The following is a 115,343-nucleotide window of genomic DNA, read 5'->3' on the forward strand; positions in this document are numbered from 1 at the left end:
AAAAATAAAAATCATTAACTTATAAATACCTATTGTTATTAAATAAAAGAACAGTTCTGTCGATAAGAAAATAAATCTTATCGATATATATGTATAGGTATTTTTATTATGAGCATTAAACGATCTGCTAAGATAGGTTCATCTGTATTATTATTGGTTTTTATTTTATCTTCGGCATTATCTTCATTTTTTATTTATAAAATGAAAAATAATTTCACTCAAGTAGAAACTCTGTTAACACGTTACACTGATGTATTGATGGCACGCTATGAGTTAGCAACGATGCGTTCTAATGTAAATTTCTTAAAGCAAGATACTGCATTAACAAATGTAAAAGATGCTGAAATTATTGAAAAAAATAAAAAACTTGCTGACAGCGCTAAAAGTACCATGGAAGCGTGGGTAAAAGAGAAAAAAGTGTCTATAGAAGCACAACAAAGTGTCGATGCCATTGCAAAATTATTTTATAGTTTGATTGATAGATTAGTTATTGCATCAAATACTTCAGGCTCAATAAATGTAAATGATGAAGAATTTGCTAATGATTTTGATAGATTAAATATTTTGTTTGATAATTATGTCACCATAAAAAGTAAGAATAGTGCTTCTCTTATAAATAACCAAGAAGCTATGGTTCACTTTTCTATTTATACAACCATTATTTCATTATTAATTTTAGTGATTGTTTTATGTTTTGTTATTCTTTGGGTAAATAAAATATTTATTTCTAATCTTCATACATTGTCTGATATTTTAACTAAAGTTGGTAAAGGTGAATTAGTTTTCACCTTACCTAAAATGAGAAAAGATGAGTTTGGTGAGCTATTTTCACATGTTGGTAATATGCAAAAAGCCTTAACTTCCACCATTCTTACCGTAAAAAGAGAGACTTTAGAGATAAAACGGGGTGCTTCTGAGATTGCATCGGGTAATCAAGAGCTATCTTCTCGTACAGAAGAACAAGCCAGCGCCTTGCAACAAACTGCAGCTAGCATGGAAGAGATTAAAACGGCAGTCGCCAACAACACCGAAAATACTCAAGAAGCCAATGTTATTATTAATCAATCCAATGATATCGTTATCGATGGCGCGAATGTAATGAAAGATGCGATGTTATCAATGAAGAAAATAGAACAAGGTGCATTAAAGGTCGGTGAAATTAATGAAGTGATTAATAGTCTTGCTAGCCAAACGAATATTTTAGCGTTAAACGCAGCAGTAGAAGCTGCGAGAGCAGGAGAGCAAGGACGCGGTTTTACCGTTGTTGCAGCAGAGGTGCGAAATTTAGCCTCTAAAAGTGCAGATGCAGCAAAAGAAATAAGTCAGATATTAAAAGCATCTATAGATGATGTGGCTGAAGGAACTGCTCTTGTTAATAAAACAGGGGAACACATGCAAGAAATTGTCGCTTCAATTGCAAAAGTAAACAATATTATGCAAGGGATAAGTCTTGCTTCAGAAGAGCAACGTGTTGGTATTGAACAAATTGCAGTGGCAATTAATCAGATGGATACCGTTGTACAGCAAAATGCCTCTTTAGTGGATCAAAGCGCATCTTCAACGATGATGTTAGATGAAAAGGCGCAGATGTTGATGGATAATATGGCCGTTTTTCAAATTGAAGAACAAGCATTATAACGATAAAAAACTCACTCTGAATTAGCGTATCAGAGTGAGTTTTTATTCTATTCAGGCAAACAGAATAAGGGATTAATAATATTCAATCATAAAAGTTGCCGCGCCATTGGCAACACCCGCGGATAAGCGATCATCAACACGAATATAGCGCGCACGCAATGGAATACTGACCGTTCCTGCTTTTTCAGTAATGGGTTGTGCAAAGGCGGTTGGTGTATTAAATTTAACAAAATTTTCGCCAGTAGTACCATAAGCTAGCTGTATCCCCACGCCTTTAGCCGCGCCAGGTACATCATTTACTTCAAAAGTGCCTGGGTACTCAATAATTGGTGGGTTTACAGGCTTAATGGTCACTCTTAGTTCATTAGGATCACGATCTGGGAATGTTTGTCCTTTTTCAGTGGTATATACATCTCCTTTACCACCAGAATAGTAACCTCGAAATGCAGGACAATTGTATAAATTAATATCAGAGTTTATCCATTTGGTTGAACTACCTTTTGTAGGTAAGGTAGATGTTTCATGTTTGCCTAATTCCACTGTGTAGTCTTGTGTTTTACAGCTTGAAGCAGTAACACTAACCGAACCCGTAATATTCATGTATGCGGCTACAAAAGGAAATCCTTCGGCTAGAACCTTATTTTTTTCGGGGTAATTTACATCAAGTTGCATTCTTGCAATATTGCTTAAATTAAACGTACCCGGCTGAATAGGACCTAATTTAATTAAAGAATAATTTAATACTGGGTGTGCCCAATATTCTATGAATTCTCTTTTATTTTCAATAAGTTCACGATTTCCTTCCCAAGAAAGTTTAGGAATATTAGGCATTAGTGAATTATTTCTATCTCTATTTGTATAAAATATAATACCAAGACCTGGGTTATTGGTTTTATAGACATTAGGAGGAATACCTGCGCCAACAGCGGGTGTTCCTGCCATATTTAATAATTTTATCTCCTGCCTTTCTAAAAAGTAATAGTATCCTAATCCTGCCGAAGGCACATTAAATCTACATTCATAGTTGTATGTATAACTAGCAATATCAATTTTACCTTGGTAAACAACAGAACCTACAGGCATATCAGCACCAACATGAATTACGCCACCAATGGACATGGTATGATTCACTGGAGGACCATTAACATTACATTTGACTGTTTGTTGTGCCATTACTTCCGCAACAGGTAAAAGTAGAAGCATTAAGGCTAAGGTTTTTTTTATTGTAAGCTTCATACTTTATTCTCCACAGACACTAGTAAGTTGAACAAAACTACTTGGATTATCTTTATCTTGTGCTGGTGCACTATAGTTAATGGTACATTGTTGTATTTCACCCGGCCCCCATTTCACGGTTAAGCGACCTGATATTCTCTCAACTCGGGCGTAGAGAAGTCCTCCCTGACCTATACTACCCACTTCATTGTTCTGTTCATCGTAAGCGACACTACCAAATGGAATAGCGCCGTTATTACGTTGGATTGTAATTAACAGAGGGATACCTGCATTAGTTTTAAATTCCACTTTAGTGATTGCACCTTCAAATGGTGCAACGCGTGCTTGCGTGTTTTGTAGTTCGATATTATTTGACATTCCTTTCGGGTTAATCGTGATGTCATTCATTTGATATGGAGTTAAATAAGGGACTGCAGCATGACCAAAGCCATCGATTTCAATACCCGGATAGCCACTGACTTTGGCACCTTTAGCACCATCAGCTTCAACTACCGCAAAGGTATTACCTTGATAAGGAGTTGCAACTACACCGCCAGACCAGCCAATTAATGAACCGCTAGCACCGATGGAACCATTTTGATAATGTTCACCTAAACCATAGTTAGCCGTTAAGTTGGTATAGTTAGTCTTAGCACTACCATTCAAGGTCATGCTAGATCCAACACCATGGTTCGTATTCATTGCTGTTATACCGTAATTATAACGATTATTTTCACCAGCAGATCCGGAGATCCCGATACGCTCACCTACATCTCCTCGACCATTACGCGTTAATGCGGCAGTTAAGGTTGGCATGTGATCAACACTTAAATCGTAGAGTGGTAAAATAAAGTTCAATTCAAAAGATGTCTCTTTTTTACCATCTGCATTACGTGCTTGACCGACGTTTAAGCCATAAGAGAGACGCTTCCAGCGGTTGTTGTAACCCATTTGGTATTGCAAGTCGGTAGTGTCATTGTTCCAGTAATTTTGCGTAAACCCACTAACATAGAATGTTCCCCAACCTTCAGGTAAACCTTGGTCAACCGTGACGTTAAAGCGACTTTTTGGACGCCAAATATTGTTGATACTGCGCCCATAGCGTTCTTCATTAATAGCTTGAACAGCAGAGCTATAATCATAAAATTTTTCGGTATTAAATTTATAAGCAGCAATCGTCAGGTTACTATTGGTGTCTTGAATAAATTTACTGTAACTGATTTGATAACTTTGTCCGCTATTCACTTTTGACGATGTTGTATTTAAGTGCAAACGCGCTTGAGTGATGTCAGCAGAAAATGCGCCTAATGGCGTGCTTAATGCAAAACCAGCTTGAAGTGCGTAATAATCAGCACCGGTACTCTGTATACCCGCATAACCCGTTATCAGGTTAGTTAATCCACGGCGATAAGTGGCTTGATATAACGTTGGATCATAGTCAACAGACGATGAGTTTAAATGGCCGGCGGCTACCGTATAGTTATGTTGCCCAGGACGTAATAATTGCACTACGGAAGCGTAATAGACTTTAAAGTTTTGTTGTGAACCATCAGATTCTTGAATGGTGACATCCAAGTTACCGCCATATCCTGATGGATAAAGGTCATCAATCTCAAATGGGCCCGGTGGTACGGCAATTTCATGGATCACTCGCCCATCTTGGCGAATAATGACTCGCGCATTAGATTTTGCGACACCGCGAATGGTCGGCGCAAAGCCACGTTGTGAATCAGGTAACATCTTCTCATCACTAAAGAGCTGAATACCTCTTAATGGTTGAGAATCAAAAAGTTGTCCTGTTGTGAGGACATCACCGACTTGAACCACGCCTTTTATTGTGGTGATAATACGTTGTAGATAATTATAAGTTGAGGTGTAGTCATGACCATTTTGTTCATTCCATGAATAGTTACCTGTGTGATGGAAACTCCATGCACCTAAATTAAGATTACTATTAACGCCAACAAAAGCGGATTTATAATTTGTTCCATTGCTACGAGACATGAAATAGTTTGCGTTATAGCTCACTAATAATGCATTTATGCCTCGCTCCCAGAGTGAAGGGCTTACATAACCACGAGGTTTATAACCAACAAGAGCCTGTGGTGTATTGATCGTTAAACGTTGAACTGAATGGTCATAGTTTACCTCTGTTGAGGGGACAGAATCGGTTAGTGCAATACACTCATGAAGTTCTAACGCACTTTTTAATAGTGGTGTTATTTTGTCACTTTTAAACCCAATTAAGCTGATAATATCTTTAGTTAAACAAGGCGATACTTGACCATTTGCTATATCTTTAAAAGTGACCGGTGTTCTTGCCATAAATTGACTGTTGACATAGATTTCAACATTCCATGTGCCAGGCAAAAAGGTATTTTCTTTATCAAAGCGACTAATATCAATCTCACCTTGAGATGTATTCATAAAAATAGGGTTAAATGAGTGTGAACCATTTCCATTTGTATTAGAAGGCTCACTATTCTTTGTCGATGAGGCAGTATTATTTTGTAATAAAGGTGACGTAGTGGTCGATAATGTACGAGTACCATTAGGTAACCATTTATTATTTTCGATCTCTGTTATATTTTCTGCATAAGTATAAGGTGTTACTAAAAATAAAGTAGCACTAGCAGATATTATAATAGTTTTTAAAATATAACTGCTCATTTGAATATTCCCGTATATTTTATGAAGTATTGAGAGTGCTAGAGTTTCGTTTCAACTATTTTCATTGCGCCCCAGTCATTCACGTAACGATAAACAATCTTGCTTCCTAAATTTGCTGATACCCCATTGGGGATCGTAAATTCGTGTTGGCCTAATGGTGGAACGACCTCACCATCAATTGGATTCTTCTCATTATTTGCAAGCGTGATAGAAACGAGTGAAACAAAATAAGGTGAATTATTAATTGCTTTTAACTTGTTACCCGCAATTGAAAATTGAAGGCCTTCCGCTGCATTTATTGCCCCTATTTTATCTTTTAGTGTATCTGGACGATAAAATAATTTTATTCTAGAGCGATAAGCAATTTGTAATTTATTATCTATTTCCGTATTTGCGTTGGGTGGTATTTCTAATACATTTAACCAATAAATAGATTCTTTATCTTTAGGTAATGCAGTAGCGCCTGTGAAACTAATTCTTAATGACTGCGATTTTTCTGGCTCAATACGAAATACAGGTGGTGTTAATACAAAAGGAACTTGAATATTTTCAGGTTTTTCATCAACGTTACCAGTATCAATCCAGTTTTGGATTAATACTGGCACTTTCCCTTCATTGCTAATTTTTACTGTGACTTCTTTTTCATTTTCATTATAAATAACACGAGTACCACTAATAATAACGCCAGCGCTTACCCATGTTGGAATGATTAATAATAAACTGATAAAAAAGCTTTTAATTAATTTTGTGGTTATCATATTTATCTTTATTCCATTAATAAAAAGCAACAGAGAGGAGAATTCCCCTCTGTTTATTTCGATTATTTATATTGCAGAGTATAAACAACACTACTTGTTACTTTACCAGCATCTGTTTTACCAGTTGCGTAGTATTCAACAGCGTATGGCAGAGTGGCTTTATCATTAGTAATTGTATAGTAAGTAGTATCATTTACTTGAGATGTATTACCTACTTTAATTGCGTTGAAGTTAGCACCATCTAACAGTTGTAACTGAACTTGTTTTGCACCAGTTGCAGCAACATCCATGTTTTTCAGACGACCAGTTGATTGGTCTACTGTTGCACCTGTTTCAAAGAAAGCAGAAACAGTGCTATGACCAGCTACACCGATTTTACAATCTGACAGGTTCATGTTGAATGAAGTACGACCAGTTACTTCGCCTGCATTTTGTAAAACATTAGTACTGACTGTTGGTAAGGTAATAGTTGCATCAGGGCCTTGACCTTCGATATCAACTTTACAAGTTGTATCTGTTAATTCACCATTAAAAGTAATTGTACCGGTATTATCAGCAGCGATAGCATTACCAGCCATCAGACCAAATGCCATTGCTAAAGATGCACCAATGATAGATTTTTTCATTCTAAATTCCTTCGTTTTATATTAGATAACTACGTTTTAATAAATAGCTAAATATATTAAATAATATTTAGTAATTTATTTTTGACTCGCTATTAGTGTAAAAACAAATAAAGGCCATCCATGGCGAATAAAGACACTTGTTAAGTGTTTTTTATTTTCCTAATAATTATCTATTAATACGAAATAACAGTTTGTCGGTTATTAACACCCCTAACTTCATAAAGCTAATAGCTCATGAAAATAAAACATAATTAAATATTTTATTTTCATGATTAATCGCTTAAAGTGATGCTTACGTAATTTTGTTAAATATTTGTTTTTAATTTAGTTGGCTAACAGTAGTACTACTAAATTCATAGTCTCTTTTTTTTAATTGTGTGCTTGGCACCTTTTCGTTGTAGGTACTTATTACTTCACGATTTAAATCATCCCATGATTTGTCAAAAATAATGAGTAACTTATTTATTAAAGTAAGTGACATACTATTTTTGCCATTCTCATAACGAGATATTTGTTGTTGGCTAACAGAGATTATTTTTGCCAGTTCACGACCTGATAATTTCTTCTCTTTTCTAGCCTTTTTAAAAAAAAAGCCTACTTTAGTGTCTAGATCGTTCATAAATTAATTCCAATAACATGAGGTCTAATATTTAGAAGTTATCACATATTAAAATTAGCCATTTCGGTTTGAGTAACTATATTACACATAAATTAGTGCGTAAAAATGGTTTACCCTATGCGATATCATTATGTAATAGGTAATTCCTATCAAGAGAGTAATTATTGTAAGGTTATACTTAAGTTTTAGTAAGTGATAGGTATATCAATATGTTAAGAAACTTAATGTGGCGTAAACTGATTTTGATACTCGTTTTATGAGTTTTTATTAGGTGAAAAATCTGGTTTGATAAGTTATATATTAATTTATGTTTCATTTTTAGTCTTTATAGGATGAATTGTATAAAAAGGTTAGGCAATGTAAGGAAGTATGTTTTACGCGTAAAGTGGGTATTTGTGAGAAAAGTAGAGTGTAAGAATTCTCTGAATAAAATCAAAATTTGGGGTATATGATGAAAATGGATTATATGTATTTATAAATAATCCATGAAAATCTTCTTTTTAGTGAATGGAGGAAAAAATGGAAATTGATCTAACTCAATAATTATTGTGGGAAATATTCATATAAAGAGGAGTTGATTATTTGATGCTAAGAAAATAGTTTTTTTAAAGTATTAATTGTAATGATGTTTGATGTGCCTTCTCTAAGATTCGATTTATTCTTATATATGGAAAATAAAATAGCTTGTACGTTCTATTTTTCCTTTTTTCTAAAAATATCGATAATTTTTCATTAACAATATCCTAAGTGTTTATACCTTATCTGTATTTTTTTAGAAGCTATTTATCTCTAATTTATGAGTTGAGTTGTAAAAATGCTTAAGATATTTTAATCGTTAAATGATAATTATCGTTTAACGATGTGTGTAAAATGTTTGGCTTATTTTATTTAAATAAAAGGGTTGTCTAAAAATAGACCAACTAATAACACTAAATTACTATTTCATATTGGTATATCATCTAGATTAAGATGTAAAAAGAAGAAGAAAAAACTAGTTGCTATCATTGATTGAGAACTTAATTAAGCATTTGTGTCGATAATTCTGATTAATAAGTAAATAAAATCTATTTCGTGCCGATAAATGAGTACATTTGTATTATTTTATTGCCGGGGTGGATTATTTCATGAGTATTGAAAGATCAGCTAAAGTAGGTTCCATTATACTATTAGTCATTTTCTTATTATCATCAGTATTGTCATCATTTTTTATTTATCGAATGCAAGAAAACTTCGCATCATTGGATTCTTTGAATACCAGACTGAATAGTGTTCAGGAAGCTAGGTACGAGTTAGCCACTATTCGTTCTCATGTAAACTACCTGATGTTATTGAAAACCATGACAGAGGAAAATAAACAGGAAACGATTAAGTCCATTGTTGCTGAAGCAAAAGATCTAGCAACAAAATCAAAAGCGACCATTACACATTGGGTTGAAGTAAAGAAGATCAGCCCTGATGCGCAACGAAATTCAGAACAACTTTCAGTCTTATTCTATTACCTCCTTGATGAACTTATCGCACCAATTGATACGTTGGATTATACAGAAACTAATTTATCAAATGACTTCTCGCGACTTTCAGATCTCTTCGATGAGTATTTAGTGATCACTAAAGGTGTGAATGACAATATTAAATCGGAACAAGCTTGGATGGTGCAGTTATCACTTTACACAACCATCATTGCTCTGGGGATCATTCTTGCTCTTCTTTATATTGTTATCCGTTGGGTAAATAAAACGTTTATCTTTAATTTGAATACTCTATCAGGCATTTTGCAGAAAGTGGGAGAAGGGGATTTAAGCTTCACTCTACCTAAAAAACGAAATGATGAGTTTGGAACCTTGTTCTCTAATGTGGGCGATATGCAAACTGCGTTAACATCGACTATTCAACTTGTTAAAGAAGAAGCGCTAGAGATCAAAAAAGGTTCGGCAGAAATTGCTTCTGGTAACCAAGATCTCTCTTCTCGTACTGAGGAGCAAGCAAGTGCACTGCAACAAACAGCAGCGAGCATGGAAGAGATAAAAATTGCTGTAGTGAATAATACTGATAATGCGATTTTAGCAAACTCCATTACTGCAGAAACACGCGATTTAGCGATTGACGGTTCTAATATTATGAATGATGCAATTAACTCAATGAAAAAAATCGAGGTAGGAACATTAAAAGTTGCTGAAATCAATGATGTGGTTAATAACATTGCAAGTCAAACTAATATTCTGGCATTAAACGCAGCGGTTGAGGCAGCGCGCGCTGGTGAGCAAGGTCGTGGATTTACTGTTGTTGCAACTGAAGTGAGAAATTTAGCAGCAAGAAGTGCGGATGCTGCGCGTGAAATTAACCAAATTATCAGAGAGTCTGTTGCTGATGTTGCTCATGGCCGTGAATTAGTGAATAAAACGGGCGAGCATATGCAGGACATTGTTTCTTCTATTACCAAAGTCAGTGATATTATGCAGGGTATTAGTATTGCATCAGAAGAACAAAAAGTGGGCATCGAACAGATAGCAGTAGCCATTAATCAAATGGATTCAGTTGTTCAGCAAAATGCGGCTTTAGTTGAACAGGGGGCGACTTCTACGATGATTTTAGATGAGAAAGCGCAAAATTTAACAGATAAAGTGTCGGTCTTTAAAATTAAAGAACAATATTAATCCGTTGAATTAGTCAGTTAATATTGTATTTAAAATAAGCTCACTTTAATAATATTAGAGTGGGCTTTATTATTTACACTGTCTTTTCCATATTATAATGTTTATCTGGTCTTACAACTATCGGTAATAGGGTAATATCTTGCATTTCTAATAAGTTTCTTTCAATCGTATTACAAATTGCATTTAAAGGTAAGTCATTTGTAGATAGACCAAAATGATCTTCTAATTCTTCCGCTAATGCACCCCAAGATAAAAAAGTATAAGAGATAAATACTGATACAAATGGTGTCATGTAGTGGAGATCAGCTACTAAAGCAAAAGGCAATAATGCGCAGAACAGATAAACAGTACGCTGTAATATTAAGGCATAAGCGAAATATTATTTTTGAAAGCACAAAACCATGCCAATCAAATAACCGAAAAAATCAGTATTGATTAGGACGTATAACCATAATAGTAATAATATGAAATGAGGTTTGAATTTGTTGAGATATTATTACAATAAAATAAGAAGTTATCTAATTAATTTTAAATATCGTTTTTAATAAAGATGGGTAATAAATAAAATTTTAATAGCTTAAATTAATAACAACAAAATAGAAGAAATTTATATATTAATCTCGATAAGGCAAAAATGGCGTAACGATCCATAAAAACAAAAAAGCCACTTGCTAGGAAGTGGCTTAATGTGCTGATTTAACAGCTAAAATTTGGTGGCCCCTACTGGACTTGAACCAGTGACCAATCGATTATGAGTCGACTGCTCTAACCAACTGAGCTAAGGGGCCTTAATGGAGTGAGATTATACGTGCCTATTGGCACTAGGTCTAGCCTTTGAATGACTGTATGCGCAATTTATGTTCAATCTAAACAATAAAAAGATAAAATAGAGAATAACTTTGATATCAATAACCTAGTGTGGGAATTGAGAGATAAGCTTAGCAAGATGCGTAATATTATAAATAAATAGGCTATTTTTTATAAATGTGCATTGGAGAAAATGGTTGTTGAGATCACGGAACAATAACCATTCAACTAGAGACAAGATCCGTGATTAACCGATAAAAAAACACCTGTGATATCACAGGTGTTTGTTATAACGTAAATTGAGAGTAAGCTAATTACTCGTCAAGGAAGCTACGTAATACTTCAGAACGGCTTGGGTGGCGTAATTTACGCAGTGCCTTCGCTTCAATCTGACGAATACGTTCACGGGTAACATCAAACTGTTTACCCACTTCTTCCAAGGTATGGTCAGTATTCATATCAATACCAAAACGCATACGTAGGACTTTCGCTTCACGTAATGTTAAGCCAGCTAATACTTCGTGAGTTGCAGAACGTAAACTTTCTGATGTTGCAGAATCCAGTGGTAATTCGAGAGTAGTATCCTCGATAAAATCACCTAAATGTGAATCTTCATCGTCACCGATTGGGGTTTCCATGGAGATTGGTTCTTTAGCGATTTTCAGTACCTTACGGATTTTATCTTCAGGCATCAGCATGCGTTCAGCAAGCTCTTCTGGTGAAGGCTCACGTCCCATCTCTTGCAACATTTGGCGAGAAATACGGTTCAGCTTATTAATCGTTTCAATCATGTGAACAGGGATACGAATTGTACGTGCCTGATCGGCAATTGAACGAGTAATTGCTTGACGGATCCACCATGTTGCGTAAGTTGAGAATTTATAACCACGACGGTATTCAAATTTATCAACCGCTTTCATCAGACCGATATTCCCTTCTTGGATCAGGTCAAGGAACTGTAAGCCACGGTTGGTATATTTTTTCGCGATAGAGATAACTAAACGTAAGTTCGCTTCGACCATCTCTTTTTTCGCACGGCGTGCTTTTGCTTCACCGATAGACATACGACGGTTAATATCTTTAACCTGTTCGATTGTCAGACCAGTTTCAACTTCAATTTGTTGCAGTTTTTGTAAGCTGCGTTGTACTTCTTCTTCAATACCTGCCAGTTTTTCAGACCAAGGCTTATTCATTGCACGAGCAGCAGTGAACCATGTGTCATTGGTTTCGTTACCTGTAAACAGCGTAATGAAGTTTTTCTTAGGCATCTTAACTTGATCAACACAAAGACGCATGATGTGACGTTCTTGAGCACGAACTCTGTCCATCATGTCACGCATATTGTTAACCAGATAATCAAACTGTTTTGGTACTAAACGGAACTGTTTGAAAATCTCAGATAACAGAAGGATTTCAAGCTCTGTATCTTTGTGATTACGGCCCTTTGCCTTGATAGATTGGCGTGTTTTTTCGTATTGCTCACGAAGTTCAGTAAATTTCTGGCGAGCTAATTCAGGATCGATGCTGTTATCATCATCATCGCTATCACTGTCGCTATCACCATCTTCATCTTCGTCTTCATCTTCATCTTCAGCAACTTCATCAGTAGCCTTACCTAAATTGACCACTTCATTCTCTGCCACTTCTTCGGCATTCGGGTCAATAAAGGCAGTAATTAAGTCAGAAAGACGTGCTTCGCCTGCTTCAACGCGATCGTATTGTTCAAGAAGATAAGTAATTGCTTCTGGATATTCAGCAACAGAGCATTGAACCTGGTTAATACCATCTTCAATGCGTTTTGCGATATCAATTTCACCTTCCCGGGTAAGCAATTCAACCGTACCCATTTCGCGCATATACATACGCACAGGATCGGTTGTACGGCCAATCTCAGATTCTACACTAGAAAGCACCTGAGCCGCGGCTTCTGCCGCATCATCATCAGTGTCATTTGAATTTTCTGCCAGCATCAGATCATCGGCATCAGGTGCTTCTTCCATAACCTGAATGCCCATGTCGTTAATCATCTGGATGATGTCTTCGATTTGATCTGAATCGACGATATCTTCCGGCAGATGGTCATTGACCTCAGCATAGGTCAGGTAGCCTTGCTCCTTACCTTTAGTAACAAGTAGCTTCAGCTGTGACTGCGGGTTTTGCTCCATAAGACGGTATCCACACTTCAAAGTAATTTGGGTTGGTGTCGGTCGGCGATAACTGTTCAGCCAACAATAACTACGGAGGGGCATTTTCATTGTCGATTGCTACGGTCCCCTCAGCGTAGCAAATGTAGGTTTTTAGTACCTACCGATAGCGGCAATTAAGCCGTGTTTTTAATCTTAATTCTGTATTTACTTTTTAACGCGTGCCTGTATTATCAATTGGACTTCTTCGCGTTCATCTTGCGTTAGGCCTTCTGTTCTCTCTTTTGCAATAAGGGCGTTTAAACGTTCGTCCATTGCGGTTAGAAAAAGATGATCTAACGTGTCGGTAAAGGTTTTTTCTGCAATCTCATCTATATCTATATCGTTCCACATTGCCAATTTTTCAAGCTGTTTACCGAATTTATTCTCTCTGTAGAGCTCGATAATCTGTCCTGTATTAAGGCCAGGTTGTGCTTGGCAAACTGAAACAAGTTCAATAAAGAGTGACAAACCTGCAATTTTTTCTGTATTCAATCCCTCAAGAGGGGGTACTAATTTAGAGAATTCTGGGTTTTGTATCAATAAGGCAATTAATATACGCATTGGCGTTGGGCGTAATATCGTTGGTTGATACGATAATTCGTGGCTCGCCGCTGTTCTACCAAATAAACGATCCATTTGCTCAATATCGGGATTTCCCGTTAAGCTTCCAAGCTCTCTTAATAAATATAGACGCAAAGTTTCACTTGGGATCTTATCTATTAATGGTCGAGCTAAACTGTATAACTTACCATTGCCTTCTTGAGTACTCAGATCCACTTGAGGAACGAGTGAATCAAATAGAAATTCTGATAATGAATGTGATTGTTCCATCCGTTTTTCAAAGGCTTCTTTACCTTCACGACGCACCAATGAATCTGGATCATCGCCTTCAGGTAAAAACATAAAACGTAAAGAACGGCCATCATTTAAAAAAGGAAGTGCAGTTTCTAGTGCTCGCCAAGCGGCATCTCGTCCTGCTCTATCTCCATCATAACAACAAATAATGTTATCCGTTGTCCTAAAGAGCAACTGAATATGTTCTGCTGTCGTGGAGGTTCCCAATGAGGCAACGGCATAATCAATACCAAACTGCGCTAATGCCACAACATCCATATAACCTTCAACAACTAATAGCTTTGTAACGTTATTATTAGATTGTTGTGCTTCATAAAGGCCGTAAAGTTGGCGTCCTTTATGGAAAATCTCTGTTTCTGGTGAGTTCAAATATTTAGGTAAATCATCACCTAAAACACGCCCACCAAAGGCAATAACACGGCCACGTCTATCTCGGATAGGAAACATGACTCGTTGGCGAAAACGATCATAAGTACGACCATTATCGTTCGTTATTACCATGCCTGCTTCAAGAAGTAGGGCTTTATTATCGGCATTTTGACCAAACCGCTTTAGGACATTATCCCAACCAGTAGGAACAAACCCAATAGAAAAACGACTAATAATATCTTCACTAAGGCCACGATGCGCGAGGTAATTTCTGGCTTCCTGAGCATCAGGTTTATTGAGTGCACTACTATAATATTGGTTCAATTTCTCCATCACTTGATAGAGATTTTGTCTTATATGTCGTTCAATCGGGCTACTGCCAGTTCCTGATTCATAAGGAACCTCTAACCCATGCATTGCTGCTAACTCTTCAATGGTTTCGACAAAATCGAGTCTGTCGTAGTTCATTAAAAAATCAATAGCATTGCCATGCGCGCCGCAACCAAAACAGTGATAAAACTGTTTGTCGCTATTTACTGTGAATGAGGGCGTTTTTTCGTTATGAAACGGACAACACGCTGAATGATTTTTGCCTTGTTTTTTTAACGGCACACGAGCGTCGATAAGATCGATGATATCGGTTCGAGCTAGCAAATCATTAATAAATGAACGTGGAATTCGTCCAGCCATAAGCCCTTTTACGCCTGTTGTTGAACGAGAATAAGCCGCGCTCTCATAAGAAAGCACGGCCTTTAACTGCGACTACAGTGTCTGCATATGTTGCGGTATGAGCCGCAAAATATTAGTACAGACGAGTACGACGTGCGTTTTCGCGAGCTAATTTTTTAGCGTGACGTTTTACTGCTGATGCTTTAGCGCGTTTACGTTCAGTCGTTGGTTTTTCATAAAACTCACGACGACGAACTTCTGCTAATACGCCTGCTTTTTCACAAGAGCGTTTGAAACGACGAAGAGCAACGTCAAATGGCTCGTTTTCACGTACTTTGATTACCGGCATGTGCCTCTCACCTCAATAGAAATCGGTTTGCGCTGGCATTATTTAAGCCAGCCGACATTTAAAATGGTGCGGAATTTTACTTCAAAGCAGGGCACTTTGTAAAGAGATGCACAAAATTGAAACGCAAACTCCCACTTTTGTGTCTTTTTAGTGAGTACACAAAAAGCGAAAGTTGCTAACCACACATTTAAATCACTTAAAATAGGTGAATAATTATAGACCAGAAAAAGGAATTTGTCACATGCTGGTATGTAAAAGATGTTGCGAAGGCGTATAAAATCACCGAAATAATGGTACAATTGATTTATTACGCGAGTCTGCGAAGAAGAATTTGGAAGCGTTATGCGAGTTTTAGGTATTGAAACATCTTGTGATGAAACCGGTATTGCTATTTATGATGATAAAGCCGGTTTATTAGCGAATCAACTTTATAGTCAAATTAAACTGCATGCTGATTATGGCGGTGTGGTGCCTGAGCTTGCTTCACGGGATCATATCCGTAAAACAGTGCCTCTTATCCAAGCAGCACTAAAAGAAGCAAATTTAACGGCAAAAGATATTGATGCTGTTGCTTACACTGCAGGTCCTGGCCTTGTTGGTGCATTATTGGTAGGTGCGACTATCGGCCGCTCATTAGCTTTTGCATGGGATGTTCCTGCTATTCCAGTTCATCATATGGAAGGCCATTTGTTAGCACCAATGCTTGAAGAAAAAACACCTGAATTTCCTTTTGTTGCGCTGCTGGTTTCAGGTGGTCATACACAATTAATTAGTGTGACAGGAATTGGTGAATACACCTTATTAGGTGAATCTATTGATGATGCAGCGGGTGAAGCTTTTGATAAAACAGCTAAGTTACTAGGTCTAGATTACCCGGGGGGACCTGTATTATCAAAAATGGCACAACAAGGTACAGAAGGGCGGTTTATTTTCCCTCGCCCAATGACAGACAGGCCTGGTCTTGATTTTAGCTTTTCAGGCTTAAAAACGTTTGCTGCTAATACCATTCGCCAAAATGATAATTCAGACCAAACTCGTGCGGATATTGCGCGTGCTTTTGAAGATGCTGTTGTTGATACTTTGGCGATAAAATGTCGCAGAGCTTTAGAACAAACGGGCTTTAAGCGTTTAGTGATGGCCGGTGGTGTTAGTGCAAATCGTACATTACGAGCCAAAATGGAAGCGGTGATGAAACAATTAGGTGGCGAAGTTTTCTATGCTCGTCCCGAATTGTGTACCGATAATGGCGCAATGATCGCACTAGCGGGCATGATCCGTTTTAAAGGCGGTACAGAAGGTCCATTAAGTGTGACGGTTAGACCACGCTGGCCATTAGCAGAATTGCCTGCGCTGGAAAATAAATAGCGTATCAGTAAAAGAAAGCCACTTTTGAAGTGGCTTTTTTGTGTCATGTAGCTTTAAAACTGAGTAAAATTAATCTTCTTTTTCTTGCTCTTTAGCTTCTTGAATAATCTCTTTTTCTGTTTTTTCAGTTTTCTTCTTTAACTTATGCCAGATCCGACTCTCTTGACCACGCCATAAACGTTGAATATTGTCGTGATGACGGTAAAGTACCAGACATGAGAGTAAAGCTACGGGATAAGTGAATTCTGGCTTAAACCACCAAACATAAAAAGGGGCAAGCAATGCGCTGATAATGGCGCCAAGCGATGAATAGCCACTGAGTAATACGGTGAGTAACCAAGTTCCAGCAATAAGGCCACTTAAATCCCAACCAATAGCGGCGATAGCACCAAAGGCGGTTGCAACCCCTTTTCCTCCCTTAAAGTGGAAGAAGACTGGGTAGATATGCCCAAGGCAAGCCGCGATGGCAACAATGCCAAGGTAAAAAGGAGGCACATTTAAGTAATAGGCGAGCCAAACAGGGATCATCCCTTTTAGGACGTCACAGATGAGAACAGCTGCGGCGGCCGCTTTTCCACCAATACGTAGGACGTTGGTCGCTCCGGGATTGCCAGAGCCAGATTTTCTTGGATCAGGTAATCTTGCCAATCGGCAAATCAAAATCGCGCTGGAGATTGAGCCGCACAAGTAGGCGAAGATGATCATTCCAAGTGCGTTAGCACTCATTTGTATTCTCCAATGTTTATGTAAGTTCGTTAGGCATGTATGGATAATACGCATATTTCATCGGAAGTGGTATCCGATGAGCAGAAAAAATAAGAGATGACGTGATGGATATCGTATTTATTGAGCAATTATCAGTAATAACTACAATCGGTGTTTATGATTGGGAAAAAAACATAAAACAAAAATTAGTGTTCGATATCGAAATGGAATGGGATAACAAACGCGCATCCCAAACCGATGATGTTGCTCATTGTTTAGATTATGCCCGAGTAAGTCGTGCAATTATTGATTATGTTGAGACAAGACGTTTTGAGTTGGTTGAACGTGTCGCAGAAGAAGTGGCACAGCTTTTGATAACTCAATTTGCTGTACCTAGAGTAAAAATTAAATTAGCTAAACCAGGCGCAGTAGCTCAAGCGACGAGTGTGGGAGTAATTATTGAGCGTAAGGCTTAATTATTCGTTATTCTGATTAAGTCGCGATTTCCATTTTATAATCGCGACTTCTCGTTGTTTTGTTAACGCTTCTCGTATTGCACTGCCTTTTAACCCACTTTCAATTATTGGCTTAATATCCACATTATTTGCTACAGCAAAAGCTTGGCAAAGAAAAGAACGTTGTGGATAAGCTAGATTTTCTAACCCTAGACGTCCTCGAGCATCTGCTTCACTGACCATCGCTAATTGTTCAACACGTTCAGGTTTTCGCCATGCATCAATGGCATCAAATAAGCGGATAATTTTAGAAGGGCGCATTCTATCAATACGATGGATATGATCGTGAAATTTTGCTGTCAAACGAGCCAGATCACGAATGTGATTTGGAATACGATAGCGTTGGCACAATGCTTCAACTAAAGGTACACCAGCAGGACCATGCCCGTGATGATGTGGCCATTTTTCAGGTGAAGTTGTTCCTTTTCCCAGATCATGACATAAGGCACTAAAACGCACAGCAATATCATCTGTTAATTGACTGGCGATATTAAGCACCATCATGGTGTGAACGCCGGTATCAATTTCAGGATGCCATTTTTCAGGGGCAGGTACGCCAAATAGGGCATCGATTTCGGGGAAAAGAACCTTTAAAGCACCGCACTGGCGTAAAACTTCAAAGTAAACCTGAGGGGTATGGCTCTCAAGGGCTTTTTCAGTCTCTTTCCAAACACGTTCTGCCGTTAACGCGTTTAGTTCGCCACTTTGCGCCATTACTTTCATTAACTGTAGCGTTTCTGGTGCTACGCTAAAACCTAAAGACGAGAATCGAGCCGCAAATCGTGCAACACGTAGAACTCTTAAGGGATCTTCTGAAAATGCGTCAGAGACATGGCGAAGTAACCTTGCATTGATGTCATCTATGCCGTGGTAAGGATCGACATATTCGCTATCGGCAGAATAAGCAATAGCGTTAATGGTGAGATCACGACGAGCTAAATCATCTTCTAAGGTAACATCTGGTGCAGCGTAACAGGTAAATCCCGTGTAGCCAGAACCCGATTTTCTTTCCGTACGCGCAAGGGCATATTCTTCATGGGTATCTGGATGAAGAAAGACGGGAAAATCTTTGCCAACTTGTTGATAGCCTTGCTGTAACAGTTCTTCGGGTGTTGCACCAACAACAACCCAATCTCTATCTTTTACAGGTATCTGTAATAATTGGTCACGTACAGCGCCACCAACAAGGTATGTTTTCACGGGATCATGATTCCTTTTGGTTGAATATTAGTTCATCCAACGATCGTTGCGTTTACGACGACGAGGAATGATATGCGGAAGGATCAGACCAAAAACAAGACCTGCACCAGCAACACCGCCACCATACATAAACCACTGTAAGATGATGTCACGTTGTCTGTCATCTAACTGTTGATTAGCAAAATCGAGTTTTTTTTCGGCAACAGCAAGTTTTGTTCTCATCTGCTCATTTTCTTTCTTCAAACCGTTGATAATATCATCACTGTTTGAGACTTTGTTTTGCATATCTATAGTACGCTGATTCCAGCTTTGGTCGATATTCGCTAGTTTATCGCGCAGTGTTTGGATCTCTTTTTCCATAGCAGGAATACGAGTGCGCATACTTGGTTGGGCGCTTAGTTGGTTTTCTGGCAACCAGACAGTACGATCTTTATCGTCTTTAACTTGTACATAACCCGTTGCCGCATTGCGAGAAAGTACAGTCACTGTTGAACCTGAATTTAAAGAGCCAACAATTCGATACTGATTTCCTGGTCCACTATGCACATAAGTGGATAATTCATCGGAAACATAGCGAGTTTCTGCGTGTGAGCTCAGAGAAACACCTAAGCCAAGTAAGGAAATAAAAAGTAAGGGTAATTTTCGCATTATGTTTTCAACTTTTTTATCTATACAAGAGAATATTTTTACTGATACTAAAGAGTAAAGTTTGCGTAAGCAAATAGTAAACCAGAATGAGAACAGTCTTAACTGGTAGAATATAGGGATAATCTGCCTTTTATTCATTATTGTTATTAGGCTATCACTTGCAAAATGAAAATGCGTCAAATATTTTACTAATTAATTGATTTACTTAAGGGAAATAGAATGAGCCAATTAGAAACCGAACTCAAAATGAGCGCCATACCTGCCGCTATTCCTCATATTATTCAGCGCATTCTAACTCTACCACATCAGCATTCTGCCCCTAAAAAGCTGACTAATCTTTACTTTGAGACTGCTGATAATCAGATCCGTCGTTGGGATATGGGATTACGTATTCGTGGTGTTGATGACCATTATGAAATGACGATTAAAACAGCGGGAAAAGTCGTCGCTGGTTTACATCAACGCCCAGAATATAACGTTGAACTAACACAACCTAAATTAGATTTAGCACGCTTTCCTACGGAAATTTGGCCAGAAAAGACCGATCTTACTTTATTAGAATCTCAGCTTAATGTGTTATTTCATACAGATTTTTATCGTGAAATCTGGCTTGTTGAGTATCAAGATAGTCAAATAGAAGTCGTTTTAGATCAAGGTATTATTCGTACCGAACAATATGAATTACCGATCGAAGAGTTTGAGCTAGAACTTAAAAAAGGTAATGTGTTAGACGTTATTGCATTAGCAACGTATTTAGGTGAAAAAGGCGGATTACGTCTTGCCTCTCGCAGTAAAGCAGCTCGGGGCTATTATCTGGCAAAAGATAAGCCTGCGTTATCGTTGAGTGTAGTGAACCTTTCTCCTAGTGATACAACGGCACAACAACTCACAAAATGGTTAAGTGCAATACAGGCATTAGAAGAAGCTATTTTTGCTAATCCAATACCCCCGACAATTACCATGGCTGCAATGTTGGCGTTATTTTCAGATTGGTGCAAAAAGCAGTCTGATTTACCAGAGTTGATGCAACATTCACTGAATGCAATTTCACCGTTAACATTTACAACCGCAACCGATTATTATCATGTTTTATGGTTAAACTTTAAGTTATCTTCTACGTCGTGGCTACTGTCTATTGCTTAATTTCCTGACAACGTGAGAGCCTATTTATGTCTGTTATCAGTGTACTTCAATCATTGTGGGATAAAGCACAGTGTGGGTTTTCTTCTCAACTTAATGCGCTGGCGCCTTTTAGTGAGCAAGAACAACAATTTCTCGCATTTAGTCCTTTTGCAACCGAGCATTTTCGGGTTAATCCTCAATGGTTGACTGATATCAGGCAAAATCCCCCCACGGGTGCCGAATGGCAGAATTATGAAACTCAATTAACAGCAATGTTAGCTAATGTTGATAATGAAGATGGTGTTATGCGGATCTTACGTCAATTTCGCCATCAACAATTAGTGCGCATTGCGTGGTTACAATTTTTCCAATTAGGCGATATTCCTTGTGCGCTAAAACATTTAAGTGTACTGGCTGAAACCCTAATTTGTGTTGCAAGAGACGCGCTTTATCAGCAATGTTGCCAACAATGGGGAACACCTTGTGATAGTGAAGGTAAACCTCAACCATTGCTGATTTTAGGTATGGGAAAATTGGGCGGATTTGAACTTAATTTTTCCTCTGATATCGACTTAATTTTTGCTTATCCTGAAAATGGATTTACCCAAGGTGGGCGTCGAGAGCTTGATAATGCTCAGTTTTTTACACGATTAGGTCAAAAGCTGATTAAAGTACTGGATCAACACACTATTGATGGCTTTGTCTATCGTGTTGATATGCGATTGCGCCCATTTGGAGAAAGTGGCCCTTTGGTAATGAGTTTTGCAGCGCTTGAAGATTATTACCAAGAGCAAGGACGGGATTGGGAGCGCTATGCGATGATCAAGGCGCGTGTATTAGGGGCTGAAAAGAAAGCGTATTGCCAAGTTTTACGCCAAATGCTACGTCCTTTTGTTTATCGTCGCTATATTGATTTCAGTGTTATTCAATCGCTACGAAATATGAAGTCCATGATAAGTCGTGAAGTACGTCGCCGTAGCATGATTAATAACATAAAACTCGGTGCGGGTGGTATTCGTGAAATCGAATTTATTACACAAGTTTTTCAGTTAATTCGCGGTGGTAGAGAGCCTGATCTACAGAGTAATTCACTATTAACGGTTTTAAAGGCGATCACAACGCTTGAATTATTAACAGAAAAAGAAACAACACAATTAGCTGAAAGCTATCTCTTTCTTCGTCGATTAGAAAATTTATTACAATCCATTGGAGATCAGCAGACGCAAACCTTACCAGATAATGAAGAAGATAAAGCGCGGCTCACTTTTGCAATGGGATATGATAATTGGGAAACGCTTTATCAAGAAATTGACCACAAAATGCAGGCAGTATCTGTTATTTTCACGCAATTAATTGGTGAAGAAGATGAAAATGATGAAGACGAAGATATCTCTGAGTTTAAACGTCTCTGGTTACTTGGGCGTTTACCTGAAACCTCGTCATTATTTCATCAATCACTCACTGTTGAATCATTGGATGCGATTAATCAGACATTACAGCTATTTCGCCAAGACATCGGTAAGCGAACGATAGGGCCAAGAGGGCGAGATGTTCTTGATACATTAATGCCAAAGTTACTGGCTAAGATTTGCCAGCAACCTCAAACGCTAGTTACGTTACAACGAGTCACACCGTTACTATTAAGCATCGTTAGTCGTACAACCTATTTAGAGTTGATGCAAGAGTCTGATGAAGTTCTCACTCATGTCATACGATTATGTGCAGCTTCCCCGATGATCGCAGAACAGTTGGCACTTCATCCTTTACTGTTAGATGAATTACTTGATCCTAATTCACTCTATCAGCCACTACCTTTAGATGCATATCGTGATGAATTACATCAATATTTATTACGTATACCAGAAGAAGATGAAGAGCAACGACTAGAAGCTCTGCGCCAATTTAAACAAGCTCAACTGTTGCGCATTGCTGCGGAAGATATCACGGGCGTATTACCTGTGATGAAAGTTAGCGATCACTTAACGTACCTAGCGGAAGCCATCATTCATGCTGTTGTTCATCAAGCTTGGTCATATATGGTGAAGCGTTATGGTGAACCTGAACATTTAGTTAATCGTGATGGGCTAGGTTTTGCGGTGGTTGGATACGGCAAATTGGGAGGATGGGAATTAGGCTATAGCTCAGATTTGGACTTGGTATTTTTATTAGACTGTCCAATGAATATTATGACAACTGGAGCAAAACAGATTGATGCTCGTCAGTTTTACCTACGCCTAGCACAGCGTATTATCCATTTGTTCAGTACACGAACCTCCTCTGGCGTATTGTATGAAGTCGATGCGCGTTTACGTCCTTCCGGTGAATCAGGAATGTTAGTAAGTACGATCCAAGCTTTCGATGAATATCAGAAAAATGAAGCATGGACATGGGAACATCAAGCCTTAATTCGAGCCAGAATAATTTATGGTGATGAGCAGTTACAACAGATGTTTTCCCGTATTCGCCACGAAACATTGTGCCTTTCTCGTGATGCCAATGTATTACAACATGAAGTACGCGAAATGCGTAAAAAAATGGTGCAACATCTTGCACCAACACAGGCAGACAAGTTTGATTTAAAAAACTCATCAGGCGGTATTACAGATATTGAGTTTATCGCACAATATTTGGTATTACGTTTTTCTCATCAATATCCTGCATTAACGCGTTGGTCTGATAATGTGCGTATTTTTGAGTTAATGGCAAAATATCAAGTGATGGATGAAGAAGGAGCTCAGGCTTTGACGCATGCTTATGTCACATTACGTAATGAATTACACCATCTTGCGCTACAAGCGTTACCTGCGATTGTGGATAACAATTGTTTTATTGTAGAGCGAGAGCACGTATTAAAAAGCAAGCAAAAGTGGCTTGGTGAGCACGAATAAGGGTTTGTTAGCAGGAACGTTTATGAGTGTCTCTTTTTGCTTAACAAGTTATGGTATTATTTCGGCTTATTTTGAAAATAAATGTGGAGTATGGGATGAAAGTAACGCTGCCGGATTTTAACAAGGCCAATGTACTGGTTGTCGGTGACGTCATGTTAGACCGCTATTGGTATGGCCCCACAAGCCGTATTTCACCAGAAGCCCCAGTGCCAGTGGTCAAAGTAGATACCACAGAAGAGCGCCCCGGTGGTGCGGCAAACGTGGCAATGAATATTGCTTCACTCGGAGCTAATTCACGTTTAGTGGGTTTAACGGGTATTGATGAAGCCGCAAAAGCATTGAGTAATACATTAAATCAGGTCAATGTACGCTGTGATTTTGTCTCTGTTGCGACACACCCAACCATTACAAAATTACGTGTGCTTTCACGTAATCAACAATTAATTCGTCTTGATTTTGAAGAAGGGTTTAGCAATGTTGATCCTCAACCTATCTATGAACGTATTCAACAAGCGTTGCCTTCTATTGGCGCACTGATTTTATCAGATTACGCGAAAGGCGCACTTTCTCATGTTCAAGAAATGATCCAGTTGGCAAAGAAAGCGGGTGTTCCAGTATTAATCGATCCTAAAGGGTGTGACTTTGAGCGGTATCGTGGTGCAACGTTATTAACGCCGAATATGTCAGAATTTGAACAAGTTGTCGGCGCTTGTAAAACCGATGATGAGCTGGTGGAAAAAGGCACTCAATTAGTTCGAGATTTAGAACTTGATGCTTTACTGATCACACGTTCTGAACGTGGAATGAGCCTTATTCGAGCGAATGAAGCACCATTACATTTACCAACACAAGCCCAAGAAGTTTATGATGTTACTGGTGCAGGCGACACTGTAATAGGTGTATTAGCAACCTCTTTAGCTGCAGGTAAACCTCTAAGTGAAGCTTGTTTCCTTGCAAATGCGGCTGCAGGTGTTGTCGTGGGCAAATTAGGGACATCGACTGTATCACCTATTGAATTGGAAAATGCTATTCGTGGTCGTGCTGACAACGGTTTTGGTATGATGGATGAAGAACAATTAAAACAAGCCGTTGAATTAGCTCGTCAGCGCGGTGAGCGCATTGTGATGACTAATGGGTGTTTTGATATTCTTCACGCAGGCCATGTTAGTTATTTAGCGCATGCACGTAAACTAGGTGACCGCTTAATTGTCGCTGTTAATAGTGATGCATCGACTAAGCGATTAAAAGGTGAAACACGTCCTGTTAATCCATTAGAACAACGAATGACAGTGCTCGGTGCTTTAGGTGCAGTCGACTGGGTTGTTGCGTTTGAAGAAGATACACCACAGCGCTTAATTGCTTCTGTCTTACCGGATATTTTAGTTAAAGGCGGGGATTATAAACCTGAAGATATCGCGGGTAGTAAAGAAGTTTGGGCTGCAGGCGGTGAGGTAAAAGTGCTGAATTTTGAAGACGGCATTTCTACAACGAACATTATTAATGCGATTAAAAAGAAATAATGGCATTAATTAACTGCAAAAGGCACTCTTTGGAGTGCTTTTTTTATAATAAAAAATCCAACTACTATAAATTTTTAATGATATTTTTATTAATGATTATTGTTCTCTTTTTAAATGATACTCAACAATATAATCTTGAGTGTTTCTGTACATAATTGAATAATTAATATAATCCCCCTGAGTGCTATATGATAATGTGCTGAGTCTTAATATAGGAATGCTGGTTTCTATTTTTAATAATTGACAAATATTGTTGTCGGGCATAATAGGATGAAAAGTTTCATAACTTCCTGATATTTTTATTTGGCAAATATTTTCAATAAAATCAAATTTAGATCCTTCTAGATGTGTTAAGGTTAAATTACTAAAATATTTAACAGGCATGTAACTGTCTTCAACAATAAGAGGTTTATTATCAACATAACGTATTCTTCTTGAATAAAAAATGCGTTCATTTGAATTGATGCGTAATTTACTGGCTATAGATAAAGGACAGGGAATAACACGAAATTCTATGACTTCACTTTTTACATTGTGACCTGTATTTGCCATTAATTCGACAAAGCCTTTTAGGCTAGCATTTTCATGATGAACATCTTTTTCTTTAATATAAGTTCCAGAACCATGTTTTCGTTCTAATAATCCTGCGGTCACTAATAAATCTACTGCTTTACGTATTGTCATTCTCGATACGTTGTATTGTTGTGCTAATGATTTTTCTGCTGGTAAAGGGTCACCAATTTGATATCCCGCCGAATTTATTTGAATTCTTAGGCTTTTTGCAATGTCTTTGTAGATCACTTTTATACCTCTTTTTATTCTTAAAATTGGCTCTCTTTATTTAATTTATCTGAATCTAATCTTTTGATATATAGGATAATCATTTATACCTCTAAAATGTGAACGTTATCAAAAAATAAAAAGTGATCTGCTTTTTGACCAAAAATGAGATCACTTTGCTTGAAAGATTAGTATGAATCAGATCACGAATAACTCATTTTAGATGAGAGAATAAAGAAAAAAGAACTTAATCTGAATTTACAGAATAAAAATGAATTAAATAGCATATCGTTTCAGTAGCAGTAAATAAGAGGATATTTTTATGCTCAGTCAAATACAACGATTTGGTGGAGCCATGTTTACTCCTGTCCTGCTATTTCCATTTGCAGGTATTGTTGTAGGCATTGCCATTTTATTACAGAATCCATTATTTATTAGTGAAGATTTATTAAGACCCGATAGTTTATTTTCCCAAATTGTTCATATTATTGAAGAGGGGGGATGGACTGTTTTTCGTAATATGCCTCTTATTTTTGCAATTGGCTTACCAATAGGTTTAGCTAAAACTGCACAAGCAAGAGCTTGCCTTGCTGTAATGGTGAGTTTTCTTACATGGAATTATTTTATTAATGCAATGGGAATAGTTTGGGGCAGTTATTTTGGTGTGGACTTTACCAATGAGGTTGGTGGAAATAGTGGCCTAACAATGATAGCTGGAATTAAAACATTAGATACCAGTATTATTGGGGCAATTATTATTGCGGGTATAGTTACGGGTATTCATAATCGTTATTTTGATAAACAGCTTCCTGTTTTTTTAGGTATATTTCAAGGAACTTCTTATGTTGTATTAATTAGTTTCTTCGTCATGTTACCGTTAGCGTGGATAACATTATTTTTCTGGCCAAAAGTACAAGTTGGTATTCAATCTTTACAAGTATTTATGGTTGAATCAGGCTCTTTAGGTGTTTGGATATATACCTTTCTTGAACGTATTTTAATTCCTACTGGTCTACATCATTTTATTTATGGCCCGTTTATTTTTGGCCCAGCAGTCACTGAACATGGAATTCAAGTTGATTGGGCTCAAAATATGCAATATTTCAGTCAGAGCACTGAATCTTTAAAAGAGTTATTTCCAGAAGGTGGTTTTGCGTTACATGGTAATAGCAAAGTCTTTGGTTCTATTGGTATAGCACTTGCTCTTTATTTTACTGCTGCCCCTAAAAATAGAGCCAAAATTGCAGGTTTGCTTATACCCTCTGCATTGACCGCTGTATTCGTGGGAATAACAGAACCTTTAGAGTTCACATTCTTATTTATCTCTCCGTTATTGTTTGCCATTCATGCCGTGTTAGCTGCCACATTAGCGACAACGCTTTATCACTTTGGAGTTGTTGGAAATATGGGCGGAGGGATCATCGATAATTTCCTTCCTATGAATTGGATCCCAATGTTTCATAACCATTACGGAATGATTATTACACAAATAGTCATAGGCCTTATTTTTACAATGATTTGGTTTGTGGTGTTTAGAACATTAATTATCAAACTTAATTTAAAAACACCAGGTCGTGAAGAAGATGACGAAGAGATCAAGCTCTATAGCAAACAGGATTATAAAAATAAAAAGTCACAGGTTTCAGATAGCTCAAAAACAGCAAAAGAAGACAGCAAACTCGCATTTCCTAAAGGCATTCTTGAAGGCTTAGGGGGAAGTGCAAATATCAAATCTTTAAATAACTGCGCAACACGTTTACGTATTGAAGTGATGGATAACGAGATAGTTGAAACAGATGCCTATTTTAAAGAGCTCGGTGTACATGGTGTAGTGCGTAAAGGCCATGCATTACAAATTATTATCGGGCTACACGTCTCTCAAGTAAGAGACAAAATTGAACAACTTATGAAAGAAGATCCACAAAAAATCACCTTGTCGGAGGCTATATAATGAAGAAGTTCTCAGTCGTAATTGCAGGTGGCGGTAGTACATTTACACCCGGTATTATTTTGATGCTACTGGAAAATTTAAAACGTTTTCCATTAAGAGCCATCAAATTTTATGACAATGATGCCGAGAGGCAAGAAACCATTGCTAAAGCTTGTGAAATAATTCTTACTGAAAAAGCACCTGAAATTGAATTTTGCTATACCACAGATCCTAAAACTGCCTTTACAGATGTTGATTTTGTTATGGCTCACATTCGTGTTGGTAAATATCCAATGCGTGAAAAAGATGAAAAAATTCCTTTACGCCACGGTGTATTAGGGCAAGAAACCTGTGGGCCTGGTGGTATTGCTTATGGTATGCGTTCCATCGGTGGCGTATTAGAATTGGTTGAATATATGGAAAAATATTCACCAAATGCATGGATGTTAAATTATTCTAACCCTGCAGCGATTGTCGCCGAAGCTACTCGCCGCTTAAAGCCGAACGCAAAAATCTTAAATATTTGCGATATGCCAATTGGTATTGAATCACGTATGGCGCAAATTGCAGGATTAAAATCACGCAAGGAGATGCGTGTCCGCTATTACGGCTTAAATCACTTTGGCTGGTGGACGCAAGTTGAAGACTTACAAGGTAATGATTTACTGCCTATTATTCGTAAACATGTTGCTGAGCATGGGTATATTCCCAAAGTAGCAGGAGAGCCTGTTGAAGCAAGCTGGAATGATACCTTTGGTAAGGCTAAAGATGTTTGGGCGTTAGATCCAGCAACTATGCCAAATACTTACTTGAAGTATTATTTGTTCCCTGATTATGTCGTTGCACATTCTGATCCTCATCATACGCGCGCTAATGAAGTGATGGAGCATAGAGAAAAGAACGTTTTCAGCGCTTGTCGAGCGATTACAGCAGCTGGTAAATCATCAGCAGGTCATCTTGAAATAGATGAACATGCCTCTTACATTGTCGATCTTGCAACAGCTATCGCATTTAATACTCAAGAAAGAATGTTGCTAATCGTTCCTAACAACGGATCAATAATTAACTTTGATCCTGAAGCAATGGTTGAGATCCCTTGTATTGTCGGAAGTCATGGACCAGAGCCTTTAGTCATGGGCAAAATTCCATTATTCCAAAAAGGGATGATGAGTCAGCAAGTTGCCGTTGAAAAATTAGTGGTAGAAGCCTGGATTGAAAAATCCTATTTGAAACTGTGGCAAGCCATTACGATGTCTAAAACAGTGCCAAGTGCGACTATCGCAAAAGCAATTTTAGATGATTTAATTGAAGCGAATAAAGATTATTGGCCAGAGTTAAAATAGTGAGTAATTGATTTACCGCGCATAAAAAAATAACCCTGTGTCTGGGTAAGATACAGGGTTTTTACTTTATTAATAAAGAGAATAACTAATAAAGTAAATGGATTAAGCTTTATTTTCTGCTTGCTTTTCTACTGTAATTTCAACATCTTCAGCTTGAATAACTTCAGCTTGAGGTTTTGCAATCAGACCAGCTTCTAGCTCATTTAAACGATGTTCTAAGCGTGTTAGTTTTTCACGAGTACGTAATAAGACTTGAGTCTGTACATCAAACTCTTCGCGATTGACTAAATCCAACTTGTTTAATTGAGATTGCAGAACAGTGCGGATTTTTTTATCAATATCATCACCAAAATCTTTGATGCCTTGTGGCAGAACGTTTTGGATTTGGCGCGCGACTTGTTCAAGTTTTTTCGGGTCCAACATGGGAAGTCCTCACAAATAAAATAGAAAGCTGAGGCTAAGTGTAATATGAGGGCTAAGGGAATAAAACCAGATATCAGTATTATTGTTATTTTTTTATTATAAATCGTTAAATAACCGTATGTCATAAAGTGATTATGTGATTAAACAAGTATTGTCACGGATTGATGATTGCCTCTTATAATTTTAAAGCGTATAGTTTCTCCGTTAATCTCAGGGCGGGGTGAAAGTCCCCACCGGCGGTAGATACTTGAAAATCCAAGTAAAGCCCGCGAGCGCTTTGTGTTGCCATTGTAATGCAAAGGTCAGCAGATCCAGTGTGATTCTGGAGCCGACAGTTAAAGTCTGGATGGGAGAGAATAAAATAGCATCAGTAGGATCGTTGTATCCATTCCTGTTGTTTCTGCTTATATTTTTATTAAGCAGAGATCCACTCCTAAGACTGCCCTGGTTCTGGTAACTTTCATTAATTATTGAGGTTTTTTTACCATGAATCAGACGCTACTTTCCGAATTCGGTAATCCATTTGAGCGTGTTGAACTTGCTCTTGAAGCCCTTCGTGCTGGTAAAGGCGTGATGGTGCTCGACGACGAGGATCGCGAAAATGAAGGCGATATGGTTTTCGCAGCAGAAACGATGACCACAGAACAAATGGCGATGTCTATTCGTCATGGTAGTGGCATTGTGTGTTTATGCATTACAGAAGAACGCCGCCAGCAACTTGATTTGCCTATGATGGTGGAAAATAACACCAGTCATTTCCATACGGCATTTACAGTAACGATTGAAGCAGCACAAGGTGTAACAACAGGTGTTTCAGCATCTGATCGTTTAACCACAGTACGTGCAGCAGCAGCTGAAAATGCAAAACCAAGTGATTTAAATCGTCCAGGTCATGTATTCCCATTACGAGGTCAACCTGGTGGTGTATTGACTCGTGGTGGACACACAGAAGCATCGATTGATTTAGCAACATTAGCTGGTTTTAAACCTGTTGCAGTGTTATGCGAATTAACCAATGACGATGGCACAATGGCAAGAGCACCAGAAGTGATTACTTTTGCTAAAAAGCACAATATGCCTGTGCTAACTATTGAAGATTTAGTGGCTTATCGTCTTCGTGAGGAGAAAAAAGCTGGCTGAAATTAACATGTTATAATCGACACTGAAAACACACACACACTTATTTAAGCCACTTAAGGAAACTTAGGTGGCTTTTTTCATATTTTTTGAATAACTATTTCATACTTCTTTGACTATATTTCAAGTAAGAAGGCGCTATGCTAACGACATAAGATCACAAGCCATAAGAGGTGATTATGGACACAAAAATGATGCCAGCGCTGTTTATTGGACATGGTAGCCCAATGAATGTATTAGAAGACAATACATATACTCGCCTCTGGTCAAAATTAGGGGAAACGCTTCCTCAACCTAAAGCAATTTTAGTGATTTCTGCCCATTGGTATACCAATGGAACTTATGTAACGGCAATGTCGCAACCAAAGACAATTCATGATTTTTATGGGTTTCCAGCAGAATTATATGCAATAGAATACCCAGCGCGAGGCTCGATAGGTTTAGCTGCGCTGATTGAAGATCTTATTGATCCGATTAAATTAAAACTCGATATGGATCAATGGGGATTAGATCATGGAAGTTGGGGGATACTCGAAAAAATGTATCCCAATGCGAATATTCCTGTTGTTCAATTAAGTATTGATGCACACCGATCAGCACAATGGCATTATGAGTTAGGACAAAAGCTGGTTGAATTACGTAAAGAAGGCGTTTTAATTATTGGTAGCGGTAATATCGTTCATAATTTAAGAATGATGGACTGGCAAAATAGCGATGCGACACCTTATCCTTGGGCATTGGCTTTTAATGAGACAGTCGAAGATAGTTTACAAAGCGATAAAGTACCAGAAGCGTTATTTACGATTTTATCAACAGAAGAAGGGAGATTGTCACATCCTACTCCCGATCATTTTTTACCTGCTTTGTATCTATTAGGTTTAAAACAAGCGGGTGAAAAGGTAACAGTACTGAATAATGATATTGTGAATAAATCACTAAGCATGATGACGTTTCAAATTGGATAAAACTATCCAATAAAACTAATTGATAGAAGTGAAAGGCTAAATCCATTTTATGGAATTTGGCCTTTTTTATATTAAATATTAATGTATCGATTCATTATATTTCCCTCGTTATTAACCTTTCCAATTTTCTATATAGATATAATAAATGTTTTTAACCTTTTGTTTATATTGATTTTATTTTTATTTGGTGAAAATTTTGATAAACTTCATAGCTATTAGATGAATGCTTTTTATATTTCTCTAAATAAGTTAATTATGTTTTTTGAATATCTCCCAGTTTGATGTTGATAATTATCTGCTCTACACTTATGCACATAAATGATGCACATAAATGGAGCTTATAATGAAAACATTGACGATGAGTAAAAAAGATAAACGAGGAGTTAATGTGTATCTAACTGTAAAATTGGTGGATGAAGCGCGAGAGCTTGGAATTAATTTATCAGCAACACTTGATCAAATGTTATCTGATGCCATTCGTGAAAAAAAGCGGGAACAGTGGAAAGCTGAAAATAAAAATGGCATTCAAGCTCTTAATGAATTCGAACAGGAAATGGGGTTATTTACTGATGATGATGAATATGGGGTTATTTGATGTCTCAATACACAATATATCGTAATAAATCCCTTAAATCGAAAGACCAGTACCCTTATTTTATTGATATTCAAAATGAACTACTAAGTGATATTGATTCTCGGGTCATTATGCCGATTACTCAGTTATCACATAAGAACTCTCAAATAGAGATATTGGCACCCGTTATTGAAATAGATAATCAGAAATATGTTGTTATGACGAAATCTATAACAGCCGTAGCAAAGAGTAAGTTAAGAACAGTTGATATTGTGTGTGTTAGGCCTGAGATCCATACAGCAATAGTGTCTGCTATGGATATGATCATTTCTGGAATATAGTCTTATATTGAAATCATCAAAATAGAAAGCTATTTTGAATAAAAAAACACCTTACCGCTAACAAGCAATAAGGTGCTCAATATAATTTTAAGATTTCTATCAATCTAAAATAATATGCGGATAGAAGCGGGAGAGATCTTGAGTAATAAGCTCTTTATCTTCTCTGATGCATATACCCGCAGATTGGTCGTTAACCAGCCAGCTACCAATTAAGGTATAGCTATCACCAAACTTTGGTAACGGATGAAAATCTTGGACAATGAAACCTTCTTCACCGTAAGGGCCATCTGCGACAGCGATATCCTTACCGTTTTCAACAATACGAATATTTGCACCTTCGCGTGAAAACAGTGGCTTGATAACGTAACGTGATAATGAATCAGGTGCTTTGCCATCATAGAAATAAGCGGGTAGCAGATTAGGATGATTAGGGAACATTTCCCAAAGCATTGGTAATAAGGCTTTATTCGAGATAATGCTCTTCCAAGAAGGCTCTAACCAGCGAATACCAGCATCAGCCAGTTTAGTTGAGAAGTCTTCGCGGAACATAAATTCCCAAGGGTAAAGCTTAAACATATTGCTGATAATCTGATCTTGCAGATCAGTTAATTCACCACGCTCACCTAAACCCAGATCTTCAATAAAGACAAAGTCTGTCGTTACTTGAGCTTCTTCAGCACAATCTTGTAAATATTGAACTGTACCACGATCTTCTTCAGTATCTTGGCAACAAGACATATGCAGATAGCGCATTCCGTATTGATCACGAAGCTCAGCAAAGCGATCAATTAGCTTTTCTTGAATGCTATTAAATTGATCGGCATTTTGCGGTAAACGACCTGCATTGATTTGATCTTCAAGCCAGATCCATTGGAAAAAAGCAGATTCATATAGTGAGGTTGGAGTATCTGCATTATTTTCTAACAGTTTGGCTGGACTCTTACCGTCATAGGCTAAATCAAGACGTGAATAGAGTGAAGGTTGAGATGATTTCCAAGAGTCACGCACAAAATCCCAGCAGTGACGTGGGATTTGAAAACGTGTTAGCAATTCTTCACTGTTTGCCACTTTGTCAGCGACTTGTAAGCACATCTGATGAAGCTCTTCTGTGGTTTCTTCTAGAGTTTCAACTTCATCCATTGAGAATTGATAATAAGCATCTTCAGACCAATAAGGCTCGCCATACATGGTATGAAAGTTGAAGCCAAATTCAGTCGCTTTTTCACGCCAATCCGGGCGTTCAATAATATTTTCGCGTTTCATGGTGTTAATTAACCACCTGAACGGTAAGAAGATGAACCCGTTGAGCTACGGTTATTATTGGTTGCACTGGTACGTTGAGCCGCTGCTTGTCTTGACACCGTATTACCAAACCCACCACGAGTTACCGTTGAGGTTGTTGATGGTTTTGGAGTCATTGCTGTTTTTGGTACGTTCATTTGACGACCACCGACCGCAGGACCATAGTTACGGCCTGTCGCATCCACAAATTTACCATTTGCTGGACTTGTTGGATTACGAGAGCTAAACAGTGGTTGTGCTGGTGCGCCACCACCCATAAGGCGACCCATCATATAGCCAGCCATTAATGGCATAAAGAAGCTACCACCTGAGTTAGCTTGTGCCATTTGTGAGCTGTCTGGGTTTAGGTTATTAACATTTTCAGTACTAACAGGCTGTCCATCGATGGAAGCAGTTTGTGTACATTGAGCATCACCAAACTCAGCCACACAGTCTTCTAATGTGGCATATTTTGGCGCTGTACGCTGTGCCTCTTGTAATGCAGTACGATAAGAGTCTTCACACTGTGCTGCTTGTGACGGATTCGCTTGAGCACATTCTTGTGCGTTCATATACAGTGAAACTGTCTCGTCGCTCTCTTCACATCCTGAAAGCGCAAATACAGCAGTGATGGCGATTGCAACAGGCGCCAGACGATAAGGACGGAATGCTTTACGAAAAGCATCACGATTAATCGATTTGGTACGTTTCATTGGCATATTGGTAAGATCCATAAAAGGTAAAACGTTCAAAATAAAAGCTAGGATAGGTTAAATAGTCTAGAAAATAAATAAGAAATGCCTAATCATCAAGGATAAGCAGAAATTTGTGATCTTTATAAGGTTAAGAGTAATGAAATTAGGTAAATCCTCTCTTTTTAACCTAATTGTGATTAAGGCATTTGTTAATACAAGAATATAGATATTGTTGAGATCTTAATTTAATCCATAACACAATATTTTATTTGACGAGAAAGCATAAAAAAACCGCTTATCAGTATATCGCTGAAAGCGGTTTCTTATAAATGACTAATTATGCTTAAGGCGCGACGTTAAGTGCAGGGCTTGTTAACGGGCGAATAATATTATCTGGCGAAGTTGAAACTTCTTCTCCCAGTGCATTATTAAGCTGAATTAAATCATTCTCATTTAATGTACCACGTGCATATTCAATATTTAACTGGTTGATTAAATAGTCATAGCGTGCGTTTGATAATTTCTGTTTGGCATCGTAAAGCGTTGTTGTGGCATTTAACACATCAACGATAGTACGAGTACCCACTTGGTAGCCAGCTTCAGTTGCATCTAATGAACTTTGCGCAGAAACAACGACTTGTTGATACGCTTTGATGCTACTGATTGATGCAGAAATATTGTTATAAGAAGAACGCGCGATTTGGACAATAGAGCGATAAACCGACTCTAATTGTTCGCTTGCACTAGTAAAGCCATATTGTGCTTGTTCAACTTGTGAGTTTGTTCTGCCACCTGTATATAATGGAATTTTAACTGACAAACCAATGCTATTTTGGCCACTATAACTATTACGACTACTAACATCAGCTGATGGTAATGCACTACCATGATTATGGTTATTTGATACGCCAGTTGATGCATTTAAATCTACAGTTGGTAAGTGACCAGATTGTGCTAAACGAATATTTTCGCGAGCTAAATCTTGGCCTAAACGTGCACTCAATAAACTTAAGTTACGTTCTTCGGCATCTTTTAGTAGTTTCTCAATAGAATCTGGTGAGGTTGTTGAGAAACGACTGATGTTTAATGACGCCAAATTAATGTAATAGATACCACTGACTTGGCGCAGTTTTTCTAATGCGTTATCTAATTGGTTACGGCCAGCCACTTCTTGTGCCAGTACGCTATCATAATTTGCACGCGCATTTTGTACGTCAGTAATTGCCACTAAACCTACGTTAAAACGTTGAGTTGTTTGATCTAACTGGCGGTAAACTTGTTCTTTTTGCGCTTCAATAAATGATAATGAATCAATAGCGCGTAAAACATCAAAGTAAGCGGTGGCAGTATCTAAAATCAGTTTTTGCTGACTTGTTTGATAAGTAACATCGCTCATACCTGCTGTTTTTTCTTGTAGGTTTAACTGACGCCATAATGACATGTTAAACACACTTTGAGTCAGTGTTAAACTTGCACCGATAGAATTAGATTCGGTGTCTCTCGCATCGCGATAGCCACTTTTATAATCAGCAGATGCGCCTAATCCTAATTGGGGTAATAATGAGCCACGAGCTTCATTTATTTTTTCAAAAGCCTGATTTCTTTCAGCTAATGACTTGCGTAACTCAGGGTTACTGTCTTTTGCTTTTTGATAAACTTGAAGCAGATCCTCAGCCTGACTTGCAGTGCTGAATCCTGCCAAACTCATCGTGATCAAAAGAGAGAGCAGTTTTTTCATTTTAATTCCTTGTTGCAACAGTTTCGCTGAGTTGCCTCTGTTAATCTTGATTGGGGATAATTCTAGCAGATTGTTTCCCTAAGTAGGGGTAGCCATTTGTGCCATATCCTTTTATTTTAGATTAACTTTACATGAATTGTTGGCAAATTTCTTTAAATCTGTATTAAACGTAAGCAATAAAAAGACTCTTAAATGTAACTTAAGGAACATTGTATGAAGAAAAGGGAAAATATACCATTTTTATACGGCCGTGAAGACGTGAAATTGCTCAATCAAAGAGATTTATATAAAGGTTTTTTCCGTATGACTGAGTACCGCTTTAAACATCGCCTTTTTGAAGGCGGATGGAGTGAAGAAGTCAAACGTGAAGTCTTTGAGCGTGGTAATGCCGGTGTTTTGCTAGCTTATGATCCTAAACGTGATGAAGTGGTATTAATTGAGCAAATTCGTATTCCTGCGTATGAAACCAGTGAGACACCTTGGTTGCTAGAAGTGATTGCCGGTATGGTTGAACAAGGGGAAAGCCCAGAAGACGTTGTTAGACGGGAAGCCCAAGAAGAAGCGGGCGTTATTGTTGGGCGATGTGAGCCAATTATTAGTTATCTTTCTAGTCCTGGTGGCACCAGTGAAAGAATGCATGTCTATGTTGGCGAAGTTGATGCAACAACGGCAAAAGGTATTCATGGGTTAGCGTGTGAGAACGAAGATATTCGTGTTCATGTAGTGAGCCGAGAACAAGCCTATCGTTGGGTTGAAGAAGGCGTTATTGATAATGCAGCATCTGTTATTGCGCTGCAATGGTTACAACTTCATCATATTGCACTAAGAGAGCGTTGGTCAGCAATTTAATGCATTAATAAACGGTTAAAGGGTGTTTTTAACGATATTATCAAGTAGAGTAACTATCTCTAAGTATACGATATCAAATGAATTAAATTGTAAAATGAAGTAAAAAAAACGTGATTGAAAGCGAGAATATTTCTCACTAATCTTTTGAAATGTGTATTGGTTGGCAGATCTTTACTACGAAAATACGTTAATATAACGGCTAATGAGAGTGAAACAAGGAAACCTTTTGGAAAGCCAGCTTGAATTATCGGTGAAACACAAAAACACCGTAAGAATATTACAAATCACAGACACCCACCTCTTCGCTAATGTGGAAGATACTCTGCTGGGTATTAATACCTATCGTAGCTACCATGCGGTATTAAATGCGATTAGAGAGCAGGGTCTTGAGGTGGACTTGATTGTTGCGACAGGTGATTTAGTTCAAGATCAAACCTTTGAAGCTTATCAGCATTTTGCTGATGGCATTGCGACGCTAACACCACCTTGTGTTTGGTTGCCGGGTAATCATGACTATCAACCTGCGATGATTGATGCTTTAAATCAGGCAGGTATTTTGTCGGCAAAACAAGTGTTGATTGGTGATAGTTGGCAAATGCTATTATTAGATAGCCAAATTCAAGGTGTTCCTCATGGTGAGTTATCAGATTGTCAGCTAGATTGGCTAACACGTTGCCTTGAAAGTCAAAAACACAGAGATACGATTGTTTTGTTGCATCATCATCCTATGCCTTCTGGGTGTACATGGTTAGATCAACACAGTTTAAGAAACTCTCAAGAATTGGCTGAACGCTTAAAAGGCCATACTCAGGTAAAAATGATGCTTTGTGGTCATATTCATCAAGAAATGGATGAAATGTGGAATGGCATTCGGATGTTGGCAACACCTTCGACTTGTATCCAGTTTCGCCCTCATTGTACGAATTTTACATTAGATACGGTTTCTCCTGGTTGGCGCTATTTAGAAATGTCGCTTTCATCGGATGAAAAAGGTAAAGTTGAAACACAGGTATATCGTTTATCAGGCACTGAATTCTGCCCTGATCTTGACGCAGAAGGCTATTAAGTTATGCCTCGTATTCTCTATTTACATGGCTTTAATAGCTCACCAAAATCTGCTAAAGCCCAAGCTTTTAGACAATGGTTAGAAGCAACGTATCCTGAAATTGAACTATTAATTCCTCAATTGCCACCTTATCCTAAAGAAGCCGCTCAACTAATTGAAATGTTAGTCAATGAGAGCGCAGATGATAAGCTTGGATTAATTGGCTCATCATTAGGTGGCTATTTATCTATTTGGTTATCTCAGCGTTTTCATCTACCAGCTGTTATTGTTAATCCCGCTATTCGCCCTTTTGATCTCTTACAAAATTTCTTGGGTGAAAACGAAAATCCATATACACATCAAAGATATAGATTAGAACCTCATCATATGGATGAGTTACTTGCTTTGCGTATTCCCGTAATTACATCACCCGAACTTATTTGGTTGCTTCAACAAACTGGAGATGAAATACTTGATTATCGTCAAGCTGTCTCATATCTTGGCGCGTGTAGGCAAACCGTAGAATCGGATGGAAATCACGCATTTGTGGGTTTTGAACGTTTTTTTCCAAAAATTATTCAATTTTTAAAGATAATTTAGCCTTTCGGTTAATTAACCTGTAAAACGTAGGTTGATGTATCTACCCGAAAATTAATATCATATTGCCGCAAACACCTGTTATTATAAACAGTATTTTCTAACAGCGAACCGCAGATTAAAACAATGACTCAATCAAGTTATAACGCAAAGGATATTGAGGTTCTTAATGGTCTAGAACCAGTACGTCGCCGTCCTGGCATGTACACTGATACGACTAGACCGAACCATTTGGCACAGGAAGTGATAGATAATAGCGTGGACGAGGCGCTTGCGGGACACGCATCGAAGGTCGATGTCATTTTATATGAAGACCAATCTATCGAAGTTATCGACAATGGGCGAGGGATGCCCGTCGATATTCATCCTGAACTTAAGGTCTCTGCTATCGAGTTGATCCTTGCTCACCTCCATGCCGGAGGAAAATTTTCTAATAAAAACTATCAATTTTCCGGTGGGTTACATGGTGTAGGGATCTCGGTTGTTAACGCACTTTCTAAGCGTATTGAAGTGACAGTTCGTCGTGATGGTAAGATTTATCAAATTGCCTTTGAAAATGGCGATAAAGTCGAAGAGTTGCACGAAATTGGAACTTGTGCAAAGCGAGATACAGGAACAAGTGTACATTTTTGGCCTGATGGCTCTTATTTTGATGTTCCTCGCTTTTCTTCTAAAAGCTTATCTCACGTATTAAAAGCCAAAGCCGTATTGTGCCCCGGTGTTAACGTCTCTTTTGTTGATAAAGTGAATAACACACAAGAAAACTGGTGCTACGCTGATGGTTTAACTGATTATTTAAGTGAAGCTGTTGCTGAATTTATTCGCCTTCCTGAAGAGCCTTTTACTGGAAAATTTGAAGGGGATAATGAGGCTGTTGAATGGTCTATGTTATGGCTACCAGAAGGTGGCGATTTACTTACTGAAAGTTATGTTAACTTAATCCCGACTGTTCAGGGGGGAACACACGTTAATGGTTTACGCCAAGGTGTGTTAGATGCAATGCGTGAATTCTGTGAATTCCGTAATTTACTCCCAAGAGGTATTAAATTAACTGCTGACGATACATGGGAACGTTGTGCTTATGTATTATCGGTCAAAATGCAAGATCCTCAATTTGCAGGGCAAACCAAAGAGCGACTCTCTTCAAGACAAACCAGTGCGTTTGTTGCCAGTGCGGTAAAAAATGCCTTTAGCTTATGGTTAAATCAGAATGTTCAAGTTGGTGAATTACTCGCTGACATGGCCATTAGTAGTGCTCAGCGTCGTATGCGAGCAGCAAAAAAAGTGGTGAGAAAAAAACTCACTTCTGGACCTGCACTACCCGGAAAATTGGCCGATTGTACATCTCAAGACTTACGGTATACCGAACTGTTTTTAGTTGAAGGGGACTCTGCGGGAGGCTCTGCGAAACAAGCTCGTGATCGTGAGCACCAAGCGATTATGCCACTACGGGGTAAAATTCTAAACACATGGGAAGTCTCTTCTGACGAAGTGCTTGCATCACAAGAGGTACATGATATCTCTGTGGCAATTGGAATGGATCCTGATAGTGATGATTTAAGCCAATTACGTTACGGTAAAGTTTGTATTCTTGCGGATGCGGACTCTGATGGCTTGCATATTGCCACTTTATTATGTGCGTTATTTGTACGCCACTTTCCAGCACTTGTTAAGCAAGGGCATGTTTATATGGCAATGCCACCACTTTACCGCATTGATTTAGGTAAAGAAGTTCATTATGCCCTTGATGAATCGGAAAAAAATGCCATTTTACAACGTCTGAGCCGTAAAAAAGGAAAACCTAACGTACAGCGCTTTAAAGGGCTGGGTGAGATGAACCCACTTCAATTGCGTGAAACAACGCTTGATCCTAATACGCGTCGTTTAGTGCAATTGGTGATTGATGATGAAAATTACCAAGAAACCCTAGGCATGATGGATATGTTGTTAGCGAAAAAACGCTCTGAAGATCGCCGAAATTGGTTACAAGATAAAGGCGATGAAGTTGACATCGAAGTGTAATGGATACCATAAGAGTCTGAGGAAAATATCGAATGAGTGAATTGACTCATGATGGTGTAGAGCGTCAACCGCTCCACTTATTTACAGAGAATGCCTATCTCAACTATTCCATGTACGTCATTATGGATCGTGCATTACCTTTTATTGGAGATGGGCTAAAACCCGTGCAACGTCGTATCGTTTATGCGATGTCAGAGCTAGGTTTAAGCAATAACGCCAAATTTAAAAAATCAGCTCGTACTGTTGGTGACGTGCTAGGTAAATATCATCCACATGGTGATAGTGCATGTTATGAAGCAATGGTACTGATGGCTCAGCCTTTCTCTTATCGTTATCCGTTAATCGACGGACAAGGTAACTGGGGGGCACCGGATGATCCAAAATCTTTCGCCGCGATGCGTTATACCGAATCACGCCTTTCTAAATATTCACAAACTTTATTAAGTGAATTAGGACACGGTACAGTTGATTGGATACCTAATTTTGACGGTACGATGCAAGAGCCGAAAATGTTGCCTGCACGCTTACCCAATATCGTTCTTAATGGCGGGACAGGTATTGCTGTTGGGATGGCGACAGATATTCCACCGCATAATGCGCGTGAGGTTGGGCAAGCCTTAGTGATGCTTTTAGATAATCCTGAAGCAGGATTATCTGACGTAATGCAATATGTTCAAGGCCCTGATTATCCGACTGAAGCTGAAATTATTACGGCTCAAGACGATATTAAGAAAATTTATAAAACGGGTCGTGGATCGGTTAGAATGCGAGCTGTTTGGCAAAAAGAAGAGGGCTGTGCAGTTATTACAGCGTTACCTCATCAAGTTTCTGGAGCTAAGGTACTTGAGCAAATCGCAGCCTTGATGCGAGCCAAAAAACTGCCTTTAGTTGAAGATTTACGTGATGAGTCTAATCACGAAAATCCAACTAGACTTGTGATTGTTCCTCGTAGTAATCGCGTCGATCTAGAACAAGTGATGTACTACTTGTTTGTGAATACCGATTTGGAGAAAAGTTATCGCGTTAACCTGAATATGATTGGGTTAGATAACCGTCCTGCAGTAAAAGGATTACTGACGATTTTAAATGAATGGTTGGTATATCGTCGCCAAACAGTCACAAATCGTCTCAATCATCGCTTAGAAAAAGTATTACGTCGCTTAGAAATTCTCAAAGGTTTATTAATTGCTTATCTTAATATTGATGAAGTGATTGAGATTATTCGTCATGAAGATGAGCCAAAAGCAGAATTAATGCGTCGCTTTGAGTTATCTGACATTCAAGCTGAAGCTATTTTAGAGTTACGGTTACGTCAATTAGCTAAGCTTGAAGAGATAAAACTTAAAAGTGAAAGTGATGAGCTTGAAAAAGAACGTGACAGTATTGAAAAATTATTAAGTTCACCACGTCGCTTAAATACGTTACTAAAAAAAGAAATTGAAGCCGACGCGAAAGAATTTGGTGACGACAGACGTTCTCCTATTCGCCCTCAAGAAGAGGCGAAAGTGGTTAATGAACAAGATATGTTGCCATCAGAGCCTGTGACCATCGTACTGTCTGAAATGGGCTGGGTACGTAATGCAAAAGGACATGATATTGATCCTAGTGGTATGAGTTATCGTGCCGGAGATAGTTATCACAGTGCAGTTCGTGGCATGAGTAATCAGCCTGTTCTGTTCCTTGATTCTACAGGAAGAAGCTACACTTTAAGCCCGAATGATATGCCTTCTGGGCGAAGTCAGGGTGAGCCATTAACAGGAAAATTAACTTTCCCACCAGAGGCTAGTGTGAAATACATGTTAGCTGGCAGTGCAGGGCAAGAATATTTACTGGCAACAAAAGAAGGTTATGGTTCTGTTCTCTCTTATGATGAGATGGAAACAAAAAATAAGACGGGTAAAGGGCTACTGACAGTTTCAGAAGAAACTGAATTACTTGAGCCTTTCTTAGTTGATCCCCAGAAAAAGAATGATCAATATTGGTTTATTATCATCACGGATAAAACACGTATTTTAGCCATTTCAGCAGAACAACTGAATGAAATGAACAAAAGAGGGCGTGGAACTCGCTTAGTTGCGTTAGGCAAAGAGCAAGGTGATGTCATTGAACAAATGCTGTTTGCTCCTAAAAATGAAGCATTAATTTTTACTGTCGATGGGCAGCATGAAGTGCTTAAAGCCGAAGAAATTAGTTATTTTAGTGGTAATGCAGGTGATGAACCTATTCCGTTAAAACATCTACATCCTGAGACTGTTACGGTCATTATGTCGGAAAAAGGGCTCATTCGTTGCCAGAAAGGCCATAATATCGATGCTCAATCTGTTGGTTTTAAAGCAGGTGATGATTATTTCGCTGCTATTGAAGGAATGAGTAATCAGCCTGTACACTTAATAGATACCACAGGTCAAAGCTATAGCGTTGATGTTGATGCCTTGCCTTCTGGTCGTAGTAAAGGCGATGCACTGACTGAACGATTAAAAGTTCAGAAAGGTGCGCAGTTACGCCATGTTGTTATGGGCGAAAGTACCGATAAGATCTTAATGGCATCTGATGCAGGTTATGGTTTCATCTGTCAAGTTGATGATTTAACTTCTAAAAATAAAGCAGGAAAATCATTACTAACATTACCTGAAAATGCATTACCTTTACCGCCACAACGTTTGAATAATGAGCTCACTGATCTCATTATGATCATTACTAAAGGCGGTAGAATGCTGATTTTTGAAGCGGCAGAATTACCAACAATGGTAAAAGGAAAAGGAAATCAAATGGTTTCTATTCCGGCATCGCAAGCTGCAAGTGGTGAAGATAAAGTCGCTTGGTTACGTGTATTACCTGAAAATGCCTCAGTAACACTGCATTTTGGTAAACGTAAACTAACTATGTCGATGGCTGAACTTGCTGGCTTTAAAGCAAAACGAGGACGCCGAGGCACGTCTTTACCTCGTGGTGCTCAAACTATCGATCATATTGATATTGAGTCAAATTAAATTTAATACTTAATAATATTGAGTGGGTCGGTTGACCCACTTTTTTTAGGACTTAGGACGCTAAAACTTATGTTAGCCATTATTCGAGGCATCATTGTTATTCTTTACACCATATTAGTGGTGACTTTTGGGATCATTTATTGCATGTTTTCGCCAAGAAATCCGAAACATGTAATGACTTACGGACGAGCATTTGGCAAGTTATCTCATGTTTTTGGGATTAAGCTTGTTGAACGTTTTCCAAAAGATGCAAAAAGTTATGGCCCAAGTATTTATATTGGAAACCATCAAAATAATTTTGATATGGTAACAATGTCGAATGCGGTACAACCTAATACGGTAACTGTGGGCAAAAAAAGCTTAATTTTTATTCCTTTTTTTGGCCAATTATATTGGATCACGGGTAATATTTTGATTGATAGAGCAAATCGCTCTAAAGCTCATGGCACAATTTCACAAGTTGCCGATCAAATTAAATCGAAGAAAATTTCAGTATGGATGTTCCCTGAAGGAACGCGTAGCCGTGGTCGTGGACTATTACCGTTTAAGACAGGGGCGTTTCATGCAGCTATTCAAGCTGGAGTACCTATTATTCCGGTTTGTGTGTCGACAACCCAAGGTAAAATTAAACTCAATCGCTGGAATAATGGCTACGTGATTGTTGAAATGTTGCCTCCGATTGATGTTTCAAAATACACCAAAGACCAAGTTCGGGAATTAGCCGAAGATTGTCGCCAAATTATGAAAGCGAAAATCGAAGAGCTAGATAAAGAAGTTGAAGAAATGAATAAGCGTGATTTTGCTGGCAAATTAAACTAACGTTTACACATTATCTAGATAATGACGAATATAAGCCTGATTTTCAGGCTTATATTCGTCATACTTCAAGTTGCAGCGTTGTTGGCTAGAGGTTCATTCGTGCTAGTCACATACTTATTTATGCTCCTAGCGACTTATTCACTTGTCGCCTAGTTGCATCTTGACTTATTTAGAGTATATGTTTGTATCTATCTCACTTGTCGCCTAGCTACATCTCGAATTATTTAAAGTATAGTTATCAACTATTTTTAGGATTTATGTCATATCCGCGCTATTATGCTCCCGTAATTTCATTTAAGTCCTTTTGTCTTTAAATCACAGCAGCTTTTTTCCTGTCCAATGTTTTTGATCATGCGGTAGGAATATTTGTATTTTGTTGCGGAGAAAGTATGTCATTTAGTCGTCGCCAGTTTATTCAGGCTTCAGGCTTAGCGGTATGTCTGGGCTCAATATCTTCTTCTGTTCGTGCTGAATCAGTCAATGATAAACAATTACCAATACCGCCATTGCTCGAATCTCGCCATGGTCAGCCTCTCTTTTTGACGTTGCAAAACGTGCATTGGGCGTTTAATGGTACGCAAAAAGCGCAGGTTTGGGGCATCAATGGCTCAACTCCAGGACCAACAATTAAAGTTAAAAGTGGCGATGATATAAAACTTATTTATAGTAACCGTCTTAGTGAATCTGTATCCATGACGGTAAGTGGTTTATTAGTTCCGGGTACACAAGTCGGGGGGGCCGCGAGATTAATGTCGCCAGGTGCTTATTGGTCGCCGGTATTACCCATTCGTCAAAAAGCAGCAACGTGTTGGTATCACGCCAATACTCCCTTTAAAATGGCGCCACACGTTTATAATGGGCTAGTGGGAATGTGGATTGTGGAAGATGAAGAGAGTCGCTCCCTGCCTTTACCTAAAGATTATGGTGTGAATGATTTTCCACTGATAATTCAAGATAAACGAATCGATAATTTTGGCACACCGCAATATGACAAAGAAACTGCAAGTGACGGTTTTTATGGTGATACGTTGCTCGTAAATGGGCGTGAAGATCCTTATATCGAAGTTTCTAGAGGTTGGATCCGTTTACGTTTAGTTAACGCATCTAATGCTCGCCGTTATGAATTAACTGCAAATGATGGTAGATCACTTTACCTTATCGCCTCGGATCAAGGTTTATTAACTTCTCCAGTTGAATTGAAAACTGTGCCAATGGCACCAGGCGAACGACGTGAAATACTCGTCGATATGTCTGAAGGGGGCGAAGTTATCATTACAGCAGGGCAAAGTGCCGGATTTATGGACAAACTTCGTGGTATTTTTGAACCTTCCGACTTATTACGCAATGCCAATATATTAACGATTAAACCGACAGGATTAATGTCATTAGTTACTGATAAAGCGCCTCAGCAATTAGCACTGGATGACACTCAAATTACGACCTCAATTCAACCTAGAACAATTCAACTTCATAACAGTCCCCCTGGTATCAATAATGCTCGTTGGGAGCTTTCAAGAATTGATTTGGTAGGTAAACAAAATGGCTGGGAACGTTGGCTTGTCACGGTACCAACACCTCAATCATTCCATATTGAAGGCGCTCGTTTTAAAGTCATTAATCATAATGGGCAAAAACCTTCACCAGCGGATTTTGGTTGGAAAGATACGGTTTGGATCGAAAGCCAGAGTGAGTTGTTAGTGGAACTAAAACAGCCTTCTTATTCCCACTTTCCTTTCTTGTATTACAGCCAATTACTAGAAAATGCAGATAAAGGAATGGTAGGGCAAATGGAAATCACGCCTGTAGAATAATAGCTTAGTGATAGCGCTAAATTAATTAAAATAAAAACAGTATTTTTAAAATAAAAATACTGTTTTTTTTATAATTAAATAATGCAGATTATATTTTTTCGACTAAAGTTAAATAGAGAATAATATTCTTATGTTTTATTTGTTAATTAATTTAGTGTGATTGTTTTTTTATCTATATTCTCTTTATTAAATTGATTTAAATATTGATATTAATAGAAGCAATGTTGAGTAAAGTTAGTTTTAACTTTTTTTAATATAATGTATTGCGATCTAAATCTGTTTAATCTATCTGTTAATTTGTGATTGCATAGTCAATCTATCTATTTTTCTGGCATAAAATCATGTTTTTGAGATGCCCTTCAAGTAATTATTTCTCTAGAAACAAGAGAATCTTTGCGTCTTTTATTTTTGATCCTTAATAAATGTTATTAATTTAAATATAACTGAAGGTACAGAATGAACAAAGAAATAGCTTTAAGTCATCATCACAAAATGAATAAAAAAAATAGAATAAATAAAAGTATATTCCAACTCTCCCTTGTTGCATCCGCGTTACTTTTTTCTGGATATTCTGTTGCATATTCAGAAGCTGGACAATTAGGTGATACAAAAAGTTGGGAAAGCCAAGAATATCAAAAAGACTGGGGCTTGGCAGCAATGAATGCCTCTAGTGCTTATGCGCTTGGTTTCCATGGACAAGGTGCCAAAATCGGTGTAATGGACTCTGGTGCATTGTTATCACATCCGGAATTAAATGATGCACGTTTTCATGCAGTGAAAGCCAAAGGTCAATATGGTTCAACAGGTATGCGTTACCCTCAGGAAATGGGGGGGCATTATGAAAAAGGTCAAGCCTTTGATGTTGATGGAGGTTGGATCAAGGGAGTGAATGATACACACGGAACACACGTTACAGGTACCGTAGGCGCAAGCCGTGATGGTAATGGTATGCATGGGGTAGCGTGGGGAGCCGATGTTTATTTAGGAAATACAGGTGCAACAGACAGCAATAACTACGGGCCTTATCAAGATTACACCTATTTCTATACTGGCTGGAAAGCCATGGTCGATGCAGGGGCTCAGGTAATTAATAATAGTTGGGGAACCAACCCTCGTATTATTAATCAAGATAAAACGTTAGGCCCAGATGGTGGTAATACAACCGTTCATATGCCAGTAGATACGACTGCGCAAACTGAATATGAATATTTCTACTTTAAAAAAGTCTATGGCGATAAACCTTCCTTTGTTGATGCGGCTTATGACGCAGTAAAAGGCACTAACGTTGTACAAGTATTTACAACCGGTAACCGTGATTTTGCTCAGCCTTATTATCGCCCTCTTTATCCTTACTTTAATCCTGAAGCAGAAAAACATTGGATAGCCGTTGCGGGTCTGAAACAGAATGCGGACAAGTCGGGTTATGAATTAGAAAAAATCTTCAATGAAGCGGGTAATGCGAAATGGTGGACGGTGGTTGCACCAGGTCGTTACATTTATTCGTCAGTTGTTGATGAAGAGGGAAATGCAGGTTGGGATACCTTTAGTGGTACATCAATGGCTGCTCCTCACGTTACTGGTGCCATGGGTGTATTGATGTCACGTTACGAGTCAATGAATGCGATGCAAATACGCGACGTGATGTTTACAACGGCTAATCACCATAATCCAGATGGCTCTTTATATGATAGCTGGACTGCGACAGAAGGAACGCCTGACGTGCGTTATGGTTGGGGGACTCCTGATTTAGATAAAGGGATGTACGGTCCAGGTCAATTCTTAGGTAAATTTGAATATAACCTAAGCATGACCCCTCTTGATGTTTGGACAAATGATATTTCACAAACTGCGTTAGATTTACGTGAACAAGAAGATCTCGCATGGTTGAAGGAATATACCGATAAAGGCATTGCTGCTGGTGGCGATTACAATCTAGGTACTGATTTTGTTATCAACGATGGTAACCCAGATCCAACTTCTCATATCGTTAGCAAAGAAGACGCTGAAAAATGGCGTAAAGAATATTACCAAAAACGAGCTGATGCTATTCAAGCTAAAATTGACGCTGGTTTATATGATGGTGCTTTAGTGAAGCAAGGTGAAGGCACATTAGTGATGACTGGCGATAATACTTATCGTGGTGGTACAACCGTCGAGCAAGGTACTTTATATGGCTTTACTGAATCGTTTGGTACAGAAGTAGTTAATGTTAATGGTGGCAAATTAGGTGTTATCGATCGCTATAACGACACGTTCACTCAACAAGGCCAATTAGCATCAAACGAAAGCCACAAAGCCAATATTAATATCAACGATAAAGGCACGTACTTAGTGACTGTTGGGCATGATGTTAATGTCGGAGATATGGCCTTAAATAAAGGAGCAAGTTTAGATATTGGTGCTGATAGTGAAGGCCAATTAAAAGATATCTACCTAAATAACACTGCTGCAACAGGTACCGTTAATGCAGATAATTTAGTTGATAATCGTACTAAAACTAAAATGTTAGCGAATAACAATTCAGATAGTGATTATGCATTATTTGATAAAAATGTTTCTATAAAAGATAACACGATTACAGGTACATTAAGTAAGAAAGAAAATACCTCTTTAGCCACATTTGCGAATAATGAAAATGGTCGTTCTATTGCTAATACTTTAGATAGCACTGGTCGTGGCAATTTATTCAATGCTGTATTACCAATGAATGAAAGAGATCTGAATAAGACTTATGGATCTTTAGGCAGTGATATGTACCTTAATGCTAACAGCGCAAGTGTAGTGAATGTATTAGGTTTAACACGTACTGTGAAAGATCAAGCAATGGGTATAGGGCAAGGCCGTTATGCTAAATTGGATAATAGCAATGCACGTATTTGGATGACGGGTATTGGTCAATGGGGCAATACCGATTATGGTCATAGTAATATGGATGTTGATTTCTATGTCGGTTTATTAGGTGCTGAAATAGATGTGACCGAAAATACCAAGGCAGGCCTTTTCTTCGGTGCAGGTTCAACCAAATATAAAGGAAATGAACACGGTAAAATAGATAGCAATGATATCCATATTGGTGCTTATGGTGTGTCTAATCTATTTGATGTGGCTTCATTGAACTATGGTTTTACACATACTAACCAAGATAGAGATGCCAAAAGAACACTTTGGGTAGGACAAAATACGGGTTATAACTCTACAAGTTATGATGCAAAAATTACTCAAATTTTCTTAGAAGGTGCTTATACTCAATTTAATACTAATCAGTATTCTATCGAGCCATATGCAGGATTTAGCTGGTTACGGGTGTCAACTGATGATATCACTGAAAATGTCGGTAATATGAAATTTACCACTAAGACTGATTCACAAGATATTCAAGTAGGTACTATTGGTTTACGTGGCGGATATCCATTTATGGCAGGCAGCATTAATATGGCATTAAAAGGTGATATTTCTGCAAGCCATCTATTTGGAGATAATCGTCCAGAATCACGTCTATTTTTATCTAATTCGGGTGATGCAACATTACGTGGTGGCAAACTGGATAATTTATTTGGTGTGGGTTTAGGTGTTGATGCACAACTAAGCAAATCAACGACTTTCGGTATTTCTTACCAAGGTCAATATAATAGTGATGTGAGTTCAAGCGGTATAAATGCAACACTGAAAATTAATTTCTAAATTTCATTTGTTATTTTTTGATATTTAAAGTCCTTAGTAATAGGGACTTTTTTTTATATTTATTTTATTTGTTTTAAATTATAAATTGAATTATTTCAAAGTGAAGGTGAGTAATGATTTCAAAAATAAATAATGATGTTTCACCTAGTATATATGTTGAAAATAAAACAACTGTTGAGTTTTATTCAATAAGAGATAGACTTAATAAAATAGAGAACACACATCTTTCTTTATTTTTGCCCACTAAAAATAGAGGGATAATCTATCAAATAATTGAAAAAATAAAGTCTATTTTTAATGTAGAAAAGAAAATAGGCTCCATTGATACAGCAAGAAAATTTAATAGTGCTATACTTTTAACTGATAATATACGTGAGAAAAAAGTTAAGGATCTCGATAAAATAACTATTACTAAAGAACAAATGTATGATTTTATTATTGATTATAATAGAAATAATAAATCAATATCATTTAATTGGTTTGTTGAGCAATATGTTAAAACTAAAGGCGATTTATTGTTAGTTACAAAAATAGCGTATTTTTTAGAAGAAGATAAGTATAAATTTAATCCATTGAAATTAATAACTAATTCTTCATGTATATCAAATTGCTTGCCTTTATTTAATTTAATAATAACAGAGTCTACTAACAATATTAAAAAAGAAATTTTTTTCAACATTATTAATGATTATTTCGATAAAAATAAAACAAATTTTGAATCTAATGAAGAAATAAAAAGAATAGACTTTCATTTGGAAGATAGTTATCTCTTTCAATGGTCAGATGAATTAAAAAATGCATTTAAAAATATAATAGGAAATATGATCAATAAAAATATCGATCTTAATTCTTTTCTTGAGGGGGTTATTGATTTTAAACTTATTGATGTAGAGAATTATTTTAATCATTATGGAACTGCTGAGAATTATGTAAAAGCTTTGAATGATACAATACAACAATATATATTGAATTATCCAAGAAAAGATGAGTGTAATGATGAGTGTAATAAAGCCATTAACTATCTAATTGATAATAAAGAAAATATTAATGATTTTATTGAATTGCATTTAAATAACATTAAAGGTGATTTGTTTATGGGAATAAATAAAGATCAATATTTAATTAGAATTGGGCAAATTTTAGATGTTTTTAATGAATTTGACGAGAATAGTGAAAAATAAAGCACCTTGATAGGTGCTTTACTTCAAGTGTGTTATTAACTTAATGCCACTTTAATACCTAAACCAATTAGTACAACTCCGAGTACTTTATCAATCCATTTTTGGATTTTATTAAGTACCTTTCTGACAGGTGCACTTTGGATTAATAAAACCAATAAAGGCCAGTAAATCACGGCTAAACTCCAAATAATAAAGGCATACCATAATTTCTCACCGATACTGGAATCAACACTTAATACTTGAGTGAAAACGGCAAGAAAGAACAAAGTGGCTTTAGGATTAAGTAAATTACAGAGAAAACCTTGCATAAAGGCTTTTTTAAAGCTGATTTGTGAATGCTGTGTCGTTTTTTCATCAATCGTATGATTAGATTTTGAAAGTAAGCTATGAAAGCCAATCCAGAGTAAATAAGCGGCTCCGGCATATTTTAAAATGGAAAAAAGCCAAGGTGTCGTAGTGATAAGTACAGCAATACCGGCAACACAATACGACATATGTACAAGCAATGCAGCCACAATCCCCATTGCGGTCATCATTGCAGCAGAGCGTTGATAACGAGCCGCATTTTTTACAACGAGAAAAAAGTCAGGGCCTGGTGAGATCATACCAAGTAAAGCAATTGTAAAAACGACTAAAGAAGTTTCAAGCATAATAGCGCCTTGTATATAACAATATTATAATGATTGAATCTTATATGATTAAGTTAACACTTCGAGTATAAAGCAATTATTTATTATCTAGGAAGCATAATTTGTATCGACTCAGGTTTTAGCTTTACGTATAGTGTGAGCAGTTTTTTTCCCATCTTTACCCGTAGGTGTGTAAATGAATATTAGTTTAATCGCAGCATTAGCGATGGATCGCATTATTGGTATGGAAAAGGCAATGCCTTGGACATTACCAGGTGACCTAGCATGGTTTAAAAAGAATACGCTAAATAAACCCGTTATTATGGGCCGGGTGACTTATGAATCTATTGGGCGTCCTCTACCGAACCGCCTCAATATTGTGTTAAGTAGCCAACCAGGAACAGATAGTGAAGTTGTGTGGGTTAAGTCTGTAGAGGAGGCTTTGCAAGCTGCTGAAAATAATGATGAAATTATGGTTATCGGTGGTGGTAAAGTGTATGAGCAATTTTTACCTATGGCTAATACACTCTATTTAACACACATTGATGCTGAAGTAATTGGTGATACAACATTCCCTGATTATGAGCCTGATGAATGGGATTCTACCTTTATGGAATATCATGAAGCTGATGAAAACAATTCTCATAACTACTGCTTCGAAATATTAAAAAGAAGAAAATAACAAGAATTAAATAAAAGGGAGATTAAATATCTCCCTTTTTATTATTCCTATCTTATTATTCCTATCTTATTAATATAAGAATAATAAAAAATAAGATTTATTATACTAACTAAGAATTTTATTTATAAAAAATTATTGTTTAAAAGTAATCATTATTTATATTTTAATAAACTCACTTTATAAGAATAATATATGAGACATTAATCAATATATAGGTTTTTTATTCTCAATATCGTAGTTTTTCCTACTTATTTTGTATCAAAAAAAAACAAGACATTGATTAATAACGATTAATTTTCATTGTTTTTTATGATGTTCGTTTTTGTGTAAGGAATGTTCTTTTTAGTATCAAAAAAACAAATTAAGTAAAAATAAGTAGAGCGGAATTAGTAAAGCGCAAAAAATCGAGTCTTTATTTTTTGCGCTTGAAATGAAGATAATGAAGGGGATTACTTAGGTGTAGATAGACTAGCCTGAGTGAAATATTGTTTATCTTCCCAGCGCAAGCAAGTGAGGTTTCCTCCCCAACAACACCCAGTATCGAGAGCATATACATTATCAGGGGTGCCTTTTCCTTCAAGAGAGGCCCAATGGCCAAAAATAATGCTATAACCTTCAGGAAGTTGACTTGGTAAATCAAACCAAGGCTTTAATGGTGCAGGGGCTTCTAATGGTTTGTCTTTACAAATCATATCCAATTGACCATTAGGAAAACAGTAGCGCATTCGAGTGAATGCATTGGTACTAAAGCGTAATCGTGCTAAACCAGTAAGTTCTGGTGACCAATTATTGGGCAGATCGCCATACATTGAATTAATAAATAAAGGGTAGCTATCACTACTTAAAATGGCTTCGACTTCACGAGCACACATTTTTGCGGTTTCTAAATCCCACTGTGGCGTGATCCCTGCATGCGCCATAATAATTTTCTTTTCTTCATCGACTTGAAGCACTGGCTGACGTCTTAACCAATTAATTAACTCATCAACATCTGGGGCATTGAGTAATTCATTAAGTTTATCTCTCGGTTTATTACGGCTAATTTTTGCAAATACACCTAAAAGATGAAGGTCATGATTACCCAAAACAAGTTTTAGAGAAGAGCCTAAGCTTTTTACAAAACGTAGTACTTCGAGTGAGTTTGGCCCTCGAGCAACAAGATCACCCGTTAACCATAATGTGTCTTGTGTAGGATCAAAACTCACTTTATCAAGAAGATGGCGCAGTTCATGGTAACAGCCATGAATATCACCAATTAAATAAGTTGCCATAATTAATTTATCAATGTTGGAAGTGCAAGGCGGAAAACAGGGATCTCTATTTGAAATAATCGACCGTCAGTATCAATCATTTCATAATGGCCTTCCATTGTTCCCATCGGTGTTTCAAGAACGGCACCACTGGTATAGCTGTAATGCGTACCGGGTTCAATCAGTGGTTGCTCACCGACAACACCTTCACCTCGAACTTCTGTCGTATTACCTTGTGCATTGGTAATTAACCAGTAACGGCGCAGGAGGCGAATTGCACATTTATTCAAATTATGAATTGATACCGTATAAGCGAACACATAGCGTTCATCTTCAGGAGATGATTGACTTTCAATGTAAACACTTTGTACTTGTATCGCCACTTTTGATGAGGTGAACATAATGCCTCCTGTCTCTGGCTTTATCTTATGCCTGTGTATCTTGCTTTTGCGATAGCCAGTTTGCCACTTTACAGTATTGCTCGACAGAAATATTTTCTGCACGAGCAGTCGGATCGATCCCCAGAGCGATCATATCTTCTGCTGTTAGCAATCCACCTAAACTGTTACGCAATGTTTTGCGGCGTTGGTTGAATGCTTGTGAAGTAATACGGCTTAGCATTGCAATATCCGTAACTGGATATGGCTTTTCTTTGTAAGGGATCAAGCGAACAACGGCTGAATCAACTTTGGGGGCTGGTTTAAATGAGGTCGGTGGAACTTCAAGTACAGGAATGATTTGGCAATAATATTGTGCCATCACACTCAAGCGACCGTAAGTTTTGCTACCGTGACCTGCAACAAGACGGTTAACCACTTCTTTTTGTAACATAAATGTCATATCAGAAATGGCATCAGCAAAACTGAAAAGGTGGAACATAAGTGGTGTGGAAATATTATAAGGCAAGTTACCAAAGACACGCAGAGGCTGCTGACGTTCTTTTGCTAGTTGTGCAAAATCAATCGTCATTGCATCTTGCTGAATAATGGTCAGCTTGTCTTTTAATGTAGGATGAACTTCTAAACGAGCAGCTAAATCACGGTCGATTTCAACTACTGTCATTTTATCCATTCTTGCGCCAACAGGTTCTGTGATAGCACCTAAACCGGGACCAATTTCAACAATGGCCTCACCGGGTTGTGGATAAATAGATTCAACAATACTTTCAATAATATAGCTGTCTGTTAAAAAGTTCTGCCCGAAGCGTTTGCGGGCAAAGTGCCCCTGATGGACTCTATTATTCATTACAATTTTGTATCATATTAATGGCTAAATTTAATGCGGTGCAAAAACTGCCAGCATCTGCGCTTTTTGTACCTGCAAGCTCAAGGGCGGTGCCATGATCAACAGAGGTACGAATAAAAGGAAGACCGAGTGTTATATTCACTGCACGACCGAAACCTTCATATTTTAGCACAGGTAATCCCTGATCGTGATACATCGCAAGTACAGCATCAGCATGCGTTAAATATTTAGGCTGAAAAAGGGTATCAGCAGGATAAGGCCCATGGAGGCAAATACCTTGCTGACGTAATTGTGTTAATGCAGGCTCAATAATATCAATTTCTTCACGTCCCATATGACCATTTTCCCCAGCATGAGGATTAAGGCCACAAACGTAGATTTGAGGTTCTGCTATGCCAAATTTAGTTTTTAAATCATGATTTAAAATGGTGATAATTTCATGCAGTAGTTCACTAGTAATTGCATCAGCGACATCTCGTAGAGGCAAATGTGTGGTTGCTAGTGCGACTCTTAGTGTGTCCGTTGCCAACATCATGACCACACGTTCACAGTAACTACGGTCGGCAAAAAACTCGGTGTGTCCTGTGAAATGCACACCCGCATCATTAATAATTCCTTTATGAACGGGGCCGGTTACTAATGCAGAGAATTCGCCGTTAAGACAGCCATCACAAGCACGAGCTAATGTTTCTACAACGTATAATCCATTGCGTGCATCTAATGTACTTGGAATAACATTGGTATGAAGTGCAATAGGGAGTACACAAATTTGGCTTGGTGTATGTGCTTGAGGTGGTGTGGCAGGATCGTATTCAACTAATGAAAGAGGCAGGTTTAATAATTCTGCTCTTGTTTTGAGTAACTGAGGATCAGCACAAACAACCCAAGGTAAATCCCAATTCATTTGTGCTAATGAGATAATCAGGTCAGGACCAACCCCGGCTGGTTCGCCGGGGGTGATAACAAGTGGTTTTATTTGCTTAGTTTGCATTATTCTCGTTCATTATTTTCACATAAGCCCCTACGCGTAGCTCTTGCATCCAGTTTTGTACTTCTTCATTAAACTTACGATTAAAGAGTAAACGGTATGCTTGTTCTTTATTAGCGGCATCTGTTTTATCAACACTACGTGTGTCTTCTAATTCAATTAAATGCCAGCCAAAATTTGAACGAACAGGTTGGCTTAATTCATTTTTATTTAAGCGCATTAACGCATCGCGGAATGCTGGATCGTAAACGTCAGGCATTGACCATCCTAACTCACCACCACGTAATGCTGAACCTGGATCTTCTGAATATTCTTTTGCTGCATCAGCAAAGCTCATTTTGCCACTGCGAATATCAGCAGAAATCTGCTGCAATTTGGCATAGGCTTGCTCATCATTCATGATTGGAGAGCTTTTCAGCAGAATATGACGACTTTTAACTTCGGTGACAGAAAGTGTATTTGAGCCACCACGAATATCATTTACTTTAATGATGTGTAAGCCGACACCAGAGTGAAGAGGCCCTACAATTTGCCCTTTCTGTGCATTAGCTAACTCTTTTGCAAATAGTGTTGGTAATTCATCAATAGATGCCCAACCCATATTACCGCCATTTAAAGCTTGTGGATCAGCCGAATAAGTTGCTGCTAATTTACCGAAATCAGCACCATTTTTAAGTTGATTCATAATGCGAGTAATGACTTGCTTTGCTTTTTCTATTTCTGCTGGAGCAGGGTTTTCTGATAATGGAATTAAGATATGGCTCAGATTAAGATCAATGCTCTGACTTGCTTGGCTTTCAATTTGCTTAGCAAGAGAATCAACTTCTTGAGGCAAAATAGTAATACGGCGACGAACTTCATTGTTACGTACTTCTGCTAGCATCATTTCTTTACGAATATCTTGGCGATAATCGTTGTAAGAAATACCATCAGCTAAGAGGCGTTTTTTCATTTGATCAAGTGAAATTTTATTTTCAGCTGCAATACCTTGAATGGTAGATTCTACCGCGGCATCAGGAATATCAATTTGCATTTGTTGTGCCATTTGCAAAATGATGTTATCCATCACCAAACGCTCTAGAATTTGTTGGCGAAGAACTTGCTCATCAGGCAATTCCTGACCCGCACTTTTTGCGTTCATTTTGACAGTCTGTAGCATTCTATTGACGTCACTTTCTAGAACGACACCGTTATTGACGATAGCCGATACACGGTTTAATTCTTGTGCTGCAAACGTTGTTGAGCTGGTAGCTGCACCGACCGTGATCATTAAGCCGATAAACAGCGTTTTCCAATTTTTCATAAGTTTCCCATTATGTGTTTTCCGCATCTTGTTGCGGGATGACATATTTATTCAGCCAATTCCGTAGTCTGATTAAATCAGAATGCTCTTTGATAAGGTAAGATACCGCGTTCAAGCATTTTCTGGCTACCCAGACTATGATTGTTACTTAGGCCTCTGAGTTCCACATTGATTGACCATTTATTATCAATATCGCTGTGGTCAACTTTCCAGCCAACAATTTTTCGTTCATAACCGACGTTCACAGCCCAGCAACAGGTGTTATATTGTACACCAACCATTTGGCTAACAGGTTCGGATTCTTTGGTATCAAAGTAATAAGCACCCACAAGACCCCAGCGTTCCGCTAATGGCCAGCTGCCTACAACACCCACTTGCGAAATACCTTTTTGGTATTCGGGAAGAGGATTCATTTTTCCATCATAAGGGCGAACACGTGTAGCTTGGATATAATCACGATCAACATAACGATAACTCAACTGTAGAAGATGATCGCTATCGGCGCGATATTCCATAATCGCATCACCCATTGATACGCTACCTAAACGACGGTCATATTGTAAACCACCACGCATACCCACGGTATCAGTGATCCGCCAGTAGGCATCACCTGCCCATACCATTGAACCCGTTTCATTCTTGCTATTAATGATTTCATTACCAGTAGAAGATGGTCCTGTTCTTGGGCGCTCAAAGAAGTAGATTTGACCTACAGAAACGTTAAAACGTTCAACCAATTCGCTATCATAAAAACGTGATGTCACACCGGTTGTTAATTGGTTTGCTGACGCAATACGGTCTAGACCACCATACATTCTATCGCGGAAAAGTCCGCCATAGTTTGACTGTAATAATGCGGAATCAAAGTTATTAATGTTAGATTGATCTTTATAAGGAACATAAAGGTATTGCACCCGAGGCTCAAGGGTCTGTGTAATATCGTTAGTTTGATATTGACGTTCAAAAACCACTTTCATATCAGATTTAAACTGTGGTAATACACGATTAACACTGTCATCTAATTTTTGATTATTGGGTTTGGCTTTATAACCATCTGGAATGTCCTGATCGTAATGAGTAGCCATCACTTTCAGTTCATTATTAAAGCTAGCCCAACCTGTAGATGCAGGGAGTGAAATCGTTGGCTCAATATGGAAACGATTTGCTTCGGGTGTATTCTCCCCCACACTGGTAAAACGAACAAACTGAGCATAAGTTCGGAAATCAAATAGCCCGATATCATTCTTATAATAATTCAGATCAAGCTGTGGCTCTGCTCGATAAGCTCTTGCATCTTTATTATCAGAGAAAATTTGGAATTGCTTTGTTGTTAAGGTGGCATTCCAATTTTGTTGTGCATAACCCGTACTAAATTTCTGAGTTGCATAACCATCAGTGGTATTACCGTATTGCGAGGTAAAATCAGTGAAGTATTTATTGTCACTGACTTTGGTGTAATCGATATTAAATCGCCACACATTGTTCATGACACCACTGTGACCCCAGTAGAATAACCAACGTGTGGCGGTATCACGAGGAAGATAGCCTGCTTTATTTTCTTCTTTGTCTTTATTGTATTGGCTATCGTGATTAATCCAATCTACAGCGATGGTACCGCGTCCCGGCGTTGTTAAATACCGGAATTCGTTATCTAATTTTAAACCACGACGGCTGATATAGTTAGTTGTAATAGTGGCATCATAATTAGGGGCGATATTCCAATAGTAAGGGAGTTGGAAATCAAATCCTGAACTACGAGAATAGCTTCCGTTTGGAATTAAGAAACCGGAGCGACGTTTATCACCGATAGGTAATTGAAGGTAAGGGCTATAGAAAATAGGAACATTAGCGACGCGAAAGCGTGCATTCCAAATTTCAGCAACTTGTTCTTCACGGTCTAAAATAACCTCAGAGCCGACAACGCTCCAGCTATCATCGCCAGGTAAACAAGAGGTGAACATCCCTTTATCCATAATGGTATAGCGGTTCTCGCCACGCATTTGCATCTTATCGGCATAACCACGGCCTTGGCGACCAACCATCTGGTAATCACCTTGTTCAATATCTGTATCTTTATTATTAAGATTAGACCAAGCACGAGGGCCTTTTAAGATGATTTGAGGATCATCATAAGAGACATTTCCTGTCGCTGTCACCATTCTTAATGGTGTTTCACCCTCGGTTTGTGTCAGTTCAACACTGTCTGCACTTAAGGTCTGGTTCCCCTGTTTAATATCAACATCACCTTTATATTTGATCATGCGAGGATATTCACCTTGCATATCATTTGCCGTGATAGTGACAGGCAAGTTATTAGGATCGCCCTGTACCAATGGTTTGTTATAAACAGGAACTCCCAGTAAACATTGGGAGGCAAGATCAGCATAAGCAGGCTGACCGTATATTGTGGCCCAAACTAAGGTGGCCAGCAGTGTGGGATAACTTTTTTTCATAAGTATTTATGTGCTTCCGTCATCAGTGGCTTCATGCTGATAAACAGCCAGAAACTAACGCAGGGAGTTATGCGACACCAGCCCAACGTTCTGAACATTGTTCTAACGGTAACCGAAAAATAGGTATAAACCTCATTTTTTCGATGTTTCTGTGTTGAAATAGGGTTATAGCCTTATTAGAGACAAAAAAACACCGCGCTGATGCGGTATTTCGTGCGGTCTAATAACGCTAAAATTATTCGTTTGGTCACTCATTTTACTTTAACACAATTTAAACGAAAACAGCATTACCTCTGTCCAAAGAGAAACAGTAAATCTCTTCATTTTAAGAAAAAGTCTATTTAGACGTCGCTTGGTGTTAGGTGTGCAAGCAAATGAATAGTATGATAATGCAAAATCGCAGGCAGAGCATTGAAGATTTGAGGAGTCTATGCGCTATTGGGGAAAATTATTAGGCCTTATCATCGGTAGTTTTGCGGGGGTAGGCTTCTGGGGTATTGTTATTGGTGTTTTTCTTGGACACCTCTATGACATGCAACGAGGTAAATTAGGAAGTGGTGGACGCTATACTCGTGATAGGCAAGCTTTTTTCTTTGCTGCAACTTTTCAAGTTTTAGGACACTTAACAAAATCAAAAGGGCGAGTTACTCAAACGGATATCTCACTTGCAAGTGAATTGATGAATAGGATGAATTTGCACGGAGTAGGGCGTCAAGCAGCTCAGCAAGCATTCAGAGAAGGTAAATCACCCGATTTCCCCTTAAGAGCTACCTTGCAACGTGTTCGACAAATTTGTGCTGGCCGTCGTGACTTACTTCAGATGTTTCTGGAAATTCAGTTACAAGCTGCTTTTGCTGATGGTCAATTGCATCCAAATGAAAGAAAAATGTTGTTTATCATTATTGATGAGCTGGGTTTTTCGCGTGCGCATTTCGAACATATATTAGCAATGATGCAGGCTGGTCAAAATTTCCATTATCAAAATAGACAAGGATATCAGTCTCAACCTCAAGGCCCGACACTCTCTGACGCATGTAAGGTACTCGGTGTTAATGAGAACGATGATGTTAAAACCATAAAAAGAGCTTATAGAAAATTAATGGGAGAACATCATCCAGATAAACTTGTAGCGAAAGGTTTGCCACCAGAAATGATGGAAATTGCAAAACAAAAAGCACAGTCTATACAAGTTGCTTACGACTTGATTAAAAAAGAAAAAGGATTTCGTTAACATCTTGTAAAAGAAGATGAGAAAAGAGAGAATTATTTCGTGATAGAGGTAACTTAGGTTGAGTTGAGTTTATTATTTATCACGGTAAAATATAAGTGAAATTTAATTATTTCATTCTCTCTTCTCTTAAAAAAGGAACTATATCCATGTCAAACGTCCGTGTTCTTGTTGGGGTTATGGGATTAGCGCTCTGTCTGCTCCTTGCTTCATTGAGTTCAGTGACTGTTTTAGTGTCATAAGACATTAAAAATCGGCAAGGCATTCAAAATGAATCGGGGATCGAAAAGCAGGATGCGTAATAAATAATTCCTGAGCATGTAACTGCAGGCGAGGTGCCATTGCTCTTGCCTGCGGATGTGCATAAAAGCGATCCCCTAATATAGGATGCCCCAACGCTAACATATGTACCCGCAATTGATGTGAACGCCCTGTAATTGGCGAGAGTTTTACCCTTGTCGCATTCTCTTCATATTCCAACACCTCATAAAAAGTTTGCGCTGCTTTTCCTGTATCATGACAGACTTTTTGTTTTGGTCGATTTGGCCAATCACAAATTAAAGGTAAATCAACTAATCCTTCTTCTTTTTCGACATGTCCCCATACGCGAGCAATATAAGTTTTCTTCGGTTCACGTTCACGAAATTGACGTTTTAGCTCACGCTCAGCTTCTTTATTGAGTGCAACAACAATGACGCCACTGGTTGCCATATCTAAACGATGCACACATTCGGCATTAGGAAAATCAGCTTTAATACGAGACATAATACTGTCGTTATGCTCCGGTGCTTTACCCGGCACAGACAGTAATCCACTGGGTTTATTGACGGCAATAATATGCTCATCTTGATATAGAACATGTAACCAAGGATCAGTCGGGGGGTTATAAACTTCCATCATGGTGGATATCTCATCAAAATAACGAGGAGCAAAATACTCCCCGCTTTAATGTAATTATTGGTGGGTAACAACAATTAAACGTATTGAATCTAAACGCCAATTTGCTTCATCTAAATGATTAAGAATATGGGTACGCTCATTTTCAATCGCTTCAACTTCATCATCACGAATATTTGGATTTACTGCGCGTAAAGCCTCTAAGCGTGATAATTCATGTGTTAATACGCGATCAGCCTCTTCTTTCGCTTTTTGAATAAGTCCTTTCGCTTCAACTTCCATTAACGGTTCAGAGGCTTTGAGTACATGGTGTACTTCGCTTTGTACTGCGTTGACCAGTTTGCTAGAGGTATGACGGTTAACCGCATTTAATTGGCGGTTAAAACTTTCAAACTCAACTTGAGAGGCAAGGTTATTACCTTTTAGATCAAGTAATAAGCGAACTGGTGTTGCTGGTAAAAAACGACTTAAGTGAAGATGTTTAGGCGCTTGTGCTTCTACGACATAAATCAGTTCAACTAATAGCGTTCCTACTGGTAATGCTTTATTTTTTAATAAAGACACGGCACAGCTACCGGTATCCCCTGATAGGATCAAATCTAGACCATTACGGATGATAGGGTGTTCCCAGCTAATAAATTGGGTATCTTCACGAGATAGCGCTTGCTCTCTATCAAATGTGATAGTGCAACCGTCTTGTGGTAATCCTGGGAAATCAGGCACTAACATATGATCAGACGGCGTTAAAATAATTAAGCTATCACTGCGATCTTCTTGATTGATACCAACGATATCAAATAAATTCAATGCAAAGTTAACTAATTCAGGATCATTATCTTGAGCCGCAATTTCACCCGCCAATTCAACGCCCACTTCACCACCATTAGAGTGCATTTCTAATAGACGATCACGGCCTTGCTCAAGTTTAAGTTTCATTTCATCATGCTGTTTACGACAGGCCACAATAAACTCGTCAAAGTCAGCTAATTCATTGGGTTGAGCAAGATAATTAATTAACTCATTATATTTACTATCGTAAATAGTACGGCCAGTTGGGCAAGTATGTTCAAATGCGTCTAATCCTTCATGGTACCAACGCAACAGTACAGATTGAGCTGTACCTTCCAGATAAGGAATGCTGATATCAATGTCACGATTTTGGCCAATACGATCAAGACGACCAATACGTTGTTCTAATAAATCAGGGTTAAAGGGGAGATCAAACATGACCAATTGATTTGCAAACTGGAAGTTACGTCCTTCAGAGCCGATTTCAGAACATAATAGAACCTGTGCGCCTTCTTCTTCGGATGCAAAATAAGCCGCAGCACGATCGCGTTCAAGTAAAGACATTCCTTCATGGAAGACTGCCGCACGAATAGCTTCACGTTCGCGTAAAACTTGCTCTAATTGCAATGCAGTTGCTGCTTGCGCACAAATAACCAGCACTTTTTCATTGCGATTTGCAGTTAAGTATCCGAGCAACCATTCAACACGAGGATCAAAGTTCCACCATGTTGCGTTTTCACCTTCGAATTCTTGGTAAATACGTTCTGGATAGAGCATCTCTTTAGCTCGAACTTCGAGGCTCTTTTTCGCTGCCATAATTTCGGCAACTTTAATCGCTGTTTGATATTGTGTTGGCAGAGGCATTTTAATCGCATGAAGTAAGCGATTAGGGAAACCTTTTACACCAGAGCGCGTATTACGGAATAACAGACGACCCGTTCCGTGTCTGTCCATTAACATATGGATAAGTTCTTGGCGAGATTTAGTGCGTTCTTCACCTTGGGTATTTGCTGCTTTCAGTAATGGCTCAACATCTTGCTCACTGATCATTTCGCTGATGATATTTTGTTGTTCCGTATTTATATCATCTTCTGATAGCAAAATAGTGACAGCATCGGCAACAGGGCGGTATTTTTGTTGTTCATTGATAAATTCGTTGTAGTCATGGAAACGGCTTGGATCAAGCAGACGTAAACGGGCAAAGTGGCTTTCTTGGCCTAACTGCTCAGGTGTTGCAGTTAATAGTAATACTGAAGGAATAGATTCAGCTAATTCTTCAATTACTTGATATTCACGGCTTGGCGCGTCTTCACTCCATACAAGATGATGAGCTTCATCGACAACCAACATATCCCACGTTGCTTCAACGAGATGTTCAAAACGTTGCTTATTTTTACGCACAAAATCTAAAGAGCAGATGATCATCTGTTCTGTTTCAAATGGGTTATCACTATCTAATAAGGATTCGCTATAACGGCTATCATCAAACAGTGAAAAGCGCAGATTGAAACGGCGTAACATTTCAACTAACCACTGATGTTGTAAGCTTTCAGGCACGATAATTAACACACGCTCAGCCCGACCATCCATTAATTGTTGGTGGATAATCATACCGGCTTCAATGGTTTTACCCAGACCCACTTCATCAGCTAATAAAACGCGAGGGTTATGACGTTTACCCACTTCATTGGCGATGTAAAGCTGATGAGGGATCAGGCTTGCACGAATGCCACGTAAACCGCTTTGTGCTTGTTTAAATTGTTCGCTTAAGAATTTACGTGCGCGATAGCGTAAGGCAAAGCGATCCATACGATCGATTTGGCCTGCAAAAAGGCGATCTTGTGGTTTATTAAAAGTGAGTTTGTTATCTAAGAATACTTCACGTAATTGTGCAGGCTCTTCGGTGTCTAAACGTACACCTTGATAGATAAGAAGGCCATTATCTTCTACAACGTTATCGATGGCGAGTTTCCAGCCTTCGTGACTGGTGACGGTATCTCCCGCATTAAACATCACCCGCGTTATTGGGGCATCATGACGGGAGTAAAGGCGGTTTTCGCCACAGGCAGGAAAAAGTAAGGTCACCATGCGGGCATCAACTGCCACAACAGTACCTAGTCCAAGCTCGCTTTCAGTATCGCTAATCCAACGTTGACCAAGAGTAAAAGGCATATATATAAACTCAGCTCTCAAATATATAATTTAGGAATTATTAATGAATGCAGTATTGCGGTGTTGTCATTAAAATTTGTGGGATAAAAAGTGTCTGTTCTTGAAACAAGAAAAGTTAATTATCACCAAAGGGGCGTTATGTTAATAGATGCAAAGCAAACCGTCACCTGCAAAATGACACATCTTAAAATGTGAGCGTCATTTGTCCATTTAACAAGGTTGAAAAATCATCTTGTATAAAAGGCAGGATGGCATCTGCAATTGGCATTAACTGCTTATTGATATAGTGTTCGTAATCAGGTGCAGCGGTAATGTGCTCTAATGGTTCAGGTCCCAAGAGGGTAATTATATAACTAATCCAACCGCCTTGCTGATATTGTTGAGGTCTATTTTTGGATAAATTATATTCGTCAGCTTTACGTGCTGCTTTAACATGAGGGGGAACGTGGTGCTGATATTCTGATAATTTTCGACGTAACCGTTTACGATACACTAATCTATCATCATATTTTCCCGCAAGCGTATCCGCGACATAATCACGAATAAACTGTTGGTAAGGTTGTTGATGAAAAATACGAGTATAAAGCTCTTGTTGAAATTTCTGAGCAAGGGGTGTCCAATCTGTTCTGACTGTCTCTAATCCTTTAAACACCATCTTATCATTGCTTAATCCCGCATAACGTTTTTTACTACCGGTTTCCATACCCCGAACAGTTGGCATTAAAAAACGACGATAATGTGTTTCATACTCCAGCTCTAATTTACAATCAAGTTGATAGGTTTCAGAAAGGTGTGTTTTCCACCATTGGTTAACGTCTTGTACTAATTGATGCCCAATTTGTTGTGCTTGTTGCTCAGTATGTGGTGATTTAAGCCAAACAAAAGTAGAGTCCGTATCACCATAAATAACTTGATAACCTTTAGCTTCAATTAATGCTCGAGTTCTTTTCATAATTTCATGACCACGTAAGGTAATTGACGACGCCAGACGAGGATCAAAAAAGCGACATCCTACTGAGCCCAAAACACCATAAAAAGCATTCATAATAATTTTGAGTGCTTGAGAGAGTGGGGCATTTTTATGTAATTTCGCGTTATCTCTTTCGTGCCAAATTTGCGACACAATAGCGGGTAAACAGTGCTTCTCCCGTGAAAACCATGCTTGGCGAAAACCAGGGATAGCCAGTTTTTCATCAGGTTGATGTGTTCCCTCAATCATTCCAACAGGATCAATTAAAAAAGTACGAATAATTGAGGGGTAAAGGCTTTTATAATCGAGCACAACGACCGAATCATATAAACCGGGAGCAGAATCCATAACAAAGCCACCGGGGCTATGTTCTTCAGGTTTTTCACCTTGATTAGGTGCGACATACCCAATGCGATGCATAGAAGGGAGATAAAGATGTGTAAACGCAGCTACAGAGCCTCCACTTCTATCAACAGAAAGCCCCGTGACACAAGCTCTTTCTAATAAAAATGCCATAAGAGATGTAGCATCAAAAATGCGGTTTACTAAAACACAATCTTGCCAGTTATAGTAGGCTAATGCAGGCTTATCTTCTTTAAAACGCCGATTAATTTCATCCATTCTGGCATAAGGAGTATCAATGGCTTTACCTTCCCCCAACAGTGTTTGTGCGACTGATTCTAGGCTAAATGAGGGAAAATTCCATGTGGCCATTTTCAGCGCTTCAATACCATCAATAATTAAACGACCCTGTGCAGAGGCAAAAAAATGTCCTTTTTTAAATCCATGCTCTCGCCACTCTAATGGATTATTTTGGCGACCTAGTAATAAGCTCACGCCATAACGTTGAGCATGGGTATGTAAAATACGTAAATCGAATTGAATTAAATTCCAGCCAATAATGGCGTCAGGATCGTAATGTTGTATCCATTCATTAAGTTTTTCAATTAAACGTAATCGACTACTGACATAACATAATCGGTAACCTTTGGATTGCTGACGTTCATTCTCGGCAGGTAAATTATCAGTCAGCATAAACACAACATTATCGCCACAACCCGCAAGTCCAATAGAGTAAAGTTCACCAAATTCACTGGTTTCAATATCTAAAGATACCGTTCGCAATGTAGGACGATAATCAGGCGCAGGTTTTAGTGTCACGGTATTGTTTTGTTGATAACGAAACCAAATTGGTGCAGTGATAAAACGCTCCATCATATAACGTTCATGAGGACGTATATCGGCCTCATAAAGACGTATGTGGTGCTCTTTAAGTTGCTGTTCTAGTTGAACGAGTTGTCGGTATTGTTTGCAGTAGACGCCAAAAACAGGTTGCCTTTCAAAGTCTTTTAAATCGAGAGGGCGAATTTCTATATCAGGGTTTTTATTCACCAGTGAACGCAAAACGGTTTCATGTTGACGAGCAACAAAGCCAATAGCCTGTTGCAAAGGAACAGTGACTTTACGAGGGCCATTTTCTGTCGCCAACCAATAGGAGACGACAATACCTTTTGGGGTGTCGCTCCAATGGCGAGTAAGAATAAAGCCTTGTTCAGTATGGTCAACCATGGGCACCTAATACACACAAAAAAATTCGCTAAAGATGTGTTTATTATAGTCAAAATAGTGGTTATTTATACAGTTAATTTAAGGCGCATTTAATTAAAGGGAATGCCTAAAATAAGTGATTGATCCACTTCACCATTTATCAAAGATTGTGTATTACCATCATACACAATTGTTCCGTTATCAATCACAATTGCTCTTGAGGCAATCTTGATTGCATCTTCTAAGCTATGTGAAACCATCAGTAAGGTCAGTTTTTTTTCTTCACAAAGTTGTTCCAGTAAAGCTAACATTTCAATACGTAAAGCGGGATCGAGTGCAGAAAAAGGTTCATCGAGCAATAAAATAGGTTGTTCGCGCACAAGGCAACGTGCAATGGCAACACGTTGGCGTTGACCACCTGATAATTGTGAAGGTAAACGGTCAAGATAGTCATTTAAAGAAACTTGCTTGGCTCGGTTTTCTAACAGTATTTTTTGTGTATCCGTGAGTTTTAAACCAGGATCTAATCCCAAGCCAATATTTTGCCTAACTGTTAAATGAGGGAATAAATTATTATCTTGAAATAACATAGAGATAGGACGTTTTGCGGGGGCGGTTTTAGTGTGATCATGACCATTAAGAAAAAGAGTTCCTTTTTCAGACGGTAAAAATCCAGCAATTAAACTGAGTAAGGTACTTTTCCCCGCACCACTTGGGCCTAATACGGCGATACGTTCACCGGTGTTTACGACTAAGTTAAACACAAGGTGTTGGTGTTCATAGGTATAAGTAAGGTGCTCTAATTTAATCATGAGATTTTCCTGCCAATCGTTCTATTAGGCTAAAAAGAGAGAAACAAAGTAGCAATAAGATCATGGCGGTAACAGCACCATCTTGTGTGTGATAAGCCCCAATTTGCTGATAAAGATAGAAGGGAAGTGTTCTAAATGTTTCATTACCAAATAGAGCAACGATACCAAAATCACCAATAGAAATAACACAAGCAAAAGCAAGTGCTTGTGAAATCGGTTTTTTTAATGCTCGTAACTCTATCCAACGAAGTCGATTGATACCCTGAATATTAAGAGATTGACATAAAAGGCCATAACGTGAAGCAATATCATTCATTGGATTTTCGAGCACTTTTAAGGCATAGGGGATGGCAATTAATGCGTTGGTTAAAATCACTAATATATACGGCGATTCAGGGAGTCCAGTTGTATTGTTTAATAACAAGAAAAAGCCTGTTGCTAACACAATGCCCGGCATCGCCAGAATAATCAACCCACTCATTTCCATAGCCTGTCCAGACTTTTTAAAGTGACGTAGGCGAAGTTCTCGGCTACTCCATAGCAACATCATCGTTAATACAACGCAAACAATACCTGCACCGATCGCAATAATGAGAGACGTTGTAAAAGCACGCCAAAGTATAGGTTGTTGTATCACTCGTATTAATTCGCTGTTAAGACCATCGGTTATCACCGCTAAAATAGGGGGTACTAAAAAGAGGATCGCAAGCGTAATAATCAGAGTATCTGTTATTTTACTAAAGAGAGGATCATAGGGATCACGCCAATACTGTTTTTGGCTATTTCCGACAAAGAGTGTTCCTTTGAGTTTTTGACTAATTAGCACCAAACCTAAACAGCAAAAGAGTTGAATAAGGGCTAAAAGAGCAGCCCTATGTAAATCGTAGTCATAGCTTAATGCTTGATAAATCGCGAGCTCGACAGTTGTTGCCGCAGGGCCTCCACCTAACGCCAGTACAGTGGCAAAGCTTGCAAAACAGAGCATGAAAATCAGTGATGCGGTGGGAAGTATCTGGCGCCATAAATAGGGAAACTCAAGAAAGCGAAAACGTTGCCAGCCATTCATACCTAATTGTGAGGCTAATTGGCGTTGTTCTGGTGAGATACTTTCGAGAGATTGTAATAGCATTCGGGTTGCTAATGGCATATTGAAAAAAACGTGTGCCAATAAAATGCCTTGTAAACCATAAGGAGTAAATTGGTAATTAATCCCTAGCCATTCACAAATTTGAGCAATCCAACCTACTCTTCCATAAACCGTTAAAATACCAAAAAGTGCCACTAAAACCGGTAAAACCAGGCTCATAGCACATAAACGTAAGAAAAGTGTTCTGCCTTTAAATTGGCGTCGATAAAGTGCTTTAGCGAGCCAAATGGCAGGTAATATTGAAAATAAGGCAGATAAAAAGGCTTGCCAGAAAGTAAAGCGCACGACATGCCATAAATAGTCATCAGCAAAAATAGAGGATAATTCGCCACTCGGCGCATTAAACCATAATGCACCAAATGACAATAATGCCACAATAAGCAGTAAACCCGAGGCACATAGCCCCGGGATAAGCCATCTTTTCATTAGCGACTAACCGCAGATTGCCAATTGCGCGTCCATGTTTGGCGCTCTTTAGCGACAACATCTGCATCAAATTGCAATGACTTTTCTGGTTTAGGCATCAAAGAATAGACGTCAGGTAATGGCATATCTATTACGGGATACATCCAATTGGTGGTAGGAATAGTTTCTTGGAAAGCTGGAGTTAGCATAAATTGCATAAATTGCTGAGCTAATTCAGGTTGTTTGCTCGATTTGAGTTTTGCTGCAACCTCGACTTGTAAATAGTGCCCGTCAGAGAAAATAGCTGCTGCATAGTTATCTTTTTTATCCGCTAAAATGTGATAACCCGGCGATGAGGTATAACTTAGTACAAAATCACCTTCACCTTTTAAGAATAAGCCATAAGACTCACTCCAACCTTTTGTTACAGTAAGGGTTTTCTCAGATAATTTCTTCCATTGAGAGGCGGTGTTTTCAGGATAAAGTGATTGCATCCATAGCATTAAGCCTAAGCCCGGTGTGCTGGTACGAGGATCTTGATACAGTATTTTCCACTTTTCTTGGCTATTTAGTAGCTCATCCATACTTTTGGGAGGATGAGCAATACGGTTTTTATCATAAATAAACGCAAAGTAGCCGTAGTCATAAGGTACAAAGGTATCGTCAGTCCATTTTTCAGGTAAGACGAGTTTTGATGTATCGATATTACTTGGCGCAAAAAGCCCAGTTTCTTTGGCTGCATGGATCAGATTGTTATCCAAACCTAAAATGATGTCAGCTTTACTCTTCTCACCTTCCATACGTAAGCGATTAAGCAAAGAAACACCATCAGAAAGGGCAACAAGCTTTAATTCACAATCACACTGTTGTTCAAATGCTTTTTTTATGGCAGGTCCAGGGCCCCAATCTGCGGTAAAGGAATCATAAGTATATACAGTGAGTGTCGGTTTTTGGGTGTCAGCTTGCGCTGAAAATGTGCTTATTACACCCAGTGTGCCCAGTAGTAAAGTAAAGCAAAGCGATTTAGTTAACACATTTAGTTCCTCAGTAAAAAGTCAGGAAGGATCTGAGGAGTGAGGACAGCAAATCATTAAATATTGCATTATCCTGACTCAAATCCCTACGCCAGTATTAGCTGGATCAGGTTCCACGGGTTTTTCTCAGCCTAAATAGGCACCCCGTTGAGACTTTCCCATTGTAGATAAATCCACGCGTTGTGCAAAGTCTGTTGATAGAGGTTTACCGTCTGTGAGTAGTATGAAACAATGAGTTATCTTTCAAATTTGGTTATTGAGGTAGTCTAGTGATCGATGATGATGGCTACCGCCCGAATGTAGGGATTGTAATTTGTAATCGGCAAGGGCAAGTGCTTTGGGCTCGTCGCTATGGGCAACATTCATGGCAGTTTCCTCAAGGAGGAATTAACCCTGGAGAATCGCCAGAGCAGGCAATGTACCGAGAGTTGTTCGAAGAAGTTGGGTTAAGTCGCAAGGATGTCAAAATTCTTGCCTCCACACGTAACTGGTTACGTTACAAGTTGCCTAAGCGTTTGGTGCGTTGGGACACAAAACCTGTTTGTATTGGACAAAAACAGCGTTGGTTCCTTTTGCAGTTAACAAGTAATGATAAGGACATTAACGTTCAACAAAGCAAAACGCCAGAATTTGATGGCTGGCGTTGGGTGAGCTATTGGTATCCCGTTCGACAAGTCGTCTCTTTTAAACGCGATGTTTATCGTCGTGTAATGAAAGAATTCGCACCAGTAGTCATGCCATTGCAAGAACAAATGTCTTTACCTCGTCCATCGTATGGATATCGGCGTAAAAGGTATTAGATAACACTATGCTGACACGTTTGCGAGAAATTGTAGAAAAAGTGGCTATGGCAGCAGGGCTTCCAGAAGCACTTGAACTCTTAGTCAAGGAAACGTGTCAGGCAATGCACACGGATGTGTGTTCTATTTATCTTGCCGATAAGCAACGTAGTTGTTTTTATCTAATGGCCACAAAAGGGCTCAAAAAACCCAGAGGGCGAGCTGTTAGCCTCTCGTTTGATGAAGGCGTTGTTGGTGAAGTAGGACGCCTTTCCGAGCTTATTAACCTCGCGGATATTCGTGAGCACCCTAGTTTTAAATACCTTCCTCAAGTAAAAGAAGACGATCTGCGTGCTTTCCTTGGTGTGCCCATTGTTTATCGTCGCCAACTCCTTGGTGTTTTAGTTGTTCAACAAAAAGAACGTCGCTTATTTAACGAGAGCGAAGAGTCTTTTATGGTGACACTAGCAACACAATTAGGTGCAACGTTATCGCAAGTACAAACTAAAGGGCTATTTGGACAATACCGCCAAAGTCGTATTAAAGCGTTATCGGTTTCGACGGGAGTGGTAATGGCTTATGGTTGGCAAGAAATCTCTCAGCCAATTCTTGAGAATGTATTTAAAGCTAGCACGCTTGATATTAAAGCGGAATTAAATCGACTCGCAGTGGCTTTAGAAGATGCCACGGCAGAATGTCGCCGTTTTAGTAAACGTTTTATGGCGAATGCACAAAAAGAGAGTGCTGCCATTTTTGATCTTTACTCGCATTTACTTAATGATCCCCAACTTAAACACAAAATGACAGCGATTATCACTCAAGGATATGTCGCAGAATGGGCTGTAAAGGTGGTTGTTGAGAAAGTTTCGGCACAATTTTCTAGTCTGAAAGATGGCTACATGCGAGAAAGAGCCTCTGATCTAAAAGCATTAGGGCGGCGTTTACTATTTCATTTAGATGATGAGCTAAGCTCAACCAATATTTGGCCTGAGCGCTTTATTTTGGTGGCTGATGAATTAAGCGCAAGTTTATTGGCAGAATTACCTGAGCAACAACTTGCAGGTGTGATTGTGCGAGATGGTGCAACACATTCACACTCTGCCATCCTTGTTAGAGCAATGGGAATTCCCGCGATTATGGGGGCGGATATTCAACCTGAGCTTTTACATAATCGCATGCTTATTCTTGATGGTTATCGTGGAGAGATTTTTATTGAACCAGAGCCTTTTATTACTCAAGAATATAAACAGATTATTGATGAAGAAAGTGTATTAAGCCAGATTGCAGAAGATCAATTAGAACAGCTAGCTGTTCTCAAAAATGGTGAAGCGGTTAGCGTTCAATTGAATGCAGGATTAAATATTAAATACGAGCAACGTATTAGCGTGGGGATAGACGGTGTTGGTTTGTATCGAACAGAAATCCCTTTTATGTTACAAAGTGGTTTTCCATCAGAAGATGAACAAAAAAATCGCTACCGTGAAATACTCTCTTTTTTCCCTGATAAACCCGTTGTGTTACGTGCATTAGATGTTGGTGCAGATAAACAACTTCCTTATATGCCCATTAATGAGGAAAATCCTTGCTTAGGTTGGCGAGGAATAAGAATATTGCTCGATCAACCTGAAATTTTTCTTATTCAGCTTCGTGCTATGTTAAAAGCAAACCTCGAGTTTAAAAATTTGAAAATATTGTTGCCGATGGTGACAAGTATTGATGAAATTGACGAAGCGAGAACATTGCTATTACGCGCATGTGATGAAGTGAGTCGAGAGTTAAAATGTGAATGTGCTCTACCACCGTTAGGTATTATGCTTGAAGTTCCCTCGTTAGTATTTATGTTGTCACAATTAGCTAATCGGGTTGATTTTATCTCTGTTGGAACAAACGATTTAACTCAATACTTGCTTGCAGTCGATCGTAATAATACCCATGTCGCATCACTCTATGATAATTTGCATCCTGCATTATTGCGTTCACTGAGTTTGATTGCGACACAATGCCAATATTACCAGTTGCCAATCAGTGTTTGTGGCGAAATGGCAGGGACACCTATTGGGGCATTGCTGTTAATAGGGCTTGGTTTTAGGCAGTTAAGCATGAGTGGACGTAGTTTACCTAGGGTAAAATACTTATTACGCCATCTTGATCCTGTGGTGTTACAGCCTTTTATGCAACAAGTGTTGCAAGCTGAAACAGCAACAGAAATCAAAAAATTGTCTTCTGAATTTATGGAAAGGCAGGGATTAGGTGGATTAATTCGCGGAGGTATCTGATATGCCTTTGTATAAGCCTTTTCTGTGTTGCTGATAAAGAGTAAACACAGAAATTATTAATTAAGTGAAGTAGGGAATAATGAGTATAAGTTACCTTAAATTTCCAGAGATTGATCCCGTTATGTTTTCTATCGGGCCTGTGTCATTACACTGGTACGGTATGATGTATTTAGTTGGATTTGTCTTTGCCTTATGGCTTGCAAATCGACGAGCTGCAAAACCGAATAGTGGTTGGAATAAAAATGAAGTTGAGACATTACTTTATGTCGGCTTTGTTGGTGTATTTATCGGTGGTCGCTTAGGTTATGTTTTATTCTATAATCTGCCTGTCTTTTTAAATGATCCTCTTTACCTCTTTAAAGTTTGGGATGGCGGTATGTCGTTCCATGGGGGGTTAATTGGGGTAATTTGTGCCATGATTTGGTTTGCAAAACGCACTAAACGTGGTTTTTTCCAAGTAGCTGATTTTGTTGCGCCTTTAATCCCATTTGGTTTAGGTTTAGGCCGTATCGGTAACTTTATTAATGGTGAATTATGGGGACGCGTCACATTAGATACACCTTGGGCGTTCTTATTTCCCAACTCTCGTTCTGAAGATCTTCAACTTGTTGCTCAAGATCCATCAACGCTATTACCTATTATTCAAGAATATGGGGTTTTACCTCGTCACCCATCACAGCTTTATGAAATGCTGTTAGAAGGGGTGGTGTTATTTATTATTCTTAATATTTTTGTGCGTAAAAATCGCCCAGTAGGCAGTGTATCGGGTCTATTCCTGATAGGTTATGGTGCATTCCGTATTATTGTTGAATTCTTCCGTCAACCTGATGCGCAATTAGGACTGTTTAGTGGTGTGAGTATGGGACAATTACTCTCAATACCAATGATTTTGTTGGGTATTATTTTTATGGTATGGGCTTATCGTCAAGATAAAAAAACACCACAAAGTCCAACACCAGCTCACAAATAGTGTGAGATAAATTTTTATTATTAGCTAATTAACAAGAGAGACAACATGAAGCAGTATCTGGCATTGTGTCAACGCATTATCGATGAAGGACAATGGATTGATAATAAACGGACAGGAACCCGTTGTTTAACGGTGATTAATGCCGATCTGGAATATGATGTTGCGAATAACCAATTTCCGTTAATAACGACACGAAAAAGTTTTTATAAAGCAGCAATAGCAGAACTGTTAGGGTATTTACGTGGTTATGATAATGCGGCACAATTTCGTGAGATTGGTTGTAATACATGGAATGCTAATGCGAATGAAAATAGTGCATGGTTAAATAACCCTCATCGTAAAGGTGAAGACGATATGGGCCGTGTTTATGGCGTTCAAGGACGCCAGTGGCAACGTCCTGATGGTTCTCATTTTGATCAACTGCGTAAAGTGGTAGATAACCTTACTAAAGGTATAGATGATCGTGGTGAAATCGTCACGTTTTACAATCCTGGTGAGACAGAGCTAGGTTGCTTACGCCCTTGTATGCATACGCATACCTTTTCACTTGTCGGTGATACACTTTATTTAACTTCTTATCAGCGCAGTTGTGATGTGCCATTAGGTTTGAATTTCAACCAAATTCAGTGCTTTGTCTTATTAGCGCTGGTGGCTCAAATTACAGGGCATAAACCGGGTAAAGCATTTCATAAGATAATCAATGCCCATATCTATGAAAATCAATTAGCTCTAATGCGTGATGTTCAGTTAAAAAGAGAACCTTTACCGTTACCAACGTTGCATATCAATCCAAAAATAAAAACATTGGAAGATATCGAAACATGGGTAACAACGGATGATTTTACAGTTGAAGGCTATCAATGCCATGAAGCGATAAAATATCCATTTACAGTGTAATTTCTCCTTTGCTTTTAAAGCCCCTGTTTAGTCATAGGCAGGGGCTTTTTATTGGTTTTTTATTTTAAAGTTAAAGAGTTATCAGTATTTATTAATCATAAATATGTTTATTTTGTATTTGCTCTGAAAATATTGTTATTGTGTAACTGTTCGAGAAAAGCGCTTATTTTTGTTTACCTTTAAGGCTGTAGTCTGCATGCTCACCACAGGCTAAAAAGGAGAAACAAATGAACAATCATAGGGAAATAAGCCTAAATAAGGAGTTTCAGAAAAAAAGTGAGCAAGGTATCAGCTTACTCGAAATACTTATTGTTATGCTGATAGTATCTATTTTAAGTTATCTATCAATCTCTTCTTATCAACATCTTATTAAGCAACGCCATTTAATACAAAGTGTGCGAGAAACCATTGCTTTTCTTTATTACCAGCAACAGCAAGCGTTGCTGTTTAATGTCAAAATTAAAATATCACTTCATTTATCTCCCAGTAATAAAATAGTCGCTATTCCTTTTTCTCTACGATACTTACCTGAAAAACAAACGATTTATCAATTATCCCTAGGTATTCAACTTAAGCAATCAACAGTCTCAAATTTTACGTTTGGTGGAATTCGCCAAACCTTAAAGCCCATGAGTTTTGTACTTCAAAATGAAGAGGATGAAGTGAAAATTATTATTTCATCGCTAGGCCGAATAAGAGCGTGTAGCCAGAAAATAAAGGTATTTTCATCATGTTAAAACGATCTGTATTTTCTTTTTCATCAGGGATGATATTGATGGAATGTCTCTTCGCTATTGCGATAAGTGGGATTTTATTTCTTTGCATCAGTAGAGCTTATCCCCAAATAATAAATACGCTGATCCATTCTTATCAACAATATCAATTAGATATTTTTTTAAGAGAACGATTATTGGTACTCGAAACGCAATTAAGGCGTACAGGGTATTGTTATGGTGATTGTGTTAATACGTTGGAGTCAAATGGCTTACAAGTATCACCTTTAAAGATAGGGCAATATCCTCATCAAGAAAAAAATTCCTGCATTATTTTTGCTTATGACATAAACAGTAATGGTCGATGGGAGCCACCTTTGTCAAAAGAGAGTGATTATTTTGGATATCGCCTTAAAAAGGGGCAGTTAGAGCAATTAAGAGGTGTAAAAGATTGTGCCTCTTCAGGATGGCAACAATTTTTCGAAAATAACGAGATTGAGGTAACTGAGTTTATTTTACAGCCTTATGCTAAAACACATCCTGTGAAAGAAAATTCGTATTTTTATCTTTCTATCTCTTTAAAATTTCATTTTAAACAAAAGCCTGAAATAAAATCATATTATCAAAATATTATCCGTTTAAGGAATGTGACTGCACTATGAATATTTATTTCATTCACAAAAGTAATGAAAAAGGCTTGGCGGGTATATTTGTAGTGATAGGCTTTATTGGCATGAGTTTATCTATGCTTGGAAATTTTTCTTACCATTATAGGCAATCTGAACAAATAGTGATGCAAGAGTTACAAGCAAGACAGGCCTTTTTATTTGCTGAATCAGCACTGCAATGGGGAATAACACAGGATTGGGATCTTTCATCAATACAATTAAACAAATGGCAATGCCGTCCTTTTTATGCAGATCCCAAAATAAAGAGCTGCTTATTTTTAATCTCTACAGATAAGGCATTACTTCAAGGGCAAGCAGAAAGCTTATTAGGTTATAAAATATATCATTATCAATGGATTAGTTTTAAAAAAGGAAAAGATAAAGCTATTGTTTCTGATCCAAATGGATGGCTAGATTATTGCCCATTCGTGCATAAGGAGTGTGTATCATAAAAAAGTATCAAAATAGATCGGAAAATGGCTCTATCTTACTTAATACAATGTTTGTATTACTATTTTTTAATATTAGTTTTGTCGCTATTATAGGGTATAGTCAATCATTAAAAGCTGATTTTCAGCGGTTAATTCAAATACAGCAAACAGGGCAGGGAATTTTTGTTTTATTTGAAAAACTGCCTGATAAATCACCTTACTATTTTGCTTATAACCAGAAAATAATGACGCATTCTCTTTCACATTCCGAAGGTTGTCAGCAAATAGAAGGTTATGCCACTAATAATGTTTTACCCAAGATAAATTTATACTATTGGTCATGCAATCCATAAGATGAGGATCTGATGTTTCATATATATCACTCAAATCAGTTGTCATTATTAAAGTCACTTATGGTGCACTTTATGCAGACCAGACCACTCTCTTCTCCCTTTGAACAAGAAGTGATCTTAGTACAAAGTCCCGGAATGTCTCAGTGGTTGCAAATTCAGCTTGCTGAAAGTTTAGGAATTGCAGCAAATATTCGTTATCCATTACCTGCAACATTTATTTGGGAAATGTTTACGCGGGTGCTATCAGGTATACCTAAAGAAAGTGCCTTTTCTAAAGATGCCATGACATGGAAATTAATGGCATTATTGCCTGAGTATTTACCTCATGAAGAATTTAAACCACTACTTCATTATCTTGATGATGATGAAGATAAACGTAAATTACACCAATTAGCGGGGCGTGTTGCTGACTTATTTGACCAATATTTAGTGTATCGTTCTGATTGGTTAGCTTCGTGGGAAAAAGATGAATTGATAGAAGGACTGAGTGAAAATCAGCGTTGGCAAAAAATATTGTGGGTAGCATTACAGCAATACACAAAAGATCTCAATCAGCCCCAATGGCATCGTTCTAATCTTTATCAGCAATTTATTTCGACATTAAATGGTGCAAAAGAAGGGGAATTTCAGCACTGTTTTCCACCTCGTATCTTTATTTGTGGAATTTCGGCATTACCTCAAGTTTATTTGCAGGCTCTACAAGCTATCGGGCGTCATACTGAGATCTATTTACTCTTTACCAATCCTTGCCGTTACTATTGGGGGGATATTCAAGATCCTAAATTTCTTGCTCGGCTTAATAGTAGAAAACCTCGCCATTATCAGCAATTACATGAATCACCTTGGTTTAAAGATGAAAAAAATGCCTCATCTCTATTTAATGAAGAGGGGGAGCAAAATATCGGTAATCCGCTATTAGCTTCATGGGGAAAGCTGGGTAAAGATAATCTCTATTTTCTTTCTGAGCTTGAGTATACCGATGTATTAGATGCTTTTGTTGATATTCCAAGAGATAATTTACTTCATCAATTACAAGCAGATATTCTTGACTTAGAAGATTTCTCACAATTAGGTTCAACACTTAAAACCTATGAATGTAGTGAAAAAAAACGTGTTATTTCGCTAGAAGATCACTCGTTGACTTTTCATGCAAGTCATAGCCCACAACGTGAAGTGGAAGTATTACAAGATCAATTACTGCATTTGCTAGAACAAGATCCCGAATTACTACCACGGGATATTATTGTGATGGTTGCGGATATTGATAATTATACACCTTATATTCAGGCCGTTTTTGGTAATGCACCCGCTGAACGCTATCTCCCTTTTGCTATTTCTGATAGAAAAGCACGTCAAGCACACCCAGTATTACAAGCTTTTATTACGCTATTAGAACTTCCTCAAAGTCGTTTTACTGCAGAACAAGTATTAGCTTTACTTGAAGTGCCTGCATTAGCTGGGCATTTTTCTATTTTTGAAAGTGAATTAAAACTGCTACGCCGATGGGTGGATGAATCAGGCATACGTTGGGGATTGGATGACGAAAACGTAGCTTCATTTTTACTCCCTATCACAGGTAAAAATACATGGGAGTTTGGTTTACTGCGTATGTTGCTTGGTTATGCGATGGAAAGCGAAAATGGTCCTTGGAAAGGTGTGCTTCCTTATGATGAATCCAGCGGGTTAGTCGCAGAACTTGCAGGGCATCTTGCTGATTTTCTTTACACATTAAGTGAATGGCGTACACGTTTAAGTGAAACACGTTCCTTAGAAGCGTGGTTAGAGATTGGGCAACAATTGGTTGATGCCTTTTTTGAAGCTGATGAAGAGACTGAGTTAGTTTTAGCATTGATCACACAACAGTGGCAAAAAGTGATTGAAAATGGATTGAAAGCGCAATATCAACATGAAATTCCATTAGTGCTTATTCGAGATGAATTAACGGTACGGTTTGATGATGAAAAAATTAGCCAGCGCTTTTTGGCAGGAAGCCTGAACTTTTGTACGCTGATGCCTATGCGCTCAATTCCTTTTAAAGCGGTATGCTTATTAGGAATGAATGATGGCATTTACCCTCGTAATATTCAGCCATTAGGCTTTGATTTAATGGCAGAAAAGCGACGTCGTGGTGACAGAAAACGTCGAGATGATGACCGGTATTTATTTCTTGAGGCACTTAGCTCGGCTGAAAAATACCTTTATATCAGCTATATCGGTAAATCGATACGTGATGATCGAGAATGTAATCCATCAGTCTTAATCAAAGAGTTACAAGACTATATTGGTCAAAATTTCCGTTTACCTGATGATGGAAAACTTAATGTTGATGATAGTGCGACTCGTATTAACCTGCATTTATTAACACAGCATAGTCGTGTTCCTTTTGCTCAAGAAAACTTCCACATTGAGGCATCTTCTCGTTCTTATGCTTCAGAATGGTTACCAGCTGCCAGTGGGCAAGGAGAGGCTCATCAAGATTTTACGGAGTCATTAGATGATGATATATCAATAGATAAAGTTTCCGTTGATACACTTTCTCGTTTTTATCGTCACCCTATCCGCGCTTTCTTCCAACAAAGATTAAAAACAAACTTTGTTATTGAAGAAACAGAACTACCCGAAGAAGAGCCTTTTGTGATAAATGCACTTCAACGTTATCTATTAAATCAATGGTTATTGAAAGCATTGATTGATCAAACGTCAACAGGATCACTCTTTGAGCGTATTAAAGCAGCAGGGCAACTTCCAGCGAGTGCATTTGGTCAAATTTATTGGGAACAGCAAATAGAAGAGCTACTTCCTTTAGCTGAAAAAGTGAGAAGTGAACGATTAGCCTCGTATTCTGTCACATTAGAGCAAAGCTTTAGTGCGATGCCATTGATTGGGCGTTTAAATGAGGTGCAAGCAGATGGCTTGTTACGCTGGCGACCTGCGAGTTTAACGGCTAATGACTTATTGCAACTGTGGATTGAACATCTGGTTTATTGTTTGAAAGAGGGAACTGGTGAAAGTCGATTTTATGGCAGAAAAGAGACGCAATGGTGTTTATTGCCAGTTGATCCTGAATTTGCTTATTCGACTTTAGATAATTTAATTCACGATTATAAACAAGGGCTAAATAGTCCATTAGCGTTATTTGCGAAAAGTGGTTGGGCTTGGTTACAAGCTTGCTATGATAAAAAAACACAAGAATTTTTACTTGATGATGAAGAAACGCTCGCAAAAGCGGAGTTAGTGCTGCTACAACATTTAACGGATAGCTATAATCGAGATGGCGAAATGAGTGATATGTATGTTCAGCGTGCATTTTCTCAATTAGACGAGCATTTTTTACAAACAGTAAAACAGACGACATTAACGATATTTAAACCAATAATTCCATTTTTAAAAAAATAAGGGAGCTCATATCAGATGAGAAAATACTTATCGCAACTATGGTTCATGTTGCTATTGATGCTAGTGAGTATCAACAGTTTTGCTGCTGATCCACTTTGGCAAGTATTGCCAGATAGCATTGAAAAAAGTGAAAGTGATCCTCGGCAATATCAAGCGATTAAATTGCCTAATGATATGACTGTATTACTGGTTTCTGACGAAAAAGCGGTTAAATCATTAACAGCGGTTGCGTTACCTGTTGGCGCATTAGAAGATCCAGATAGTCAGCAAGGGCTTGCGCATTATTTAGAACATATGGTGTTAATGGGATCGGTAAAATATCCTCAATCTGGCAGTATGTCAGAGTTCTTACAGAAGAACGGGGGATCTCATAATGCGAGCACCACGACGTATCGTACAGCTTTCTACTTAGAAGTAGAAAATAGCGCTATTAATGAAGCGGTCGATCGTCTTGCTGATGCCTTAGCTGAACCTTTACTTGATCCTAAAAATGCAGATCGTGAACGTAATGCGGTTAATGCCGAATTAACCATGGCACGTGCGCGTGATGGCATGCGTTTTTGGCAGGTGAGAGCAGAAACATTAAACCCAGCACATCCAAGTTCTCGTTTTATGGGCGGGAATTTAGAAACGTTGAGCGACAAGCCAAACAGCAAACTTCAAGATGAATTAATTAAATTCTATCAAACACACTATTCTGGCAACTTAATGAATGGGGTGATTTATAGTAATAAATCTCTTGATGAATTATCTAAATTAGCCGCAGAAACCTTTGCTCGTATTCCAAATAAAAAAGCAGATATCCCTGTAACCACAGTACCTGCGATGACGGATAAAGAAAAAGGGTTAATGATCCATCTTGTACCTGCTTTACCGCAAAAAACCTTACAAATTGAATTTGGTATTGATAATAATGTTGCCGATTTTCGTAGTAAATCTGATGCATATATCGGTTATTTAATTAGTAATCGTAGTTCTGGAACACTTGCAACATGGTTACAAGATCAAGGTTTAGCTGAAAGTATTAGCGCATTTTCAGAGCCGTATATCGATCGTAACCAAGGCTCATTTACGATTTATGTCGCATTAACAGATAAAGGTTTAGCGCAAAAAGATAAAGTCATTTCAGCCATCTTTTCATACCTTCGTTTAATTGAGTCACAAGGCATTAGTCAGCGCTATTTTGATGAAATTGCAAATGTTTTAGATCTCTCATTTCGTTATGGCTCTATCGTAAGAGATATGAATTACATAGAAGGCATTTCAGATATGATGTTGCGTTATCCAATCAAAAATATCCTGAATGCCGATTATATTGCTGATAATTATGAACCTTCAGCAATTCTTTCTCGTCTTGGATCACTTACGCCAGAAAAAGCACGTATATGGGTAATAAGCCCTAATGAACCGTCTAACAAGCAAGCTTATTTTGTTGATGCACCTTATCAAGTTGATAAAATTACAGCTAAACAATTAGAAAAATGGCAGACGTTATCGGATAATATTTCATTATCCTTACCAACACTTAACCCATATATTCCTGATAACCTGTCGTTGATTGACGCTGACAGTAAAATCACTAAACCACAATTATTGTGGCAAGATAAAAGCGCTCGCTTGTTCTATATGCCATCACACTATTTTTCTGATGAGCCAAAAGCCAGTGTGACATTAAGTTTGGTAAATAAGAGATCAGACATTACGGTTAAACAGCAAGTTACACAAACTTTAACTGACTATCTTGCTGGTTTAGCATTAAGTGAATTATCTTATCAAGCTTCTGTTGCAGGAATGAATATCTCATCCTCATCAGGACAAGGTATTGATTTTTCAATGAATGGTTATACACAACATTTACCAGAACTAGTTAATGCAACACTAAAAAGCTATATGAGCTTTGAATCAACTCAAGAAGAGCTTGAACAGGCTAAATCTTGGTATCGCGAACAACTTGAAGTAACTCATAACCTAAAAGCGTTTGAAGCAGCCATGCTACCCGCTCGCCGATTAAATACTATTCCGTATTATGAAGAAGCTGACAAACTCAAAGCATTAGAGTCAATTACACTGCAAGATATTATTGATAATCGTCGTGAAGTGATTAAAAACGCGGCACTTCAAGCACTGATTATTGGTAACTTAACACCAGAGCAAAGCCGTAATATTGCGAAATCTGCACATGAGTTATTAGGAAATCAAGGAACAGAATACTGGATTGGTGAAACATTAGTATTCAATAAATTAGATGCCGTTGAATTTCAAAATAAATCAAATAGTACAGATAATGCCTTAGGCGAACTTTATATTCCTACTGGGTATAGTCGTCTTGAAGGTCAGGCCATTTCTTCCGTGTTAGCTTCGGTTATTAAACCTTGGTTCTATGATCAATTAAGAACAGAAGAACAACTTGGTTATGCTGTATTTGCTTATCAAGGCACTATGGGTGAGCAGTCTGGTTTAGGTTTCTTATTACAAAGTAATGCTAAACCTCCAGTTTACTTGAATGAACGTTATAACGCATTTTATCAGCAAGCCTATGAACGTTTGAAAAAAATGAGTGAGGCTGATTTTAATCAGTATAAACAAGCAATTATTACTGAAGTTAAACAACCACCTCAAACTTTCTATGAAGAAGTCTCTCTTTATCGAAATGATTTCCATCGTAATAATTTAAAATATGATGGACGAGAGAAATTTTTAGCTGAACTTAATAAAGTAACGTTAAAGCAATCTATTGAATTTTATGAAAAAGCAGTAATAAAACCAAACGGATTTGTGTTTGTTTCTCAAGTCATTGGCAAAGATGGTAAAGAGGCTGATTATGCGCAAAATAAACAATGGAAACGTTATACAACAGTCAGCGAATTACAAAAAACGTTACCAGTTGAGGAAATTAAAGAGTGAGTGAAGTGATACAGGCACAGCCATTAAATCCTTATACACTTCCTTTGTACCAAAGACGCCTTATTGAGGCGTCTGCAGGTACAGGTAAAACCTATACCATTGGATTACTGTATTTGCGATTACTTCTTGGTTTAGGGGGCGATAGTGCATTTTATCGACCTCTAAGCGTTGAAGAGATCTTGGTTGTGACATTTACAGATGCGGCAACAGATGAATTACGTGCACGTATTCGTAAAAATATCCATGAACTAAGGCTTGCCTGTATCCGCCATGATGTTGATAGTGTTGACAAAACATACCAAGAGTTACTCAAACAAATTCCTAATAAAGAGTTAGCCGCGCAGTGGTTATTAGAAGCTGAGCGTCAAATGGATGAAGCTGCTATTTATACTATTCATGGATTTTGCCAGCGTATGCTGGCAAACAATGCATTTGAGTCAGGTGTATTGTTTGAACAAGTCTTGATCCAAGATGAGTATGAGCTGAAAAAACGTGTTTGTGCTGATTTTTGGCGGCGCCACTGTTATCCCCTCTCTTATGATGTTGCTAATGCCGTCAGCCAGATTTGGTCTGGCCCTGAGCAACTGCTTTATGAAATACAGCCTTATTTACAAGGTGAAATGCCAGAGATTGAAGGCGTGGTATTAGACAGCGAAAATGAGTCAGTAAAAGAGCGTCATCAAACTGTTATTGAAGCCATTAACAAAGTGAAAGCGCGTTGGAATGAACACCACCATGAAGTTGAGGCGTGGATAACAGCCTCAGGAGTGGATAAACGAAGTTATAGTAGCCGTTTTTTACCTAAATGGATCGAAGAAATCACGCTATGGGCCGCAACGCTTGAAACAAAAAGCTATCAGTTGCCTGATTGCTTAGTTCGTTTTTCTCAAGAAACTTTAAATGAGAAAGCGACCAAAGGCCCAGCTCCAGAGCATATTCTTTTTATTGAAATTGAGCGTCTAACAAAACAAAGTTTAACACTGCGTGATGTTATTTTAGTGAATGCTATTCCTGAAATACGTCAAGGTATTGAAAATGAAAAAATGCGTCGGGGTGAAATGGGATTTGATGATCTCTTAACACGCTTAGATAGAGCATTAAAACGTGAAGGTGGAGAAACATTAGCTCAGGCTATTCGTGAGCGTTATCCCGTTGCAATGATTGATGAATTTCAAGATACCGATCCTCAACAATACCGTATTTTTGATGCTATTTATGGTGAGCATGAAAACAGCGGGTTACTTTTTATCGGTGATCCTAAACAGGCAATTTATGCTTTCCGTGGCGCCGATATTTTTACTTATATTCAAGCGCGAAAACAAACGACACACCATTATACTTTAAATACTAACTGGCGTTCTGCCCCGGGAATGGTGAATGCGGTTAATAAACTTTTTATGCGTTCCAGTGCTCCGTTTTTATTTGAACATATCCCTTTTATTGAAGTGAGTTCCGCTGAAAAGAATCAAGACATGGCTTTTATTTACCATAATAAACCGATCTCGCCTTTTAATTTCTGGCTTGCAGAAGGTGAAAGTCTATCAACGGGAAATTATGAGCAAATAATGGCAACGCAATGTGCTGCTCAAATTCGTGATTGGCTATCAGCTGGCGATCAACAACAAGCATGGCTCTTAGAGCAAGGTGAAAAAAAATCACTAACATCGGCTGATATTATGGTATTGGTTCGTAGTCGTAGAGAAGCATTACTTATTCGTGACGCGTTAAATTTACTTTCTATACAATCTGTATTCTTATCAAACCGTGAAAGTGTATTTGAAACGAACGAAGCTAAAGATTTGCTTTGGTTACTGCAAGCAGTCGTGACGCCAGAGAAAGAGCGTGTTTTAAGAGCCTCTTTAGCCAGTCGGTTATTTGGTTTGAGCGCAAGACAAATTGATAGCCTAAATCATGATGAACAGCGCTGGAATAGTTATGTAGAGAAATTTGCTGACTACTATGCATTATGGCAAAAACGTGGCGTTTTACCGATGTTGCGTAAAATTATGATGGATAATCAGATTGCCGAGGATCTACTTGCCAGTATTGATGGTGAACGAAGACTCACTGATATCATGCATATTGGTGAATTATTACAGGAAACCTCATTACAGCTTGATAGTGAACATGCGCTTATTCGTTGGTTGGCACAACAAATTTCTCATCCTGATGCACAATCAGAAAGCCAACAAATGCGTTTGGAAAGTGACCGAAATCTTGTGCGAATTTGTACTATTCATAAATCCAAAGGCCTTGAATATCCTATTGTTTGCTTGCCTTTTGCTTGTAACTATCAAGAGCAAAAAGGGGCGCTTTATCATGACCGAGAAAAATTTTACGCTAAGTTAGATATTTTTGGCCGACCTGAAAGCTTGCGTTTAGCTGATGAAGAACGTTTAGCAGAAGATTTACGCTTACTTTATGTGGCACTAACACGTTCTAAATTTTGTTGTTATGTGGGTGTTGCGCCATTGGTGAAAGGGAATAAGCGTAAATCGGGGCTCACAGATCTCCATAAAAATGCTTTAGGGTATTTATTACAGCAAGGTGAAGAAGGAAATAGCGAATTATTGCATCAATCAATCCATGCGTTACTCGATGACAATATTAGTGTGATCACGCTTGATGATGTTTCAGCACATCGTTACCAGCCTCTATTAGTCAGTGAAGCAAAATTAGAGGCCGCGGTATTTAAACGTAAAATCCATGATAATTGGCGTATAACCAGCTATTCAGGACTAACTTATCAACATTCAAATCGCGGATATCATTTTGATTTAGGCGATATTGAGGCTTTGGTGCAGTCTATTGCTCCAGGACTGGATACTGATGCCAAAGGTGAGAAACAACGAGAAGAAACCAATGAAAATTCAATACATCATTTCCCTCGTGGTGCGATTGCAGGAACATTTTTACACGGTTTGCTTGAAGTATTGGATTTTTCTCAACCCATTGATGAACAATGGATGCAAGAGCAATTAACGGCTCAAAGCTTTGATGAAAAGTGGGCGCCATTATTAGTAACATGGATGGAAACACTGTTTCATACCCCTCTTAATACTGATGGGTTATGCCTTGCTGATATCCCTAAAACACAACAACTTGATGAATTACAATTTTATTTACCGATTGAACAAGAGATCACATCATCTCAGTTGACTCAATTAATAAATCAGTTTGATCCCTTATCAAAACGTTGTGCTGCTTTACAATTTCAGCAAGTAGAAGGCATGTTAAAAGGCTTTATTGACTTAGTGTTTTGTTGGGAAGGGAAATACTATGTCGTGGATTATAAATCAAATTGGCTAGGTGAATCGAGTGAAGACTACACTCAAGAAGCGATGGTCAATGCAATGATAGATCACCGCTACGATTTGCAGTACCAGCTCTATACGTTAGCGTTACATCGTTTTTTACAGCAACGTATTCCTGATTATGATTACAAAAACCATTTTGGAGGAATTTATTACCTTTTCTTACGTGGTATAGATAAAGCACATCCTGGAAATGGAGTTTATGCCTATTTACCTGATGAGGCGTTTGTTTTGGCGCTAGATGCACTATTTACAGGTAAAAGTATGAAAAATAGCACTCCTGATGTAGTCGATGAGAAATAAAAATGATCAAACTATTAGAACTAGCGATTACACAAAATGTATTACGACCGTTAGATCTTCGATTTGCACAAATGCTGGTGGAAGATGAAAATCCGATTTTACTGTTTATATTTGCCTATTTAAGTGCTCAAACAGGAGCCGGACATGTTTGTTTGCCATTAAATATTATCAAAGAAAATCAATTGTTTGATGGTAGACAAGACGAACTAGCTCACGCTATTTGGCAAAGAATGGGAGAACCTTCTACTAATCAAATAATTGAAGCGTTAATACATAGTCATTGTGTTAATCAAGGTGGTGATAATTCTCCGTCTCCTATCATTTTAGATAATGGACTCCTTTATCTACAAAGAATGTGGAGTTACGAAGAAAAAGTGGCTCAATTTTTTAGACAAGAACACTCTGTTGTTGATATCGATGAAAATGCATTAATTAAGGTACTCAATCAACTTTTTCCAACAGCAAAAGAAAATAAAGAAACTAATTGGCAGAAAGTCGCTGCCAGTGTTGCTATCACTAGCTCTATCTCTATTATTTCTGGCGGGCCCGGAACAGGAAAAACCACAACAGTGGCGAAAATCTTGGCTGCTTTTGTGATGCTCACTTCGAATGAAAAGCCCATTATTCAATTAGCGGCACCAACCGGAAAAGCAGCTGCCCGATTAACAGAATCTTTAGGTAAAGCACTTGCCCAACTCGCTTTAAGTGAAGAAGAAAATAAGTGGATGCCAAAGCAAGCACAAACTATTCATCGTTTGTTAGGGGCTCAGCCTGAAAGCCAGCAAGTGCGTTACCATAAAGATAATCCATTACAACTTGATATCTTAGTGGTTGATGAAGCATCAATGGTTGATTTACCTATGATGGCTCGTTTAATTGACGCGCTTCCAGAGCAATGCCACGTTATTTTCTTGGGAGATAAAGACCAACTAGCTTCTGTTGAAGCTGGAGCTGTATTAGGGGATATTTGTCGTTTTGCCGATGATGGTTTGAGCCAAAAGCGATTTGATAAAATTGATTATTTAACACAAGGTGAGTTATCAAAATCAGCAGAAATTATCTCCGTTTCTAGCACACCAGTTTCAGTTGTTAGTGATTCACTTTGCCTATTACGAAAAAGTTATCGATTTGGCTCTAATTCAGGTATTGGTCAACTTGCTTTTGCTGTAAACCAAGGGCAGACCAAAACAGCACTGACATTATTGAAGAAGGCTGTAAATACGTCTCAACAAATTGAAATGGCACTAGATACTCAAGATGTGAATTTTATCCCATTAGAGAGTGATGAAAACTATTTACTGATGATACAAAATGCGGCACAAGCCTATCGTCAATATCTCTCATTAATAGCAGAAAAAGCTACTCCTGATGCTATTCTTAACGCATTTAACCAATATCGTTTATTGTGTGCATTAAGAGAAGGGCCATTTGGTGTAAGTGGATTAAATGATCGAATTGAAATGCTACTGCACCGTCAACGATTAATTCGTCGCCCTACAAATAGCTATCAGAGTGATTATATTGGGCGGCCGATTATGATCCAGCGAAATGACAGCACACTTGGGCTATTTAATGGTGATATCGGTATTATGCTCAATAATGATGAAGGCGAAATGAAAGCTTTTTTCCAATTACCGGATGGTACCTTAAAAGCAATTCAACCTAGCCGGTTACCTCAACACGAAACGGCGTATGTTATGACAGTGCATAAATCGCAGGGATCTGAATTTACGCACACAGCATTAGTTTTACCTGAAAAATTTTCACCAGTGGTTAGCCGTGAATTGCTGTATACCGCCTTAACGCGTGCTAAGCAAAAACTTTCGCTTTATGCCTGCGAGTATATGGTGAAAATGGCTATTCAAACACGTATTCAACGTCGAAGTGGTTTAGTCGATAAATTACGTTATTAATATCTATCGGATAAGACAAAAACAATAAAAGACAGGCATTGAGAGGGATACCTGTCTTTTTTTATACTTGATAATTACTCTTTATGTAAATCTAAAATCAAAATTTTGGAGCGACGCTGATAGTTGTAGAGCGCCTGTTTTTCAATGGGTAATTTATCAATTTCAGCAGGTTCAAATCCTTTTTCTTGAAACCAGTGAATACTTCGCGTTGTTAAAACAAATAATTTTTCTAATCCTAATTGCTTGGCATGAGCAGAAATACGTTGTAGTAATACCTCGCCACGACAAGAGCTACGATAATCAGGATGGACAGCAACACAAGCCATTTCCCCAATTTTTTCTGATTGATAAGGGTAAAGTGCGGCACAGGCAATAGTCATATTATCGCGTTCAATAATGGTGAATTGATCTATCTCTATCTCTAATTGTTCTCTTGAACGTCTGACTAAAATACCCTGTTGCTCTAATGGACGAATAAGCTCGAGTATGCCACCAATATCATTGATATTAGCTCTGCGAACTTTTTCTGCACTTTCCATCACGATTTGAGTTCCTATGCCATCGCGAGAGAATAGCTCTTGAATAAGCGCACCATCCGATTGATAACTTAATAGGTGACTGCGTTCCACACCTCGACGACAGGCTTTAACGGCACCTCGCAAAAATCTGACTGTACCTGAGTGGTAATCGCCTTCGGTTTGTAGCTCTTGGATTTTATCTTCGGCTTGATTAGGCAGTAATTCAGAGACAATGTGTCCATCTTCATCGACAACACCTTGAAAAGAGCAAAAACCAATAATTTTTTGCGCTTTAAGTTTTATAGCAAGTTGTGTTGCCACTTCTTCAGATGTGAGATTAAAGCTTTCACCAGTAACAGACACCGCAACTGGTCCAATTAATACGATGGCATTACTGTCTAATTGACGGTGAATAGCTTCTTCATCAATACGACGAATTTTTCCGCTGTGACAATAATCCACGCCATCATCAACCCCCAAGGGTTGTGCAATGACAAAGTTGCCACTAACAACATTAATATGTGCACCTTGTAACGGTGTATTACTTAAACTCATTGATAAACGTGCTGTAATGTCGAGTTGTAATGTACCCGCAGCTTGTTTAACAATTTCTAAGGTTTTACTATCAGTAATACGAGTGTATTTATGATAAATTGGCGAGACTTTTTGTACTTCAAGCGCCATATCAATTTGTGGTCTTGCGCCATAAACAACCACTAAACGGATACCTAAACTGTGTAGTAATCCTATATCGTTAATGATAGATGGAAAATTTTCATGTGCGATAGCTTCGCCACCCAACATAATGACAAACGTTTTGCCTCTATGTGCATTAATATACGGAACCGAGTGGCGGAATCCATCGACCAATTCGGTGCTACGCTCTTTCATAAAACCCTCTCAAGTGAATTTTTATTCGAATTTAATGTATTTTTATTCTTTTTGATGAGGAATGGCAAGTAAAATCCTATCTTATTGTTTTGCATGAGGGCAGAATATTCGTGTAAATATGAGTAATTGTGCTGTTTTTAAGTGACAGTGAAGTGTGGATTGGGTAAAGTTTTTCGTTCTTAACTTTTTTTATCTCTTTTTAGAGTTTATTGACGTTAATCGTTTTTTTGGAATATTTTCATGAGTCATTCTGAGCACAATCAAACTCGTCGTCGTCTTATTAAAGGAATTGGCGCGTTATTATTGTTAAGTGTTAGTCCTGTCGGCTTTGCAGCGACAGCATCTATTGTTGCTGTCAGGGTTTGGCCTGCCTCGACTTATACTCGCGTGACTATAGAATCAAAAACACCACTGAAATATCGTCAGTTTGCATTATCAAACCCAGAACGTATTGTGGTGGATTTAGAAGGTATTCAGCTTAATAGCGTATTAAAGGGTATGGCTAATCAAGTTCAGACTAGCGATCCTTATTTAAAATTAATCCGTGTTGGTCAAAATACTCCCAAAACAGTGCGATTAGTTTTTGAAGTAAAAACACCAGTACAACCACAAATGTTTACTCTAAAACCAGTTGCGGAATTTAAAAACCGTTTGGTGTTAGATTTCTACCCAAGCCACGGTGCAAATGCTGAAGATGATCCACTCTTAGCACTGTTACGTGAATACAATGATGGTGATTTACAACAAGCGGTGCCTGCGCAAACAGACACTCGCAAACCGGGTAGAGCTGGGCGAGATAGACCTATCATTATTATGATCGATCCTGGACATGGTGGGGAAGATCCTGGCGCCATTGGAAAATATAAAACGCGTGAAAAAGATGTGGTATTACAGATTGCACGTCGCTTAAGAACGTTAATCGATAAAGACGCCAAAATGAAAGCGTATATGACACGTAATGAAGATGTGTTTATTCCATTAACGGTGCGTGTTGCTAAAGCACGAAAAATGCAAGCTGACTTGTTTGTCTCTATTCATGCGGATGCATTTACGAATCGTTCTGCTAGAGGTTCATCTGTTTTTGCGTTATCAAAAACAGGAGCGACCAGTAATACTGCTCGCTATCTTGCACAAACACAAAATGAGTCTGACTTAATTGGTGGTGTGAGCAAAAGTGGTGACCGTTATGTTGATCATGCGATGCTTGATCTTGTACAAACGGCGACTATCAATGACAGTCTGAAATTTGGTAGTGAAGTGCTTAAGTTGCTGGGGGGAATTAATAAACTACATAAGAATAAAGTCGATCAGGCAGGGTTTGCGGTATTAAAAGCCCCTGAGATCCCCTCTATTTTAGTAGAGACCGCCTTTATCAGTAATATCGAAGAAGAGAAGAAACTGAAAACGGCAAAATTCCAGCAACAAATTGCAGGATCTATTTTCAAAGGTATCAAAGCCTATTTTGCTAATGGTGGTGAATTAACTTTAGCTGATCGTAGCTAGTTTTTTCCTTTACCCTTTATCCTTTATATTCCAGTAGAAAGCATATATCGCTTTCTATTGGGGTTTCTTATTATCTTTCAATAAAATAATCTTATTTAACGTAATGTTTTTATTACAAAAGAAGATAACTAGTAGAATAAATATATAGGCAATAATATTGAATTAATTTAGGAAGAGAATAAAAAAGAGGAAAATATCTTGAAGAAAAATTGGTTGCGGGAGCTGGATTTGAACCAACGACCTTCGGGTTATGAGCCCGACGAGCTACCATGCTGCTCCATCCCGCGACTGAATTGTTGTTTATAGAATTGGTTGCGGGAGCTGGATTTGAACCAACGACCTTCGGGTTATGAGCCCGACGAGCTACCATGCTGCTCCATCCCGCGACTGATACTATAACTTACTACTTTGTGAATTGGTTGCGGGGGCCAGATTTGAACTGACGACCTTCGGGTTATGAGCCCGACGAGCTACCAAGCTGCTCCACCCCGCGTCTCCACAGAGGGGCACTATACTCAGGATCTGCTGAGTTGCAAGTTTTTTATGAAGTTTTTATCATTTTCTTTTAAAAACGGTCAGAAATAATACATGAGGATGCAATTTTAGGCAGTTATACTCGTTATGCTTAAAGTTGTGAGAGCTGATTATGCTCAGTCGAGTCACATAGTTTATCGATATTCCCTCAGTCTATCCTCACTTGCTGTGACTTAATGTTTAAAAGTCATATTGATTAGAGGATAATAGAAAACCTTAACTATCGGTATATCCATATCTTTATTGATTTGGCTTTGGTATCTTTTAGTTCAAAATCAACACTCAAATTTAGTCATTAAGCGGGCAAAAAATGGTTACTTGGCGAAAATCGTTAATTTTAGGCATGTTAGCGCTTGCCTTGACAGGATGTCACCGTCCAACAGAGCAAGGTCAGCAATATAAAGATGGAAAGCTTAAACAGGACTTGATCGAAGTCAGTTCGCCAAATACACAGGGTACACCGATTAATGGCCCAGATTATCTGCAACAAGTTAATCAGATAAATCAAACATCATCTCGTTTGTATAATAGTAACAAAGAGACTTATCAAGCAGTTGAAAACTGGTTACGTTCAGGGGCAGATACTCGCCAATTACGCCAATTTAATCTTTCTGCATTTCAAATGGAAGGTGTTGATAAATATGGTAATGTTCAATTTACTGGTTATTATACACCAGTCCTTGAAGCTCGTTTAACACAACAAGGTGAATTCCGATATCCTCTTTATAAAATGCCCGCAAATAGCCGCTCGAAACTCCCTTCACGTGCCGCTATCTATAATGGTGCATTAAGCCAATCTTTAATTGCAGCTTACAGTAATTCCATTATGGATAACTTTATGATGGAAGTTCAGGGAAGTGGTTACGTTGATTTTGGTGATGGAAAACCACTTACATTCTTTGGTTATGCAGGAAAAAATGGGCATGCTTATCGGAGCATTGGTAAAGTGCTAATCGATAATGGCGAAGTAGAAAGAAAAGATATGTCGATGCTTGCTATTAGAGAGTGGGCTGATAAGCATAGCGATATTGAAGTGAGAAAATTATTAGAAGAAAATCCTTCATTTGTTTTTTTTAAACCAGAACCCTTTACACCAGTAAGAGGTGCTAGTGCTATCCCATTAATTGCACTTGCGTCAGTGGCTTCTGATAGAAGTATTATCCCTGCGGGAACTGTATTATTGGCTGAAATTCCTGTGCTTGATAATTCAGGTAAGTTTACAGGTGAATATCAAATGCGTTTGATGGTTGCATTAGATGTAGGTGGTGCAATTAAAGGGCATCATTTCGATATTTATCATGGGATTGGTAAAGATGCGGGTCATATGGCAGGCTTTTATAACCATTATGGGCGTGTTTGGGTATTAAAAAAATCACAACTTAACTTGCTAAATCCTTCGTCATAAAACGATTTACTATTCATCAGATTATTATTAACGGTAAAATCAAGTAAACGACATGGCTATTGATATCAATAGCCATAATTATTTCTGTTATTTAGGTTGTTATCGCATTATGCAAAATTCATTATCAGATTCATATTTACAACGCTTTTCTGGAATAGGACGACTTTATGGGCAAAATGCGTTGTCTTATTTTTCTCAGGCCCATATTTGTGTCGTGGGTATAGGTGGGGTAGGCAGTTGGGCTGCAGAAGCACTAGCACGCAGTGGCATTGGTGCTATCACCTTAATCGATATGGATGATGTTTGCGTAACTAATACGAATAGGCAAATACACGCATTAAAAGAAAATGTCGGTCAGCCTAAATGTGACGTTATGAAACAGCGTATTTTGGAAATCAATCCAGAATGTAATGTCACTAGTATTGATGATTTTGTCACGGTTGATAATGTCGCTGAGATGATGAATAACAATTTTGATTATGTGATTGATGCGATTGATAGTGTTAGACCAAAAGCTGCGTTATTAGCATATTGTCGCCGTTATAAAATTCCCGTGATCACAACTGGAGGAGCGGGTGGACAAATTGATCCAACCCAAATTCAAGTGGTTGATTTAGCCAAAACAATTCAAGATCCGCTAGCCGCGAAATTAAGAGAACGCTTAAAATCTGATTTTAATGTTGTAAAAAACAGCAAAGGTAAGCTAGGCATAGACTGTGTTTTTTCGACTGAGCAACTAGTTTACCCACAGGGGGATGGTACAGTTTGCGCAGCGAAAAGCACCGCTGACGGTGTAAAGCGAATGGATTGTTCAGCAGGATTTGGTGCGGTAACGATGGTAACAGCTTCTTTTGGCTTTATTGCGGTGTCTCATGCGTTGAAGAAGATGTTAGCGAAAGCTCAACGTACTCGTCATACTTCAAGTTGACTGTGTTCATTCGCACTAGTCACATACTGATGTATGCTCCTAGTGACTCATTCACTTGTCGCCTAGCTACACCTCGAATTATTTAGAGTATATATTTGTATTATATATTGAGATTTTGAGCCTAAGTTAAGTCTAAGATTGAGAAGTGAGTGATTTTAATCGTGCGATAATTGCATTCACTCCATCAGTACGGGATTGGCTAATTTGATTAGCCAATCCTAATTGATCGAAAATCGCTAATATATCGATATCCGCTATTTCTTGTGCCGTTTTATTTTCAACTACCGTTAAGATAATAGTGAGTAAGCCTTTTACAATCCGTCCATCACTATCACCATAAACGTGATATTTACCATTACTATTTAATTCAACGCCTAACCAAACTCGATTCTCACAACCTTTGATCTCTTTTTCTGTTGTTTTTAATTCATCAGGTAATGTGGGCAATTTTCGTGAAAGTTGAATTAATTGACGATATTTATCTTCCCATGCTTTTGATTTTTGAAAATCATTAAGCAATACCTCTAAGGTAATTTCATGACCAAAAGGGTGTTGGGTGGTGAGATGATGTGTTTTGTTCATTATGATTATTCGTCTTTTAAGAGTGTTAAAGCAAAATTAATGGCATTAATAAAAGCATCAATATCAGCACGTTGATTATAAGGCATAAAAGAAATGCGTAAACAGCCTGAAATATTTAATGAATCAATAAGAGGTTGTGCACAATGTTGCCCTGTACGTAATGCTATGCCTTTCTCTGCGATTAATGTTGCTAAATCACTATGATGGATGCCCGCAAAATTAAAAGAGATGACGGATGAATTAGGGGCGCGATAGCTGATAAATCCATCTAACTCACTTAGGCGTCTTTCAGCTTCATCAGCAAGCTCTAATGTATATTGGTTAGCCTGATACAAATCTTGTGCTTCTAACCATGCTAATGTCGCTGAGAAAGCGATAACACCTGCGACATTAGGTGTTCCGGCTTCAAAACAGTGAGGAATAGGTGCGGGTGTAAAACCGTCAAAGGTTGCATTTGTTAGCATTTTCCCCCCACCATGCCAAGGTGCCATCTCGTCTAAAAGCTCACGTTTACCATAACAAATACCTAATCCATTAGGGCCATAAAGCTTGTGTGCGGAAAAAACATAAAAATCGATATCAAGAGCGCTCACATCTGTTGAGTGGTGTGCGATGCCTTGCGCACCATCAACCACTAATAAACAGTTATCATATTGATGTACACATTGAGACACTTTATCTAAGGCGATTTGCGCGCCGGTGATATTCGACATTTGGCTAATTGCCACAACACGAGTTCGCTCACAGATCAAATGATTTAGGTTATCAATTGAAGGTAAAAAATCATCTTCAATAGGCCAACGAATAATTTTTGCCCCTGTCTGCTTGGCTAACATTAACCAAGGAATAAGATTGGCATGATGTTCTTGTTCACTCACTATTATTTCATCACCCGCTTGTAAGCGTGGGCGAAAATAGCCTTGAGCAATTAAGTTGAGTGATTCAGTGGTGCCTTTTGTCCAAATAATTGTGTCATCATCGGCACTATTAATTAATTTGGCAACTTGCTGACGAGTCGCTTCAAACTGTTGTGTGGTTTCTTTGGCATGTTGATATTGGCTACGATGAACCGTTGCAAAGTTATGGCGATAAAAATTATCTGAGGCTTCTATCATGGCTAGAGGCTTTAATGCTGTAGCTGCGCTATCAAGATAAACAGTGTTTGTTGCAAGAGCCGGAAATTGTTGTCGAAATAATTCAGGGGAAAATACGTTCATAATTATGCTGTGTTGGTAGATGAATAACGTTTCGTGATTTGTAGTAAAAATAGGGCGTGTAGATTATACGGTTAATTATATTTATTTATAATGAAAAACTAAGAATATCCGTCAATAGCATGATGGTGCGCCCATAATAACACGATAAAGATGGCGAAAGTTCACTCAATAAAAAATTACAGATAGTAGATTTATCATGTGTTTTTTCTTTAAATTAATCATTTTAAAAAGAATATGATGCATTTTTCAGAACAATGATAATAAATTTATTGTAAAGAAAAGATGAAAACATCAAAAGTGAGTGTATTGGGGATAAAAAATTAGATAAAAATAGGGAATAAAAAAAGCACCGCCTTGGCGGTGCACTATAAAATCACTATGGACAGACAGGGTAAATGTACAGGAAGTGAAAAAAAACAGTAGCATCAGCTACTAAGTCTGGAATTTCCAGACAACTTGCAAACACAACATCACAACCACAAAGCCAAAAGTTTTGCAGTATTACTACTACACAACTTTTCGTTCCGGCTTAGGAAGTGCGCTTACTATAGGTATTTACTGGCTAATCATCAAGGGACAAATTATAATGCTTCGCATAAAAAAAACTAATGATAAAAGTTAGGGTCTACTAATAGCCAAAATAGGGGTTTAAGAGCCGAATATGTCTAAACGTTTACCACCATTAAATGCGCTTAGGGTTTTTGATTCAGCGGCACGTCATTTAAGTTTTACTAAAGCTGCGGAAGAATTATTTGTGACGCAAGCAGCAGTGAGCCATCAAATTAAAACACTAGAAGAATTCCTTGGGCTAAAATTATTTAGAAGACGTAATCGCTCGCTTTTATTGACCGAAGAAGGGCAAAGCTATTATCTCGATATTAAGGAAATTTTTTCATCAATTAACGAGGCAACTCGTAAATTATTAGCGAGAAGCGCGAAAGGCGCACTGACTGTTAGCCTTTCTCCAAGTTTTGCGATCCAATGGCTAGTACCTAGATTATCTGGATTTAATCAAGCTTATCCGGGGATTGATGTACGAATTCAGGCTGTTGATAGAGAAGAAGATAAGCTTGCTGATGACGTTGATGTGGCAATTTTTTATGGTCGAGGGAACTGGACAGGGCTACGGACAGACCGCCTTTATGCAGAATATTTAATTCCTGTTTGTGCGCCATCTTTACTTACAGGTGAAAAACCACTAAAAACCTCATCCGATCTGATTTATCATACGCTACTACATGATACATCTCGTCGAGATTGGCAAGCTTATGTTCGCCAATTAGAGATACAAAATCAGATCAATGTGCAGCAAGGCCCCATTTTTAGCCATAGTTCAATGGTGATCCAGGCCGCTGTACATGGGCAAGGTGTTGCATTAGTTAATAATGTCATGGCACGTAGTGAAATAGAGTCAGGTCGGCTAGTTCGACCTTTTCCAGATGTCCTTGTCAGTAAAAATGCATTTTATTTAGTTTGCCAAGATAGTCAGGCTGAATTGGGTAAAATCGCGGCTTTTCGCCAATGGATTTTATCACAAGCAGCGAACGAACAAGAAAAGCTGGGTTTACTGACATCATCTTAATATTATGATTGGCAAAATATCTTCTAAATTAGGAAGGAATAAACAGTGAATAGTCGTACATTGCTTATGTTTTCCGCGATTAGTGGCTTTTTTTATGTCGCTTTTGGTGCATTTGCAACGCATAAGCTAGCACCTCATTTATCGCCACAACATTGGGAATACATCCAATTAGCGATGCGCTACCAGATTGTACATACCTTGATACTTGTCGGGATCGCAGCAATATTAATGCGAAAAACCATCTTATGGTTTTATTGGGCTGGTATTTTCTTTAGTGTTGGTATTCTACTTTTCAGTGGTAGCCTTTATTGTATGGCGCTAACACAAGTTAGATTGTTATCTTATTTTACGCCAATTGGTGGATTTAGTTTTCTTATTGGTTGGACTTTAATTTTTATTGGCGCTTTGCGTCTAAGGGCACCGGCGTCTCGCCATGAATAAAGTTGCATTATATTGTCGCCAAGGTTTTGAAAAAGAGTGCGCGGCTGAGATTACGGATAAAGCAGGCCAAATCGGCGTTTATGGCTTTCCTCGTGTTAAAGAGGGAAGTGGCTATGTGATTTTTGAATGCTACCAAGAAGGTGAAGCAGATAAGATCGCGCGTGAAGTAAATTTTCGTGAATTAATTTTTGCTCGTCAGATGTTTGTGACAGGTGAATTACTTAAAGATTTACCGCCAGAAGATAGAATTACACCTATTGTTGGAATGCTAAAAGGCGCTGTTGAAAAAGCGGGTGAACTGCGAGTTGAAGTTGCTGATACTAACGAAAGTAAAGAGTTATTAAAATTTTGCCGTAAATTTACGGTGCCATTACGTAATCATTTACGTAATGAAAAAATTTTGCTGAAAGTAGAGAATTTTAGCCGTCCTATTATCCATGTGTTTTTCATTGCGTCTGGATGTTGTTATGTTGGCTATTCTTATAGTTTCAATAATTCCGCATTCTATATGGGTATTCCTCGATTAAAATTTCCATCAGATGCACCAAGTCGCTCTACACTGAAACTTGAAGAAGCATTTCATATTTTCATTCCTTATGAAGAATGGGAAGAGCGTTTAGCAAGCGGAATGAAAGCCGTTGATTTAGGAGCTTGTCCCGGTGGTTGGACTTATCAATTAGTGAAACGCAGTATGATGGTACATGCAGTCGATAATGGTCCAATGGCACAATCTTTAATGGATACAGGGCAAGTTCGTCATCACCAAGTTGATGGCTTTAAATTCGAACCTACCTCTAAAAATATCACATGGCTTGTCTGTGATATGGTTGAAAAACCAGCTAAAGTCGCTGCATTAATGACAACATGGGTTGCTAATGAATGGTGCCGTGAGGCAATTTTTAACTTAAAATTACCAATGAAAAAGCGTTATGAGGAAGTTTCTCATATTCTTGAAAAAATAAAGACAGAATTAGCTGAAAAAGGGATTAACGTTAAAATCCAAGCAAAACATCTTTATCATGATAGAGAAGAAATAACTGTTCATATTCAAAATATTTGGGCCGCATATCGGCCGGATCGCGAATTTTAAATATGATAAGAACTCATCAATGTATCATTGATGACAATAAAAAAGCTAAGCTTTTATTTATAGGCTTAGCTTTTTTACTTTATATAATTATATTAGAACTATCAGCAGGTTGAGTCTTAATTATTTGGATTTTAGCTAGTTAAACGTAATTGTTGTAGATTGCCGTTTAATTGAATATCAGTGCGTAATGTTGTGATTTTCCGACTAATAAAAGCAGACTCTTTATGAGTAATAAGCTTGTTCTGCCATTTTGTAGGGATGTCATCAATATGCTGATAAAGCGACTCTAGGTCAGGATGAATTTGTAAAAGCTCTGTAGCACTTTTAGGGCCAATACCAGGAACTCCTGCAACTTTACTGCTACTGACTCCCGTTAATCCCCAATAATCAGTAAGCTGAGATGGTTCGACACCAAATTCTGCTCTGATAAATTCTAAATCTAACCAGCGTCGTTGAAAATAATCTCGAATACGAATAGAGGGTGAAAGTAACTGACAATACCCTTTATCGGTTGAAATAATGGTGACATGGAAACCGGCATTTGCCACTTTTGTTGCTAGTGTTGCGGCAACGTCATCTGCTTCATCTCCACCGGAATGCCAGCTTTGTATTCCTAAATTGAGTAACATTGCTTTAATTTCCGGCAATTGTTGTCGCAACTCATCAGGCATTGGTGTCCGTCCAGCTTTATAATCAGGGAGGAGTTGATGTCGCCAACTACCGTCTCTGTCATCTTCATCAAAGACCGCTACGGCATGAGTAGGTTGTGTGTGACCAAGCAATTGGTTGACACTCTGTTCACACACAGTTAGGCAAGAAGAACCTGACGCCGCATGAATGCGACGGATCAGGTTTAAAGCATCAATAATCAGCAAATGTATCATCATAAATTAGCTGATAATCTCATAACATGGTTGGTAAGCTGTACCGCCCGGAAGTTTCATTCGATGTTGCTCAACAAAACCCGCCAATAAAATATCCATGCGACGCATAATTTCACGATCACCATGAATTTTATAAGGGCCGTAAGCTTCAATTGCTTTCATACCCACTTCTTTTACGTTACCCGCCACAATACCAGAGAATGCACGACGTAAGTCAGCCGCTAATTTCTCAGGTGATTGATCGGTGCTTAAGTTAAGTGATGCCATATTTTCATGTGTTGGTTCAAAAGGATGCTGTAAATCAGCATTGATCTTCATTGACCAGTTAAAGCTATAAGCATCCCCTGTGCTACGACGATTATCTTTTACCAAAGGCATATATTTTTTCATAATGCGAGCCACTTCAGGTGCATCATCAATAATGATTTGGTAATGGCGTCGAGCCTCGTCACCTAATGTATTTGCGATAAAATCGTCGAGTACATTAAAGTAATCAGCACTCTCTTTCGGACCAGTTAAAATCAGTGGTAATACTTGATCTTGGTTTTCTGGTGACATAAGAATACCAAGTAGATACAGTAATTCTTCAGCAGTCCCCACACCACCAGGAAAAATAATAATACCATGTCCAATACGAACAAAAGATTCCAGACGTTTTTCAATATCTGGCATGATAATGAGTTCGTTAACTAATGGATTTGGTGGCTCAGCCGCAATGATAGAAGGTTCTGTCATACCAATGAAACGGCTATTTTTATAACGTTGTTGAGCATGGCCAACCGCGGCACCTTTCATTGGTGCTTCCATTGCTCCTGGACCACAACCTGTACAAATATTAAGTTCTCGTAGCCCTAATTCGTTACCTACTTTTCGGCCATAAAGGTACTCAGTTTCATTGATAGAGTGGCCTCCCCAGCACACAATCATATTAGGATCTTCATCAATGTGAAGGGCTCTAGCATTGCGCAAAATAGAGAAAATAGTGTTAGTAATGTGAGTGCTATTTTCTAAATTAAGGTGCAGATCACGTTTGGCTGTTGTGATTTGCCCATGAACAAACAAAATGTCACGAAGTACAGCAAATAAGTTAGCTTGCAGTGAACGAATAATTTTTCCGTCAACAAAGGCGTCTTCAGGAGGATTGACTAATTCTAATTTCACGCCACGTTCACGGCGCAGTACGTTAATATCAAAATCTTGGTATTTAGATAACAGTTCTTTACTACTATCAGTAAGGCTACCAGAGTTGAGGACAGCAAGAGAACAATTGCGAAACAGTTGGTAAAGATCACTGCTTGCGGTTCTTTTTAGCATATCAACTTCTAGCTGTGAAAGCAGATCCATGGAACCTAATGGGCTGACATGAGTTATCACGTAGGACTCCTTTTTCTCCTGAAATAACAAACTGAAGTGCAACTGATCTTGGTATAACACAGATCATATTAACATACAGGCATTATTCCTGTTATTGTCTGGCTAATCGACTGATTTTTGGAACAAACTCACAATTACTACGCCAAGGATTGATATCTAATCCACCACGTCGTGTATATCTTGCGTAAACAGTTAATGTTTCCGGCGCACAAAATTGCATGATATCGTGAAAAATTCGCTCAACACATTGTTCATGAAATTCATTATGTTGCCTAAATGAGACTAAATAGCGCAACAATTTTTCACGATCAATTTTTTTGCCTTTATATTGGATAGCAACAGATCCCCAATCTGGTTGATTGGTAATAAGGCAGTTTGATTTTAACAGATGACTGACTAGAGTTTCTTCAACTTGTGTATCAGTTGTCGATCCGTTTAACCATTGTGTATCAAACTGATAATTATCGATTTCAATGTCTTGTTCATCAATACACTCTCCAGCAAAATCAACAATAGGTTGTGATGTAAAATGCGAAAGTGGGTAAATAGTTAGATTCACTTTACCTTTAGCACAAGAGGTTAAATCCTTAAGTAAGGTTTTTTCAACCATATCCCAGTTTTCAAAGCGGGTTTGATTAAAACTATTGAGATATAGTTTAAAGCTTTTAGATTCAATGAGGTTTTCAGTCGTTGCATCTAATTCAACATGACCAATCGCAACTTGCGGTAACCCTTTGCTATTAAGCCAAGAGAGTTCATACATAGTCCAAATATCACCACCATGAAAAGGTAATTTTTCAGCAGTTAAAGAAAGTGAATCTCGGTTTAGGCTACGAGGAACGCCTTGTAATAATTCGGCATCATAGTGATCATGATATTGAGTCTTTTTGCCTAAAGATAATGTTTCAAGAGATTTATCACCTTGATATAAAGACATAATTTACATCCTAACTTTAACTGAAAATAAAAGAAGGCTAATTATACTATTGAAACATCAATAGTATATGAATGCTTTATTTTTGATGCTCTGAATTAACAACATAATCAGGTAACATAAAGGCTAATTTTTATTTAATAGATAAAGCTGATAACCATGATTGAAAACATTTCCTCTGAATTAAAAGCCTTCACACAAAAATATGTTGAGTTATGGCAAGAAAAATCAGGTTTACCTCCTGCGAGTGAAGATCTCTATGGCGTTCCTTCCGTTTGTATATCAAGAACAGGCGATGAAGTCGTTTATTGGCTACCTCAACCTTTTGTGGGAACGGATAAACTAGAAAAAGTTGAAAAAGCGATGGGGATCATTATTCGTCCTGAATTGCACAATTACTTTACCACCCAGTATGCGGGGGATATGCAAGTCCGCTTTAGAGATACACACTTGAGCTTAATCCAAGTTTGGAGCGAAGAAGATTTTATCCGCTTACAAGAAAATATTATTGGGCATTTGGTGACACAAAAGCGACTGAAATTAACGCCAACTTTATTTATTGGCACAACAGATTCAGAAAACGACATAATTTCTGTATGTAATGTTTCAGGTGAAGTCATTCTTGAAACTTTTGGTCAAAAGAAAAGAGAAGTTCTAGCGGAAAATTTATCTGTTTTTTTATCAGAATTAGTCGTGGTGTATAGTGAGTGATGTAGTCCTAAAACTATTCTCTGTGTGAGATATATCTTACAAAAAAAGAGCCTGTTTTTTTAGATATTGTACTCTTGTATAAGAGTGAATTTGATTTATTTAAGTAGAGCAATAACTTAATAACCCATTGTTTTTATTTATAGTTATTTCTATTTAATTGCCTTTGTTTTGTGGGTTGTTTAACTAATCATTTATTGGCATTCTACGTTCACCAACTAAAGGACTGCTTGGTGGCCGATATAATGTTAAGTAATCAAGGGCACAGGAAATAGGATATTTCCATTAATGTGGATACAGACTTAATCACAGGGATAGATAAAACGGTCTTGCTTGGATGCATGTGTTGTACAGACAGCTATTTTTCTTGTCTAAAAGGAGTTTCGGCTCCTTTTATTTTTTTATTTGTTTTCTGCTATTCCATCCCAATGTTATCCTTATTCGTAAGTTTTATATAAGGAACACATGATGACACCAGAACAACGCATTTTAGCGAAATTGCTCTTAATCGAAGAAGAGATGAAGAACATTGAACTATGGCAATTAGGAGCACCAACTGAGCAAGCGTTTGAAAGCACTGAACCTTTTTGTATTGATACAATGAGTGCTCACGAATGGTTACAATGGGTATTGATTCCGCGGTTGTCATCAATGATTAAAAACGAGATACCATTACCTAATTCATTTGCAATCACACCTTATTACGAAGAAGCATTCAAAGATGATGAGAGTCGCGACTTTACTGATTTACTCAATCATTTGCGTGAACTTGACGCAATATTTAAATCATAAGGCCGACAATGCTAGATATTATTTATCAAGATGAATATCTTGTTGCGGTGAATAAACCTGCTGGTTGGCTTGTTCACCGTAGTTGGCTTGATAGACATGAAACCGTGTTTGTGATGCAAACACTGAGAGATCAAATAGGGCAACACGTTTTTCCTGTACACCGCTTAGATAGACCTACATCTGGCGTTCTATTAATGGCGCTATCTTCTGATGTTGCTAGAGCTCTTTCTCAATCTTTTGAGCAACATAAAACAGAAAAAATTTACCATGCTGTTGTCAGAGGATATGTTGAAGAAGCGTTAGTGATTGATAGCCCTTTAGTGGAGGAGTTAGATAAAATTGCAGACAAATTTGCAACTCAACCACCACAAATTCAAGAATGTGTAACACATTGTCAGCCATTAGCAACCGTTGAAAAAGAGGTTGCGATTGGGCGCTATCCTACATCTCGATTTAGTTTATTAGAATTGCGTCCTGAAACCGGTCGTAAGCATCAATTACGTCGCCATATGTCTCACATTCGCCACCCAATTATTGGCGATACTGCTCATGGGGATTTACGTCAAAACCGTGGTGTTGTAAATCATTTTCAATCTCATCGCTTGATGTTACATGCAAGCCATCTAAACTTAATTCATCCAATCACATTGCAACCGCTTAATTTAGTGGCGAAATGGGATCTCCCTTGGCAACACCTTATTAATCAATTTGGTTGGCGTGGATTAAGACCTGAATTAGAGCAGTATGGTGAAGATTTAGCTCACCACTTTTAATTCCTTTCTTACTCTGAATATTAATTTCGATATGTGACTATCAAGGCTTTTTTACTTAAGTCTTGATGGTTTGCGCAAATTTATAGTCTCTATTAACTATTTGTAAAATATATAATTCTACAATTCGATCTGATTACATGTATTGAAACGTGACAGCTATCATGTATTCACTAAGCGATTTATTTTATGATGTAAAATAAATAAGGCTTATTATTAGATAAGTTTATGAAATAAAGCCCACGCTACTTTAAACAAATAAAAAACTTACAACATATAAAACCCACATTCCGGGAGTCTGCTTGATGTTTAAAAACCTATTTGTTGTTTTACAAAAAATCGGAAAGTCCTTAATGTTACCGGTATCTGTACTACCTATTGCCGGTATTTTATTAGGGGTTGGTTCCGCAGATCTTTCATGGATCCCTTATTCTGTTTCTCAAGTTATGGCAGAAGCGGGTGGTTCAGTTTTCTCTAACATGCCACTTATTTTTGCCATTGGTGTTGCGTTAGGTTTTACCAATAATGACGGGGTATCAGCACTAGCTTCTGTAGTAGCTTACGGCATTATGTCTAAAACCATGATAGTGGTTGCCCCTTGGGTTTTAGGACTTTCGCCAGCTGAAATTGAGGCTCAGCATCTTACTGATACTGGTGTGTTAGGGGGGATTATTGCAGGTATTATTGCTGCCTCCATGTTTAACCGCTTCTATCGCATCAAATTACCTGAGTATTTAGGATTCTTTGCGGGTAAGCGTTTTGTTCCTATTATTTCGGGCTTAATTGCTATTTTTGTTGGGATTATCTTAGCTTTTATTTGGCCTCCTATCGGTACAGCTATCCAACGTTTTTCTGAATGGGCTGCTTATCAAAACCCTGCTGTTGCTTTTGGTATTTACGGTGTTGTGGAGCGTGGATTAGTGCCATTTGGTTTACACCACATCTGGAATGTACCGTTCCAAATGCAAGTGGGTGAATATGTAAATAGTGCTGGACAAGTATTCCATGGTGATATTCCTCGCTATATGGCTGGTGACCCAACAGCGGGTATGTTATCAGGTGGTTTTTTATTTAAGATGTTTGGATTACCTGCAGCGGCCATTGCTATTTGGCATTCAGCACGCCCTGAGAATCGTGTAAAAGTGGGTGGTATCATGATTTCTGCGGCATTAACTGCCTTCTTAACAGGGATCACTGAGCCTATTGAGTTCTCATTTATGTTCGTTGCTCCAATCCTTTATGTTATTCATGCTATTTTGGCTGGTTTAGCATTTGTCATTTGTATCTTGTTAGGTATGCGTGATGGTACAAGTTTCTCTCATGGTTTGATCGACTTTATCGTATTAAGTGGTAATAGCAGCAAGCTATATCTGTTCCCTATTATTGGCATACTCTATGCGATAACTTACTACTCTATTTTCCGTTTTTTAATTGTGAAACTAAACCTGAAAACACCAGGTCGAGAAGTTGAAGATAAAAACGCAAAACAAGCGGATAAAAGCGCGATGGGACAATCTTTAGTTGCTGCTTTTGGTGGTCAAGACAATATCAGTAGTTTAGATGCATGTATCACACGCTTACGCATTGGCGTGAAAGAGATTGATAAGGTTGATCGTGATGAATTGAAAAGATTGGGCGCTGCTGGTGTAGTCGTTGTCGGCTCTGGTATTCAAGCAATTTTTGGTCCTAAGTCAGATAATCTAAAAACTGAAATGGATGAATATATTCGGTCTTTGAACACGACTGAACAAGAATAAATTATTTTTGATTGAATTATAAAAACACTCTTATGTGTAGACATGGAGTGTTTTTTTTATTGAAATAATATAGATGATAATTATGTAATTCTCTTAGATATTAAACTGAATCTAGGAGGAAGTATGAAATCAACATTATCAATAGTAAATAATACAAATAAAAATTTCGTACTCTTACTAGAAGATAGCAAAAAGGTCTATTTTGAAGAAAAAGCTCTATTTTCATTTATAAAATATAAAAGTGAAGAACTGAAAATATTCAATAAAGTTAATAACTTTATATTTTCAAAATTTAATTATTAGTGATATTGATGAAAAGAAAAAAAAGAATAGCCATGTTCAAAGAACATAATTTTAATATTATTTATGAGGGAGATATAAACTCTTTACAATAAATAAGGATGACGTTGATTTAAAAAAGTACTTTTTGATAAAATAAGAGAGGTTTCTTCTCAATTGTACCTTTATTATGGATCACTAGAAAATCCTAAGGGACTCTTCTTTAGAATGTATAACTATTTGTTCCTTAATAAGTATCAAGAAAAACAAAAGAAAAGTAATAATGCCTTTAATAAATTAAATATTTTATATAAAAATTTGTTCTATTTGTTGCAATCTAAAGATTTTAAAAATAATTCACTACCTAAGTGGGCTTGTAAATTAGTGGCTAAAACAATAAATGGATCTATACCTATGAATGATGTTTTTTGGCGATTATCTAAAGAGCGAACAGAATGGAATAAAATTTATAAAGAATTTACTCTTGAGGAAGAAGAGGCATAATTTGTATATTGATAACGGTAGTATGTGGCTTTCTATACTTATTGATAGATGAAATAGAGGATATTATGGCTAAAATCGGCATTTTTGTTGGTACAGTTTATGGAAATGCATTAGCGGTTGCTGAAGAAGCTCAACGTATTTTACTTGAGCATAAACACCAAGCTAATATTTATGAAGACGGTACTCTTGCGGATTGGGAAAAATATTCGACTGTATTAGTGATAACATCGAGCACAGGGCAAGGGGATTTACCTGATACTATCGCACCTTTATTTCATGAACTGCATGATAATTTGGGGTATCAGCCACACTTAAGTTACGGCTTAATTGCTTTAGGTGACAGTAGCTATGACCATTTTTGTGGTGCTGGTATGCAATTTGAAGCGCTATTACAAGAACATCAAGCAAAGCGCATTGGAGAGATATTAAAAATAGACGGTATGGATGTCGCAGAACCAGAAGTATTTGCAATAGATTGGATAGAGGATTGGGTTAGTCAATTAGGTTAAATGAGAAAATAATTTGATAAATCTAATTAGTTAATACAGAAATGAGTAAAGTGTTATATTTTTAAATACCGCTTATTTCCATTTTATCAGTAAATAAGCGGTATTTTATGTAAAACTAACGTCTTAAATCGACTAAAATTGATTAGTCTTTGTGTTATATTATTAACGGCGGGTCAGTTTTTCTAAATCTGCTTCAATTTCAGCAATTTTATTTGCGACAACATGCTCAAGATGGCGTAAATCGTCCAGAATTTTATGTTTTAAATCGACTTCTACTTGGTCTTGTTGGCAAATTTTATCTAATTCTTCAATAACATAACGTAAGTTAGTATTGATTTCATTTACTTCTTTAAAACCTTGCCCTGATTGACCATCAGCAATCGTTTTACGTTGACGCGGATATTTAAATTTTACGCTTTTTGCAAAGAATTCACCTTTGTCTTTGCGAAAATAGATTTTTAAAATATCGTTGTTAGCTTCTTGGCGTAGGGTATAGCGGTCAATATCTTCAGGATGCGGGATCCCTAAATTTTTTAAATTATCGTACATATATTGGCACCTGATAGAAAAATGAGTGAAAGAATAGCGAACAGAATTAATTCTATCCGCTGTTCTTATATTAGTCGATAGTTCTTAACAATTCATTAATACCAACTTTCCCACGTGTTTTAGCATCCACTTTTTTCACGATCACAGCACAGTACAGGCTATAACTTCCATCTTTAGACGGTAAATTACCTGAAACAACGACAGAGCCAGCGGGTACTCGGCCATAATGTACTTCGCCCGTCTCTCTGTCATAAATCTTGGTACTTTGGCCAATATAAACGCCCATTGAAATAACCGCGCCTTCTTCAACAATAACGCCTTCAACAATTTCAGAACGTGCGCCAATAAAGCAGTTATCTTCAATAATGGTTGGGTTTGCTTGTAATGGCTCTAAGACACCGCCAATTCCTACACCGCCAGAGAGATGAACATTTTTACCTATTTGAGCACATGAACCTACTGTTGCCCATGTATCAACCATACTACCTTCATCGACATAAGCACCGATATTAACGTAAGAAGGCATTAAAACAGTATTTCGAGCAATATAAGCACCTTGCCTAACGGCTGCTGGAGGGACAACACGAAAACCTTCTTTTTCAAAACGAGCTTGGTCATAATTAGCAAATTTCATAGGTACTTTGTCAAAATAGCGACTTTCACTACCGTCTATCACTTGATTGTGATTAATACGAAAAGAGAGTAGAACTGCTTTTTTTAACCATTGATGAGTCACCCACTGACCGTCAACTTTTTCCGCCACTCGCAGTTTTCCGCTGTCTAGTTGTGCAATAACGTTATTAATTGCATCACGAATATGAGGCTCAACGTTGTTTGGAGTGATATCTGCGCGATGTTCAAAGGCGTTATCAATAATAGATTGTAATGCTTGCATCAATAGTATTTCCTATATGTATTGTCGTGGGTTCCTATATTTTATCCTTTGAAACGAGGGCTTTTGTCAACCTTTCTACGACTTCATTCTTCATTTTTTGGTTTAATGCCTTATTTTCGCTATCGGTTAATACGAAGAAATCCTCAACACGCTCACCTATTGTGGTGATCCTTGCGCCATGTAATGACAATGAAAGATCAGCAAAAACTTTACCAATAATCGCTAATAATCCAGGGCGATCTCGTGCAAATAATTCCATATAAGTGCGTTTATTATGATTAGACGCGATAAAGTTAATTTTTGTTGGAACATCAAAGTGGCGTAATTTCGCAGGTAGTGAGCGTGTTTTTGCATTGGTGTTATAAGGAGCAGATACAACTTGGATCAAAGCGTTGCGGATAGCATTATATCGATCAATAGCAAGAGGCTTACCATTCGGCTCTAACACAATAAAGGTATCCATAGCCATATTATCGCGATTAGTAAATATTTGTGCGTTATGGATGCTTAAATTACGTCTATCAAGCTCACCTGCAACGGAGGCAAAAAGAGAAGGTCTATCTGCGCACCAAATAAATATTTCCGTGCCACCATGTTCTGTTTGTTGGCTGATTAATACCATGGGATCAGCACTATTATGTTCAATTAAAGCAAGGGCATGCCATGCAATCTGTTCTGGTGTGTGCCGTAAAAAGTAATCAGCGTGGCAACGCCCCCAAATTGTTTGTAATTTTTCTTCATCAACATGCTTTGTGCGTAAAATAGTTAGTGCTTGCAAACGATGATGACGGATGCGTTCACGTAAATCAGGAATAGAATGCATACCTTGGCGTAATTGGGTTTCTGTAGATAGAAAAAGCTCACGTAACAAGCTCTGTTTCCAGCTATTCCATAGACTGCTGTTGGTCGCACAAATATCAGCAACAGTTAAACATAGAAGGTAGCGTAATCGACTTTCATTTTTTACTTCTGATGCAAACTGAAAAATGATGTCGGGATCTTGAATATCACGTCTTTGTGCTGTGACAGACATAAGTAAATGATGGCTAACTAACCATTCAACTAATGCTGATTCCCTCTGATTTAGGCCATGTTGTTGAGCAAAATGAACAACATCTTGAGCACCTAGCACAGAGTGATCACCATGCCGGCCTTTAGCTATATCATGAAAGAGTGCAGCTAAACGGAGCAATTCAAGTTGTGGAAGTTGTGGATAAATATCAACACAGAGCGGGTGTTTTTCATGATTTTCTGGAAAACCAAAGCTTTCGAGCTTTTGTAAAACACGGATCGTGTGTTCATCAACTGTATAGGCATGGAATAAATCAAACTGCATTTGTCCCACAATGTTATTCCATTGTGGAAAGTAAGCTGCGAGTACACTGTGTTTGTGCATAGGAACAAATGCACCAGAAACGGCATGGGGATGACGCAAGATCTGCATAAAAACTTGGCGTGCTAGTGGGTACTCACATAAAGGTTGGACTAAATGACGACGTGCATAACGTAAATGACGTAGTGTTGTAGAATAAATTCCCGTGATCTCTTTATGTTCTGCCATACGCAAAAATAGGCGCATAATGGCGATAGGATCATCAAGAAAACAGCTATCATCGATAACATCAATAAGAGTGCCTCTTAGCTGGAATTCATTATCTAATGGTCGTGGCTTTACATTGGGTTGTAAAGCAAGGATAGCTTCATCAAATAGCTGAAGCAGCATATCGTTTAACTCGCTAACACGGCGAGTAACACGATAATAATCCTTCATCATTTTTTCAACCGGCTGGTTGCCTTCTCCTTGATAATTTAAGCATTGAGCAACGTTAAGTTGTCTATCAAATAGCAGACGATTATCGTAGCGAGAAAGTACTAGGTGTAATGCAAAGCGAATTTTCCACAGAGTATATTGACATTCTAGTAGTTCTTGTCCTTCAGCGGGAGTTAAAAAGCCAAAGTTCACCATTTCAGATATAGAGGTTGCACCAAAATGTCGATGAGCAACCCAAATTAAAGTGTGAATATCGCGAAGCCCGCCAGGGCTACTTTTAATATCAGGTTCTAGGTTATAGCTGGTACTATGAAATCGTTGATGCCTTTGTTTTTGTTCTTCTATTTTGGCAGCAAAAAAATCAGGTGATGGCCAAAATCCTTGGTTGAAAATATGATTAATTAACTGTTGATAAAGTGATTGATTACCACAAACAAGGCGAGCTTCTAGTAAATTTGTCGCTACCGTTAAATCAGAGAGACCTTCTAAAAGACACTCTTCCATTGTTCTAACACTGACACCGATTTCAAGGCGTACATCCCAAAGTAAGGTAATTAATTTACTAACTTTGTCGGCTATTTCTGGTGATAAAGGTGAGTCACTTAAAAACAGGAGATCAATATCAGAAAGGGGGTGTAACTCTTGCCTACCATAACCACCAACAGCAATAATACTAAGATCAGGATAATCCGATAATTGAGTATAACGCCATAATTGTATTAAGAGTTGGTCAATGAAATGGCTACGGGCTTGAAGCAATAAAGTTACATCGACATTGTGGTGAAAAGCATCAGCTAACCAAGACTGAAATTGTTCGATAGATTGTTTTAGTTCAGTGTGATTTTGTGTGTTTTTCGTCAGCAAAAAAGGGGAAGGGGGCTGTGTTTGAAATATGTTTTTAGTGGTCATCATTCGTCTTCTTACTCAATGTTTGCCTATGGCATTAAGACTAATGTTAAAACGATAACCTGACTAGCAATTCTATTATTCCATTACAAATAAAATAAAAAAAACGACATATCTCAAAAAAATATGTCGCCTTTACACTGTAAGCTGAAGAGTGTTATTCGTTAATTAAAACCGCAGAAATAAACGGCTCTTCTTCTTTGCGCAACGTCATGATTTCACAACCGTTATCAGTAACGACTAATGTGTGTTCATACTGTGCAGACCAGCCTCTGTCTTTAGTTTTAACAGTCCAGCCATCTTTCATTGTACGAATACGGTAATCACCCGTGTTGACCATAGGTTCAATGGTGAAGGCCATCCCTTTTTGTAACACAACACCACTATCATCTGCATCATAGTGGAGAACTTGTGGCTCCTCATGGAATCCTTCGCCGATACCATGGCCGCAGTATTCACGAACAACAGAAAAATCATGGCTTTCAACAAATTTTTGAATAGCTTTACCCAGTTCACGTAAGCGAATACCCGGTTTTACCATTTTAATTGCTAAATATAGGCTTTCTTGAGTGATGCGACATAAACGCTCACCTTGAATGGTCGGTTTTCCTACGATAAACATTTTTGAAGTATCGCCATGAAAACCATCTTTAATAACAGTGACATCAATATTAACAATATCACCATCTTTAAGGATTTTTTCTTCGCTAGGAATACCGTGGCAAATAACATCGTTAACAGAAATACAGACTGATTTAGGGAAGCCATGGTAGTTCAGACAAGCAGGGATAGCCTGTTGTACATTAACAATATGTTCATGACAAATACGATCTAATTCAGCGGTATTTACGCCAGGTTTTACGAAAGGAGCGATAATTTCAAGAACTTCTGCCGCAAGACGACCCGCGACGCGCATTTTTTGAATATCTTCTTCTGTCTTGATTACAATAGCCATTTGAGTTCTTCGTCTAGATTAAAGCCACAATACGCATGACATAACACAAGTTGGTTGCTTCATATTTTGTATTGCAGGTTAAATGAATAATGATGAGAAATAATTCTGATTACCATTTATGATATCAGCAGAAAGTAGGCATGCCAATAAAGAGGATGTGTGTAATCTGTCTGATATCGAGAATAATCACGAACATTACGCCTTCTGGATCCGATTGTCTTTACATATTGCGCTTTTCTCTTTGGTGTTTTTTATAGTGATTTGATATTAGAGTAATATTCACAGCAACCGCTTCAATAATCTCTTTTTTCTCTGCTTAATATCTCCCGTTTTATGTCAAATACGCCGTTATCAAACACAAGTAATAGTGGTTTCTTAAGGTTATTTATGGTATAAAGCGCGCCGGAGTTCTGTTATTGCATCACATCTAGGGTAGTAACAGTAAATCTGAACATTCAATTGTGTTAATTACACACACAAATCGGCACATAACGCCGGGGTGCTCTTATGTAAAGGTCAAACCTTTACAGCTGATGAGTCGGTCGTATGGGATTTGTGGACGAAATAACCCCAAATTTAAATTTATAGAGGTCTAAAATGGCAACTGTTTCAATGCGCGATATGCTGCAAGCCGGTGTTCACTTCGGTCACCAAACTCGTTACTGGAATCCAAAAATGAAACCTTTCATCTTTGGTGCGCGTAACAAAGTTCATATCATTAACTTGGAAAAAACTGTTCCAATGTTCAATGAAGCTCTGGTTGAACTGAACAAAATTGCTTCTCGTAAAGGCAAAATCCTGTTTGTTGGTACTAAGCGCTCTGCCGTTGAAGCTGTTAAAGAAGCAGCAGAAAGCTGTGACCAGTTTTTTGTAAACCACCGCTGGTTAGGCGGTATGCTGACTAACTGGAAAACTGTTCGTCAGTCAATCAAACGCCTGAAAGATTTAGAATCTCAGTCTCAGGACGGTACTTTTGACAAACTGACCAAGAAAGAAGCGTTAATGCGTTCTCGTGA

Annotated in this window: 89 protein-coding genes, 4 tRNA genes, 1 pseudogene and 2 riboswitches (1 of these 96 running past the window's edge); of the genes and pseudogenes, 50 read left to right on the forward strand and 44 right to left on the reverse strand. The window is 38.1% G+C overall.

The genetic code is table 11. The features are described 5' to 3' along the window. Positions 1 to 108: 108 nt before the first annotated feature. On the forward strand, positions 109 to 1,638 hold the full coding sequence (locus JEP40_RS09020) for a methyl-accepting chemotaxis protein (protein ID WP_198623288.1): 1,530 nt from the start codon (positions 109 to 111) through the stop codon (positions 1,636 to 1,638). A gap of 72 nt (positions 1,639 to 1,710) precedes the next feature. Here the strand turns inward: JEP40_RS09020 and JEP40_RS09025 are convergent, their stop codons facing one another. The 5 genes from JEP40_RS09025 to JEP40_RS09045 all read right to left on the reverse strand — a co-directional run bounded on the left by JEP40_RS09025 (position 1,711) and on the right by JEP40_RS09045 (position 7,526). Further along, on the reverse strand, positions 1,711 to 2,874 hold the full coding sequence (locus JEP40_RS09025) for a fimbrial protein (RefSeq protein WP_198623289.1): 1,164 nt from the start codon (positions 2,872 to 2,874) through the stop codon (positions 1,711 to 1,713). Positions 2,875 to 2,877: 3 nt separating this feature from the next. Next, positions 2,878 to 5,523 carry a fimbria/pilus outer membrane usher protein gene (locus tag JEP40_RS09030; RefSeq protein ID WP_198623290.1) on the reverse strand — a complete coding sequence of 882 codons (2,646 nt, stop codon included), beginning with the start codon at positions 5,521 to 5,523 and terminating at the stop codon, positions 2,878 to 2,880. A gap of 38 nt (positions 5,524 to 5,561) precedes the next feature. Continuing rightward, a complete protein-coding gene (locus tag JEP40_RS09035; RefSeq protein ID WP_198623291.1) occupies positions 5,562 to 6,281 on the reverse strand; it encodes a molecular chaperone in 720 nt (239 codons plus the stop codon). 62 nt (positions 6,282 to 6,343) lie between these two features. After that, positions 6,344 to 6,907 carry a fimbrial protein gene (locus JEP40_RS09040; protein WP_198623292.1) on the reverse strand — a complete coding sequence of 188 codons (564 nt, stop codon included), beginning with the start codon at positions 6,905 to 6,907 and terminating at the stop codon, positions 6,344 to 6,346. A gap of 319 nt (positions 6,908 to 7,226) precedes the next feature. Further along, positions 7,227 to 7,526: a helix-turn-helix domain-containing protein gene (locus JEP40_RS09045; RefSeq protein WP_198623293.1), complete on the reverse strand. Its 300-nt coding sequence runs from the start codon at positions 7,524 to 7,526 to the stop codon at positions 7,227 to 7,229. A gap of 1,124 nt (positions 7,527 to 8,650) precedes the next feature. Between JEP40_RS09045 and JEP40_RS09050 the strand changes: the two genes are divergently transcribed. Continuing rightward, entirely contained in the window at positions 8,651 to 10,180 is a 1,530-nt protein-coding gene (locus tag JEP40_RS09050; RefSeq protein ID WP_198623294.1) for a methyl-accepting chemotaxis protein, read from the forward strand. A gap of 73 nt (positions 10,181 to 10,253) precedes the next feature. On the opposite strand, the pseudogene JEP40_RS09055 reads toward JEP40_RS09050, so the two are convergent. The 5 genes and pseudogenes from JEP40_RS09055 to rpsU form a co-directional block, all read right to left on the reverse strand. Then, positions 10,254 to 10,556, reverse strand: a pseudogene (locus JEP40_RS09055) (bestrophin family ion channel); the annotation flags it as partial. Positions 10,557 to 10,891: 335 nt separating this feature from the next. Then, positions 10,892 to 10,968: transfer RNA gene (locus JEP40_RS09060), tRNA-Ile, on the reverse strand. A gap of 333 nt (positions 10,969 to 11,301) precedes the next feature. Next, positions 11,302 to 13,152 (reverse strand): RNA polymerase sigma factor RpoD, encoded by a 1,851-nt coding sequence (rpoD, locus tag JEP40_RS09065; protein ID WP_198623375.1) that lies wholly within the window; start codon positions 13,150 to 13,152, stop codon positions 11,302 to 11,304. Between the two features lie 186 nt (positions 13,153 to 13,338). Continuing rightward, on the reverse strand, positions 13,339 to 15,087 hold the full coding sequence (dnaG, locus tag JEP40_RS09070) for a DNA primase (RefSeq protein WP_198623376.1): 1,749 nt from the start codon (positions 15,085 to 15,087) through the stop codon (positions 13,339 to 13,341). 112 nt (positions 15,088 to 15,199) lie between these two features. After that, positions 15,200 to 15,415 (reverse strand): 30S ribosomal protein S21, encoded by a 216-nt coding sequence (gene rpsU / locus JEP40_RS09075; RefSeq protein ID WP_001144069.1) that lies wholly within the window; start codon positions 15,413 to 15,415, stop codon positions 15,200 to 15,202. Positions 15,416 to 15,757: 342 nt separating this feature from the next. Here rpsU and tsaD point away from each other — a divergent pair, with 342 nt between their 5' ends. Beyond that, positions 15,758 to 16,780: a tRNA (adenosine(37)-N6)-threonylcarbamoyltransferase complex transferase subunit TsaD gene (gene tsaD / locus JEP40_RS09080; protein ID WP_198623295.1), complete on the forward strand. Its 1,023-nt coding sequence runs from the start codon at positions 15,758 to 15,760 to the stop codon at positions 16,778 to 16,780. 69 nt (positions 16,781 to 16,849) lie between these two features. On the opposite strand, the gene plsY is transcribed toward tsaD, so the two are convergent. Then, entirely contained in the window at positions 16,850 to 17,506 is a 657-nt protein-coding gene (plsY, locus tag JEP40_RS09085) for a glycerol-3-phosphate 1-O-acyltransferase PlsY (protein WP_072070074.1), read from the reverse strand. A 104-nt stretch (positions 17,507 to 17,610) separates the two neighbouring features. Between plsY and folB the strand changes: the two genes are divergently transcribed. Beyond that, positions 17,611 to 17,961, forward strand: coding sequence for a bifunctional dihydroneopterin aldolase/7,8-dihydroneopterin epimerase (folB, locus tag JEP40_RS09090; protein WP_198623377.1), 351 nt, complete (start codon positions 17,611 to 17,613; stop codon positions 17,959 to 17,961). On the opposite strand, the gene JEP40_RS09095 is transcribed toward folB, so the two are convergent. Both JEP40_RS09095 and JEP40_RS09100 read right to left on the reverse strand, forming a co-directional pair. Beyond that, on the reverse strand, positions 17,962 to 19,200 hold the full coding sequence (locus tag JEP40_RS09095) for a multifunctional CCA addition/repair protein (RefSeq protein WP_198623296.1): 1,239 nt from the start codon (positions 19,198 to 19,200) through the stop codon (positions 17,962 to 17,964). A gap of 27 nt (positions 19,201 to 19,227) precedes the next feature. Further along, the gene (locus tag JEP40_RS09100) at positions 19,228 to 19,848 is read right to left on the reverse strand and encodes a TIGR04211 family SH3 domain-containing protein (RefSeq protein ID WP_198623297.1); all 621 of its coding nucleotides are present in this window, start codon (positions 19,846 to 19,848) and stop codon (positions 19,228 to 19,230) included. Positions 19,849 to 20,067: 219 nt separating this feature from the next. Here JEP40_RS09100 and JEP40_RS09105 point away from each other — a divergent pair, with 219 nt between their 5' ends. Genes JEP40_RS09105 through hldE form a run of 4 tightly spaced genes read left to right on the forward strand, consistent with a single transcriptional unit; the run spans position 20,068 to position 25,378 of the window. Continuing rightward, positions 20,068 to 20,991 carry an inorganic triphosphatase gene (locus tag JEP40_RS09105; RefSeq protein ID WP_198623298.1) on the forward strand — a complete coding sequence of 308 codons (924 nt, stop codon included), beginning with the start codon at positions 20,068 to 20,070 and terminating at the stop codon, positions 20,989 to 20,991. A gap of 26 nt (positions 20,992 to 21,017) precedes the next feature. Further along, positions 21,018 to 23,858 (forward strand): bifunctional [glutamate--ammonia ligase]-adenylyl-L-tyrosine phosphorylase/[glutamate--ammonia-ligase] adenylyltransferase, encoded by a 2,841-nt coding sequence (glnE, locus tag JEP40_RS09110; RefSeq protein WP_198623299.1) that lies wholly within the window; start codon positions 21,018 to 21,020, stop codon positions 23,856 to 23,858. Then, positions 23,845 to 23,979: a hypothetical protein gene (locus JEP40_RS19195; RefSeq protein ID WP_269814763.1), complete on the forward strand. Its 135-nt coding sequence runs from the start codon at positions 23,845 to 23,847 to the stop codon at positions 23,977 to 23,979. Before glnE ends, JEP40_RS19195 begins: the two co-directional genes overlap by 14 nt. Then, positions 23,954 to 25,378 carry a bifunctional D-glycero-beta-D-manno-heptose-7-phosphate kinase/D-glycero-beta-D-manno-heptose 1-phosphate adenylyltransferase HldE gene (hldE, locus tag JEP40_RS09115; protein ID WP_198623300.1) on the forward strand — a complete coding sequence of 475 codons (1,425 nt, stop codon included), beginning with the start codon at positions 23,954 to 23,956 and terminating at the stop codon, positions 25,376 to 25,378. The genes JEP40_RS19195 and hldE overlap by 26 nt, the downstream gene beginning before the upstream one ends. Before the next feature lie 96 nt (positions 25,379 to 25,474). Here the strand turns inward: hldE and JEP40_RS09120 are convergent, their stop codons facing one another. Next, positions 25,475 to 26,179: a GntR family transcriptional regulator gene (locus JEP40_RS09120; protein WP_198623301.1), complete on the reverse strand. Its 705-nt coding sequence runs from the start codon at positions 26,177 to 26,179 to the stop codon at positions 25,475 to 25,477. A 301-nt stretch (positions 26,180 to 26,480) separates the two neighbouring features. On the opposite strand from JEP40_RS09120, the gene JEP40_RS09125 reads away from it, so the two are divergent. Both JEP40_RS09125 and JEP40_RS09130 read left to right on the forward strand, forming a co-directional pair. Beyond that, positions 26,481 to 28,109 (forward strand): alpha-glucoside-specific PTS transporter subunit IIBC, encoded by a 1,629-nt coding sequence (locus JEP40_RS09125; RefSeq protein WP_198623302.1) that lies wholly within the window; start codon positions 26,481 to 26,483, stop codon positions 28,107 to 28,109. Continuing rightward, entirely contained in the window at positions 28,109 to 29,431 is a 1,323-nt protein-coding gene (locus JEP40_RS09130; protein WP_198623303.1) for a 6-phospho-alpha-glucosidase, read from the forward strand. The genes JEP40_RS09125 and JEP40_RS09130 overlap by 1 nt, the downstream gene beginning before the upstream one ends. A gap of 102 nt (positions 29,432 to 29,533) precedes the next feature. Here JEP40_RS09130 and ubiK read toward each other — a convergent pair whose 3' ends face one another. After that, complete coding sequence (gene ubiK / locus JEP40_RS09135) at positions 29,534 to 29,854, reverse strand: ubiquinone biosynthesis accessory factor UbiK (RefSeq protein WP_198623304.1); 321 nt, start codon at positions 29,852 to 29,854, stop codon at positions 29,534 to 29,536. A 202-nt stretch (positions 29,855 to 30,056) separates the two neighbouring features. Further along, positions 30,057 to 30,216: riboswitch (FMN riboswitch) on the forward strand. A 124-nt stretch (positions 30,217 to 30,340) separates the two neighbouring features. On the opposite strand from ubiK, the gene ribB reads away from it, so the two are divergent. The 4 genes from ribB (at position 30,341) to JEP40_RS09155 (ending at position 32,871) form a co-directional block, all read left to right on the forward strand. Further along, entirely contained in the window at positions 30,341 to 30,994 is a 654-nt protein-coding gene (ribB, locus tag JEP40_RS09140) for a 3,4-dihydroxy-2-butanone-4-phosphate synthase (protein WP_198623305.1), read from the forward strand. 176 nt (positions 30,995 to 31,170) lie between these two features. After that, complete coding sequence (ygiD, locus tag JEP40_RS09145) at positions 31,171 to 31,956, forward strand: 4,5-DOPA dioxygenase extradiol (protein ID WP_198623306.1); 786 nt, start codon at positions 31,171 to 31,173, stop codon at positions 31,954 to 31,956. A 343-nt stretch (positions 31,957 to 32,299) separates the two neighbouring features. Then, a complete protein-coding gene (locus JEP40_RS09150; RefSeq protein WP_088494646.1) occupies positions 32,300 to 32,551 on the forward strand; it encodes a type II toxin-antitoxin system CcdA family antitoxin in 252 nt (83 codons plus the stop codon). After that, positions 32,551 to 32,871, forward strand: coding sequence for a CcdB family protein (locus tag JEP40_RS09155; protein WP_198623307.1), 321 nt, complete (start codon positions 32,551 to 32,553; stop codon positions 32,869 to 32,871). The genes JEP40_RS09150 and JEP40_RS09155 overlap by 1 nt, the downstream gene beginning before the upstream one ends. Positions 32,872 to 32,970: 99 nt before the next feature. On the opposite strand, the gene JEP40_RS09160 is transcribed toward JEP40_RS09155, so the two are convergent. The 3 genes from JEP40_RS09160 to tolC form a co-directional block, all read right to left on the reverse strand. Continuing rightward, positions 32,971 to 34,134 carry a glutathionylspermidine synthase family protein gene (locus JEP40_RS09160; RefSeq protein WP_198623308.1) on the reverse strand — a complete coding sequence of 388 codons (1,164 nt, stop codon included), beginning with the start codon at positions 34,132 to 34,134 and terminating at the stop codon, positions 32,971 to 32,973. A gap of 8 nt (positions 34,135 to 34,142) precedes the next feature. Next, positions 34,143 to 34,871, reverse strand: a complete 729-nt coding sequence (locus JEP40_RS09165; RefSeq protein ID WP_198623309.1) for a DUF1190 family protein — start codon at positions 34,869 to 34,871, stop codon at positions 34,143 to 34,145. A 319-nt stretch (positions 34,872 to 35,190) separates the two neighbouring features. Continuing rightward, entirely contained in the window at positions 35,191 to 36,585 is a 1,395-nt protein-coding gene (tolC, locus tag JEP40_RS09170; protein ID WP_198623310.1) for an outer membrane channel protein TolC, read from the reverse strand. Positions 36,586 to 36,798: 213 nt separating this feature from the next. Here tolC and nudF point away from each other — a divergent pair, with 213 nt between their 5' ends. The 9 genes from nudF to JEP40_RS09215 all read left to right on the forward strand — a co-directional run bounded on the left by nudF (position 36,799) and on the right by JEP40_RS09215 (position 51,580). Beyond that, on the forward strand, positions 36,799 to 37,434 hold the full coding sequence (gene nudF / locus JEP40_RS09175) for an ADP-ribose diphosphatase (protein WP_198623311.1): 636 nt from the start codon (positions 36,799 to 36,801) through the stop codon (positions 37,432 to 37,434). Positions 37,435 to 37,660: 226 nt separating this feature from the next. After that, a complete protein-coding gene (cpdA, locus tag JEP40_RS09180) occupies positions 37,661 to 38,500 on the forward strand; it encodes a 3',5'-cyclic-AMP phosphodiesterase (RefSeq protein WP_198623312.1) in 840 nt (279 codons plus the stop codon). 3 nt (positions 38,501 to 38,503) lie between these two features. After that, positions 38,504 to 39,079 carry an esterase YqiA gene (gene yqiA / locus JEP40_RS09185; RefSeq protein ID WP_198623313.1) on the forward strand — a complete coding sequence of 192 codons (576 nt, stop codon included), beginning with the start codon at positions 38,504 to 38,506 and terminating at the stop codon, positions 39,077 to 39,079. Positions 39,080 to 39,202: 123 nt separating this feature from the next. Continuing rightward, a complete protein-coding gene (parE, locus tag JEP40_RS09190; protein ID WP_198623314.1) occupies positions 39,203 to 41,098 on the forward strand; it encodes a DNA topoisomerase IV subunit B in 1,896 nt (631 codons plus the stop codon). A 32-nt stretch (positions 41,099 to 41,130) separates the two neighbouring features. Beyond that, positions 41,131 to 44,088 (forward strand): DNA topoisomerase IV subunit A, encoded by a 2,958-nt coding sequence (gene parC / locus JEP40_RS09195; protein WP_198623315.1) that lies wholly within the window; start codon positions 41,131 to 41,133, stop codon positions 44,086 to 44,088. A gap of 69 nt (positions 44,089 to 44,157) precedes the next feature. Beyond that, the gene (locus JEP40_RS09200; RefSeq protein ID WP_198623316.1) at positions 44,158 to 44,907 is read left to right on the forward strand and encodes a 1-acylglycerol-3-phosphate O-acyltransferase; all 750 of its coding nucleotides are present in this window, start codon (positions 44,158 to 44,160) and stop codon (positions 44,905 to 44,907) included. A gap of 389 nt (positions 44,908 to 45,296) precedes the next feature. Next, positions 45,297 to 46,718: a cell division protein FtsP gene (gene ftsP, locus JEP40_RS09205; RefSeq protein WP_198623317.1), complete on the forward strand. Its 1,422-nt coding sequence runs from the start codon at positions 45,297 to 45,299 to the stop codon at positions 46,716 to 46,718. Positions 46,719 to 47,174: 456 nt separating this feature from the next. Then, positions 47,175 to 50,399, forward strand: coding sequence for an autotransporter Pta (pta, locus tag JEP40_RS09210; RefSeq protein ID WP_198623318.1), 3,225 nt, complete (start codon positions 47,175 to 47,177; stop codon positions 50,397 to 50,399). A 113-nt stretch (positions 50,400 to 50,512) separates the two neighbouring features. Continuing rightward, positions 50,513 to 51,580, forward strand: coding sequence for a hypothetical protein (locus tag JEP40_RS09215; protein ID WP_198623319.1), 1,068 nt, complete (start codon positions 50,513 to 50,515; stop codon positions 51,578 to 51,580). 35 nt (positions 51,581 to 51,615) lie between these two features. Here JEP40_RS09215 and JEP40_RS09220 read toward each other — a convergent pair whose 3' ends face one another. Further along, the gene (locus JEP40_RS09220; protein ID WP_198623320.1) at positions 51,616 to 52,230 is read right to left on the reverse strand and encodes a LysE family translocator; all 615 of its coding nucleotides are present in this window, start codon (positions 52,228 to 52,230) and stop codon (positions 51,616 to 51,618) included. A 175-nt stretch (positions 52,231 to 52,405) separates the two neighbouring features. Here JEP40_RS09220 and folA point away from each other — a divergent pair, with 175 nt between their 5' ends. Beyond that, positions 52,406 to 52,891 carry a type 3 dihydrofolate reductase gene (gene folA, locus JEP40_RS09225; protein ID WP_198623321.1) on the forward strand — a complete coding sequence of 162 codons (486 nt, stop codon included), beginning with the start codon at positions 52,406 to 52,408 and terminating at the stop codon, positions 52,889 to 52,891. Between the two features lie 449 nt (positions 52,892 to 53,340). Here folA and apaH read toward each other — a convergent pair whose 3' ends face one another. From apaH to lptD, 6 genes are read right to left on the reverse strand one after another with little or no spacing between them, the layout of a single operon-like run. Further along, positions 53,341 to 54,162, reverse strand: a complete 822-nt coding sequence (apaH, locus tag JEP40_RS09230; protein WP_198623322.1) for a bis(5'-nucleosyl)-tetraphosphatase (symmetrical) ApaH — start codon at positions 54,160 to 54,162, stop codon at positions 53,341 to 53,343. 2 nt (positions 54,163 to 54,164) lie between these two features. Continuing rightward, the gene (gene apaG, locus JEP40_RS09235; RefSeq protein WP_109409103.1) at positions 54,165 to 54,542 is read right to left on the reverse strand and encodes a Co2+/Mg2+ efflux protein ApaG; all 378 of its coding nucleotides are present in this window, start codon (positions 54,540 to 54,542) and stop codon (positions 54,165 to 54,167) included. Between the two features lie 25 nt (positions 54,543 to 54,567). After that, the gene (gene rsmA, locus JEP40_RS09240; protein WP_198623323.1) at positions 54,568 to 55,386 is read right to left on the reverse strand and encodes a 16S rRNA (adenine(1518)-N(6)/adenine(1519)-N(6))-dimethyltransferase RsmA; all 819 of its coding nucleotides are present in this window, start codon (positions 55,384 to 55,386) and stop codon (positions 54,568 to 54,570) included. Then, positions 55,379 to 56,377 (reverse strand): 4-hydroxythreonine-4-phosphate dehydrogenase PdxA, encoded by a 999-nt coding sequence (gene pdxA / locus JEP40_RS09245; RefSeq protein WP_198623324.1) that lies wholly within the window; start codon positions 56,375 to 56,377, stop codon positions 55,379 to 55,381. Before pdxA ends, rsmA begins: the two co-directional genes overlap by 8 nt. After that, entirely contained in the window at positions 56,367 to 57,704 is a 1,338-nt protein-coding gene (gene surA / locus JEP40_RS09250) for a peptidylprolyl isomerase SurA (protein WP_198623378.1), read from the reverse strand. Before surA ends, pdxA begins: the two co-directional genes overlap by 11 nt. A 50-nt stretch (positions 57,705 to 57,754) precedes the next feature. Next, a complete protein-coding gene (lptD, locus tag JEP40_RS09255) occupies positions 57,755 to 60,130 on the reverse strand; it encodes an LPS assembly protein LptD (RefSeq protein ID WP_198623325.1) in 2,376 nt (791 codons plus the stop codon). 430 nt (positions 60,131 to 60,560) lie between these two features. Here lptD and djlA point away from each other — a divergent pair, with 430 nt between their 5' ends. Then, complete coding sequence (djlA, locus tag JEP40_RS09260; protein ID WP_198623326.1) at positions 60,561 to 61,361, forward strand: co-chaperone DjlA; 801 nt, start codon at positions 60,561 to 60,563, stop codon at positions 61,359 to 61,361. A gap of 243 nt (positions 61,362 to 61,604) precedes the next feature. Here the strand turns inward: djlA and rluA are convergent, their stop codons facing one another. The 6 genes from rluA to thiB form a co-directional block, all read right to left on the reverse strand. Next, positions 61,605 to 62,258 carry a bifunctional tRNA pseudouridine(32) synthase/23S rRNA pseudouridine(746) synthase RluA gene (rluA, locus tag JEP40_RS09265; protein ID WP_198623327.1) on the reverse strand — a complete coding sequence of 218 codons (654 nt, stop codon included), beginning with the start codon at positions 62,256 to 62,258 and terminating at the stop codon, positions 61,605 to 61,607. A 54-nt stretch (positions 62,259 to 62,312) separates the two neighbouring features. Further along, a complete protein-coding gene (gene rapA / locus JEP40_RS09270; RefSeq protein WP_198623328.1) occupies positions 62,313 to 65,216 on the reverse strand; it encodes an RNA polymerase-associated protein RapA in 2,904 nt (967 codons plus the stop codon). Between the two features lie 184 nt (positions 65,217 to 65,400). Further along, positions 65,401 to 67,755 carry a DNA polymerase II gene (locus JEP40_RS09275; protein WP_198623329.1) on the reverse strand — a complete coding sequence of 785 codons (2,355 nt, stop codon included), beginning with the start codon at positions 67,753 to 67,755 and terminating at the stop codon, positions 65,401 to 65,403. Between the two features lie 89 nt (positions 67,756 to 67,844). Then, positions 67,845 to 68,546, reverse strand: a complete 702-nt coding sequence (gene thiQ / locus JEP40_RS09280; RefSeq protein ID WP_198623330.1) for a thiamine ABC transporter ATP-binding protein ThiQ — start codon at positions 68,544 to 68,546, stop codon at positions 67,845 to 67,847. Continuing rightward, on the reverse strand, positions 68,539 to 70,119 hold the full coding sequence (thiP, locus tag JEP40_RS09285; RefSeq protein WP_198623331.1) for a thiamine/thiamine pyrophosphate ABC transporter permease ThiP: 1,581 nt from the start codon (positions 70,117 to 70,119) through the stop codon (positions 68,539 to 68,541). The genes thiQ and thiP overlap by 8 nt, the downstream gene beginning before the upstream one ends. Then, positions 70,119 to 71,132 (reverse strand): thiamine ABC transporter substrate binding subunit, encoded by a 1,014-nt coding sequence (gene thiB, locus JEP40_RS09290; protein WP_198623332.1) that lies wholly within the window; start codon positions 71,130 to 71,132, stop codon positions 70,119 to 70,121. The genes thiP and thiB overlap by 1 nt, the downstream gene beginning before the upstream one ends. 65 nt (positions 71,133 to 71,197) lie before the next feature. Then, a riboswitch (TPP riboswitch) is annotated at positions 71,198 to 71,289 on the reverse strand. Between the two features lie 112 nt (positions 71,290 to 71,401). On the opposite strand from thiB, the gene rppH reads away from it, so the two are divergent. The 11 genes from rppH (at position 71,402) to recD (ending at position 90,049) form a co-directional block, all read left to right on the forward strand. After that, a complete protein-coding gene (gene rppH / locus JEP40_RS09295; RefSeq protein ID WP_109409091.1) occupies positions 71,402 to 71,932 on the forward strand; it encodes an RNA pyrophosphohydrolase in 531 nt (176 codons plus the stop codon). 8 nt (positions 71,933 to 71,940) lie between these two features. Further along, positions 71,941 to 74,187 (forward strand): phosphoenolpyruvate--protein phosphotransferase, encoded by a 2,247-nt coding sequence (gene ptsP / locus JEP40_RS09300; protein WP_198623333.1) that lies wholly within the window; start codon positions 71,941 to 71,943, stop codon positions 74,185 to 74,187. A 79-nt stretch (positions 74,188 to 74,266) separates the two neighbouring features. Beyond that, positions 74,267 to 75,157, forward strand: coding sequence for a prolipoprotein diacylglyceryl transferase (gene lgt / locus JEP40_RS09305; protein WP_198623334.1), 891 nt, complete (start codon positions 74,267 to 74,269; stop codon positions 75,155 to 75,157). Positions 75,158 to 75,202: 45 nt separating this feature from the next. Further along, a complete protein-coding gene (locus tag JEP40_RS09310; RefSeq protein WP_198623335.1) occupies positions 75,203 to 76,054 on the forward strand; it encodes a thymidylate synthase in 852 nt (283 codons plus the stop codon). A gap of 227 nt (positions 76,055 to 76,281) precedes the next feature. Next, positions 76,282 to 76,791 carry a prepilin-type N-terminal cleavage/methylation domain-containing protein gene (locus JEP40_RS09315; RefSeq protein ID WP_198623336.1) on the forward strand — a complete coding sequence of 170 codons (510 nt, stop codon included), beginning with the start codon at positions 76,282 to 76,284 and terminating at the stop codon, positions 76,789 to 76,791. After that, the gene (locus JEP40_RS09320; RefSeq protein WP_198623337.1) at positions 76,785 to 77,429 is read left to right on the forward strand and encodes a prepilin peptidase-dependent protein; all 645 of its coding nucleotides are present in this window, start codon (positions 76,785 to 76,787) and stop codon (positions 77,427 to 77,429) included. Before JEP40_RS09315 ends, JEP40_RS09320 begins: the two co-directional genes overlap by 7 nt. Next, positions 77,426 to 77,887 (forward strand): DUF2509 family protein, encoded by a 462-nt coding sequence (locus JEP40_RS09325; protein ID WP_198623338.1) that lies wholly within the window; start codon positions 77,426 to 77,428, stop codon positions 77,885 to 77,887. The genes JEP40_RS09320 and JEP40_RS09325 overlap by 4 nt, the downstream gene beginning before the upstream one ends. 344 nt (positions 77,888 to 78,231) lie before the next feature. Next, on the forward strand, positions 78,232 to 81,615 hold the full coding sequence (gene recC, locus JEP40_RS09330; RefSeq protein ID WP_198623339.1) for an exodeoxyribonuclease V subunit gamma: 3,384 nt from the start codon (positions 78,232 to 78,234) through the stop codon (positions 81,613 to 81,615). Positions 81,616 to 81,630: 15 nt separating this feature from the next. After that, positions 81,631 to 84,519 (forward strand): pitrilysin, encoded by a 2,889-nt coding sequence (gene ptrA, locus JEP40_RS09335; RefSeq protein WP_198623340.1) that lies wholly within the window; start codon positions 81,631 to 81,633, stop codon positions 84,517 to 84,519. Beyond that, a complete protein-coding gene (gene recB / locus JEP40_RS09340; protein ID WP_198623341.1) occupies positions 84,516 to 88,136 on the forward strand; it encodes an exodeoxyribonuclease V subunit beta in 3,621 nt (1,206 codons plus the stop codon). The genes ptrA and recB overlap by 4 nt, the downstream gene beginning before the upstream one ends. A gap of 2 nt (positions 88,137 to 88,138) precedes the next feature. Beyond that, positions 88,139 to 90,049, forward strand: a complete 1,911-nt coding sequence (recD, locus tag JEP40_RS09345; RefSeq protein ID WP_198623342.1) for an exodeoxyribonuclease V subunit alpha — start codon at positions 88,139 to 88,141, stop codon at positions 90,047 to 90,049. 74 nt (positions 90,050 to 90,123) lie between these two features. Here recD and argA read toward each other — a convergent pair whose 3' ends face one another. Continuing rightward, a complete protein-coding gene (gene argA, locus JEP40_RS09350; RefSeq protein ID WP_198623343.1) occupies positions 90,124 to 91,458 on the reverse strand; it encodes an amino-acid N-acetyltransferase in 1,335 nt (444 codons plus the stop codon). Positions 91,459 to 91,698: 240 nt separating this feature from the next. On the opposite strand from argA, the gene amiC reads away from it, so the two are divergent. After that, entirely contained in the window at positions 91,699 to 92,961 is a 1,263-nt protein-coding gene (amiC, locus tag JEP40_RS09355) for an N-acetylmuramoyl-L-alanine amidase AmiC (protein WP_198623344.1), read from the forward strand. Between the two features lie 210 nt (positions 92,962 to 93,171). Here the strand turns inward: amiC and JEP40_RS09360 are convergent. The 3 genes from JEP40_RS09360 to JEP40_RS09370 form a co-directional block, all read right to left on the reverse strand. Beyond that, positions 93,172 to 93,248: transfer RNA gene (locus tag JEP40_RS09360), tRNA-Met, on the reverse strand. A gap of 22 nt (positions 93,249 to 93,270) precedes the next feature. Next, positions 93,271 to 93,347: transfer RNA gene (locus tag JEP40_RS09365), tRNA-Met, on the reverse strand. A 30-nt stretch (positions 93,348 to 93,377) separates the two neighbouring features. Further along, positions 93,378 to 93,454: transfer RNA gene (locus JEP40_RS09370), tRNA-Met, on the reverse strand. A gap of 351 nt (positions 93,455 to 93,805) precedes the next feature. Here JEP40_RS09370 and mltA point away from each other — a divergent pair. Beyond that, entirely contained in the window at positions 93,806 to 94,900 is a 1,095-nt protein-coding gene (gene mltA / locus JEP40_RS09375; RefSeq protein WP_198623345.1) for a murein transglycosylase A, read from the forward strand. Positions 94,901 to 95,009: 109 nt separating this feature from the next. Beyond that, entirely contained in the window at positions 95,010 to 95,828 is an 819-nt protein-coding gene (gene tcdA, locus JEP40_RS09380) for a tRNA cyclic N6-threonylcarbamoyladenosine(37) synthase TcdA (protein ID WP_198623379.1), read from the forward strand. A gap of 132 nt (positions 95,829 to 95,960) precedes the next feature. Here tcdA and csdE read toward each other — a convergent pair whose 3' ends face one another. Together csdE and csdA are read right to left on the reverse strand one after the other, a co-directional pair. Beyond that, positions 95,961 to 96,410 carry a cysteine desulfurase sulfur acceptor subunit CsdE gene (csdE, locus tag JEP40_RS09385; RefSeq protein ID WP_198623346.1) on the reverse strand — a complete coding sequence of 150 codons (450 nt, stop codon included), beginning with the start codon at positions 96,408 to 96,410 and terminating at the stop codon, positions 95,961 to 95,963. Between the two features lie 5 nt (positions 96,411 to 96,415). Further along, positions 96,416 to 97,627 carry a cysteine desulfurase CsdA gene (csdA, locus tag JEP40_RS09390; protein ID WP_198623347.1) on the reverse strand — a complete coding sequence of 404 codons (1,212 nt, stop codon included), beginning with the start codon at positions 97,625 to 97,627 and terminating at the stop codon, positions 96,416 to 96,418. A gap of 661 nt (positions 97,628 to 98,288) precedes the next feature. On the opposite strand from csdA, the gene JEP40_RS09395 reads away from it, so the two are divergent. Genes JEP40_RS09395 through rlmM form a run of 3 tightly spaced genes read left to right on the forward strand, consistent with a single transcriptional unit; the run spans position 98,289 to position 100,740 of the window. Next, positions 98,289 to 99,209, forward strand: coding sequence for a transcriptional regulator GcvA (locus tag JEP40_RS09395; RefSeq protein ID WP_072070027.1), 921 nt, complete (start codon positions 98,289 to 98,291; stop codon positions 99,207 to 99,209). A 45-nt stretch (positions 99,210 to 99,254) separates the two neighbouring features. Further along, a complete protein-coding gene (locus JEP40_RS09400) occupies positions 99,255 to 99,650 on the forward strand; it encodes a DUF423 domain-containing protein (protein ID WP_109409076.1) in 396 nt (131 codons plus the stop codon). Then, a complete protein-coding gene (gene rlmM, locus JEP40_RS09405; protein ID WP_198623348.1) occupies positions 99,643 to 100,740 on the forward strand; it encodes a 23S rRNA (cytidine(2498)-2'-O)-methyltransferase RlmM in 1,098 nt (365 codons plus the stop codon). Before JEP40_RS09400 ends, rlmM begins: the two co-directional genes overlap by 8 nt. 131 nt (positions 100,741 to 100,871) lie before the next feature. Here the strand turns inward: rlmM and xni are convergent, their stop codons facing one another. From xni to queF, 3 genes are all read right to left on the reverse strand, one after another. Then, positions 100,872 to 101,624, reverse strand: a complete 753-nt coding sequence (gene xni, locus JEP40_RS09410) for a flap endonuclease Xni (protein WP_198623380.1) — start codon at positions 101,622 to 101,624, stop codon at positions 100,872 to 100,874. Between the two features lie 6 nt (positions 101,625 to 101,630). Continuing rightward, on the reverse strand, positions 101,631 to 102,998 hold the full coding sequence (gene ppnN, locus JEP40_RS09415) for a nucleotide 5'-monophosphate nucleosidase PpnN (RefSeq protein ID WP_088494686.1): 1,368 nt from the start codon (positions 102,996 to 102,998) through the stop codon (positions 101,631 to 101,633). A gap of 91 nt (positions 102,999 to 103,089) precedes the next feature. Then, positions 103,090 to 103,935 (reverse strand): NADPH-dependent 7-cyano-7-deazaguanine reductase QueF, encoded by an 846-nt coding sequence (queF, locus tag JEP40_RS09420; RefSeq protein WP_198623349.1) that lies wholly within the window; start codon positions 103,933 to 103,935, stop codon positions 103,090 to 103,092. 156 nt (positions 103,936 to 104,091) lie between these two features. On the opposite strand from queF, the gene syd reads away from it, so the two are divergent. The 7 genes from syd to JEP40_RS09455 all read left to right on the forward strand — a co-directional run bounded on the left by syd (position 104,092) and on the right by JEP40_RS09455 (position 109,251). Further along, on the forward strand, positions 104,092 to 104,643 hold the full coding sequence (syd, locus tag JEP40_RS09425; protein ID WP_198623350.1) for a SecY-interacting protein: 552 nt from the start codon (positions 104,092 to 104,094) through the stop codon (positions 104,641 to 104,643). 465 nt (positions 104,644 to 105,108) lie between these two features. Further along, positions 105,109 to 105,432 carry a YqcC family protein gene (locus JEP40_RS09430; RefSeq protein ID WP_198623351.1) on the forward strand — a complete coding sequence of 108 codons (324 nt, stop codon included), beginning with the start codon at positions 105,109 to 105,111 and terminating at the stop codon, positions 105,430 to 105,432. 8 nt (positions 105,433 to 105,440) lie between these two features. Beyond that, positions 105,441 to 106,205 carry a tRNA pseudouridine(65) synthase TruC gene (truC, locus tag JEP40_RS09435; protein ID WP_198623352.1) on the forward strand — a complete coding sequence of 255 codons (765 nt, stop codon included), beginning with the start codon at positions 105,441 to 105,443 and terminating at the stop codon, positions 106,203 to 106,205. Between the two features lie 302 nt (positions 106,206 to 106,507). Next, positions 106,508 to 107,959 carry a PTS glucose transporter subunit IIBC gene (ptsG, locus tag JEP40_RS09440; protein ID WP_198623353.1) on the forward strand — a complete coding sequence of 484 codons (1,452 nt, stop codon included), beginning with the start codon at positions 106,508 to 106,510 and terminating at the stop codon, positions 107,957 to 107,959. Positions 107,960 to 108,082: 123 nt separating this feature from the next. Next, positions 108,083 to 108,262 carry a hypothetical protein gene (locus JEP40_RS09445; RefSeq protein WP_198623354.1) on the forward strand — a complete coding sequence of 60 codons (180 nt, stop codon included), beginning with the start codon at positions 108,083 to 108,085 and terminating at the stop codon, positions 108,260 to 108,262. 204 nt (positions 108,263 to 108,466) lie between these two features. Continuing rightward, positions 108,467 to 108,742 carry a hypothetical protein gene (locus tag JEP40_RS09450; RefSeq protein WP_198623355.1) on the forward strand — a complete coding sequence of 92 codons (276 nt, stop codon included), beginning with the start codon at positions 108,467 to 108,469 and terminating at the stop codon, positions 108,740 to 108,742. Between the two features lie 65 nt (positions 108,743 to 108,807). Further along, positions 108,808 to 109,251 (forward strand): flavodoxin, encoded by a 444-nt coding sequence (locus tag JEP40_RS09455; protein ID WP_198623356.1) that lies wholly within the window; start codon positions 108,808 to 108,810, stop codon positions 109,249 to 109,251. Between the two features lie 162 nt (positions 109,252 to 109,413). Here the strand turns inward: JEP40_RS09455 and JEP40_RS09460 are convergent, their stop codons facing one another. From JEP40_RS09460 to map, 4 genes are all read right to left on the reverse strand, one after another. After that, positions 109,414 to 109,800 carry a DUF3461 family protein gene (locus JEP40_RS09460; RefSeq protein ID WP_198623357.1) on the reverse strand — a complete coding sequence of 129 codons (387 nt, stop codon included), beginning with the start codon at positions 109,798 to 109,800 and terminating at the stop codon, positions 109,414 to 109,416. A 70-nt stretch (positions 109,801 to 109,870) separates the two neighbouring features. Further along, a complete protein-coding gene (gene dapD, locus JEP40_RS09465; RefSeq protein WP_198623358.1) occupies positions 109,871 to 110,695 on the reverse strand; it encodes a 2,3,4,5-tetrahydropyridine-2,6-dicarboxylate N-succinyltransferase in 825 nt (274 codons plus the stop codon). Positions 110,696 to 110,729: 34 nt separating this feature from the next. Continuing rightward, a complete protein-coding gene (gene glnD, locus JEP40_RS09470) occupies positions 110,730 to 113,375 on the reverse strand; it encodes a bifunctional uridylyltransferase/uridylyl-removing protein GlnD (protein WP_198623381.1) in 2,646 nt (881 codons plus the stop codon). Between the two features lie 154 nt (positions 113,376 to 113,529). After that, positions 113,530 to 114,327 (reverse strand): type I methionyl aminopeptidase, encoded by a 798-nt coding sequence (gene map, locus JEP40_RS09475; RefSeq protein ID WP_198623359.1) that lies wholly within the window; start codon positions 114,325 to 114,327, stop codon positions 113,530 to 113,532. A 597-nt stretch (positions 114,328 to 114,924) separates the two neighbouring features. On the opposite strand from map, the gene rpsB reads away from it, so the two are divergent. Next, positions 114,925 to 115,343: the 5' portion of a 30S ribosomal protein S2 gene (gene rpsB, locus JEP40_RS09480; RefSeq protein ID WP_198623360.1), read on the forward strand. Its footprint extends 307 nt past the window's final position; only the first 419 of its 726 coding nucleotides appear in the window; its start codon is at positions 114,925 to 114,927; its stop codon lies beyond the right edge, outside the window.

Origin of the sequence: Proteus vulgaris, from assembly GCF_016239305.1 — a bacterium.
Lineage (GTDB): Bacteria > Pseudomonadota > Gammaproteobacteria > Enterobacterales > Enterobacteriaceae > Proteus > Proteus vulgaris_C.

What these genes read in the sequence shown, in the direction of transcription:
- JEP40_RS09020 (WP_198623288.1), top strand. Translation starts at nt 109, where the DNA reads ATGAGCATTAAACGATCTGCTAAGATAGGTTCATCTGTATTATTATTG.
- JEP40_RS09025 (WP_198623289.1), bottom strand. Translation starts at nt 2,874, where the DNA reads ATGAAGCTTACAATAAAAAAAACCTTAGCCTTAATGCTTCTACTTTTA.
- JEP40_RS09030 (WP_198623290.1), bottom strand. Translation starts at nt 5,523, where the DNA reads ATGAGCAGTTATATTTTAAAAACTATTATAATATCTGCTAGTGCTACT.
- JEP40_RS09035 (WP_198623291.1), bottom strand. Translation starts at nt 6,281, where the DNA reads ATGATAACCACAAAATTAATTAAAAGCTTTTTTATCAGTTTATTATTA.
- JEP40_RS09040 (WP_198623292.1), bottom strand. Translation starts at nt 6,907, where the DNA reads ATGAAAAAATCTATCATTGGTGCATCTTTAGCAATGGCATTTGGTCTG.
- JEP40_RS09045 (WP_198623293.1), bottom strand. Translation starts at nt 7,526, where the DNA reads ATGAACGATCTAGACACTAAAGTAGGCTTTTTTTTTAAAAAGGCTAGA.
- JEP40_RS09050 (WP_198623294.1), top strand. Translation starts at nt 8,651, where the DNA reads ATGAGTATTGAAAGATCAGCTAAAGTAGGTTCCATTATACTATTAGTC.
- rpoD (WP_198623375.1), bottom strand. Translation starts at nt 13,152, where the DNA reads ATGGAGCAAAACCCGCAGTCACAGCTGAAGCTACTTGTTACTAAAGGT.
- dnaG (WP_198623376.1), bottom strand. Translation starts at nt 15,087, where the DNA reads ATGGCTGGACGAATTCCACGTTCATTTATTAATGATTTGCTAGCTCGA.
- rpsU (WP_001144069.1), bottom strand. Translation starts at nt 15,415, where the DNA reads ATGCCGGTAATCAAAGTACGTGAAAACGAGCCATTTGACGTTGCTCTT.
- tsaD (WP_198623295.1), top strand. Translation starts at nt 15,758, where the DNA reads ATGCGAGTTTTAGGTATTGAAACATCTTGTGATGAAACCGGTATTGCT.
- plsY (WP_072070074.1), bottom strand. Translation starts at nt 17,506, where the DNA reads ATGAGTGCTAACGCACTTGGAATGATCATCTTCGCCTACTTGTGCGGC.
- folB (WP_198623377.1), top strand. Translation starts at nt 17,611, where the DNA reads ATGGATATCGTATTTATTGAGCAATTATCAGTAATAACTACAATCGGT.
- JEP40_RS09100 (WP_198623297.1), bottom strand. Translation starts at nt 19,848, where the DNA reads ATGCGAAAATTACCCTTACTTTTTATTTCCTTACTTGGCTTAGGTGTT.
- JEP40_RS09105 (WP_198623298.1), top strand. Translation starts at nt 20,068, where the DNA reads ATGAGCCAATTAGAAACCGAACTCAAAATGAGCGCCATACCTGCCGCT.
- glnE (WP_198623299.1), top strand. Translation starts at nt 21,018, where the DNA reads ATGTCTGTTATCAGTGTACTTCAATCATTGTGGGATAAAGCACAGTGT.
- hldE (WP_198623300.1), top strand. Translation starts at nt 23,954, where the DNA reads ATGAAAGTAACGCTGCCGGATTTTAACAAGGCCAATGTACTGGTTGTC.
- JEP40_RS09125 (WP_198623302.1), top strand. Translation starts at nt 26,481, where the DNA reads ATGCTCAGTCAAATACAACGATTTGGTGGAGCCATGTTTACTCCTGTC.
- JEP40_RS09130 (WP_198623303.1), top strand. Translation starts at nt 28,109, where the DNA reads ATGAAGAAGTTCTCAGTCGTAATTGCAGGTGGCGGTAGTACATTTACA.
- ubiK (WP_198623304.1), bottom strand. Translation starts at nt 29,854, where the DNA reads ATGTTGGACCCGAAAAAACTTGAACAAGTCGCGCGCCAAATCCAAAAC.
- ribB (WP_198623305.1), top strand. Translation starts at nt 30,341, where the DNA reads ATGAATCAGACGCTACTTTCCGAATTCGGTAATCCATTTGAGCGTGTT.
- ygiD (WP_198623306.1), top strand. Translation starts at nt 31,171, where the DNA reads ATGGACACAAAAATGATGCCAGCGCTGTTTATTGGACATGGTAGCCCA.
- JEP40_RS09150 (WP_088494646.1), top strand. Translation starts at nt 32,300, where the DNA reads ATGAAAACATTGACGATGAGTAAAAAAGATAAACGAGGAGTTAATGTG.
- JEP40_RS09155 (WP_198623307.1), top strand. Translation starts at nt 32,551, where the DNA reads ATGTCTCAATACACAATATATCGTAATAAATCCCTTAAATCGAAAGAC.
- JEP40_RS09160 (WP_198623308.1), bottom strand. Translation starts at nt 34,134, where the DNA reads ATGAAACGCGAAAATATTATTGAACGCCCGGATTGGCGTGAAAAAGCG.
- JEP40_RS09165 (WP_198623309.1), bottom strand. Translation starts at nt 34,871, where the DNA reads ATGCCAATGAAACGTACCAAATCGATTAATCGTGATGCTTTTCGTAAA.
- tolC (WP_198623310.1), bottom strand. Translation starts at nt 36,585, where the DNA reads ATGAAAAAACTGCTCTCTCTTTTGATCACGATGAGTTTGGCAGGATTC.
- nudF (WP_198623311.1), top strand. Translation starts at nt 36,799, where the DNA reads ATGAAGAAAAGGGAAAATATACCATTTTTATACGGCCGTGAAGACGTG.
- yqiA (WP_198623313.1), top strand. Translation starts at nt 38,504, where the DNA reads ATGCCTCGTATTCTCTATTTACATGGCTTTAATAGCTCACCAAAATCT.
- parE (WP_198623314.1), top strand. Translation starts at nt 39,203, where the DNA reads ATGACTCAATCAAGTTATAACGCAAAGGATATTGAGGTTCTTAATGGT.
- parC (WP_198623315.1), top strand. Translation starts at nt 41,131, where the DNA reads ATGAGTGAATTGACTCATGATGGTGTAGAGCGTCAACCGCTCCACTTA.
- JEP40_RS09200 (WP_198623316.1), top strand. Translation starts at nt 44,158, where the DNA reads ATGTTAGCCATTATTCGAGGCATCATTGTTATTCTTTACACCATATTA.
- ftsP (WP_198623317.1), top strand. Translation starts at nt 45,297, where the DNA reads ATGTCATTTAGTCGTCGCCAGTTTATTCAGGCTTCAGGCTTAGCGGTA.
- pta (WP_198623318.1), top strand. Translation starts at nt 47,175, where the DNA reads ATGAACAAAGAAATAGCTTTAAGTCATCATCACAAAATGAATAAAAAA.
- JEP40_RS09215 (WP_198623319.1), top strand. Translation starts at nt 50,513, where the DNA reads ATGATTTCAAAAATAAATAATGATGTTTCACCTAGTATATATGTTGAA.
- JEP40_RS09220 (WP_198623320.1), bottom strand. Translation starts at nt 52,230, where the DNA reads ATGCTTGAAACTTCTTTAGTCGTTTTTACAATTGCTTTACTTGGTATG.
- folA (WP_198623321.1), top strand. Translation starts at nt 52,406, where the DNA reads ATGAATATTAGTTTAATCGCAGCATTAGCGATGGATCGCATTATTGGT.
- apaH (WP_198623322.1), bottom strand. Translation starts at nt 54,162, where the DNA reads ATGGCAACTTATTTAATTGGTGATATTCATGGCTGTTACCATGAACTG.
- apaG (WP_109409103.1), bottom strand. Translation starts at nt 54,542, where the DNA reads ATGTTCACCTCATCAAAAGTGGCGATACAAGTACAAAGTGTTTACATT.
- rsmA (WP_198623323.1), bottom strand. Translation starts at nt 55,386, where the DNA reads ATGAATAATAGAGTCCATCAGGGGCACTTTGCCCGCAAACGCTTCGGG.
- pdxA (WP_198623324.1), bottom strand. Translation starts at nt 56,377, where the DNA reads ATGCAAACTAAGCAAATAAAACCACTTGTTATCACCCCCGGCGAACCA.
- surA (WP_198623378.1), bottom strand. Translation starts at nt 57,704, where the DNA reads ATGCGGAAAACACATAATGGGAAACTTATGAAAAATTGGAAAACGCTG.
- lptD (WP_198623325.1), bottom strand. Translation starts at nt 60,130, where the DNA reads ATGAAAAAAAGTTATCCCACACTGCTGGCCACCTTAGTTTGGGCCACA.
- djlA (WP_198623326.1), top strand. Translation starts at nt 60,561, where the DNA reads ATGCGCTATTGGGGAAAATTATTAGGCCTTATCATCGGTAGTTTTGCG.
- rluA (WP_198623327.1), bottom strand. Translation starts at nt 62,258, where the DNA reads ATGATGGAAGTTTATAACCCCCCGACTGATCCTTGGTTACATGTTCTA.
- rapA (WP_198623328.1), bottom strand. Translation starts at nt 65,216, where the DNA reads ATGCCTTTTACTCTTGGTCAACGTTGGATTAGCGATACTGAAAGCGAG.
- JEP40_RS09275 (WP_198623329.1), bottom strand. Translation starts at nt 67,755, where the DNA reads ATGGTTGACCATACTGAACAAGGCTTTATTCTTACTCGCCATTGGAGC.
- thiQ (WP_198623330.1), bottom strand. Translation starts at nt 68,546, where the DNA reads ATGATTAAATTAGAGCACCTTACTTATACCTATGAACACCAACACCTT.
- thiP (WP_198623331.1), bottom strand. Translation starts at nt 70,119, where the DNA reads ATGAAAAGATGGCTTATCCCGGGGCTATGTGCCTCGGGTTTACTGCTT.
- ptsP (WP_198623333.1), top strand. Translation starts at nt 71,941, where the DNA reads ATGCTGACACGTTTGCGAGAAATTGTAGAAAAAGTGGCTATGGCAGCA.
- lgt (WP_198623334.1), top strand. Translation starts at nt 74,267, where the DNA reads ATGAGTATAAGTTACCTTAAATTTCCAGAGATTGATCCCGTTATGTTT.
- JEP40_RS09310 (WP_198623335.1), top strand. Translation starts at nt 75,203, where the DNA reads ATGAAGCAGTATCTGGCATTGTGTCAACGCATTATCGATGAAGGACAA.
- JEP40_RS09315 (WP_198623336.1), top strand. Translation starts at nt 76,282, where the DNA reads ATGAACAATCATAGGGAAATAAGCCTAAATAAGGAGTTTCAGAAAAAA.
- JEP40_RS09320 (WP_198623337.1), top strand. Translation starts at nt 76,785, where the DNA reads ATGTTAAAACGATCTGTATTTTCTTTTTCATCAGGGATGATATTGATG.
- JEP40_RS09325 (WP_198623338.1), top strand. Translation starts at nt 77,426, where the DNA reads ATGAATATTTATTTCATTCACAAAAGTAATGAAAAAGGCTTGGCGGGT.
- recC (WP_198623339.1), top strand. Translation starts at nt 78,232, where the DNA reads ATGTTTCATATATATCACTCAAATCAGTTGTCATTATTAAAGTCACTT.
- ptrA (WP_198623340.1), top strand. Translation starts at nt 81,631, where the DNA reads ATGAGAAAATACTTATCGCAACTATGGTTCATGTTGCTATTGATGCTA.
- recD (WP_198623342.1), top strand. Translation starts at nt 88,139, where the DNA reads ATGATCAAACTATTAGAACTAGCGATTACACAAAATGTATTACGACCG.
- argA (WP_198623343.1), bottom strand. Translation starts at nt 91,458, where the DNA reads ATGAAAGAGCGTAGCACCGAATTGGTCGATGGATTCCGCCACTCGGTT.
- amiC (WP_198623344.1), top strand. Translation starts at nt 91,699, where the DNA reads ATGAGTCATTCTGAGCACAATCAAACTCGTCGTCGTCTTATTAAAGGA.
- mltA (WP_198623345.1), top strand. Translation starts at nt 93,806, where the DNA reads ATGGTTACTTGGCGAAAATCGTTAATTTTAGGCATGTTAGCGCTTGCC.
- tcdA (WP_198623379.1), top strand. Translation starts at nt 95,010, where the DNA reads ATGCAAAATTCATTATCAGATTCATATTTACAACGCTTTTCTGGAATA.
- csdE (WP_198623346.1), bottom strand. Translation starts at nt 96,410, where the DNA reads ATGAACAAAACACATCATCTCACCACCCAACACCCTTTTGGTCATGAA.
- csdA (WP_198623347.1), bottom strand. Translation starts at nt 97,627, where the DNA reads ATGAACGTATTTTCCCCTGAATTATTTCGACAACAATTTCCGGCTCTT.
- JEP40_RS09395 (WP_072070027.1), top strand. Translation starts at nt 98,289, where the DNA reads ATGTCTAAACGTTTACCACCATTAAATGCGCTTAGGGTTTTTGATTCA.
- rlmM (WP_198623348.1), top strand. Translation starts at nt 99,643, where the DNA reads ATGAATAAAGTTGCATTATATTGTCGCCAAGGTTTTGAAAAAGAGTGC.
- xni (WP_198623380.1), bottom strand. Translation starts at nt 101,624, where the DNA reads ATGATACATTTGCTGATTATTGATGCTTTAAACCTGATCCGTCGCATT.
- queF (WP_198623349.1), bottom strand. Translation starts at nt 103,935, where the DNA reads ATGTCTTTATATCAAGGTGATAAATCTCTTGAAACATTATCTTTAGGC.
- syd (WP_198623350.1), top strand. Translation starts at nt 104,092, where the DNA reads ATGATTGAAAACATTTCCTCTGAATTAAAAGCCTTCACACAAAAATAT.
- JEP40_RS09430 (WP_198623351.1), top strand. Translation starts at nt 105,109, where the DNA reads ATGACACCAGAACAACGCATTTTAGCGAAATTGCTCTTAATCGAAGAA.
- truC (WP_198623352.1), top strand. Translation starts at nt 105,441, where the DNA reads ATGCTAGATATTATTTATCAAGATGAATATCTTGTTGCGGTGAATAAA.
- ptsG (WP_198623353.1), top strand. Translation starts at nt 106,508, where the DNA reads ATGTTTAAAAACCTATTTGTTGTTTTACAAAAAATCGGAAAGTCCTTA.
- JEP40_RS09445 (WP_198623354.1), top strand. Translation starts at nt 108,083, where the DNA reads ATGAAATCAACATTATCAATAGTAAATAATACAAATAAAAATTTCGTA.
- JEP40_RS09450 (WP_198623355.1), top strand. Translation starts at nt 108,467, where the DNA reads ATGTATAACTATTTGTTCCTTAATAAGTATCAAGAAAAACAAAAGAAA.
- JEP40_RS09455 (WP_198623356.1), top strand. Translation starts at nt 108,808, where the DNA reads ATGGCTAAAATCGGCATTTTTGTTGGTACAGTTTATGGAAATGCATTA.
- JEP40_RS09460 (WP_198623357.1), bottom strand. Translation starts at nt 109,800, where the DNA reads ATGTACGATAATTTAAAAAATTTAGGGATCCCGCATCCTGAAGATATT.
- dapD (WP_198623358.1), bottom strand. Translation starts at nt 110,695, where the DNA reads ATGCAAGCATTACAATCTATTATTGATAACGCCTTTGAACATCGCGCA.
- glnD (WP_198623381.1), bottom strand. Translation starts at nt 113,375, where the DNA reads ATGACCACTAAAAACATATTTCAAACACAGCCCCCTTCCCCTTTTTTG.
- map (WP_198623359.1), bottom strand. Translation starts at nt 114,327, where the DNA reads ATGGCTATTGTAATCAAGACAGAAGAAGATATTCAAAAAATGCGCGTC.